General features: G+C 66.6%; 102 protein-coding genes and 1 pseudogene (1 of these 103 only partly in view). 32 read left to right on the top strand and 71 right to left on the bottom strand.

What is annotated here, in order from left to right; translation table 11 throughout:
- Positions 1-958, bottom strand: the 5' portion of a protein-coding gene (locus AB0M74_RS04435; protein ID WP_364901523.1) for a Xaa-Pro peptidase family protein. Its footprint begins 170 nt before the window's first position; only the first 958 of its 1,128 coding nucleotides appear in the window; its start codon is at positions 956-958; its stop codon lies off the left edge, out of view.
- Positions 959-1,239: 281 nt separating this feature from the next.
- Here AB0M74_RS04435 and AB0M74_RS04440 point away from each other — a divergent pair, with 281 nt between their 5' ends.
- The 4 genes and pseudogenes from AB0M74_RS04440 (at position 1,240) to aroB (ending at position 5,073) form a co-directional block, all read left to right on the top strand.
- The gene (locus AB0M74_RS04440; protein WP_364901525.1) at positions 1,240-1,698 is read left to right on the top strand and encodes an A24 family peptidase; all 459 of its coding nucleotides are present in this window, start codon (positions 1,240-1,242) and stop codon (positions 1,696-1,698) included.
- 179 nt (positions 1,699-1,877) lie between these two features.
- A complete protein-coding gene (aroC, locus tag AB0M74_RS04445; RefSeq protein WP_364901949.1) occupies positions 1,878-3,071 on the top strand; it encodes a chorismate synthase in 1,194 nt (397 codons plus the stop codon).
- A pseudogene (locus AB0M74_RS04450) lies at positions 3,068-3,586 on the top strand (shikimate kinase); the annotation flags it as partial. The gene aroC and the pseudogene AB0M74_RS04450, both read left to right, overlap by 4 nt.
- Positions 3,587-3,951: 365 nt before the next feature.
- A complete protein-coding gene (gene aroB, locus AB0M74_RS04455) occupies positions 3,952-5,073 on the top strand; it encodes a 3-dehydroquinate synthase (RefSeq protein WP_364901527.1) in 1,122 nt (373 codons plus the stop codon).
- 73 nt (positions 5,074-5,146) lie between these two features.
- Here the strand turns inward: aroB and AB0M74_RS04460 are convergent, their stop codons facing one another.
- From AB0M74_RS04460 to AB0M74_RS04490, 7 genes are all read right to left on the bottom strand, one after another.
- A complete protein-coding gene (locus AB0M74_RS04460; protein WP_364901529.1) occupies positions 5,147-5,614 on the bottom strand; it encodes a B-4DMT family transporter in 468 nt (155 codons plus the stop codon).
- Positions 5,615-6,116: 502 nt separating this feature from the next.
- The gene (locus AB0M74_RS04465) at positions 6,117-6,569 is read right to left on the bottom strand and encodes a B-4DMT family transporter (RefSeq protein ID WP_364901531.1); all 453 of its coding nucleotides are present in this window, start codon (positions 6,567-6,569) and stop codon (positions 6,117-6,119) included.
- Positions 6,570-6,612: 43 nt separating this feature from the next.
- Positions 6,613-7,437, bottom strand: a complete 825-nt coding sequence (locus AB0M74_RS04470) for a shikimate dehydrogenase (RefSeq protein ID WP_364901533.1) — start codon at positions 7,435-7,437, stop codon at positions 6,613-6,615.
- Positions 7,427-8,926, bottom strand: a complete 1,500-nt coding sequence (locus AB0M74_RS04475; protein WP_364901535.1) for an endolytic transglycosylase MltG — start codon at positions 8,924-8,926, stop codon at positions 7,427-7,429. Before AB0M74_RS04475 ends, AB0M74_RS04470 begins: the two co-directional genes overlap by 11 nt.
- Complete coding sequence (gene ruvX / locus AB0M74_RS04480) at positions 8,923-9,504, bottom strand: Holliday junction resolvase RuvX (RefSeq protein WP_364901537.1); 582 nt, start codon at positions 9,502-9,504, stop codon at positions 8,923-8,925. Before ruvX ends, AB0M74_RS04475 begins: the two co-directional genes overlap by 4 nt.
- Entirely contained in the window at positions 9,504-12,167 is a 2,664-nt protein-coding gene (gene alaS, locus AB0M74_RS04485; RefSeq protein WP_364901539.1) for an alanine--tRNA ligase, read from the bottom strand. Before alaS ends, ruvX begins: the two co-directional genes overlap by 1 nt.
- Before the next feature lie 649 nt (positions 12,168-12,816).
- A complete protein-coding gene (locus AB0M74_RS04490) occupies positions 12,817-14,127 on the bottom strand; it encodes a replication-associated recombination protein A (RefSeq protein ID WP_364901950.1) in 1,311 nt (436 codons plus the stop codon).
- Positions 14,128-14,315: 188 nt separating this feature from the next.
- Between AB0M74_RS04490 and AB0M74_RS04495 the strand changes: the two genes are divergently transcribed.
- The 3 genes from AB0M74_RS04495 to AB0M74_RS04505 all read left to right on the top strand — a co-directional run bounded on the left by AB0M74_RS04495 (position 14,316) and on the right by AB0M74_RS04505 (position 17,775).
- Positions 14,316-15,974, top strand: coding sequence for an alkaline phosphatase D family protein (locus tag AB0M74_RS04495; protein WP_364901541.1), 1,659 nt, complete (start codon positions 14,316-14,318; stop codon positions 15,972-15,974).
- 155 nt (positions 15,975-16,129) lie between these two features.
- Positions 16,130-16,477, top strand: a complete 348-nt coding sequence (locus AB0M74_RS04500) for a YciI family protein (RefSeq protein WP_364901543.1) — start codon at positions 16,130-16,132, stop codon at positions 16,475-16,477.
- Positions 16,478-16,506: 29 nt separating this feature from the next.
- Entirely contained in the window at positions 16,507-17,775 is a 1,269-nt protein-coding gene (locus AB0M74_RS04505) for a DUF6596 domain-containing protein (protein WP_364901545.1), read from the top strand.
- Positions 17,776-17,864: 89 nt separating this feature from the next.
- Here AB0M74_RS04505 and AB0M74_RS04510 read toward each other — a convergent pair whose 3' ends face one another.
- Complete coding sequence (locus AB0M74_RS04510) at positions 17,865-19,034, bottom strand: kinase (RefSeq protein ID WP_364901547.1); 1,170 nt, start codon at positions 19,032-19,034, stop codon at positions 17,865-17,867.
- A 192-nt stretch (positions 19,035-19,226) separates the two neighbouring features.
- On the opposite strand from AB0M74_RS04510, the gene AB0M74_RS04515 reads away from it, so the two are divergent.
- Complete coding sequence (locus tag AB0M74_RS04515) at positions 19,227-20,306, top strand: hypothetical protein (protein WP_364901549.1); 1,080 nt, start codon at positions 19,227-19,229, stop codon at positions 20,304-20,306.
- 19 nt (positions 20,307-20,325) lie between these two features.
- Here AB0M74_RS04515 and AB0M74_RS04520 read toward each other — a convergent pair whose 3' ends face one another.
- Entirely contained in the window at positions 20,326-21,291 is a 966-nt protein-coding gene (locus AB0M74_RS04520; protein WP_364901552.1) for a DUF389 domain-containing protein, read from the bottom strand.
- 248 nt (positions 21,292-21,539) lie between these two features.
- Positions 21,540-23,351, bottom strand: coding sequence for an aspartate--tRNA ligase (gene aspS / locus AB0M74_RS04525; RefSeq protein WP_364901554.1), 1,812 nt, complete (start codon positions 23,349-23,351; stop codon positions 21,540-21,542).
- Positions 23,352-24,441: 1,090 nt separating this feature from the next.
- Between aspS and AB0M74_RS04530 the strand changes: the two genes are divergently transcribed.
- Positions 24,442-25,365 carry a neutral zinc metallopeptidase gene (locus tag AB0M74_RS04530; protein WP_364901556.1) on the top strand — a complete coding sequence of 308 codons (924 nt, stop codon included), beginning with the start codon at positions 24,442-24,444 and terminating at the stop codon, positions 25,363-25,365.
- A 131-nt stretch (positions 25,366-25,496) separates the two neighbouring features.
- On the top strand, positions 25,497-26,021 hold the full coding sequence (locus AB0M74_RS04535; protein WP_364901558.1) for a hypothetical protein: 525 nt from the start codon (positions 25,497-25,499) through the stop codon (positions 26,019-26,021).
- Positions 26,022-26,188: 167 nt separating this feature from the next.
- On the opposite strand, the gene AB0M74_RS04540 is transcribed toward AB0M74_RS04535, so the two are convergent.
- Together AB0M74_RS04540 and AB0M74_RS04545 are read right to left on the bottom strand one after the other, a co-directional pair.
- Complete coding sequence (locus AB0M74_RS04540; RefSeq protein WP_364901560.1) at positions 26,189-27,838, bottom strand: hypothetical protein; 1,650 nt, start codon at positions 27,836-27,838, stop codon at positions 26,189-26,191.
- Positions 27,835-28,164 carry a type VII secretion target gene (locus tag AB0M74_RS04545; protein WP_364901562.1) on the bottom strand — a complete coding sequence of 110 codons (330 nt, stop codon included), beginning with the start codon at positions 28,162-28,164 and terminating at the stop codon, positions 27,835-27,837. The genes AB0M74_RS04540 and AB0M74_RS04545 overlap by 4 nt, the downstream gene beginning before the upstream one ends.
- A 219-nt stretch (positions 28,165-28,383) precedes the next feature.
- Between AB0M74_RS04545 and AB0M74_RS04550 the strand changes: the two genes are divergently transcribed.
- On the top strand, positions 28,384-29,388 hold the full coding sequence (locus AB0M74_RS04550) for an NAD-dependent epimerase/dehydratase family protein (RefSeq protein ID WP_364901564.1): 1,005 nt from the start codon (positions 28,384-28,386) through the stop codon (positions 29,386-29,388).
- Between the two features lie 35 nt (positions 29,389-29,423).
- On the opposite strand, the gene AB0M74_RS04555 is transcribed toward AB0M74_RS04550, so the two are convergent.
- Complete coding sequence (locus tag AB0M74_RS04555) at positions 29,424-29,981, bottom strand: AAA family ATPase (RefSeq protein WP_364901566.1); 558 nt, start codon at positions 29,979-29,981, stop codon at positions 29,424-29,426.
- A 315-nt stretch (positions 29,982-30,296) separates the two neighbouring features.
- On the opposite strand from AB0M74_RS04555, the gene AB0M74_RS04560 reads away from it, so the two are divergent.
- The 3 genes from AB0M74_RS04560 (at position 30,297) to AB0M74_RS04570 (ending at position 34,470) form a co-directional block, all read left to right on the top strand.
- The gene (locus AB0M74_RS04560) at positions 30,297-31,313 is read left to right on the top strand and encodes an Rv2578c family radical SAM protein (protein ID WP_364901568.1); all 1,017 of its coding nucleotides are present in this window, start codon (positions 30,297-30,299) and stop codon (positions 31,311-31,313) included.
- Between the two features lie 140 nt (positions 31,314-31,453).
- Positions 31,454-33,391, top strand: coding sequence for a 2-oxoacid:acceptor oxidoreductase subunit alpha (locus tag AB0M74_RS04565; protein WP_364901570.1), 1,938 nt, complete (start codon positions 31,454-31,456; stop codon positions 33,389-33,391).
- Positions 33,388-34,470 (top strand): 2-oxoacid:ferredoxin oxidoreductase subunit beta, encoded by a 1,083-nt coding sequence (locus AB0M74_RS04570; RefSeq protein WP_364901572.1) that lies wholly within the window; start codon positions 33,388-33,390, stop codon positions 34,468-34,470. The genes AB0M74_RS04565 and AB0M74_RS04570 overlap by 4 nt, the downstream gene beginning before the upstream one ends.
- Before the next feature lie 19 nt (positions 34,471-34,489).
- On the opposite strand, the gene AB0M74_RS04575 is transcribed toward AB0M74_RS04570, so the two are convergent.
- From AB0M74_RS04575 to hisS, 3 genes are all read right to left on the bottom strand, one after another.
- Positions 34,490-35,488, bottom strand: coding sequence for a malate dehydrogenase (locus AB0M74_RS04575; protein WP_364901574.1), 999 nt, complete (start codon positions 35,486-35,488; stop codon positions 34,490-34,492).
- A 188-nt stretch (positions 35,489-35,676) separates the two neighbouring features.
- Complete coding sequence (locus AB0M74_RS04580; protein ID WP_364901576.1) at positions 35,677-36,333, bottom strand: hypothetical protein; 657 nt, start codon at positions 36,331-36,333, stop codon at positions 35,677-35,679.
- A 42-nt stretch (positions 36,334-36,375) separates the two neighbouring features.
- Positions 36,376-37,653, bottom strand: a complete 1,278-nt coding sequence (gene hisS, locus AB0M74_RS04585; protein ID WP_364901578.1) for a histidine--tRNA ligase — start codon at positions 37,651-37,653, stop codon at positions 36,376-36,378.
- A gap of 357 nt (positions 37,654-38,010) precedes the next feature.
- On the opposite strand from hisS, the gene AB0M74_RS04590 reads away from it, so the two are divergent.
- Both AB0M74_RS04590 and AB0M74_RS04595 read left to right on the top strand, forming a co-directional pair.
- The gene (locus tag AB0M74_RS04590; RefSeq protein WP_364901580.1) at positions 38,011-38,898 is read left to right on the top strand and encodes a peptidylprolyl isomerase; all 888 of its coding nucleotides are present in this window, start codon (positions 38,011-38,013) and stop codon (positions 38,896-38,898) included.
- A gap of 397 nt (positions 38,899-39,295) precedes the next feature.
- The gene (locus AB0M74_RS04595; protein ID WP_364901582.1) at positions 39,296-39,850 is read left to right on the top strand and encodes a hypothetical protein; all 555 of its coding nucleotides are present in this window, start codon (positions 39,296-39,298) and stop codon (positions 39,848-39,850) included.
- 70 nt (positions 39,851-39,920) lie between these two features.
- On the opposite strand, the gene AB0M74_RS04600 is transcribed toward AB0M74_RS04595, so the two are convergent.
- The 19 genes from AB0M74_RS04600 to AB0M74_RS04690 all read right to left on the bottom strand — a co-directional run bounded on the left by AB0M74_RS04600 (position 39,921) and on the right by AB0M74_RS04690 (position 61,812).
- The gene (locus tag AB0M74_RS04600; protein WP_364901584.1) at positions 39,921-40,316 is read right to left on the bottom strand and encodes a DUF4913 domain-containing protein; all 396 of its coding nucleotides are present in this window, start codon (positions 40,314-40,316) and stop codon (positions 39,921-39,923) included.
- Complete coding sequence (locus AB0M74_RS04605) at positions 40,313-42,139, bottom strand: TraM recognition domain-containing protein (RefSeq protein ID WP_364901586.1); 1,827 nt, start codon at positions 42,137-42,139, stop codon at positions 40,313-40,315. Before AB0M74_RS04605 ends, AB0M74_RS04600 begins: the two co-directional genes overlap by 4 nt.
- A gap of 43 nt (positions 42,140-42,182) precedes the next feature.
- Positions 42,183-42,749: a hypothetical protein gene (locus AB0M74_RS04610; protein WP_364901588.1), complete on the bottom strand. Its 567-nt coding sequence runs from the start codon at positions 42,747-42,749 to the stop codon at positions 42,183-42,185.
- Between the two features lie 101 nt (positions 42,750-42,850).
- Complete coding sequence (locus AB0M74_RS04615; protein WP_364901590.1) at positions 42,851-44,602, bottom strand: peptidoglycan DD-metalloendopeptidase family protein; 1,752 nt, start codon at positions 44,600-44,602, stop codon at positions 42,851-42,853.
- A 25-nt stretch (positions 44,603-44,627) separates the two neighbouring features.
- Positions 44,628-44,936: a transposase gene (locus AB0M74_RS04620; protein WP_364901592.1), complete on the bottom strand. Its 309-nt coding sequence runs from the start codon at positions 44,934-44,936 to the stop codon at positions 44,628-44,630.
- A 61-nt stretch (positions 44,937-44,997) separates the two neighbouring features.
- Positions 44,998-47,382, bottom strand: coding sequence for a hypothetical protein (locus tag AB0M74_RS04625; RefSeq protein WP_364901594.1), 2,385 nt, complete (start codon positions 47,380-47,382; stop codon positions 44,998-45,000).
- 7 nt (positions 47,383-47,389) lie between these two features.
- The gene (locus tag AB0M74_RS04630) at positions 47,390-48,886 is read right to left on the bottom strand and encodes an SCO6880 family protein (RefSeq protein WP_364901596.1); all 1,497 of its coding nucleotides are present in this window, start codon (positions 48,884-48,886) and stop codon (positions 47,390-47,392) included.
- Complete coding sequence (locus AB0M74_RS04635) at positions 48,883-50,352, bottom strand: hypothetical protein (RefSeq protein ID WP_364901598.1); 1,470 nt, start codon at positions 50,350-50,352, stop codon at positions 48,883-48,885. Before AB0M74_RS04635 ends, AB0M74_RS04630 begins: the two co-directional genes overlap by 4 nt.
- On the bottom strand, positions 50,346-51,218 hold the full coding sequence (locus tag AB0M74_RS04640) for a hypothetical protein (protein WP_364901600.1): 873 nt from the start codon (positions 51,216-51,218) through the stop codon (positions 50,346-50,348). Before AB0M74_RS04640 ends, AB0M74_RS04635 begins: the two co-directional genes overlap by 7 nt.
- Positions 51,203-52,015, bottom strand: coding sequence for a hypothetical protein (locus AB0M74_RS04645; protein WP_364901602.1), 813 nt, complete (start codon positions 52,013-52,015; stop codon positions 51,203-51,205). The genes AB0M74_RS04640 and AB0M74_RS04645 overlap by 16 nt, the downstream gene beginning before the upstream one ends.
- A 73-nt stretch (positions 52,016-52,088) precedes the next feature.
- Positions 52,089-52,760 (bottom strand): hypothetical protein, encoded by a 672-nt coding sequence (locus AB0M74_RS04650; protein ID WP_364901604.1) that lies wholly within the window; start codon positions 52,758-52,760, stop codon positions 52,089-52,091.
- Positions 52,761-52,792: 32 nt separating this feature from the next.
- The gene (locus tag AB0M74_RS04655; protein ID WP_328403197.1) at positions 52,793-53,068 is read right to left on the bottom strand and encodes a hypothetical protein; all 276 of its coding nucleotides are present in this window, start codon (positions 53,066-53,068) and stop codon (positions 52,793-52,795) included.
- An 8-nt stretch (positions 53,069-53,076) separates the two neighbouring features.
- The gene (locus AB0M74_RS04660; protein WP_014351788.1) at positions 53,077-53,373 is read right to left on the bottom strand and encodes a hypothetical protein; all 297 of its coding nucleotides are present in this window, start codon (positions 53,371-53,373) and stop codon (positions 53,077-53,079) included.
- Positions 53,374-53,432: 59 nt separating this feature from the next.
- Positions 53,433-54,074, bottom strand: a complete 642-nt coding sequence (locus AB0M74_RS04665) for a DUF6668 family protein (protein WP_364901606.1) — start codon at positions 54,072-54,074, stop codon at positions 53,433-53,435.
- Complete coding sequence (locus AB0M74_RS04670; protein WP_364901608.1) at positions 54,071-54,955, bottom strand: hypothetical protein; 885 nt, start codon at positions 54,953-54,955, stop codon at positions 54,071-54,073. The genes AB0M74_RS04665 and AB0M74_RS04670 overlap by 4 nt, the downstream gene beginning before the upstream one ends.
- Before the next feature lie 16 nt (positions 54,956-54,971).
- Positions 54,972-55,967: a hypothetical protein gene (locus tag AB0M74_RS04675; RefSeq protein WP_364901610.1), complete on the bottom strand. Its 996-nt coding sequence runs from the start codon at positions 55,965-55,967 to the stop codon at positions 54,972-54,974.
- 53 nt (positions 55,968-56,020) lie between these two features.
- Positions 56,021-57,655, bottom strand: a complete 1,635-nt coding sequence (locus tag AB0M74_RS04680; protein WP_364901612.1) for a cutinase family protein — start codon at positions 57,653-57,655, stop codon at positions 56,021-56,023.
- Between the two features lie 351 nt (positions 57,656-58,006).
- On the bottom strand, positions 58,007-60,430 hold the full coding sequence (locus tag AB0M74_RS04685; protein WP_364901614.1) for a RelA/SpoT family protein: 2,424 nt from the start codon (positions 60,428-60,430) through the stop codon (positions 58,007-58,009).
- Between the two features lie 404 nt (positions 60,431-60,834).
- Positions 60,835-61,812: an alkaline phosphatase family protein gene (locus tag AB0M74_RS04690; RefSeq protein ID WP_364901616.1), complete on the bottom strand. Its 978-nt coding sequence runs from the start codon at positions 61,810-61,812 to the stop codon at positions 60,835-60,837.
- A gap of 429 nt (positions 61,813-62,241) precedes the next feature.
- Here AB0M74_RS04690 and AB0M74_RS04695 point away from each other — a divergent pair, with 429 nt between their 5' ends.
- Both AB0M74_RS04695 and AB0M74_RS04700 read left to right on the top strand, forming a co-directional pair.
- Positions 62,242-62,982: a metallophosphoesterase gene (locus AB0M74_RS04695; RefSeq protein WP_364901618.1), complete on the top strand. Its 741-nt coding sequence runs from the start codon at positions 62,242-62,244 to the stop codon at positions 62,980-62,982.
- Positions 62,983-63,086: 104 nt separating this feature from the next.
- Complete coding sequence (locus tag AB0M74_RS04700; protein WP_364901620.1) at positions 63,087-63,419, top strand: YnfA family protein; 333 nt, start codon at positions 63,087-63,089, stop codon at positions 63,417-63,419.
- A 304-nt stretch (positions 63,420-63,723) separates the two neighbouring features.
- On the opposite strand, the gene AB0M74_RS04705 is transcribed toward AB0M74_RS04700, so the two are convergent.
- Complete coding sequence (locus AB0M74_RS04705; protein ID WP_364901622.1) at positions 63,724-64,350, bottom strand: NUDIX hydrolase; 627 nt, start codon at positions 64,348-64,350, stop codon at positions 63,724-63,726.
- Between the two features lie 478 nt (positions 64,351-64,828).
- Between AB0M74_RS04705 and AB0M74_RS04710 the strand changes: the two genes are divergently transcribed.
- Positions 64,829-65,191 carry a DUF427 domain-containing protein gene (locus tag AB0M74_RS04710; RefSeq protein ID WP_364901624.1) on the top strand — a complete coding sequence of 121 codons (363 nt, stop codon included), beginning with the start codon at positions 64,829-64,831 and terminating at the stop codon, positions 65,189-65,191.
- Positions 65,192-65,528: 337 nt separating this feature from the next.
- Positions 65,529-65,885 (top strand): hypothetical protein, encoded by a 357-nt coding sequence (locus tag AB0M74_RS04715; protein WP_364901626.1) that lies wholly within the window; start codon positions 65,529-65,531, stop codon positions 65,883-65,885.
- A 327-nt stretch (positions 65,886-66,212) separates the two neighbouring features.
- Here the strand turns inward: AB0M74_RS04715 and AB0M74_RS04720 are convergent, their stop codons facing one another.
- Positions 66,213-67,484, bottom strand: a complete 1,272-nt coding sequence (locus AB0M74_RS04720; RefSeq protein ID WP_364901628.1) for a hypothetical protein — start codon at positions 67,482-67,484, stop codon at positions 66,213-66,215.
- Between the two features lie 124 nt (positions 67,485-67,608).
- Positions 67,609-68,121: a helix-turn-helix domain-containing protein gene (locus tag AB0M74_RS04725; protein ID WP_364901630.1), complete on the bottom strand. Its 513-nt coding sequence runs from the start codon at positions 68,119-68,121 to the stop codon at positions 67,609-67,611.
- An 86-nt stretch (positions 68,122-68,207) separates the two neighbouring features.
- On the opposite strand from AB0M74_RS04725, the gene AB0M74_RS04730 reads away from it, so the two are divergent.
- Entirely contained in the window at positions 68,208-68,633 is a 426-nt protein-coding gene (locus tag AB0M74_RS04730; protein ID WP_364901632.1) for a nuclear transport factor 2 family protein, read from the top strand.
- 81 nt (positions 68,634-68,714) lie between these two features.
- Here AB0M74_RS04730 and AB0M74_RS04735 read toward each other — a convergent pair whose 3' ends face one another.
- From AB0M74_RS04735 to AB0M74_RS04765, 7 genes are all read right to left on the bottom strand, one after another.
- Positions 68,715-70,304 (bottom strand): ATP-binding cassette domain-containing protein, encoded by a 1,590-nt coding sequence (locus AB0M74_RS04735; RefSeq protein ID WP_364901634.1) that lies wholly within the window; start codon positions 70,302-70,304, stop codon positions 68,715-68,717.
- A gap of 412 nt (positions 70,305-70,716) precedes the next feature.
- Positions 70,717-71,289, bottom strand: a complete 573-nt coding sequence (locus AB0M74_RS04740; protein WP_364901951.1) for an adenine phosphoribosyltransferase — start codon at positions 71,287-71,289, stop codon at positions 70,717-70,719.
- Between the two features lie 37 nt (positions 71,290-71,326).
- Positions 71,327-73,045, bottom strand: coding sequence for an ABC transporter substrate-binding protein (locus AB0M74_RS04745; RefSeq protein WP_364901636.1), 1,719 nt, complete (start codon positions 73,043-73,045; stop codon positions 71,327-71,329).
- Between the two features lie 22 nt (positions 73,046-73,067).
- Positions 73,068-74,294: a protein translocase subunit SecF gene (gene secF, locus AB0M74_RS04750; RefSeq protein WP_364901638.1), complete on the bottom strand. Its 1,227-nt coding sequence runs from the start codon at positions 74,292-74,294 to the stop codon at positions 73,068-73,070.
- Complete coding sequence (secD, locus tag AB0M74_RS04755; protein ID WP_364901640.1) at positions 74,291-75,958, bottom strand: protein translocase subunit SecD; 1,668 nt, start codon at positions 75,956-75,958, stop codon at positions 74,291-74,293. The genes secF and secD overlap by 4 nt, the downstream gene beginning before the upstream one ends.
- Positions 75,959-76,086: 128 nt before the next feature.
- Positions 76,087-76,446, bottom strand: coding sequence for a preprotein translocase subunit YajC (gene yajC / locus AB0M74_RS04760; RefSeq protein ID WP_364901642.1), 360 nt, complete (start codon positions 76,444-76,446; stop codon positions 76,087-76,089).
- A gap of 768 nt (positions 76,447-77,214) precedes the next feature.
- The gene (locus tag AB0M74_RS04765; RefSeq protein WP_364901643.1) at positions 77,215-78,705 is read right to left on the bottom strand and encodes an NAD(P)/FAD-dependent oxidoreductase; all 1,491 of its coding nucleotides are present in this window, start codon (positions 78,703-78,705) and stop codon (positions 77,215-77,217) included.
- A 58-nt stretch (positions 78,706-78,763) separates the two neighbouring features.
- Between AB0M74_RS04765 and AB0M74_RS04770 the strand changes: the two genes are divergently transcribed.
- Positions 78,764-79,429 (top strand): TetR/AcrR family transcriptional regulator, encoded by a 666-nt coding sequence (locus tag AB0M74_RS04770; RefSeq protein ID WP_364901645.1) that lies wholly within the window; start codon positions 78,764-78,766, stop codon positions 79,427-79,429.
- Positions 79,430-79,650: 221 nt separating this feature from the next.
- A complete protein-coding gene (locus AB0M74_RS04775; protein ID WP_364901647.1) occupies positions 79,651-80,223 on the top strand; it encodes a DivIVA domain-containing protein in 573 nt (190 codons plus the stop codon).
- A 51-nt stretch (positions 80,224-80,274) separates the two neighbouring features.
- Here AB0M74_RS04775 and ruvB read toward each other — a convergent pair whose 3' ends face one another.
- From ruvB to AB0M74_RS04800, 5 genes are all read right to left on the bottom strand, one after another.
- Positions 80,275-81,369: a Holliday junction branch migration DNA helicase RuvB gene (gene ruvB / locus AB0M74_RS04780; RefSeq protein WP_364901649.1), complete on the bottom strand. Its 1,095-nt coding sequence runs from the start codon at positions 81,367-81,369 to the stop codon at positions 80,275-80,277.
- A gap of 6 nt (positions 81,370-81,375) precedes the next feature.
- Positions 81,376-81,981: a Holliday junction branch migration protein RuvA gene (gene ruvA, locus AB0M74_RS04785; protein WP_364901651.1), complete on the bottom strand. Its 606-nt coding sequence runs from the start codon at positions 81,979-81,981 to the stop codon at positions 81,376-81,378.
- The gene (ruvC, locus tag AB0M74_RS04790) at positions 81,978-82,547 is read right to left on the bottom strand and encodes a crossover junction endodeoxyribonuclease RuvC (protein WP_364901653.1); all 570 of its coding nucleotides are present in this window, start codon (positions 82,545-82,547) and stop codon (positions 81,978-81,980) included. The genes ruvA and ruvC overlap by 4 nt, the downstream gene beginning before the upstream one ends.
- 100 nt (positions 82,548-82,647) lie before the next feature.
- Entirely contained in the window at positions 82,648-83,094 is a 447-nt protein-coding gene (locus AB0M74_RS04795) for an acyl-CoA thioesterase (protein WP_364901655.1), read from the bottom strand.
- Between the two features lie 71 nt (positions 83,095-83,165).
- Entirely contained in the window at positions 83,166-83,681 is a 516-nt protein-coding gene (locus AB0M74_RS04800) for an O-acetyl-ADP-ribose deacetylase (protein WP_364901657.1), read from the bottom strand.
- Positions 83,682-83,772: 91 nt separating this feature from the next.
- On the opposite strand from AB0M74_RS04800, the gene AB0M74_RS04805 reads away from it, so the two are divergent.
- Together AB0M74_RS04805 and AB0M74_RS04810 are read left to right on the top strand one after the other, a co-directional pair.
- Positions 83,773-83,979: a DUF5988 family protein gene (locus AB0M74_RS04805; RefSeq protein ID WP_364901659.1), complete on the top strand. Its 207-nt coding sequence runs from the start codon at positions 83,773-83,775 to the stop codon at positions 83,977-83,979.
- A gap of 73 nt (positions 83,980-84,052) precedes the next feature.
- The gene (locus tag AB0M74_RS04810; protein WP_364901660.1) at positions 84,053-85,507 is read left to right on the top strand and encodes an alpha/beta hydrolase-fold protein; all 1,455 of its coding nucleotides are present in this window, start codon (positions 84,053-84,055) and stop codon (positions 85,505-85,507) included.
- Positions 85,508-85,650: 143 nt separating this feature from the next.
- Here AB0M74_RS04810 and AB0M74_RS04815 read toward each other — a convergent pair whose 3' ends face one another.
- Positions 85,651-86,646 (bottom strand): helix-turn-helix domain-containing protein, encoded by a 996-nt coding sequence (locus AB0M74_RS04815; RefSeq protein ID WP_364901662.1) that lies wholly within the window; start codon positions 86,644-86,646, stop codon positions 85,651-85,653.
- Positions 86,647-86,674: 28 nt separating this feature from the next.
- On the opposite strand from AB0M74_RS04815, the gene AB0M74_RS04820 reads away from it, so the two are divergent.
- Positions 86,675-87,670, top strand: coding sequence for an NADP-dependent oxidoreductase (locus AB0M74_RS04820; protein WP_364901664.1), 996 nt, complete (start codon positions 86,675-86,677; stop codon positions 87,668-87,670).
- Positions 87,671-87,919: 249 nt separating this feature from the next.
- Here AB0M74_RS04820 and AB0M74_RS04825 read toward each other — a convergent pair whose 3' ends face one another.
- The 3 genes from AB0M74_RS04825 to AB0M74_RS04835 form a co-directional block, all read right to left on the bottom strand.
- A complete protein-coding gene (locus AB0M74_RS04825) occupies positions 87,920-88,675 on the bottom strand; it encodes a YebC/PmpR family DNA-binding transcriptional regulator (protein ID WP_364901666.1) in 756 nt (251 codons plus the stop codon).
- Between the two features lie 161 nt (positions 88,676-88,836).
- Entirely contained in the window at positions 88,837-89,439 is a 603-nt protein-coding gene (gene pdxT / locus AB0M74_RS04830; protein WP_364901952.1) for a pyridoxal 5'-phosphate synthase glutaminase subunit PdxT, read from the bottom strand.
- Between the two features lie 663 nt (positions 89,440-90,102).
- Positions 90,103-90,924, bottom strand: a complete 822-nt coding sequence (locus tag AB0M74_RS04835) for an acyl-CoA thioesterase II (RefSeq protein ID WP_364901668.1) — start codon at positions 90,922-90,924, stop codon at positions 90,103-90,105.
- 153 nt (positions 90,925-91,077) lie between these two features.
- On the opposite strand from AB0M74_RS04835, the gene AB0M74_RS04840 reads away from it, so the two are divergent.
- On the top strand, positions 91,078-91,698 hold the full coding sequence (locus AB0M74_RS04840) for a hypothetical protein (RefSeq protein ID WP_364901670.1): 621 nt from the start codon (positions 91,078-91,080) through the stop codon (positions 91,696-91,698).
- 435 nt (positions 91,699-92,133) lie between these two features.
- Here the strand turns inward: AB0M74_RS04840 and AB0M74_RS04845 are convergent, their stop codons facing one another.
- From AB0M74_RS04845 to AB0M74_RS04910, 14 genes are all read right to left on the bottom strand, one after another.
- Positions 92,134-92,868 carry an SDR family oxidoreductase gene (locus tag AB0M74_RS04845; protein WP_364901672.1) on the bottom strand — a complete coding sequence of 245 codons (735 nt, stop codon included), beginning with the start codon at positions 92,866-92,868 and terminating at the stop codon, positions 92,134-92,136.
- A 123-nt stretch (positions 92,869-92,991) separates the two neighbouring features.
- Entirely contained in the window at positions 92,992-93,483 is a 492-nt protein-coding gene (locus AB0M74_RS04850; RefSeq protein ID WP_364901674.1) for a hypothetical protein, read from the bottom strand.
- 159 nt (positions 93,484-93,642) lie between these two features.
- Entirely contained in the window at positions 93,643-94,554 is a 912-nt protein-coding gene (locus AB0M74_RS04855; RefSeq protein ID WP_364901676.1) for a LysR substrate-binding domain-containing protein, read from the bottom strand.
- Positions 94,555-94,686: 132 nt separating this feature from the next.
- Complete coding sequence (pdxS, locus tag AB0M74_RS04860; RefSeq protein WP_328403282.1) at positions 94,687-95,607, bottom strand: pyridoxal 5'-phosphate synthase lyase subunit PdxS; 921 nt, start codon at positions 95,605-95,607, stop codon at positions 94,687-94,689.
- Between the two features lie 491 nt (positions 95,608-96,098).
- Positions 96,099-97,142 (bottom strand): NUDIX domain-containing protein, encoded by a 1,044-nt coding sequence (locus AB0M74_RS04865; RefSeq protein ID WP_364901954.1) that lies wholly within the window; start codon positions 97,140-97,142, stop codon positions 96,099-96,101.
- Entirely contained in the window at positions 97,142-98,266 is a 1,125-nt protein-coding gene (locus AB0M74_RS04870) for a glycosyltransferase family 4 protein (RefSeq protein WP_364901678.1), read from the bottom strand. The genes AB0M74_RS04865 and AB0M74_RS04870 overlap by 1 nt, the downstream gene beginning before the upstream one ends.
- The gene (locus AB0M74_RS04875; protein ID WP_364901680.1) at positions 98,263-99,216 is read right to left on the bottom strand and encodes a phosphatidylinositol mannoside acyltransferase; all 954 of its coding nucleotides are present in this window, start codon (positions 99,214-99,216) and stop codon (positions 98,263-98,265) included. Before AB0M74_RS04875 ends, AB0M74_RS04870 begins: the two co-directional genes overlap by 4 nt.
- A 61-nt stretch (positions 99,217-99,277) precedes the next feature.
- The gene (gene pgsA, locus AB0M74_RS04880) at positions 99,278-99,952 is read right to left on the bottom strand and encodes a phosphatidylinositol phosphate synthase (RefSeq protein WP_364901682.1); all 675 of its coding nucleotides are present in this window, start codon (positions 99,950-99,952) and stop codon (positions 99,278-99,280) included.
- Entirely contained in the window at positions 99,953-100,540 is a 588-nt protein-coding gene (locus tag AB0M74_RS04885) for an HIT domain-containing protein (RefSeq protein WP_364901684.1), read from the bottom strand.
- Positions 100,537-102,597, bottom strand: coding sequence for a threonine--tRNA ligase (gene thrS / locus AB0M74_RS04890; protein ID WP_364901686.1), 2,061 nt, complete (start codon positions 102,595-102,597; stop codon positions 100,537-100,539). The genes AB0M74_RS04885 and thrS overlap by 4 nt, the downstream gene beginning before the upstream one ends.
- Before the next feature lie 316 nt (positions 102,598-102,913).
- The gene (locus tag AB0M74_RS04895) at positions 102,914-103,528 is read right to left on the bottom strand and encodes a (2Fe-2S)-binding protein (RefSeq protein WP_364901688.1); all 615 of its coding nucleotides are present in this window, start codon (positions 103,526-103,528) and stop codon (positions 102,914-102,916) included.
- Complete coding sequence (locus tag AB0M74_RS04900; protein ID WP_364901690.1) at positions 103,525-103,956, bottom strand: TIGR02611 family protein; 432 nt, start codon at positions 103,954-103,956, stop codon at positions 103,525-103,527. The genes AB0M74_RS04895 and AB0M74_RS04900 overlap by 4 nt, the downstream gene beginning before the upstream one ends.
- 99 nt (positions 103,957-104,055) lie before the next feature.
- The gene (locus tag AB0M74_RS04905) at positions 104,056-106,302 is read right to left on the bottom strand and encodes a bifunctional SulP family inorganic anion transporter/carbonic anhydrase (protein ID WP_364901692.1); all 2,247 of its coding nucleotides are present in this window, start codon (positions 106,300-106,302) and stop codon (positions 104,056-104,058) included.
- Between the two features lie 272 nt (positions 106,303-106,574).
- Positions 106,575-108,806, bottom strand: a complete 2,232-nt coding sequence (locus AB0M74_RS04910; protein ID WP_364901694.1) for a SulP family inorganic anion transporter — start codon at positions 108,804-108,806, stop codon at positions 106,575-106,577.
- 340 nt (positions 108,807-109,146) lie between these two features.
- Between AB0M74_RS04910 and AB0M74_RS04915 the strand changes: the two genes are divergently transcribed.
- A complete protein-coding gene (locus AB0M74_RS04915) occupies positions 109,147-109,836 on the top strand; it encodes an NAD(P)H-binding protein (RefSeq protein ID WP_364901956.1) in 690 nt (229 codons plus the stop codon).
- 65 nt (positions 109,837-109,901) lie between these two features.
- Positions 109,902-110,987 (top strand): histidinol-phosphate transaminase, encoded by a 1,086-nt coding sequence (locus AB0M74_RS04920; protein ID WP_364901696.1) that lies wholly within the window; start codon positions 109,902-109,904, stop codon positions 110,985-110,987.
- 878 nt (positions 110,988-111,865) lie between these two features.
- Here the strand turns inward: AB0M74_RS04920 and AB0M74_RS04925 are convergent.
- On the bottom strand, positions 111,866-112,156 hold the full coding sequence (locus AB0M74_RS04925; protein WP_364901698.1) for a hypothetical protein: 291 nt from the start codon (positions 112,154-112,156) through the stop codon (positions 111,866-111,868).
- Between the two features lie 467 nt (positions 112,157-112,623).
- Here AB0M74_RS04925 and AB0M74_RS04930 point away from each other — a divergent pair, with 467 nt between their 5' ends.
- On the top strand, positions 112,624-113,460 hold the full coding sequence (locus AB0M74_RS04930) for a class II glutamine amidotransferase (RefSeq protein ID WP_364901700.1): 837 nt from the start codon (positions 112,624-112,626) through the stop codon (positions 113,458-113,460).
- A gap of 318 nt (positions 113,461-113,778) precedes the next feature.
- On the opposite strand, the gene AB0M74_RS04935 is transcribed toward AB0M74_RS04930, so the two are convergent.
- The gene (locus AB0M74_RS04935; RefSeq protein ID WP_364901702.1) at positions 113,779-114,450 is read right to left on the bottom strand and encodes a hypothetical protein; all 672 of its coding nucleotides are present in this window, start codon (positions 114,448-114,450) and stop codon (positions 113,779-113,781) included.
- A gap of 151 nt (positions 114,451-114,601) precedes the next feature.
- On the opposite strand from AB0M74_RS04935, the gene AB0M74_RS04940 reads away from it, so the two are divergent.
- Positions 114,602-114,856: a hypothetical protein gene (locus tag AB0M74_RS04940; RefSeq protein ID WP_364901704.1), complete on the top strand. Its 255-nt coding sequence runs from the start codon at positions 114,602-114,604 to the stop codon at positions 114,854-114,856.
- Between the two features lie 58 nt (positions 114,857-114,914).
- Entirely contained in the window at positions 114,915-115,250 is a 336-nt protein-coding gene (locus AB0M74_RS04945) for a hypothetical protein (RefSeq protein WP_364901706.1), read from the top strand.
- The last annotated feature ends 93 nt before the right edge of the window (positions 115,251-115,343 follow it).

Below are 115,343 nucleotides of genomic sequence, written 5' to 3' on the forward strand. Positions count from 1 at the left end.
TTCCCGGCGCTTCATGGATCTGCAGTCCCACCCCGTGCCCGAGACCGTGCACGAACAGCTTCCCGTGCCCGGCCGATTCGATCACCGCGCGCGCCGCCGCATCCACGTCGGCAACGGGCGCACCCGGTGTCAATGCTTCGCGACCGGCCCGCTGCGATTCTTGGACCAGGGCATACACCTCGCGGTGCCAGTCCGTGGGCGGGCCGAGCACGAAGGTCCGGGTCATATCCGAGTGATAGCCACCGACCACCGCGCCGAAATCGAGCTTGACGAAGTCACCGACGGCAAGCAGAGCGTCGGTCGGCCGATGATGCGGCACAGCCGAATTCGCGCCCGCGGCCACGATCGTCTCGAACGCCACCGCCGCCGCGCCGTGCTCGAACATGGCCCACTCTAGGTCCCTCGCCACCTGCCTTTCGGTGCGGCCGGCCCGCAGCCCACCGCGCTCGAGCAGCGTGGCGAGCCCGGCATCGCCCGCAGCGCAGGCGGCGCGCAGCTGCTCGACCTCGTAAGCGTCCTTCACCATGCGCAGCTGCTCGACAAGGCCGGGAGTGGCGACGAACTCCAGGCCGGTGCGCTGCTCGACGAAACCACGGTGCTGATCGACGGTGGCGATGTGACTCTCGTAGCCGACCCGACCCAGTTGCCACTCCCCCGCGAGCTCCACGATCCGGCGGGCGGTGGCCCGCGCGATCTCGGCGCGCAGGTCCGGCACCTGTTCGGCGACCTGGGTGAGGTATCGACCATCGGTGCCGATCACCGTGCGCTCCTCGGCACTGCGCATGTCCCAGGAGTGCACGAGCAGCGCAGCGTTGGAACCGGTGAATCCCGTCAAGTACCTGATGTTCACCAGATCGGTGACCAGCAGCGCATCGACCTCGTTCTCCACCAGCAGACTCCGCAGCGCACCGCGACGCGCCGCGTAGTCGGGCCCGAGGCCCGGGTGATCAGCAGACATGTGTCAAAGCTACCGCCGACACGCGTCACGGCGACACCCAACACGTACACCGACGGCGGGCGGACCCGCCACCGACGATGTTGCGGTCGGGCGAGTGCCGCAGGGAACGGACAAACGCCGCAATACGGCTGAACCGAAATCTGCTCTGCCCCGGGACAATTACCGCGCAGCGGCAAGCAGGCGGCACCGAGCGGACCAGCGGCTGTTCACATATCGATCGGCTATCAACATTTCGGACCGGATGCTTGATCGGCGACCGCGCTCGACACAGGCTGGTAGCCATGGACTTTGCCGCATTCACCCTGCTCGTGGCCTGGTGCGCGATGCTGACCGTCATCGATATCCGGCACCGCAGACTGCCCGACGCACTCACCGGATCAGGTGCGCTGATCGTGTTCGGATACGCGCTGTTCACAACACAATTCACATCCGCGTTGCTGGGTGCAGCGCTGCTGGCGATTCCCTACTTGCTGGTGCATCTGGTGTCGCCCGCAGCGTTCGGCGCCGGCGACGTGAAACTCGCGATCGGACTGGGGGCGGTGGCCGCGCTCGGCGGCGCGCGGACCTGGGTGTCGGCAGCGCTCGGCGCTCCGGCACTCACCGCCGCGGTCGGCATCGTGGCGCTGACGATCCGTCGGATGCGAGCCGATGCCGACCGCACCGCGGCCGTTACAGTGCCGCACGGGCCTGCGATGTGCTCGGCGACGATGTTGGCGCTGGTAGTGGCGCATGACACCTGACGCACCCCGACACGCCGGACCGTTCCAGCCGTACACAAGCTCGGCGGCGCTCTCACAGCGACAACCTGGCCGGTGACGGCACGCGCTCCGGCAACCATGTCACCGCCGGGGCAACCGTGCCCGTGATCACGCCGGGCCGCGTGCCGGAGCACCCGCGCCGACATGGGAAGATGGACAACGTGTTGCGCTGGATAACTGCCGGAGAATCCCATGGTCCCGCCCTCGTCACCATCCTCGAGGGGATGGTGGCCGGTGTCGAGGTGACATCCGAAGAGATCTCCGCGCAGCTCGCGCGCCGCAGGCTCGGGTACGGGCGCGGCGCGCGAATGAAGTTCGAGGCCGACAAGGTCACCATCGTCGGCGGTGTGCGCCACGGCCGCACCATGGGTGGACCGATCGCGATCGAGATCGCCAACTCCGAGTGGCCGAAGTGGACGATTGTCATGTCCGCCGACCCCGTCGACGAGACCGAGCTGTCGGATCTCGCACGCAATGCGCCGCTCACCCGACCGCGGCCCGGACATGCCGACTACTCGGGCATGCTCAAGTACAACTTCGAGGACGCCCGCAACGTGCTGGAACGTGCCAGCGCCCGCGAGACCGCCGCGCGCGTCGCAGCGGGCACGCTGGCCCGCAACTTCCTGCGGCAAGCCTTCGGTGTCGAGGTCGTCTCGCACGTCGTCTCCATCGGAGCCGCCGCGAACACCACCGGTCTGGTACCCACCGCGAAGGATCTTGCCGCCATCGACGAGAGCCCGGTGCGCGCGTTCGACAAGGACGCCGAGGCTGCGATGATCGCGGAGATCGAGGCCGCCAAGAAGGACGGCGACACTCTTGGTGGCGTCGTGGAGGTGGTCGTGGAGGGTCTACCAGTCGGGTTGGGCTCCTTCATCAGCGGCGAGAATCGGCTCGACTCGCGGCTGGCCGCCGCGCTGATGGGCATTCAGGCGATCAAGGGCGTCGAGGTCGGCGATGGTTTCGAGACCGCACGCCGACGCGGCAGCCAGGCACACGACGAGATGAAGCCGGGTTCCGACGGCGTGCTGCGCTCCACCAACCGGGCGGGCGGCCTGGAAGGCGGCATGACCAACGGCGAGGCCCTACGGGTCCGCGCCGCGATGAAGCCGATCTCGACGGTGCCGCGCGCGCTGGCCACGGTCGACATGACCACCGGCGAGGAAGCCGTCGCCATCCACCAACGCTCCGACGTATGTGCGGTGCCCGCCGCGGGTGTAGTCGCCGAGTCGATGGTGGCGCTGGTCGTCGCGCAGGCCGCACTGGAGAAGTTCGGCGGCGATTCGCTGACCGAGACCCTCGACAACATCACCAGCTACATCAAGCGCATCAGCGCCCGCCCACACGTGCCGCAATGATCGTCCAGACCGATCCGCGCGCACCGCGCGTGGTGCTGGTCGGACCGCCAGGAGCGGGGAAATCCACGATCGGCCGCAAGCTCGCGAGGGAACTCGGTGTCGAGCTGTACGACACCGACCTCGGCATCGAACGCGAGACCGGGCGCACCATCCCCGAGATCTTCGCTACCGACGGCGAACCCGAGTTCCGCAAGATCGAGGAACGGGTGGTGCGCCGCGCCATTCTGGCCGAGCGCGGGGTGGTTTCACTCGGCGGCGGCGCCGTGCTGTCCAAGGACACCAGGGCACTGCTGCGCAACCGCACCGTGGTCTACCTGGAAATCAGTGTGGCCGAAGGACTTCGCCGCACCGGTGCGAGCACGGGACGACCGCTGCTCAACGGCGCGGATCCCGGCGCGAAGTATCGGGAACTGATGCGCAAGCGGCGGCCGCTGTACCGGGAGGTGGCGTCGGTCCGGGTGCGGACCGACGGTCGCAGCCCTGGACGCGTGGTGCGCATGATCATGGCGAAGCTGGGCATGGAGTCGGTCCTGCCGCAAGACGCGGAGCCCGACGCTACGGCGGCCACCGGGACAGACAGCGCGACCGCTCGGGGCACGGCGCAGCAGACGGCACCAGGCGGCGAGAAACCACCGGGCGCCGGAAATCCGCAGGGCAACAGCAGGTCGCGCGCCCGTCGCGCGGCACGGGCGCGCGCTGCGGCGCGCCGCAGGGCCGCCCAGGGCGAACCTCAGCAGCAGGACAACACCGAGCCGACACCCGCGGCGACGGAAACGTCCAGCGACACACCGACACCGGGCAGCCGGTCGCGGCGCGCTCGCGCCCGACGCGCTCGCGCACGAGCGATCAAACAAACGGCACGAACAGAATCGGAGCACACATGACCGAGCCGACTCGTCTCCAGGTCCGCACCGCCGACCCCTATCCCGTGGTCATCGGCCGCGGGTTGCTCGGTGAACTGGTCGAAGCGGTTACCGGCGCGACCACCGGCGTGCGGACGGTCGCGATCTTCCATCAGCCTCCCTTGGCCGAAACCGCCGAAGCAGTGCGAAAGGCACTCGCCGACACCGGCATCGACGCGCATCGCATCGAGATCCCGGACGCCGAGTCGGGCAAGGACCTGGCTGTCGCGGGCTTCTGCTGGGAGGTACTCGGCCGCATCGGTCTGACCCGCAACGACGTCGTGGTGAGCCTCGGCGGCGGCGCGGCGACCGACCTCGCCGGGTTCGTCGCGGCCACCTGGATGCGCGGGGTGGAAATCGTGCATGTGCCGACCACCCTGCTGGCGATGGTCGATGCGGCCGTCGGCGGTAAGACCGGCATCAACACCGAAGCAGGCAAGAATCTGGTGGGCTCTTTCCACGAGCCCGCGGCGGTACTGGTCGACCTGGTGACGCTGGAAACAGTGCCACGCAACGAGATCGTCGCGGGTATGGCCGAAATCATCAAGGCCGGTTTCATCGCCGACCCGGTGATCCTCGAGCTGGTCGAGGCCGACCCGGAGGCCGCGCTCGATCCCAAGGGCGAGGTGCTTCCCGAGCTGATTCGCCGCGCCATCCAGGTGAAGGCGGATGTGGTCGCCGCCGACCTCAAGGAAGCCAGCCTGCGCGAAATCCTCAACTACGGACACACCCTCGGTCACGCGATCGAGCGCCGCGAGCGCTACCGCTGGCGGCACGGCGCCGCCGTCTCGGTGGGCTTGGTCTTCGCCGCCGAACTCGGTCGCCTCGCCGGACGTCTCGACGACGCCACCGCCGATCGCCATCGGGCCATCCTGCAGAGTGTCGGCCTGCCGACCAGCTACGACGCCGACGCGCTTCCGCAGCTCCTCGACGCAATGCAGACAGACAAGAAGACCCGTTCCGGCGTCCTGCGTTTCGTCGTCCTCGACGGCCTTGCCAAGCCGGGCCGTCTCGAAGGCCCGGATCCGACACTGCTCGCCGCCGCGTACTCGGCGATCGCCAAGGAAGGCAGCCCGAGTAGCGGCGCGATCCTGCTGTAATCGGAAGCACCCGGCGACGCGACTACGGCGCACCTCCACGGAGGTGCGCCGTAGTCGCTGCTCGGTACCCGGATCAGGCCGCGGTCGGCTGTGCGCTGGAGGGCGTGGGTTGATCGCCGTTGCGGCGGCCCGCCAGCGCGCGGCCGATCGCGACGCCGAGCAGTGCGGGCACGAAGATCAGCAGGACGATAAATGAGGCCGAGGCAGTCAGCTCGAAAAGCAAGCCGTTGTCACCGAGGTCGATTCGGGGCAGCCAGTCCAGGATCCAGGCGACGAGGCCGCTGCCGATGCCGCCGGCCACTGCGGCCTTCAGCCACAGGATGGTTAGATCGGAGCCGCGCTCGGGGTCGGGGTGGGCGGCGCGGTCCTTGCGACCGTCCAGCAGGCCCCAGAACACGATGACACCGAGCAGGACGACCAGCGCCAGCATCCGCATCCACCCGCCTTGGGTCGGCCAGTACACCATCGCAAATCCCAGCACGGTACGCAGCGCGACCACCAGCGCACCGAGGAGTGTGGCTCGCAACACCCAAGCATTCATGGTCAACACCATAGCCTCGAGCCTGCAAGGGGTCGACCAGTTCACGGACTGCCCGGTTCACCCTGTCGAACTGACAGGCGGTTAGCGGGTTCGCACGAACATCTCAGTTGGCAGGAACCCAGAGATCGTACCGATCACTGCCGTCATTACGCGGAACGCATTGCGCCCGATCATTCCAGAGCGGCGCGTCCTTCATACAGCTTGCCAGCGAGACGCCCGACGCCGAACCCACGCATGTGAACCCCCAGCTCGGCCGCATCGATGCACAGCCATCGCCCTGTGCCGCAGCCTGTCCGGCAAACACGAACGCAGACGCGGCGATCGTCATCGCGGCGGCGACCCCGACTCGAATGAACAACACACTGACCCCTCCCGTTGAAATGTGTTGGACAGCAAGATAATACCGGAGGGATCGGCAGCGACAAGAGCATCACCGGACTACCCACGAACATGCCCCAGCTGGATGGGAGGGACGGGCCGGGGTGTTGGTGTCGAGCTCGGGTCAGGCCGGAGCGGGCGTGAACTGGCTGGTGGTGGCGCGGGCGGCGAGGGCACGGCCGCCGACGACACCGATGCGGGCGGGGATGAAGATCAGCAGAAAGATGAACGATGCGGCTGCGGTGAGTTCGAAGAGCAGGCCGTTGTCGCCGAGATCGAACGTGGGGAGCCAGTCCAGCATCCAGGCGCCGAGGCCGCTACCGAGCCCGGCCGCCGCAGCCGCCTCGAGCCAGACCAGAGCCGGATCGGTGCCGCGCTCCGGATCGGACTGAGCCGACCGACCCCTTCGCCCGTCCAGCACACCCCAGTACAGAACGAACGACACCAGAACGATCAGGCAGAACAGCCGCATCAACACCCCCCAGGTCGGCCAATTCACCATCGCGAACCCGAGCACCGTACGCAGGAAAACGACCAACGCACCGAGCGCGATGGCGCGCAACACCCAAGCATTCATGCCGATCACCATAACCCCGACCAGGGTAAAACTAGAACCCGTATCAGTTTTCGTAGCCGGCACTCGCCAATGCCGCCGCCATGTCCGCACGCGGTGCCGGGCGGCCGGTGAACAGCTCGACCTGTCCATACGCCTGGTTGAGCAGCATCTGCAAACCGCTGACCACCGTGTGGCCTGCACGCGCCACCGCTTCGGCCAACGGGGTCGGCCAGGGGTTATAGATCGCGTCGAGGACCACCGGGGCCAGCGCAACCGCGTCAGCGATCTCCCCGGCCGCCGCGGCCGGGATCGTGCTGACGACGGCACCGGCTCGCTCGCACAGCCCGGCGAGTGCGGCGGGGTCGAAACCGGTCACCGCCGCGTCGATGCCGAGCCGCTCGGCGAGATCGATCATGCCGCTTGCCCGCCCGGCGTCCCTGGCGATAACGGTCACCGTCGTCGCGCCGAGTTCGGCGAGCGCGAGCAACGCGGGCCGCGCGGTGCCACCCGCACCGAGCACTACCGCCTCGGCCACATCGGTGACACCACCGCCGCGGAGCGCACCGAGCACGCCTTCCACGTCGGTGCAGTCGGCCAGCCAGCCTGCGTCGGTGCGGACAAGGGTGTTGGCCGAGCCGACCAGTACCGCCCGCTCGGTGCGCTCGGTGGCGTAAGCGAGCGCGGCCTCCTTACCCGGCATGGTCACCGAGAGCCCGACCCATTCGGGCCCGAGCCCGTCGACCAACCCGGGCAGCTGCTCGGCCGTACATTCGATGCGGTCGTAGCTCCAGTTCAGCCCGAGCGCACGATACGCGGCCAGGTGCAGCTGTGGCGATCGCGAGTGTGCGATCGGCTTGCCGAGCACCGCCGCCTTGCGACTATCGGCCACCGTTGTCCCTGGAACTGTCGAGGATGCCGCTACGCTGCGCCCGTGCGATCAGGCGCAGATGCTCCTGGTAGTCGTCGGTGAACACGGTCGTACCCTGCTTGTCGACGGTGACGAAGTACAGCCACGGCCCCACGTCCGGATTCTCCATGGCACGCAACGCGTTCAACGACGGCGCGGCGATCGGGGTCTTGGGCAGGCCCCGCATCGCGTAGGTGTTCCAGGCGGTCTTCTGGGCACGGTCGGCGTCGGTGGTCGCCACCTCGGTGCGGTCAAGCAGGTAATTCACCGTCGAGTCGAACTGCAGCATCTGATCGATCTGCAGCCGGTTCACGATCACCCGTGCCACCTTGCCCATATCCTGGGGTTTCGCCTCGCGTTCCACCAACGAGGCGGCGACCAGCGCCTGATAGGGCGTCAGTTTTGTATCCGCGCCGGACTGCAGCAGTCCGGTGGATTCATAACTCTTCGCGCTCGCAGTCACCAATTGCCGAATGATCTGCTCCGGTGTGGCGCTGGGATCGAAATCCCATGTGCCCGCAGCGATCAGACCTTCCAGCTGCCTCGTCCGGTCCGGGCAGTCCTTGACCCCCTGCGCCGCCCACGCGGGCACCCCGAGCGCAGACAGGTCAAGGCTCGCGCCCGCGGCATCGAGCTGTTCGTAGGTCACACACTTCTGGTTGGCGCCGATGCCGATGCAGCTGGCCTCTGCGATCTTGCGGTAGATGCCGTCATACCGCCCACTGGTACTCATATCGTTTTGGTCGTGCAGCAGCCGCCCCTCGGAGACGACCAGGTTGCCGACGCGCGACTCCTTGCCGACCAGCGCTGTCACCGCCTGGATGGCGGGAACGTGGCTCGGTATCGCGTAGTAGCCGGGCTGCACCGCGTTCATGTTCGAATTCCGCACGGCCGCTTCGATGAACGCAGCACTGCTCGCGACGACGCCCTTGGCCACCATCGCGTTCGCGATCTGGTTGGAGGTGTCGCCGGGCTGCACCTGCACCACCACCAGCGGCCCTGCCGGTCCCGCGTAATCCTCCGCAGGCCCGAAGGCGGATTTCACCCACTTATAACCTGCAAAGCCCGCGGCGACGACGAACAGCAGCACGAATACGCTTGCGATAGCCCACAAATTCCGCCGACGACGCTTGCGCTCGGCCGCCTTGCGTGACGCGACACGGGTGCCCCGCCGCCGCGATCCACCGCGCGAGTTCGAACGCGGCTCGGCCGCGCGAGGTTCCGAACGGCGACCGCGTGGCCGCCTTGGCTGCGCCAGTTCCTCGTCGTCACGCTCCGGCGCGGCGCGGCGCGCGCGCTGGCCACCACGAGTCGGCGCAGGCGGCTCCGGCGGCTCCTCGTCGGTGTAGCGCGGGATAACCGTCGTGTCGTCCTCGTAAGCAGCCCAAGCGGCGTCGTCTCGCTTATAGCGGCGAGACTCGACCTCACGCTGTCGAAAGCGTTCCTCGGCCTGCGTCCATCGATCCGTCATGCATCGTCTCCGGACGACACGGGACGCACCGCTCCATGCCGCTGGTGCGGCACATCAGACGCAGTTTCGACCGACCTCAACACCGCACTCCGTTCGTCCAACCATCCTTGCAGGATCGATACGGCCGCCGCCTGATCGATCACCTGCCGCTGGCCACGCGCGCGAACTCCACTGTCCCGCAATGCACGTGCAGCTGACACCGTAGTCAAACGTTCGTCGGAAAGTCGGATAGGCACGGGGGCAATCGTGGTCCGCAACTGATCCGCGAACGCCATCGCCAGGGTGGCCGCGGAGCCCTTTTCGCCGCGCAATGTGCGCGGCAGACCCACGATGACCTCGACGGCTTCGTATTCCCGCACAATTTCGGCAATTCTGGCTATGTCAGGTGCCAGACCGCCGCCGCGCGGATTCGACTTGGCTCGAGGGACAGTTTCCACGGGCGTGGCGAGGATGCCGTCCGGGTCGCTGGCGGCGACGCCGATCCGGACACTGCCGACATCGACGGCAATACGCCTACCACGACCGGGGTCGGTCGCCGCGTCGGGCCGCTCGGCGCCGGGACTCTCCGAGTCGGTCATCACCCGGCGAGTTCGACCACCCGGGCACGGACCGAAGCTAGGCCGACTTCGATACCCGAGGGATCCGAGCCCGCGCCCTGAGCCATCTCGGGCTTGCCGCCACCGCGTCCGGCGATGCTCGGCCCGAAGCTACCGACCAGATCGCCTGCCTTGAAGCCGAGATCCTGGGCGGCCTTGTTGACGGTCACCACGAACGGCACCTTGCCATCGGCATTGCCGAGCAGCACCACGACCGCCGGATTGCTGCCGAATCGACCACGGATATCGGTGGCGAGCGTGCGCAGATCGCCCGCGGTGACGCCCTCGGGTGCGGCGGCGGCGACCAGCAGCACGCTGCCGACCCGCTCGGCCTCCTCGACGAACTTGCCCGCGGAGGACAGCACCGCGGCGACCTTGGTGCGCTCGAGTTCCTTCTCGGCCGCCTTCAACCGCTCCACCAGCTGCTCGACCCGACCCGGCACCTCTTCCGACGGCACCTTCAGTGACGACGCGACGCCTGCGAGCAGCGCTCGCTCCTTGGCCAGGTATTTGTAGGAGTCCAGGCCGACGAACGCCTCGACTCGACGCACACCGGAACCGACCGACGACTCACCGAGCAGTGTGATCGGGCCGATCTGCGAGGAATGCTCCACGTGGGTGCCGCCGCACAGCTCCATGGAGAACGGACCGCCGATCTCCACGACCCGCACTTCGTCACCGTAGTTCTCGCCGAACAGCGCCATCGCGCCCATCTGCTTGGCCTTGGTCAGGTCGGTGACGAAGGTATTCACCGGGAAGTCCGCGCCGACCGCGTCGTTGGACACGGCCTCGATGTCGTTCTTCTGCTGCTCGGAAAGCTGCCCCTGCCAATTGAAGTCGAAGCGCAGGTAGCCGGGCTTGTTCAGCGAGCCCGCCTGCACCGCGTTCGGGCCGAGGATCTGGCGCAGCGCGGCGTGCACCATGTGCGTGCCGGAATGGCCCTGGGTGGCGCCACGACGCCACGCCGGATCGGCCTGCGCGAGCACGACATCGCCCTCGGTGAGCTGGCCCTGCTCGACGGTGGACTTGTGCACCCACAGCTTCTTGGCGATCTTCTGCACATCGTTCACGCGCAGCTTCACCCCGGCGGCGGTGATCGAACCGCGGTCGGCGATCTGGCCGCCGGACTCCGCGTACAGCGGGCTGCGATCGAGGATCACCTCGACATCCTGCCCGACCGTGGCGACGGGAACCCGGACGCCGTCGGCGATCAACGCCAGCACATGCGCCTCGGAGGTCAGCTCATCGAAGCCGGTGAACTCGGTGGCCCCACGGTCGACGAGGTCCTTGTAGACCGACAGGTCGGCGTGCGCGTGCTTGCGGGCCTGCGCATCGTCCTTGGCCCGCTTGCGCTGTTCGGCCATCAGCGAGCGGAAACCGTCCTCGTCCACCGCGAGGCCGGCCTCGGCGGCCATCTCCAGGGTGAGGTCGATCGGGAAACCGTAGGTGTCGTGCAGGGTGAAGGCATCCGAGCCCGCAATGGTGTTGCTGCCCTTGGCCTTCACGGCCGCGGCCGTGTTGTCGAACAGGGTCGAGCCGGTGTTCAGGGTCTTGAGGAACGCCGTCTCTTCACCGACCGCGACGGTCTCGATGCGGCGGAAATCGGTGGCGAGCTCCGGGTAGGACGGGGACATCAGGTCGCTGACGACCTTCATGAACTCGCCCATGACCGGCTTCTCCGCGCCGAGCAGCCGAGCCGAGCGCACGATCCGGCGCAGCAGCCTGCGCAGCACGTAGCCGCGGCCGTCGTTGCCGGGGTTGACGCCGTCGGCGATCAACATGGCGCCGGTGCGGGCGTGGTCGGCGATCACGCGGAAACGCACGTCGTCCTCGTGCGTGACGCCATAGGACCGGCCGGTCAGTTCCTCGGCCTTGTCGATGATCGGGCGCAGCAGATCGGTCTCGTACACGTTGTCCACGCCCTGCAGCAGGAACGCGACGCGCTCGACACCCATGCCGGTGTCGATGTTCTTCTTGGGCAGCGGGCCGAGGATCTCGAAGTTGTCCTTCCCGGTACCCGCGCCGCGCTCGTTCTGCATGAACACGAGGTTCCAGATTTCGAGATAGCGGTCCTCGTCGGCCTCGGGCCCGCCCTCGATGCCGTATTCGGGGCCGCGGTCGAAGTAGATCTCCGAGCATGGGCCGCACGGGCCGGGAATCCCCATCGACCAGTAGTTGTCCGCCATGCCGCGGCGTTGGATGCGCTCGGCGGGCACGCCGACCTCGAGCCAGATCTGCTCCGCCTCGTCGTCGTCGAGATAAACGGTGGCCCACAGGCGTTGCGGATCGAAGCCGTAGCCGCCGTCCTCGACACTGTTGGTCAGCAGCGACCAGGCAAAGGTGATCGCCTCACGCTTGAAGTAGTCGCCGAAGCTGAAGTTGCCCGCCATCTGGAAGAAGGTGTTGTGCCTGGTGGTGACGCCGACATTCTCGATGTCACCGGTGCGCACGCACTTCTGGACGCTGGTCGCGGTCGCGTAGGGCGGGGTCTGCTGCCCGAGGAAGAACGGAACGAACTGCACCATGCCTGCGTTGACGAACAGCAGGTTCGGGTCGGCCAGGATCAGCGAGGCACTCGGCACCTCGGTATGGCCGGCACGGACGAAATGGTCCAGGAAGCGCCGTCGAATCTCGTGGGTCTGCACAGGTATCCAGCCTACCGGTCTGCCGCATCCGAATTTTCAGGGACCGGGGTGGTCCGCGCCACCACTGACCGATCCCGGCGAACCGGCCACCCCGTCGGCGTTCGACCAGGTCCAGCCCGGCCTACCGCTTCATCACCTCGCGCGCCTCGTCGGCCGCTGATACCGCCGCATCGAACGCACCGATCCCTGCCTCATAGGCCGTGGACCTGCATGGTCGGCATGGTGCGTCGGCGCGGTGCCGTAGGTTCGGGAGTTCGCGCTCGGAGTGCCTTCGTGGTGCGCGTGATGTCGAAACGGCCCGGCCTGGCAAGGGGGCTCGATGTCCGGCGCAACCCGCTGCGGATCGGCGGGACAGCGACACCGCCCGCCGCGACAGCAGCGCGGCCACCTGTCCGGCGTTCGCACCGGCAGGTCGCGCTATCGGAATGCCCTGCGACCACCAGCCCCCGGATGGGTCGTTGACCGGCTCCCAGCGCGCGGCGTAGCACTCCAGGTATACCTGGCAGACGAGTTCGCCACAGCCGAGCTCCACACAACGGTCGAGTGTTGTCGTCGCCACCGCGAAGTGAGCGGTCGGTCCGAGAGAGGTAGATCGGACAGGAGCGCGCGGGGGCGTGGCACGACGGCGAGGCCGAGGCCCGCCGTGTACCTAGCCTCGTTTGCCTGCGCGCATGCCCCGCACGATCCGCCGGAGCCGGCCCACCCGAGCCTGGATGTCGCGCTCGGCACCGTGATCGGTCGGGTGGTAGTAGTCGACGCCCACCAATTCGTCCGGCGGATACTGTTGCGCAAGAACACCATCCGGATTGCCATGCGGATACTTGTAGCCCTGGGCATTGCCGAGCATCGCGGCGCCCGCGTAGTGCCCGTCACGCAGGTGCGGTGGTACCGCGCCCGCCTTGCCCGCCGCGACATCGGCCATGGCCGCGCCGATCGCGGCGATGACGGCGCCGGATTTCGGGGCGGTGGCGAGGTGGATCGTCGCCTGCGCCAGGGCGAGTCGCCCTTCGGGCAGACCGACCAGCTGGACGACCTGGGCAGCGGCCGCCGCGGTCTGCAGTGCGGTGGGGTCGGCCATGCCGATGTCTTCGCTGGCGTGGATCATCAAGCGACGGGCGATGAAGCGCGGGTCCTCCCCCGCGCTGAGCATCCGCGCCAGGTAGTGCAGAGCGGCGTCCACATCGGAACCGCGGATGGACTTGATAAAAGCGCTGATCACGTCGTAGTGCTGGTCGCCGGCACGGTCGTAGCGCACGGCGGCCTTATCGACGCTGGCTTCGACGAGATCCACGTCCACCGCGCCATCGAGAGAGGACTCGGCCGATGCCTCCAGCGCGGTCAAGGCACGGCGGGCGTCGCCACCCGCGATGCGCACGAGGTGATCGAGCGCGGCGTCGGTCACCTCGTACTCGCCGTCGAGGCCGCGTTCGGCGCTGATCGCGCGTTCCAGAACCAGACGGATATCGGCCTCGGTGAGCGACTGTAGCTGCAGCACCAACGAGCGCGACAGCAGCGGCGACACCACCGAGAAGGATGGATTCTCCGTCGTTGCGCCGACCAGCAACACGATCCGGTTCTCCACCGCGGCCAGTAGTGCGTCCTGCTGAGCCTTGGAGAAGCGGTGCACCTCGTCGATGAACAGCACGGTCTGCTCGCCGGCGGTGAGCCTGCGCCGCGCCACATCGATCACCGCACGCACCTCTTTCACACCCGCCGACAAGGCCGACAGTGCCTCGAAGCGCCGCCCGGTGGACTGCGAAATCAGCGAGGCGAGGGTGGTCTTCCCGGTGCCGGGCGGCCCGTACAACAGCACCGACGCCGCGCCCGACCCCTCGATCAACCGCCGCAGCGGTGACCCCGGGCCGAGCAGGTGCTGCTGGCCGACCACTTCGTCCAGTGCGGCGGGCCGCATCCGCACGGCAAGCGGCGCGCCCGCATCGCGGCGCACCACACTATCGATCGTGTGCTCCGCAGGCGCGGCATCGCCGGGCACGTCGAACAGGCCTTCGCTCACGCTGAGCAGGTTACCGAGACGCACCGACAACGCCGCGGCGCCCACGTTGTCGCCGTGGTTCGCAGTGACGTCGGGCCGGTCCGATTTGCGTGTCGACCGGACATCGGATGTGATCACTACCCGTGGCTGAAAACATGGTCGTTTCAGACCCTGGCTCCCTCGGATCCCTCGCCCGGCGCACCCTGCTGAAGGGTGGCGCCGCGGCAGCGGCCGCCGCCACGCTGGTGGTCGCCGCGCCGGCGCGCGGTGCTGCCGAACCGGTGTTCCGGCACGGCGTCGCCTCCGGCGATCCGCTGCCCGACGGTGTGATCCTGTGGACACGCATCACCGTATCCGATGCCGCGACACCGGGGTCCGGCGTCGGCGAAGCGGCGGCAGTGCGCTGGGAAGTTGCCGCGGACGAGCGGTTCACCTCGCTCGTCGCGGCCGGAACAACTACGGCCACAACAGATTCCGATCACACAGTCAAGGTCGACGTGAGCGGGCTCGCGCCCGGCACCCGCTATTACTACCGCTTCATCGCGTTCGGGGTGACCTCACGGGTCGGGCGCACCTACACCGCGCCCGCCGACTCGGCCACCCCCGACCGCCTGCGGTTCGGCGTGGTCTCCTGCGCGAACTGGGAGGCCGGATACTTCGGCGCCTATCGGCACCTGGCGGCCCGCACCGATCTCGATGCGATCGTGCACCTCGGCGATTACATCTACGAGTACGGGCACGGCGCGTACGGCGGCCGCAACGGGGCGGTCCGCCCGCACGACCCCGCGAACGAAATCGTCACGCTGGCCGACTATCGGATCCGACATGCGCAGTACAAAACCGATCCGGACCTGATGGCCCTGCATGCGCTCGTGCCCTTCATCTGCACGTGGGACGATCACGAGTCCGCCGACAACTCCTGGTCGGGCGGCTCCGGCCATCACAACCCCGCCCTCCATGGCGACTGGCAGGACCGGCGCGCGGCGTCGGCCCGCGCCTACCTGGAGTGGATGCCGGTCCGTACCAGTGGCTCCGGCGCCGACGTGCAGATCTACCGGCGGCTACGTTTCGGCACTCTCGCCGAATTGTCGATGCTCGACCTGCGCAGCTATCGCGATCAAGAGTCGAAGCCCGGCGCGGGCTGGCGTGAGGCCGACAACCCGACGCGCACGATCACCGGCAAGACCCAAATGGAGTGGCTCACCGCAGGTTTGGCGTCCGCACCGGTGCGCTGGAAACTGGTCGGCAACTCAGTGATGATCGCACCGCTGGTGTTCCCGCCCTTGGAGCCGGCCACCACCGCGGCCGTCACATCCATGATGGGTGTGCCGCAGGCGGGCATTCCAGCCAACGGCGACCAGTGGGACGGCTACACCGCCGACCGGCAGCGGCTGTTCCGCGCGATCGCCGACCAGCAGGTCGGCGACGTGGTCTTTCTGACCGGCGACATCCACTCCTCCTGGGCCGCGGATCTACCCGTCGACGCCGCGAACTACCCGGGCGGACCGACCGTCGGCGCGGAATTCGTCGTTCCCTCGGTCACCTCCTCCAGCCTCGGCGAAATCATGAAGGCGCCACCACGCACGGTCGCGGTGCCGCTAGAGGAGTCGATCAAGGGCGTCAACCACCACCTGCGCTACGTCGAACTGGATTCGCACGGCTACGGCGTGCTCGAGGTCAACCCCGACCAGACCCAGATGGACTGGTTCTACCTGACCGATGTCGCGGACCCGAATTCCGGCGTCCGCTACGGCGCCTCCTTCGCTGTCCGCTCCGGCGGCCGGATCGAACCGCGTCCGGCACCGTTGCCCTGAGGACCGTCGCGCCGAGATTCACCCGGCAAGTCGGGATACTCGAACCGCGAATCGGGGCAGAATTCTTCTCCGACGGTTGTCGATTTCCGTCGAACTCGCTCGTCGGGATGAGTACGGACCCGAACGGCGGGTTCCGCTACCGAAGGAGCGTTGTCATGAGCCAGTATCTGGTGCTGATCTATGAAGACGAGAATGCCTACGCGACTGCTTCGCAGGAAGTCATGGGCGCGGTCTACCAGGACCACGTGACGTTCCAGGAGATCGCGGGCGATGCGCTACAAGGCGGAAACGCCCTGCAACCGACCCCCACCGCCACCTCGATACGCAAGAACGGCAATGGCGATTTCACTGTGACCGATGCGCCGTTCGGCGAGGCCAAGGAGGCGCTCGGCGGCTACTACCTGCTCGAGGCTCCGGATCTGGATGCCGCGATCGCGCTGGCCAAGCAGGTGCCCGCGCGATTCGGCGGTGTCGAGGTACGCCCGATCATGGTGTTCGAATAGACCGAAACAGGGCAGAAAACAGACGGACGATGTCGATCCACACCCCCGCGGCCGAGCGGGCAGCCGCGGCCGTCGAGCAGGCGCACCGTCGCGAATGGGCCTTCGTGCTCGCCGCGACAGTGCGGCTGGTCCGCGATTTCGATCTAGCCGAGGAATGCGTGCAGGACGCCTACGCCAAGGCGCTCACGGATTGGGCGGCCGAGGGCGTACCCGCGAAACCCGGCGCCTGGCTCACCACCGTCGCCCGGCGCCGTGGCCTTGATCTGCTGCGCCGCAATTCGACCATGCAGCGCAGCCTGCCGCTGCTGGTGACCGATCACGTCGAAGGCGACACCGCCGATCTCGCGCTCGCCGCCGTCGACGCCGCCACCGACATTCCCGACGACCGACTCCGGCTGATCAGCACCTGCTGCCACCCGGCGCTGGCCCGCGAAGCTCAGGTGGCACTCACCCTGCGCCTGGTCTGCGGCATCACCACCGCCGAGGTGGCACGCGCCTTCCTGCTGAGCGACTCGACAATGGCGGCGCGAATCACGCGCGCCAAGAAGAAGATTGCGCTGGCAGGCATCCCCTATCGGGTGCCGTCGGTGCGGGAACTGCCGCAACGCCTCGACGCCATCTGCGCTGTCATCCATCTGTTGTTCACCACCGGCCATACCGCGCCCTCCGGCGATGCGCTCGTCCGTTCCGATCTCGTCGAGCGCGCACTGCAATTGGCGCGGATGATGCATGCGCTGGTGCCCGACGATCCGTCGATGACCGGTCTGCTGGCACTGATCCTGCTCACCGACGCCCGCAGGGCAGCACGCGTGACCGCGGACGGCGAACTGTGCACCCTCGAACATCAGGACCGTGCCCGGTGGGACCGTACGGCCATCGCCGAGGGTGTCGCATTGGTGAAACACGCTCTCCCCCACACCGACCGGTACACACTGCAGGCAGCGATCGCAGCGGTGCACGATGAAGCGCCGAGCTGGGAACAGACGGACTGGCGGGAAATCACCGGTCTATATGTCTTGCTGCTTCGTACCTGGCCGTCCCCGGTGGTCCACCTGAATTATGCGGTGGCGGTGGGTCTTTCCGGCAATCCGAGCCGCGCGCTCGCCCTGCTGAACGACCTTGCCGCCGAGCCCGCCCTGGCCACCTACGGATATCTGGAGGCCGCCCGCGCGGCGTTCCTCGCCCGGCTCGGCCGCACCGCGGATGCCGCGACGGCCTATGAACGGGCGCTGCTGCTGACCGAGAACACCGTCGAACGCGCCCATCTGGAAAAACGTGCGGCCGAACTCGACCCGTGACCACCCCACCGTCCTCGAAGGCCCGGCAGTCGAATCCGGCATACACCGGACGAATCCTGTTCGGTCCAGACCCTATTGCGCCCGGTCGACTACTCCGACCAGCGCTCTTCGAGCATGGCCGAGACATCCTCTGCGAAGTCGCCGACAGCATCGTCGCCCGTGCAGCGGGCGTCCTCGGCCAACGCCGCCCAGCGGTTGATCAAGGCCTCCGAGCGCGGCACCGAGAGCCCGTGCTCGCGAGCCGCGGCGATGCGGGCGTGGTCCGCGGGCAGGAACCAGTAGGTCGACAGCCACACCCAGATCAGGCGGGCCTCCAGGATGCGCTCGGCGAGCACGTCGTCGTCGGCCAGTGACTGCCAGACGCCGACGACCTCCGAGCGCCACGCCTCGACCATCTGCTGTGCGCGTTCGCGGGACAGTTCGAAGTCGCACAGGCATCCGGGGAACGACACCAGCGCGTAGGCGATGTCGAGGGTGGCATCGCGGAAACCGCCCCATTCGTAGTCGAGGAACCGCGCGCCCTCCTCGTTCAGGATGACATTGTCCGGGCACAGATCCGAGGGACTGAAGGCGCGAAAACGCCCTGCGGAGAACAGGCGGTTACCGCGCACGATCCGCTCGGCGATCTCACCGGGCACCTCGATGCCGAGTTCGCGCTGCAGCATGCCCGGCACCTCGGAGATGGCAGCCTCGGCCTGCTGCGCGATGCCGTCGACGCGGTGCACCACATCGACGCGGCGCAGCAGCGCGACAAAATCCGCTTCGCGCCCAACGGTTGCCGCGTGCATTCTGCCGAGCGCCTGGGCAAAGGCCATCAACCCGTTGCGGGTCGCGGGCTCCGAGCCAGACTGCAGTACCGCGGTGATGCTGGCGTTGTCGCCGAGGTCGCTGAGGATGAGCAGCCGGTCGGGAAGGCTGTGTGCGATCAGGTAGGCGCCGGGTCGTTGCTCGCGACTGAGGGCAGTCGTGAACTGGTAGGACACCGCTTCGCGTAGGAATGCGGAGTCGATACTGGCCACACCGGGCGCTAGCCCTCCGGTGCGGCGATCCTCTGCGGAGCCACGGACCTGCTTGATAATCAGGGTCCGCGGCAAGGAAAAGGCGTTCTCTGAAACACGTACGCGTAGGACTGTTGTCCTGCCACTGCCGCTGAGCTCGATCGGATCACTCAGCTTCACCGGAGCACCCATTCGCTTTGTAAGCAACTGTTGCGCTGCGGACACGACTTCGGCGGCGCGTTCGGCCAATAGTGCGGTCATCGCCATTCAAGCTACTCGCACCGGGTCACTTCTAGCGAGCAGTTACACAACCTTTCCGCGTCGTTCGGCGTGTCTCGGTCGAGGTTGCGGACCGGGCGCTCCTTGCTTGACACCATTGCGCGAGTCCGGTTTTCTCATCGTCAACTGCCGTGCGCCACACCGCAAACCAGCTGCGTCGAAAGGTCTACGACAATGGCCGACACACCGTCTCCCGCACCGAACGATCCAGCTGGCGAATCTCCCGAGCACAGCGGTGGCGAGAAGTTCGCCGCGCAGCCGGGTCAGCACGAAAGCTCCGATCCGCAGTCGCCGGGCACCGGCGCCGAGCACGGCCGCCACGAGATGGCGGGTCCCGCGGGGTACCCACAGTTCGAGGGCCCGGGCGCGGCCCACTACGGCAGCGAACCGGTGGAGCCACCGCCCGCAGTGGCTCCGATGCCGCAGGCACTGCCCCCGCAGCAACGGCCTGCGCCGCAGCAGCCGACCTACGGTCCGCCGGGAACCGGTCCGGCGGGTCCGCAGCCCGGCATGATGCCGCCGCCAGGGATGCAGCCCTACCCCGGCGCAACACCGCCACAGCCCAGCATCATGCCGCCGCCGCCCGAGGGCCCGCTACCGACCTACGGCTATCAAGCCGCCGACAACATCCCGCGCAGTCTCGACGTGGGCAACGCGTTGAGCTATGGCTGGGAGAGGTTCCGGGCGAATCCGCTGCCGTGGCTGGGCACCACCGCGGTCGGCGTACTCATCTATCTCGCCTTCGTCCTCGTCGTCCGGATCACGAACCCGACATCGATGCTGCCCGTGCTGCTGATCTTCCTGGCGGTGATGGTAGGGATCTGGCTGCTCCAGGCCGCGCTGGTCCGCGGCGCGCTGTACGAAACCGACGGTTACAAACCGGTTTTCGGGTCGTACTTCCAGTTCGTGAACGCGGGCAATGTGCTGCTGACCGCACTGCTGGCGTTCGTGCTGACGGGGATCGGTTTCGCGCTGTGTGTCCTGCCGGGACTCATCGCGGGGTTCCTGTGCATGTTCGCGTTGCACTATGTGGTGGATCAGGACCTGGGCCCGTTTGCCGCAATCAAGGCCAGCGCCACCCTCGTCGTCACCAATGCCGGGCCGGTACTGTTGCTGGCGCTTGCTGTCCTGGTGCTGACCATCGTCGGCGCTATTCTGTGCGGTCTCGGCTTGTTCATTGCCGCGCCGGTGGCAACGATCGCGGTGACCTTCGCCTACCGCACCTTGACCGGCGGCCTGGTCGCACCGCTCTAACCACCGGACCGCGCGGTCGCTAGCCGACCAGCGACCGCATTCCGATCCACTGTTTGAAGCGCGCGATGGGTCCGCCCTCGCTGCCTGCACGAGGGCGCATCTCCAGCACGATCACCCCGGCCACCACAATGCCCGCCAGATTCACCGCCAGTTGACCGGCCGACATGAACGCGATATGCCATTCCCCCATGGTGGCTGCGACCACGGCGAACCCGGCCGCCGGCACCGTCGTCACCGAAATGAACACCCCGATCAGGGCGGCCGATTTCGCAGTGACCAACGACAGCATCCCCGCCCCACCGGCGAGCAGCGCGACGACGAGCGAAAACGGACCGACCTCGTAGATGAAGTCGACGTTCTTGATGTCCTCGATACCTGCGAGGTCGATCCAACCGAACTGCTCCCAGGCCAGCGTCGCCGCCAGGGTGAACAGCATTGCCACCGGGAACCCGATCGCCAGCGCGAACGCCGACCGGCGCGCGAGCCGAAAGTCACGGCGCACCAACCCCACTGCGAACGCCGCCAACGGCCCGAACTCCGGGCCGACGACCATCGCACCGACGATAGTCACCGGCGAGTCCGTCGCCACACCAACAGCGGCGAGCAGGCAGGCGATGGTGAGAAAGGCGACGAAGGTGGAGTTGAGCGACGACTCTTCGTGCACCTGATTGAGCAGCTCCTCCCACACCACCGCATCGGTGGGATCGCCCGGCGCCTCCGTGATCGCGCGTTCCCCGGCATCGGAGAGCACGGTCTCCACCGGTCCGAGGGTGATGCCGCCGGAATGGGTGATGCCGAGCGAGGTGAGGTCGGCCAGCACGTCGTTGGCCGCCTCACGCGCGACATCAGCCTGCACCAGATCCCCGGCAGGCTCGACGGCGACACCCCGCGCCAGCGTCACATGCGTGACACCCGGATCCGCGGCCAGCACCGACATCACCTTGTCGGTCACATCGGGTGGGCTGATCATGCGCAAGTGCAGCACTGGGTCCCCCTTGTGGTCAGGGTCGATCGAAGGACTCGAAACCTGACCAGAAGGTACCGCCTGTACCGTCGAGCCCGCCATTCCCCGACATTGTCTGCAACCCCGACATCCGCCAAGTCGTTCCAGTGACGTTTTCGATCGACCGACCACTGCGGGCACTTCCCGGTAGATCCGGCAGTTCTGCCTTCACAACGCGAGAAGTACCCGCTGAGTTCGTCACGGGCGCCAGATGGATGTCTTGCGGCAAACTAGTCTGCGGTGCGCTCGCCGGCGGCGTCGCCTTTCGCCTCAGGGGCCTTCTTCTCCGGTTTGAAGTCGAGCCCGGCTTCCTTGCGCTGTTGCGGGGTGATCGGCGCGGGCGCGTCGGTCAGCGGGTCGACGCCGCCGCCGGTCTTCGGGAAGGCGATCACCTCGCGGATCGAGTCGAGCCCGGCGAGCAGCGCGGTGATGCGGTCCCAGCCGAAGGCGATGCCACCGTGCGGAGGCGCGCCGAAAGCAAAGGCGTCCAACAGGAATCCGAACTTCTCCTGCGCCTCCTCATGGCTGATGCCCATCACCTTGAAGACGCGCTCTTGGACATCCCTGCGATGAATACGGATACTGCCGCCGCCGATTTCGTTGCCGTTGCAGACGATGTCGTAGGCGTAGGCGAGCGCGGAACCGGGATCGGTGTCGAAGGTGTCGATGGACTCCGGCTTCGGCGAGGTGAATGCGTGATGCACCGCGGTCCAGGCCGAATAACCCAGCGCCACATCGCCGCTCGCGGTCGCATCGGCCGTCGGCTCGAACATCGGCGCGTCCACGATCCAGACGAAGGCCCACGCGTTCTCGTCGATCAGGCCGACCTTGCGGGCGATCTCCCCGCGGGCCGCACCGAGCAGCGCGCGCTGCGCCTTGGCCGGACCGGCCGCGAAGAACACACAGTCACCGGGCTCTGCGCCGACATGCTTGGCGAGGCCATCGCGCTCGGACTCGCTGAGGTTCTTGGCCACCGGACCGCCGAGCGTGCCGTCCTCCTGCACCAGCACATACGCCAGCCCCTTCGCGCCGCGCTGCTTGGCCCATTCCTGCCAGGCATCGAGCTGACGCCGCGGCTGGCTCGCACCGCCCGGCATCACGACCGCGCCGACGTACTCGGCCTGGAAAACCCGGAAAGGTGTGTCCTTGAAGTACTCCGCGCACTCGGTGATCTCGACGCCGAATCGCAGATCCGGCTTGTCACTGCCGAAGCGACGCATCGCCTCCGCGTAGGTCATGTGCGGAATCGGGAAGGGGATCTCGTAGCCGACCAGCTTCCACAGCGCCTCCAGGATCTCCTCGGCAACCAGGATCACATCTTCCTGGCGCACGAAGCTCATCTCGAGGTCGAGCTGGGTGAACTCGGGCTGACGATCAGCGCGGAAGTCCTCGTCGCGGTAGCAGCGCGCGATTTGGTAGTAGCGCTCGATCCCACCAACCATCAGCAGCTGCTTGAACAGCTGCGGGCTCTGCGGCAGCGCATAGAAGCTGCCGGGCTGCAGCCGCGCGGGCACCACGAAGTCGCGGGCGCCCTCCGGCGTCGAGCGGGTCAGCGTCGGGGTCTCTACCTCGACGAACTCGTGAGAGGCCAGCACCGCACGAGCGGCGGCGTTGACCTTCGACCGCAGACGAATGGCCTTGCCCGGCGTCTCACGACGCAGGTCGAGGTAGCGGTACTTGAGGCGGGCCTCGTCACCCGGCTGTTCGTCGAGCTGGAAGGGCAGCGGGGCACTCTCGTTGAGCACCTCGAGCTCGGTAACGTTCACCTCGATGGTGCCGGTCGGCAGCTCCGGGTTCTCGTTGCCCTCTGGGCGTGGCTCGACCACGCCGGTGACCCGTACGCAGTACTCGGCGCGTAGCCGGTGTGCCTGCGCGGCGGGCTCGCCCTCCCGGAACACCGCCTGCGCCACACCCGACGCATCGCGCAGATCAATGAAGATCACGCCACCATGGTCACGCCGCCGGGCCACCCAACCGGTGAGGGTGACGGTCTGACCGGCGTGCTCGCTTCGCAGCGAACCAGCCAAGTGGGTGCGCAGCACTGGGTTCCTTTCGACGACTTTCGGCACCGGCAGGCAATGGCCAGGTGCGTAGCCATCGTAGCCAGCCGGGTTGCCGAGCCGGAAACCGATATCGCCGCTGCTACCCGCCGGTGTGTGAGCGGGAGACCCGCCACGGAGTCGAACTGTTCGCCGCCAACCCATCATAGTGAGAATATTCGCCGGGCGGAAACCGATATCCACTCGCCCGCTTCGAGCGAGGAAACAAAGATCCCGGAGTTGCGCAATCCGCGTGCGTCACAACCGACTGTAGCGAGAGGACAAAGCAACGACAGGAGCGGATGACACATCGAAATTGCGACATCAGTCGCGGACATCTGTACCAGATCTGAAAAATCGTAAAGAACTAATATTATGCCGCCACTCGACCACGACGTCTGCGGATCGAACCGGCTTGGTCAGATTGATTACTCTTGGCGCGCCGATAGAATGTCACAATTTCCAGACCGAACGGCGAAAAGGAATATCACCAAGATCCCTACCAGCGCAAACGTTGAGATACTATCGGGTTGGCGTCGATGTCGACGCAGCCGCATACGCAATTGGCTTCGGAATACCGCAGCACGGCCTACCGAAGCATCCACCCATATCGTGTCGACACCACGTCTCCCCCATTTATCGCCGTCGATCGGCGTGGGAGTGCAGGACCAACCAGAAACGCCGATCCGGCACGTTCTGTTTCAACGCCGTCATTGAAAGTCATCTGGACTCAATACCCCACATGCTCGCAGAGCCCATAATTGAACCCCCGGCCGATAACTCATCCTTCAGTGAAAGAACTGTAGCAATTGGACCGACCGCTCACAAGAGTTCGCGGTGGCTCACGGCACAGATAGCGGCACGCCCACCGTTCCTGAAGGCGCTGTCCGACAAGGGCATCCGCGACCGACTCTCCGCCGCACCCGCCGTCGGCGACGACTGGATCCAGCGCGCCGTAACGTGGTCGGATCAACCGCGTGAATCACGAGATCGTGACGAGACACGTCAGTCGAGGGGAACCGATACCGCCCGGCGCGTGTCAAGCTCTAGACAACGCCGCGCCCGCGGGCCCATAACACAGAGAGCGACGACGATGACCTTCAACGAGGGCAGGCAGATCGACCCGGATCGGGTGTCATGGGGCGGCGGCCCGGGCATGGGCGGCAAGATCGCGCTGGGCGGCGGCGCGGGTGGCCTCGTCCTGTTGGTGCTGACGCTGCTGTTGGGCGGCGATCCCGGCTCGGTGCTCGGCAATTTCACCGGCGCCGAGAACGCCCAGGTACAACCCGGCACCGGGCGCATTCCGGAGCACTGTACCGACGCTGCGAGTGCAAACAAGTACGTCGACTGCCGGGTCGCGCTCACCGTGGAAAGCCTGGACGCGGTGTGGCAAACCGAACTGCCGAAGCAGACCGGCCGGCGCTATGTGGACCCGAAGGTGCGGCCGTTCTCCGGCGCGGTCTCGACCGGGTGCGGCAATGCGACCAGCGCGGTCGGCCCGTTCTACTGCCCGGCCGATATGACCGCCTACTTCGATGTCAGCTTCTTCCGGGAACTCGTCGACCGCTTCGGCGCCAGCAGCGGCCCGCTCGCTCAGGAATATGTGGTGGCGCACGAGTTCGGCCACCACATCCAGAACCAGCTCGGCGATATCGGGCGCGCCCAGCGCGATCCGCGCGGACCGGAGTCCGGCGCGGTCCGCACCGAGCTGCAAGCCGACTGCTACGCGGGCATCTGGGCGCACTTCGCCGACAAGCTCCCCCCACCGGGCGGCGGTCAACCGTTCCTGAAGACGCTGTCGGAGAACGATATCCGCGACGCGCTCTCGGCCGCGTCCGCGGTCGGCGACGACCGGATCCAGCGCGCCGCACAGGGCAGGGTGAACCCGGAGGCCTGGACCCACGGTTCCTCCGATCAGCGCCAGAAGTGGTTCCTCACCGGCTACCGCACCGGCGAGGTCAAGACTTGCGACACGTATTCCGCACCGGACCTGAACAATCCACCCGCCCTGCGCTGAACGAACCACTTCGACAACAACTTTGCCCGGCGACGGATGCTCGACGAGACAGCCACGTCGAGCCAAAGCAATTCGGCACGATGTAATGATCGATGTCGAATTGCCAAGGGCACAACGAAGATGGGGATTTCATGCGAAAGATGACATCGGCACTGCTGATTCTCGTAGTGGCACTTGCGGGCAGCCGGGGTGCCGCCTCGGCCGAGCCTGCATCGGACGGACCAACGCCCGCGGTTCCCGCCGTCGCCCTGCTGACGCTGACGACCATGCCCAGCGGCTGGCAGGGCCGCAGCGACCTGCGCCCGACGCTGGAGGTGTACCCCGGCGGCCGCGCAATCAAGACGCCGGACGCCACGGCCGCCGACCGGGTCCCCACTACGCCGCCGCAACGACTGAACGGGACTGTCTCGCCGGATGTGCTGAACGCGGCGCTTACCGAGATCAGGGCCTTGGCGACGCTGGATCTCGGCATGCCGAGCGCCACCGATCAGGGCACCCAGATCATCGATGTCATGCCGCCGCAGCCGGACCAGGACATACATGTGATCATGTACGCGCCGGAGCTGACCCAGGGCCTGACCACCGAGCAGCAGGCCGCCCGGCGGCAATTCGCCGACCTCTACCGCACACTGCTGGATTCCTTCGTGCAGGGTTGATCGCGGCACACGACGCTACCGGCCTCCCCAATTCTCGTGGCGGAAGCCGGTAGCGTTCCGATGGCAAACGGCGTCGCTCAGCCCACCACCCAGCGCGTCGAAAACCGCCGCCTATCTCCCGCAGCCGGGAGGTAGGCACTATCGCGTGACGCCGTGCCTGCGCCAGCTCAGAACTGATCCTGTTCATAGTCGGAGCTGACCATCTCGTCCGAATGCGTCGCACCGATGACGTCCGGGGTGGACTCACCGAGCGGCCCCGTGAGGTCATCGTTGCCGGTGCGGCTCTGGTACGGGTCCACGTTGCGCGCGTGTTCGTCATTGTCGTTGCCGCGCTGCCCGGCCGCGCCGGGAGCGCCACCGCCCATGAAGCTGGAGTTGCCCGCTCCGGCTGGGGTGGTGCTCGCGCCGGAACCGAGCGACGAACCCGGCATACCCGCGACCGGCCGCAGGGCCGGTGGCACCGTGGCACCGGGCAAACCACCTGCCCGCGGCGTCGCGGGTGAGCTCGGCGAGCCGGAACGGCTCGGAATGCCGGACCGGCTCGGCGAACCGATCGCGCCGCTCGGCGAGCCCGTTCCGCCCGGCGAACTCGGATTCGCCGACGCCGGATTCGTCGAGGCGCCGAGGCCCGAACCGCCCGTGTCGAGCGCGCTGGCCGCCTTGGTTCCGGTGTCCTGCGCGACTTCCTGGGCCTGAGCCACGATCGGCTCACCGATGTTCTGCATCACGGCCTGTGCCACTTCCTGCGGCTGCGGCAACCCGCCCGGTGCGATCAGCTGATTCACCAGGCCGCTCAGCTCCGCCGTCTTGCCCGCCAGGTCGCCGCGGGTCGCGTTGGCAACGCCCACCGCTTGCCCGAGATGCTCGGTCGCGGTGGCGATCAGCGAAGCCTGGGCGGGCGGGGTCAGGATCAGTGGTGCTAGCGCGGCGGCCTGGGCGGCGAACGAGGTCGCGATCCCGGTCAGCTGCACGTTGCCCTGCTGTACCACCGCGGCGGCCTTGGTGGTCAGGTCGGAGATGTCGAAGCCGCGCTGGCTGGTGTCCTGGCCTTCGGTGTTCGCCTTCTGGCCTGCGACCTGCGCATTGCGCGCGGCCTGTCCTTGCCACAGCTGGTCGACGGTTGCCATGCTGCCCTTGCCTACCTGCATCGCCGATTCGATGACTTTGGAGGACTCGGCCAGAATCTTGGTCGGGTCGATGGCGCCGAGGATGCCGGTGCCGAAACTGCCGAGCAGATCGAGGATCGGTTTGAACAGCACGTCGACGCCGGGCAATGCGGGCAAGGTCAATCCGCTCATCAACGCCGCGACCGGATCGGCGGGCAAAGCAGGCAGTGCGGACATATCCGGCACTGCGGCAGCCGGAGTCGCGGACGCCGCCGCACCAGCGCCACCCCCGAGTGCTCCGTGGGCCTGACCGAGTACACCCTGCGCCGCGCCGAGGACGGGAGCCGCTGCGTGACCGATCGCCGCGTTCGCGCTGTCGAGCATGTTCGACACGTCCGACGGAAGGCCGGCGAGGATATCGCTCGGGTCGGAGGCCGGATTGCCGGACAGGCCCGGCATCCCGGCCGGAGTGGCGCCAAGAGTCTGCGAGTCTTCGCTGATCTTGCGCGCGAGATAGAACTCGGGCGGCTCGATCGGCGGCATGTCGGCGGGCAGCTGGCCCAGCGGGACGTCGATCAGCCCCTGTGACGGCGCGCTCTGCACCGCGTTGATCGCCGACTGCTGTGCTGCGGCCGCGGTGTGGTCGACCGCGCTCGCGGTCTGGTCGGTGGGTGCGATGACACCCGAATTCGCCGTGTCCAGCGGCTTCATACCGCACCCCCGATCTGGTTGCCGAGCGACGTCATCGAGCCCGCGTTGCCGAGGTCGGTGCCGTTGATGCTGGCGACCGTGCTGAAGGTGGCCTCCGACAACTTGGCGTACTTCGCCGAGAGATCATTGATATCCCTGGCCTGCAATACCTGCGCGGCGGCGAAGGCCACCAGATAGTCGGCGCCGATCAATCCGAAGACCGGCGTCATCGCGAAGACATTGCCGACCGCGTCGAAATTTCCCGCCCCCGCGATCTCACCGGCGATCCCGGCGTTCGTCGCGGCGAATGCCGCAACCCCTTCGGTATCCATCGAGAAATCACTCATCGAGCTGCCCCCCAATCATCGTGAACATCAGTTTCGTGCACTTGGCTCGGTCCTACGTCAACTCCCTGCCCGAGCGGCAATGCCGCTGCGGCTGGGCCCAATATAGCGGACCCTACCGGCAAGTTTCGAGCCCAACAGGCCCCAGGAAACGAACCGATCGCGACGAGAAAGAAACTGGAACGTGTTGCAAACTAGAACAAGTTCTATATTCTCTGAGCCATGAAGGTCGCAGTGACCGGCGCAGCCGGCTACCTTGGCACGAACCTGCTCAGCCTGCTCGTCGGGCGCGGGCACGAAGTCGTCGCCATCGACCGCGTGGTTCCCGAGGGCCCCGCGGATCCCAACGTCACCTGGATGTCGGGCAATGTGCTGGATCCGGAGTCCATGCACACCGCGCTCGCGGGCGCGGAGATCGTGTACCACCTGGTCGCAGTGATCACCCTTGCCGAGAAGAACGATCTGGCATGGAAGGTGAACACCGAGGGTGTCCGCGTGGTCGCCGAGGCCGCGCTCGACCTCGGCGTACGCCGGATGGTGCATGCCAGCTCCATCCACGCCTTCAACCAGTACAGCTGCGGCGGCCGCATCGACGAGGGCTCACCGCGCTCCACCGCGGACAGCCTGCCGGTCTACGACCGCTCCAAATGGGCGGGCGAGGTCGAATTGCGCACGGTGATCGCCAAGGGCCTCGACGCGGTGATCTGCAATCCCACCGGAGTGTTCGGCCCGGTCGACCACAGCGCCCCACTTTCGCGCATCAACCGCACCCTGAAGGACGCCGCGCGCGGCCGGGTGCCCGCGATGATCGGCGGCAGCTTCGACCTCGTCGATGTGCGCGACGTGGCACAAGGCCTGATCCTGGCCTCGGAGCGCGGGCGGACCGGCGAGAACTACCTGCTCGGCGGTTCGATGATCTCAATGCTCGACCTGTGTCGCCTCGCCGCGAGCCACAGCGGCAAAAAGGGCCCGAAGTTCACCATCTCGCCCCGCCTCGTCGGCGGGCTCATTCCAGTGCTGGAGCCGATCGGCAAGATGCTGGGCACCGACATCATGTCGCGTGCGGCACTAGGCGCACTGCTCTCGGCGCCCGTCGTCGACCACGACAAGGCGACGCGGGAAATCGACTATCAACCGCGCCCCATCGAGGACACAGTACGAGATCTGGTGACTTTCTTCGCCGATCCGACCCAGCTGACGCCACCCGACACCCGACAGATCGCCTGACCCCGTCGCATGACAGGCATCAGAACACATCTTCCCTAGGGTCTCACCGGTGTCGACGATGCAGCGATCGGAGCCATCACCACACGTTCGATTCGCGTCGCGAGGGCGATGCAGTCGACCGGACGGGTCGTGTCGGCCACGACGACGGGTGCCAGCCCGAGCGGTGCGGCCCACTCGGCCCACGCGTCCCAGTCGTTGGCCAGGCGTTGCTCGTCCTGGTGCAGCACTGCACGGCGTCGGCTCGCGTAGCGGGACCTCGCCACCCCGGAAGGGACATCGCACCACACTTCGACAACGCGGTCGGGCCCGACCCTTTCGATCCCAGCACGGGCGAATTGCAGATCCCGTGGCCTGAACCACCAAGAGTCGACAACAACCGTTGTCGGAGTGGCCTGCGCCAACGCCCACACTGTGTCCATCGCGATGCCGCCCAAGGCGGAAGCGCCCACGACGTTGCCGATGGCCGTCGCCAGGGCCTCCTTGATGGCGTCTTTGGACAAGAACTGAGCATCCAATGCCACGGCTAATGACCGGCCTAGAGTCGACTTGCCGGAGCCCGGCAATCCGTTGATCAGCACCAGGAGTTTGTCCACCTGGCCATCTTCGCGAATCAGCGAATATGCCCGGATAGCAGCCGCCGCAGCCCACACGCGGTCGGCGTTCTCTCGGGTCCGCCCGCACGGCGTTTGCCCCCAACAATGTCGCCGCCCGCACCGTCGGCTTGTTCGGGGCACGAGGAGGCGATGTTGCGGGTCCAGCAGGTACTGACGCCGGGCGGTGGCCCGGAGTCATGGACTGTCCTGGATGCCGAGTTCGCAGCACCGCGTCGAGCGTCCACAAGGAAAACGACCTGATCATGCCGCGAAGAACAGTTGCGCACCCGGGGGAACATATGTTCGACTGAAGGGGTGCGGTGGCAAAGCCAAACCCTGGACGCCGACGACGGTGCCTTGCCCGGTCTGCACCGGGCCGGCTTCGTGCGCACCGTGCAAACGCCGGAATTCGAAGGCATCACCTTTCACGAGGTGCTGTGCAAAAGCGCATTGAACAAGATGCCCGAGGGCGCGAACCTGCCGTTTCATTGGACGATCAATCCGATGCGCGGCTGCTCGCACGCCTGCCGTTATTGCTTCGCGCGCGGCACGCACGAGTACCTGGAACTGGACGCGGGCCGCGATTTCGATTCGCAGATCGTGGTGAAGACCAATATCGCCGCGGTGCTGCGCAAGGAACTCGGTAGACGGTCCTGGCAGCAGGAACCGGTCGCGCTCGGCACCAATACCGACCCTTATCAACGCGCCGAGGGCCGATATCGATTGATGCCGGGAATCATTCGCGCACTCACCGATTCCGGCACGCCGTTCTCCATCCTGACCAAGGGCACCCTGCTGCGCCGCGATCTGCCGCTGCTGACACTGGCGGCGCGCCAGGTTCGGGTGAGTATGGCGGTGTCCATCGCGATCCTCGACATCGATCTGCACCACAGTCTCGAGTCCGGCACGCCGTCACCGAAGGCACGCCTGGACCTGGTGCGCGCACTGGCCGACGCCGGATTCGACGTGAATGTGATGGTGGCGCCGGTGATTCCGTATCTCACCGACAGCAAGGCCCACCTCGACGAACTGTTCGGCGAGATTGCCGCGGCGGGAGCCGCTTCGGCCATCGCGTTCCCGATGCACCTGCGCGGCAGCACCCGCGGCTGGTTCCTCGGCTGGCTGGCAGAAGCCCACCCGGCGCTACTGCGCCGCTACCGGCAGCTGTACGGCCGCGGTGCCTACGTCACGCCCGAGTACTCGACCTGGCTGCGCGAACGCACCCGGCCGCTGCTGCACCAGCACGGTCTGAGCCGCGAACAACCTCCGCAACAGAGGGCGCGGCCGCAGCGACTGCCCCCGACCGACGAACAACTATCGCTGTTCGCCTGAGTGCCATTCCTCGAGTGCCCGGTCACCATGGGCGCACCGAACAATTCTCATCGGACCGCGCGCTTCACGTTCAATCGCCTGCGCAGCGGAGTAGGTTGGCCAATGGCACCCTCTCACCGACGAGGAAGTGAAGCAGGCATATGGTTTCGCACCAAAATGATGTCGGCACAGCGAAATTGGAAAAGGTCGTAATTCGGTTCGCCGGAGACTCCGGGGACGGAATGCAGCTCACCGGTGACCGTTTCACGCACGAAGCGGCCGCCTTCGGCAACGACCTCGCCACCCAGCCCAACTTTCCCGCGGAAATCCGCGCGCCGCAGGGCACGCTACCGGGTGTTTCGTCCTTCCAGATCCAGATCGCCGACTACGACATCCTCACCGCGGGCGACCAGCCCGATGTGCTGGTGGCGATGAACCCGGCGGCACTGAAGGCCAATGTAGAGGACCTCCCGCGCGGCGCCACCGTCATCGTGAACACCGACGAGTTCACCAAGCGCACCCTCGCCAAGGTCGGCTACGCCACCGACCCCCTCGATGACGACTCTCTGTCGGATTTCGTCCTACACCGGGTTCCGATGACCTCGCTGACCCTGGGCGCCACCGAGCCGACCGGTGTCGGCAAAAAGGACGGCCAGCGTGCGAAGAACATGTTCGCGCTCGGGCTGATCTCATGGATGTACGGCCGCCCGATCGACGGCACCGAGCGGTTCGTCCTGGAGAAATTCGCCGCCACACCCGATATCGCCGAGGCGAACCTGCTCGCACTGCGTGCGGGCTGGAACTACGGCGAAACCACGGAGGCCTTCGCCACCACCTACGAGGTCGCCCCCGCGGCGCTGCCGCCGGGTACCTACCGGCAGATCACCGGCAACACCGCACTCGCCTACGGACTGGTGACCGCAGGACAGCTGGCCGGTCTGCCGGTCTTCCTCGGCACCTACCCGATCACGCCCGCCTCGGACATCCTGCACGAGCTGAGCAAGCACAAGAACTTCGACGTCACCACCTTCCAGGCCGAGGACGAGATCGCCGGTATCGGTGCCGCGCTCGGTGCAGCGCTCGGTGGCGCGCTCGGGGTCACCAGCACCTCGGGCCCCGGATTGGCGCTCAAGAGCGAAACCATCGGACTAGCGGTAATGACGGAACTGCCGCTGGTGGTCATCGATGTGCAACGCGGTGGCCCGTCCACCGGGCTGCCGACCAAGACCGAACAGGCCGACCTGTTGCAGGCGCTCTACGGCCGCAATGGCGAGTCCCCCGTCGCGGTGCTCGCGCCGCGCTCCCCCGCCGACTGTTTCGCCGCCGCGGTGGAAGCCGCGCGGATCGCGCTCACCTACCGGACGCCGGTGCTGCTGCTCTCCGACGGCGCCATCGCCAACGGCTCCGAGCCCTGGTCGATTCCGAACGTGTCCGAGCTCGCGCCGATCGATCCGGCATTCGAGCCCGACGCCGACGAGGAGGGCAGCTTCCAGCCCTACGCCCGCGACCCCGACACCCTCGCCCGCCCGCTTGCCGTGCCGGGCACCAAGGGGCGCGCCCACCGGATCGGCGGACTCGAAAAGGCCGACGGCAGCGGCAACATCTCCTACGAACCGGCCAACCACGAGCTGATGGTGCGCCTGCGCCAGGCCAAGATCGATGCGATCGCCGTTCCCGATGTCGAGGTCGACGATCCCGATGGGCGCGCCGAACTGCTGCTGCTCGGCTGGGGCAGTTCGTTCGGGCCGATCGGTGAGGCGTGTCGCCGGGCCCGCCGTCGCGGCGTCCCGGTCGCACAGGCACACCTGCGGCATCTGAATCCGTTGCCCATCAACCTCGGTGACGTGCTGCGGCGCTATCGCACCGTCGTCACGCCGGAGATGAACGGCGGCCAACTGGCGATGCTGCTGCGCGCGAAATATCTGGTGGACGTACAGCCCTGGACCAAGATCGCGGGCACGGCGTTCTCCGCCCAGGAGCTGGTCGGAGTGATCGATGCCGCGTTGGACGGCTCGATCGAAGAGATGGAGACCCATAAGGCCTTCGCCGCGCGAGCGGGGGCCACCTACCGCGCCACTAGCACCGGGGGCAACGAATGACCATCATGGAAACCTCGCTTGTCGGAACAGACCTGGGCCTGACCGGGCTGTCGGGCGTACCAGCGGCCAGCGGTCCGCAGAAGGTCAAGGAATTCACCTCCGATCAAGAGGTCCGCTGGTGCCCCGGCTGCGGAGACTACGTGATCCTGGCGACTGTGCGCAGTTTCCTGGCCGAACTCGGGCTACGCAGAGAGAACCTGATGTTCGTTTCCGGGATCGGCTGCTCCAGCCGCTTCCCGTACTACCTGGAGGCCTACGGCATCCACTCCATCCACGGCCGCGCACCTGCCATCGCCACCGGTCTCGCGGTGACGCGCCCTGATCTGTCGGTGTGGGTGGTCACCGGCGACGGTGACGCGCTGTCCATCGGCGGCAACCACCTCATCCACGCGCTGCGGCGCAACGTGAACATGACTATCCTGCTGTTCAACAATCGGATATACGGCCTCACCAAGGGCCAGTACTCCCCGACCTCGGAACCGGGCAAGATCACCAAGTCCACCCCCATGGGGTCGGTGGACCATCCGTTCAACACACTGTCGGTCGCGCTCGGTGCCGAGGCCGGATTCGCCGCGCGCGCATTGGATTCCGACCGCCCCGGCCTCACCGAGGTATTACGCGCCGCGGCCCAGCATCGCGGTACCTCGTTCGTGGAAATCCTGCAGGACTGCCCCATCTTCAACGACGGTTCCTTCGATGTGCTGCGCCGCGGCGACGCCGAATCCCGGCTGATCCCGCTACGGCACGGCGAGCCGATCCGCTTCGGCACCGACGGCGAATTCGCCGTGGTACGCAACGGTTTCGCGCTCGAAGTAGCTCGCACCGACGCCGTCGCGGAGTCGGACATCGTCGTGCACGATGCCTACACCGACAACCCCGAATACGCCTACGCCCTCTCCCGCCTCTCCGACCAGGACCTCGGCCACGTGGTCACCGGGATCTTCCGCGCCGTCACCCGTCCCACCTACGACGACGGCGTCCGAGCCCAGGCCGCGATAGCCCGCGAACGCAAACCGGTAGATCAGGATTCGCTGCAATCGCTGCTCAACGGCTCCGAGACCTGGACAATCGGCGAGTAGCGGACCAGCTGGGCAGGCGTCAGGCGCGCTTGGCGAATCCGAGGTCGACGACCGCGTCGCGTTCCTGCTCGAGCTCGGCGACGCTGGCGTCGATACGGGCACGGGAGAATTCGTCGAGATCCAGGCGCGGCACGATGGTGTACTCGCCGTCGGCACAGGTGACCGGGAACGAACTGATGATGCCCTCGGGCACGCCGTAGGAGCCGTCCGACGGGACGGCCATGGACGTCCATTCACCGTCCGGGGTGCCCAGCATCCAGTCGTGGATGTGGTCGATGGCGGCACTGGCCGCACTAGCTGCCGACGAGGCACCGCGGGCCTGGATGATCGCTGTGCCGCGCTGCTGCACGGTCGGGATGAATTCCTCGCGCAACCAGGCCGCATCGTCGATGAGGTCGAGGGCGCGCCGACCGCCGACGGTGGCGTGGGTGATGTCCGGGTACTGGGTGGCCGAATGATTGCCCCAGATCGCGACGCGGGCGATGTCGGATCCTGGCGCGCCGGTCTTCTTGGCCAACTGCGCGATCGCCCGATTGTGGTCGAGCCGAGTCATCGCCGTGAAACGCTCGGCGGGCACGTCGGGGGCATTGCTCATCGCGATGAATGCGTTGGTGTTGGCGGGATTGCCGACCACGAGCACCTTCACATCGTCGGCGGCGCTGGCATTGATCGCCGCACCTTGATCGGTGAAGATCGGCCCGTTGGCGTTCAGCAGATCCGAGCGCTCCATCCCCGCCGTCCGCGGCCGCGCGCCGACCAGCAACGCCACATTCGCGCCCTCGAAACCCACCCACGGATCATCGCTGATATCGATCGATTCCAGCAGCGGAAATGCGCCGTCCTCCAATTCCATCGCCACGCCTTCCAGCGAAGCAACCGCGGCGGGAATCTCCAGCAACCGCAACCGTACCGGCGTATCCGCCCCGACCATCGCCCCGGACGCGATCCGGAACAGCAGACCATAGGCGATCTGCCCCGCAGCTCCGGTAACAGCGACAGTGACGGGCGCGGTGCTCACGACGAACTCCTTGCGGTAGACGGACACTCGAGTCCCCACCCTATCGAGTCTCACCGCCCCCGAGCCCAGGTGGTGAGCTACCAGACAGTTGCCCTACCGAAGCTCTGGGCGCCACGTCCGGTTCACCCTCGGCAATTCTCACCGCGGTCGGGCAGGCGACACCCGGACTTCGCGGAGGCCGACACCGGTCAGCACAACGTCGCGACCTCGCCGTCGGTCAGCACGATCGGCGACACGTAGTCCTTCTCCCGCGCCAGCTGCACGGCCCGATACAACGGCCGCTCCTCGAGCCCCGCGTCGCGCGCCTCGGCGCGGAGCTGGTGGACCAGCATCGACGAAACCGCGACGGCCGCAGCCAATGGGCACGAGGCAAGGGCGTCGGCCAGTTTGCGGAGGCCGATCAGGTGTAGTTCGCGGCCACTGCCCGAATCGGTGTACATCGCCAGCGGAATGATCTGTGTATCGGCGCCCGCGGTCACCCGCAGCACGATCCGGCTGAGCCGGGCCGGAAAGACGAGAATCTCCACACCGGTCGCGACCGCGAGGTCGACGTGCCGCGCACCGAACAATCGCCGCGCGTGAATCGTGGTCCCGGCCAGCCACATTCGCCGCCGCCGCAACGCCATCGCATATCCGACGGTGGGCGCACCGACGACAAAGCCGATCAGCACCGCGATCGGCCAGCTCACCAGCAAAGCCGCCAACAGCGTGGCGCCGACCCCGACCCCGACCGCGGCGAGTGCGAGTCGCCGCAGCATGGGTGCATACGTCTCCGGCGCGACCAGGTCGAGTCCGACCGGTGAAACAGGCTGAGAATCCCCAGGATTCGACGGTTCTACAGTCACGGCAGCACAATCGTAGGGGTGGCGGTGTACCCGGGCACCGTACTACTCGGAGCGGGTGAGCGCGGCCGCGACGGCAGTAACCGTCTCGTCCAATGGGATCTGACGTTGATCTCCGGTCGCCATGTCCTTCATGCCGATCGTGCCTTCGGCCAGGTCGCGGTCGCCGAGAACCAGGGTGAACTTCGCCCCGGACTTGTCGGCCGCCTTCATCGCGCCCTTCACACCGCGCCCACCGTAGGCCAGATCCACTCGGATGCCCACGGACCGCAACTGCGCCGCCAGTACCACGAGGCGCTGTTTGGCGGCCTCGCCCAGCGGCACCCCGAAGACCTCACAGCGCGCCGGATCGCCCACCGACTTGCCCTCCGCGGCCAGCGCGAGCACAGTGCGGTCGACTCCGAGACCGAATCCGATGCCGGACAGCGGTTGACCACCGAGTTCGGCCATCAGACCGTCGTAGCGACCGCCGCCACCGATACCGGACTGCGCGCCGAGACCGTCGTGCACGAACTCGAAGGTCGTCTTCGTGTAGTAGTCCAGGCCGCGGACCATGCGCGGATTCACCACGTACGGCACACCGAGCGCGTCGAGGTAACCCAGCACCTGCTCGAAGTGCGTCTTCGCCGATTCCGACAGGTGATCAATCATCAGCGGTGCGTTCGCGGTCAGCTCCCGTACCTCGGGGCGCTTGTCGTCGAGCACCCGCAGCGGGTTGATCTGCGCCCGCCGTTTGGTCTCCTCGTCGAGGGGGAGCCTCAACAAGAACTCTTGAAGCAGCTCCCGGTACTGCGGGCGGCAGGTCTCGTCGCCGAGCGAGGTGATATCGAGCCGGAAGCCCGCCAAACCGAGCGCGCGGAATCCAGCATCGGCAATCGCGATGACCTCGGCGTCCAGCGCCGGATCATCGACGCCGATCGCTTCGACACCGACCTGCTGCAGCTGCCGGTAGCGGCCCGCCTGTGGTCGCTCGTACCGGAAGAACGGTCCCGCGTAAACGAGCTTCACCGGCAATTGGCCGCGATCGAGGCTGTGCTCGATCACCGCGCGCATCACACCGGCGGTGCCTTCGGGTCGCAACGTCACGCTGCGGTCGCTGCGATCGGAGAAGGTGAACATTTCCTTGCTCACCACATCGGTCGACTCGCCGACACCACGAGCGAACAGTTCGGTGTCTTCGAAAACCGGCAGCTCTACATGCCCGTACCCGGCGAGGCGGGCGGCGCGAATGAGGCCATCGCGCACCGCGACGAACTCGGCCGAGCCGGGTGGCACGTAATCCGGTACCCCCTTCGGGGCGGAGAAGCTGCTGGTCTTGGTCACGATTGTCCAGTTTCCACCACTACCGCCCGTCAAGTCCAACCGGTTACCCTCACGCGCCCGCGGCATGATCAACTCCGGTCGCCCGCACCCGGTTCGATGTGCTCGGCGGACTCCCGTCCCGGCGCGGCCGGACGACACCCAATGGGATGGCTCCGCCTTTCGCGCGGACGACGGAATGCTGGACGACCACGGCGCACGCTCGCGCACGACACTCCCGTCGCATGCGGTCGCGCCAAAGCACTTCGTGGCCGCCGGAATGCTGACGGTATGGTGGCCGCATGAACACACGCATGCTGCGGAATCGCCGCGATTCGGGTGTTCTATTCCGGAAGTAACGGATACGGGAGGAACGTGGTAGTGCCGAGCAACGAACAGCGGCGAGCAGCGGCCAAACGCAAGCTGGAACGCCAGCTCGCCAACCGGGCCGATCGGGCGCGCAAGCGCAAGCAACTCGCGATCGCCGGCTCCGTGCTCGGCGTCGTCGTCGCCGTCGCGGCGGTCACCGGCGTCTATTTCCTGACCCGTGGCGACGACAGCGAGAATAACGCCGCCTCCGAGACCAAGGACGCCTCGCTCTCGGCCGCGGCGCCACCTGCCGCGCAGGCGAAGCCCGCCTCGGTGAACTGCACCTACCGGGACGGCCAGCGGCCCGCGGACAAGCCGGTCAACAAGCCGCGCACCGAGGGCATCCTGACCGACGGCCCCAATGCCAAGCTGAGCGTCAGTATGGAAACCAGCCAGGGCCCCATCGGCCTCACGCTGAACAACGCCGAGTCGCCCTGCACCGTGAACAGTTTCGCGAGCCTGGCCGGTCAAGGCTATTTCGACGGCACCAGCTGCCACCGCATGACCGCGGGCGAGGGCCTGAAGGTGTTGCAGTGCGGTGACCCGACCGGCACCGGAATGGGAGGTCCGGGTTACGAATTCGCCAACGAGTACCCGACCGATCAGTACGCGCCCGGCGATCCGGCCGCGGAATCGCAGCCGGTCGCCTACAAGCGCGGCGTCCTCGCGATGGCCAATGCGGGCCCCGGTCCCGATGGCGGCGGCACCAACGGCAGCCAGTTCTTCATCGTCTACGGCGATTCCGAACTGCCGCCGCAGTACACCATTTTCGGCACGGTCGACCAGGACGGCCTCGCGACACTGGACAAGATCGCCAAGGGCGGTCAGGACAACGCGAACGGCCCCGGCGACGGCAAGCCGAAGCTTCCCGTAACGATCTCCTCGATGCGCCTCGACTGAGCCATCCGGACCGACGTCCGCTCGAGTCCACCGCCTTCGGCGGCAGACTCGAGCAGGTCAGGGTAGGCGACCCTAATCGTCCGGTAAGGGTGGGCTAAAACAGGAGATCCTCCGGCGCTTTGCGCTACGTGCCGGAATTGTGCGATATATGCTGTTGAGCGGCACGGCCGTACGGCTGTGTCGAGCTTTCTCGGGTAATCTCGAAACAAGGAGTTCCCGCAGCGTAGTCGAACCCCTGAAAGAGGGTGGCCCCCTTCAGGGAATGCCACGCCACGAGCACTCTTGGTGTCCGCGTTTGCAGGCGGGGCAGCGTCCGACGGACTACAGTTCGCGTGGCGGTGTCCGTGACGAAGCACCACAACATCCATAGTGATCACTGCAGCATCGGGGAGCAGCCATGTCCGAGGAACTGGACGACATCGGCCGGGAAACCGCGGCCATGGTAAGGACTATGTTGCAGCTTGCGACGCTGGTCGCGCTGCGGGCCCGCGAACGTGGCCAAAAAGAAGCCGAAGCCCGCGTCAAAGTCACCGAAGCTCGCAACAAGGAAGCTAGAGAACTTCAGATTCGCGAGGCCCGCGACGCCAAGGCCAAGGATCCGCGCAACCTGGAACTGGCCAGAATGGTCGAGAAGCCGGTGCCCGCCAAGGGAATCTCCTTGGAGAAGGACCGATTCGCGGCACAGGCCGAGGCCAGCCGCATGGCCGCCACCGCCTCCGCCTCCGCAAAGCCCCTCATCAGGTACGACTCCGCCGAACGGCGCACGGCCATCGCGGCCCATCTCGCAAGGATCGGCGTCGCACCGGAGTTGGCGGCAGTACGAATGCTCATCGAGGTCGGGCAGGCGCTCCCACCGGAGGAAGCGGTCCGCGTCCGCAATGAAGAAGCCCGAGCGACCGCGGCCAGAGGCCGGGAACAGGAATCCCGCGGCCTGGAGCGCGTCCGGCAGTAAGCCATGCGAAAACGCCCGCTGATCCAGCGGGCGTTTCGTCATTCCACAGATCGGTTTGTCCGCTGCGCCTTCAGGATTCGCTCACACGGAAATCGCCGACGGTCGGATTGCCGAACATCCCTTGGTCCGGGGACTTCAGCGGCAGCGGGCTCAGCATGTCCTTGTGTCCGTTGCGGACGCTGCAGTACTTGAACGGCCCACGGGGATCGAATAATTTCGTCATATGTGGGTCGGCGTGGTCGAGGAACCACACGCTCAGCCCGGTGCTCGGCTGCAGCCGGTAGTGCTCCCACGCCCGCCACAGCGCATCCAGCCGCGCCACCGCCTCGGCATGCTTCCACCATTCGGGGCACCACACCGTTTCACTGATGTCGGTCACCTGGCGGCGGTAGACGAGGCTCAGATAGTTCTCGACGAATTCCACCACGCTGGTGTGGATCATCGGCTGTTGCTGCTGTTCGGTCACAGCGGCCTGACCTCCTCGGATTGGCCGTATTCAGGTGGTGGAGCGGACTTGGTCAGCGAAGGCGAGCCGATCAGGTCGATGATTTCGGTCTTGCGCCCCGGGAGATGGTGCTCGATCGACTTCTTCACGTCGGCAGAGTACTCGCCCTCCCACCAGGGCACGGTGCGGACCAGCACCGCAGGTTGGCCGGAGGTGAAGACGATCGCACGACCCTGCGGCAGGGTCGCCAACCCGTGCGCGGTGAATGTCTTCGACGAGCCGAGCGAGCGCGAATAGCTCTTGCCGCCTTTGGATTCGGAGACCGACGACGACACGGCATCGTATTCGCCGATGGCCTCGGAGCGGTCCCGCAGGAAATTCATATCGTCCACACCGGGGCCGAGCACCTTGACGTTGGCCGCCGACCACAGCGCGAGCATGCCTGCGTCTCCCCAGCAGCGCGCGCCCTGGGCCCAGGACTGCAGCACGGTCATCACCACGATGCCGCGCGACCCGAAGTGGCTGTACTGCTTGGGCAGATCCTTCCAGCGCACCACGTTGGCCGCCTCGTCGAGCACCGCGAGCATCGGAATGGGCAGGCGGCCGCCCGGCGAGCGCGACGCCTTGCGCATCGCCACGTCGATGACGGCCTCGGTCAGCGCACTCACCAGTGGCGCCGCGGAGCCGCGACCCTCCAGCGACAGGCTGTAGAGGGTGCCGTTGCCCTCGATGAAGGCGAGTTCGTCGAACTGTTCTCTATTGTCGCCGGGCAGGATCCACGAGTGCACGTTCGACAGCTGCAGACACCGGATCATCTTCTTGGCGGTACCGAAAATGCCGCTCTTGGTTCGCGGATCGGCGTTGTATTGCATGGCGAGACCCGAGGCCGTGTAGTGCTTGCTGGCGTTGCGCAGCAGCTCGATGGGCTCCGAGTCACCGGGATTGGTCACCCAGTCCCACACCTGCACGATCGGCAGGCCGCCGAGCGCGGCGGCCAGGAACAGACCGGCCAGCAGATCTTCGGCCTCCGGGTCGAAGAACACATCCGACTTGTTGGAGTCCGAGCCATTGTCGGCATCGGCGAAGTGCCCGGCCAGTCGCGCGGCCCGCATTTCGGCGCCGTCGTGGTGGGCATCCACCCAGGCCAACGGATCCCAATACCAGGTGGGCTCCTCGCCAGCCACGCCCTGCGGGTCGAAGACGAATGTCGGACTTCCCTTGGCCTTGCGCACATCCCGGGTCGCGTCCACCACGTCCCGTTTGTTGGAGGTCGCGAGAACCGGACCGATCGCGGTCAGGATCGCCGGGATCACCCGTGATGTCGACTTGCCCTGCCGCGGACCCCAGATATCCAGGTGCAGGTCCTCGTAGGAACCGTAGAGCATCACCCCGTCGGCGACACCGATGCCGATCGGGACACCGGGTGCGTCGTTGTAACCGAGACGCACACCGAGCGTTTCGGCCTTGGCACGCACTCCTGCCTCGGTGAGCGAGGCGATGGCGCCGCCATTGCCCATCACGTCGGCCTTGTCGTCGATGGCCAGGCGTCCTTTGCCCTGGTGCTTTTTCAGCTGCTTGCGCACGTAGAGGTAAACCAGTAAGAGCGCGATCACCAGCAGCACGAGCACCGTGGATGCCCGCGGCCAGTGCAGTTTGCCACGCGCGAGGTCGGCGACGATGGCGATCGGATTGATCGGGATGTCCTGGCGGGTGACCGCCATGGCATTGCCGAGATGCAGTGCGATCCACAGGGTCCCGAGGATCGCGAAACCGGCGTAGATCATGTACAGGGTGACATCGGGTCCGGCAATAGCCGGATCCTGCACCTTCTTCTTCTTCGCCATGTCTGCCTCCTGTCGGGACCGTACGGTGTGGTCTGCGCTGGGATCAGCGGTACGCGTCGAGCCGCCAGCCGTCCGATGTGCGGACGACAGTGGCGATGACCGTGGCGGGCGGCAGCTTTTCCTTGCGCCCGTTCGGGTAGACGACCGTCTGCTCGATGCCGATCTTGAATTGTTGGATATTCGGGTCCGCGCCTACCGGCGGCTTGTCCCCGGACGCGAAGGTGAAGGCCTCCACGCGCGCCTTCGCCGTGGCCCACTGCGCCCACTGCAGGGTCGCCTTCGGCGTTTCCAGCCCGGTCGGTGCGCTGTCCAGCATGCGAATCATGCTGGGGCCCAGCCACTTCCTGGCTCGAGTCAACGAGGCGCCCTGATCCTCGGTGTCAGGCTGCCAGGTATAGATCTCCTTCAGCGCGGCCACCGCGACACCATCCGGCGTCACCGGGTCGGGTGCAGGCGCGTCCTCCAGCAATCTCGTTGTGGACGTGGGCGCGTGTGACGCACCGGAATCCATCTCGCCACCGTCCTCACGACCGCAGGCCGCGCCGAGCATCGCGACGCTCATCACCAGCATCACCACCAGTATTGCGCGGGCTTTCGCTTTGTCGTTCAAGACTAATCGGTCATTCAAGGCTAACCGCCGTGAACGACACGTGGGCGCTACGACAGCCACCGGCACCTCAGCGTGTTCACTCCCCCTGCTGGTCCTGCCGCTCACAGTACCCTCCTGGCCCGCGCGTCGCCGGGCACCGCGACCTCGGTCACGCCGCCGCGCGAACGCGCCTGCGCACCTGGCACCGACTGGATCATTCGTCCATTGCCGGAATAGATTCCGACCTGCGCGGGACCCCGTGGGCCGAAGGCGCTGAACACCAGATCACCTGGCGCCAGTTTGCCCATCGGCACCTCGACACCCGCCTCCCACTGCTGTTCGGCGGTCCGCGGCAATGTCACGGTCCCGGAGGAGGCCGCGAACACCGCCGCCGCGGTCAAGCCCGGACCGTCCAGACCACCACCGCTCGGTCCCTGCGGACCCCCACCGCCCCAGACATACGGCTGACCGAGCCATTCGTTCGCGGCCTCGACGATATTCTCACCACTGGAGCCGTCCTTCGGTGTGAAGCGACCGAGCGAACCCGGCGCCCGGTACTGCGGCTCCATCGCGAGGATGTTCGCGACATAGGGCCGAGTCTCCGAGTAATGCGCTGCCACTTGATTCGGCATGCCGCCGGAGGCGAGCACCGCACCCTCGCCGGCGTTGTAGGCAGCGAGGGTCAACGCGGTGACGTCGCCGTGCACACGCCCCTCGGCCTGCCAGGCCATGATCTTGTGCGCGATAGCGCACATATAGCGGCCCTGGCCGATGATCGCATCGCCGTCGTCCCACACGCTGGCAACGCCGTTACCATCAGCGTCGACGACATACGGGCGGCCGTCGTCGGGGTTCGTACTGGCCGCGGTGCCCGGCAAGAACTGCGCCAGGCCCTGCGCACCGGCCGGCGAGTTCGCGCCGCGCTGGAATCCGGACTCCTGCCTGCCCTGGGCGGCCAATAGCGACGGGGTGATCTGCGGGCACAGCGAACCTGCACGGCGATACCAGATTTCGAGCTCCGGGGGCACCTTGCCTGCGGCCAGCGCGCCACCGGCCGTGCCGAAGCCACGACTGCACCGTGGATCGTTCGAAAATGCCCGCGCACCACCGACATCGGGTGTCGGTGCGCCGTCGAGCCATGGCAGCGGGTCGATCTGACGCCCCCCAGTGAAGCGGCCGCCGGGCACGATCTCGAAATGCAGATGCGGACCACTGGACTCACCCGCCGAGCCCACCTGAGCGATCGGCTGGCCCGCGGTCACCGTGTCACCGACCCGCACGTGCACACCGCTGTCCCACATGTGGCCGTATACCGCCGAATACGAGCGGCCGTTGGTATCGACCGAGTCGACGACGATCCAGTTGCCGAAACCCGACGCGGGACCAGCCGCCACCACGCGGCCTTCGGACACCGAGTAGATTGTGGTGCCGTCGGTGGCGGCCAGGTCGACTCCGAGATGGGCACCGCCGCGCGCACCGAACACATCGGACACGGTGAAGGTGCCCACCGCCAGTGGCAACGTGCGACGGATCGGCCCGCTACCAGCCGCGAGCGACGGCGTCCCGGTGGCGGTCGGGTTCGTCTGCATCACGGAAGGATTCGTCGCCGTGGAGGTGCCGATCGACGCTGCGGCGCGGGGATCACCCGGCGCGAAGCCATCCAGTGCCGGCAGCGCGGTCTGCGACGGCCCGAGCACCGAGTACCCCGCACAGTCCTCGTCCACGGCAGGCATCACGATCACTACGACGAGGGTCATCAGCGCCAGTACCGCGCCGAGAGCAATCCAGAGCATGGAGCGGCCGGTCACCGCGACACTCGCACAGCCGGCTTCGCCACCCGTCGAGGCGGATTCGGCACTACCTGCGTAGGCCACCGGATGACCCGCTCACAGGGGCAGCTCACCGTTGGCGCCGGGATTCGTTGAGGGTGTCGGCGAGAGTGCGATTCATTTCGGCCGCCGCGGCCAATTGCTGTTGCAGCAGTGCCACTTTACGACGCAGCGCGGTCGCGTCCAGCCGTTCCAAGCTCGGTCCTTCGGCGGCGCGCACCCAATTGCGCACCGAATTCGTGTGCACACCGATCTGTTCGGCGACCACCCTGCATGCCTCCGATTCGCTGCGCAGCTTGCCGGTCAACGCCATGACCTGCTCCACCGCGGCATTGCGCACCTCCGGCGACACTCTCCGATAGGAACGATGCGGCATCATGCGGCCCACCTCCCGCTCGCACCCACACGCCTGCACGCTCTCGCGGCCGTCGCACCAACTCTCATGCGACACTCCCGCTCGGCGAATTCGAGCCACGCGTGGTGGATTCGGTGAACTCACTGAACCGCTGGTTGGTGTCGTGGATTCCACTTTCCTTCTCCGAGAGGGTGAACTCCATATGGAATGGGATGCCGGGCCGACGATCCTCACCGATTTTCAGGAGGAACTTGCCGGTGCCCGGTGGTGACGGCCGCTGCTGGCCGGGCTTGAGCGCCTCGCCCGTCAGCGCTTGCGGCGCGGACCATCCCGTCACCATCTCCTCCTCGGCGGATGTGAACGGAATGGTGCTGTCGAGGCGTTTGATCTCTTCGCCGGGCAGCGCGCCGAAAATCTTGGCGCGCGCCCGCTCCAGGAAACCGAGGGCCTTGGCAATCGCCGCTTCCGATCCGAGTGCTTGCAGGTCCTTGATGGTGTGGCTGATCATGATCAGCGCGGTGCCGATGCCGCGCTGCAGGCGGGTGAGCTCATCGACCCGATCGATCATGAAGTCGCCGAGGCCGAGCACCTGCCACAGCTCGTCCATCACCACCTGGAAGTAGCGCTGCGAGCCGAGTTCGGCGTCGGCGAGCACGTGCGCGGCCTCCACCGAGGCGAATCCGTCGGCCCAGCAGGCCAGCATCACGGCGGCCTTGAGCTTCTTGTCGCCGGTGGGGATATGCGAGACGTCGATGCAGACCGCGACCGCGCCGGTGTCGATCGGCACCGTGGTCTGGCCGTTGAAGATCGCGCCGAAGGGACCCTGGGTGAGCGCACGCAGGGAGCGGCGCAGGCCTTTGATCGAGACCTGGTACTCGTCGGGATTGTCGGCGCCCGCGTCGAGCATCAATTCCTCACCGCCGGCGACGATCACCTCGAGCAGGTTCTCCATGATGGGCGGCTGGTCGGGGGTGTAGCCGCTGCCGGGCCGGTAGAGCACGCGCAGCGCGGTGGAGATCAGTGTCTCCTCGTAGTCGCGCACCCGCGCGCCGCGCACCAACTCGACCAGCCCTGCGACCAGCGTCACCTGTCTGGCCCGCAGATCCTGCAGGACCTGGGTCTGCAACGCTGGCAGCGCGTCCAGCCGCGGCACCACCGAACCGAGCACGCCCGCGGCGAGCGGATTGAGTTTGCCGTGCCCGTAGCCGAGGTCGATCACCTGGCCGCCGACCAGTTCCACCATCTTGCGGTAGTCCGGTTTCACATCGGCGAGGATGAGCGGGGTGATGCCCTGCGCGATGCCGCCGAGCACGATCCGGCGCACCAGCGAGGACTTGCCGAAACCATTGAGCCCCAGGACGAAAAGGCTCGGTGCGGTGATGAAGCTGCCGCGCATGAACCAGTTCATCGGGTCGAAGCACACCGGCGCGCCGGTGTGCAGGTGCGATCCGAGCGGGGTGCCGATCAGCGGCGCGCCCGCGCCGACCGACCACGGCCACAGGCCCGCGACCTGGGCGGTGGTAGCCCGGTATTCGACCGGGCGGCCGACCACGTTCATACGGCCGCCGCCCGGGCCGGCGTAGCCTCGATCGGTGAGTTGCGCAGTGCTGCGGTCGAATCCGTCCTCGAAGGTCTGTTCGGCGCGGGCAGCATAGTTGCGGCGGCGGATTTCGTCGGTGCGTAACCGGAAGGTCGCCCACGCCGCGCGCAGGCCCGTCTGTTCGCGGCTGATCCCCTCCAGCCTGGTCCTCGTGACATCGTCGAGCAGCTGCGGACCGGACTGTTTGCGCCGGTCCGCCTTCTGCCTCGCCCGTTGCATCTGCGGCGTGCCCATTGCACGGTCGGCGACCCGGTCGGCCTTGACCGGTCTCGGCACCCCTCGACCGATCCGCTCACCCCTGGCGCCCGCGCGATCGGCCAATGCGCCGGTCCGCTGGGGCGGCACCGACCGATTGCCACGCACCGGACGTTCGCCCTCACGCGGACGCGGCGGCCTGCTCTCCGCACGATCCGCGAAAGTGCGCTCGCCACGGCCGTTCTCGGCCTGCGGCCGATCGGCACGCGCGCGGTCGGTGTGTGCTCGCTCGGGACGGGTCCCGTCGGCGCGACCGGCTCGGGCGCGCCGCTCCGCCGCCTCCCGCGCCGAACGCCGTTCCCGATCAGTGCTTTCCTCGAGGCCCGACCGATCGTCGCCGGTCACCCGCGCCGCGTCCCGTGCGGGGCGACGCGCAGGGTCGGGTATTTCCTCCAGGCCGTCGCGTTCGCCGCCACGTGGTGCGGCACTATCGACGCCACGCGACCGCGCGCTGTCCGCACCGCGCCCCCGCGCAGTGTCCCCGGCAGGACGCTGCTGGGGCGCATCGACCGCGGGCCGGGGCGCCCAGTCGTGCTCTGCGTCCGGCGGTCGCGTGCCACGACGAGCCGGCGTCCCGTCCCGTTCCCGTACGGGTGGCTCGTAATCACGTGCCATGAATCGCTCACCCCGCAAGTGCTTTCGGAATCGTCGCGTGTTCCGGCAGGATCACGCCACAGCCGAGCGAGGCCGCGAAAGCCGCCGACTGATAGCGGTAACACCGTCGGATCTTCAGCCGCGCCTGCGTGGACAGGTCGCGCGTGATGGCTTCGATGCGCGGCAGATCGCCGCGCAGTGGCTCGGTGATGGTCACCAACGCCCCGAAGCGGGTCACACCGTGACCCCTGGCTTGCTCCTCGCGGGCCTGCTGGGTGGCTCCGACCCGTAGGGTGGCGGCCGCCGAGACGACCCCGCGTTCGCTCTGCTGAGCGACGAGTGCATTCTTGAAATCGTCGTCCACGATCTCGGCGGCGTCGGCGGCCGAGTGCGGGCGATAGACGATGGCGATGCGCTTGCGCGGCACTTCGGGATTCGGCGCGAGCAGCCGCTGCAACACGCGCTCGTCCACCGCGCCCTCGGGTGCGGCGTCCATCTCCCAGGTGACCGAGCGGCCACCGTCGTGCACCAGGTGATCCCACTTCTCGTCATGCGACACCGGCCCGGCGTCGGCCCAATCCAGGCCGTGTCCTTCGGGCTCGCCCGCAGCGACCTCGAGGTCGGCCTGCGAGGCCGGGTCGTAGCTGCGCCGGATGAACGAGATGACTTCGTCGGCCGACATCGGCTGTGCCCGCACACCGGCCTCGGCCAACGCGGCGCAGATGCCGGGCAGCCTGCGGCCGATCTCGACCGCCTCTTCGGCGGGGTTCTTGCGGCGCTCGGCGGTGGTGGCCTTGAAAGTGATCGCCACCCGAGGCAGCAGCTGCACCCGCTCCTGCGGCAGCTCGGTAGCCAGCTCGTACATCACCTGCTGGGCGAGTTCCGGCGCATCGGGCCTGGTGATGGTGGAAACCTCGGTGAGCAAACGGTTTCCGGTCTCCGGCACGGTGTCGATCACCGGCACGACGGCGACGATGTCACTGGTCTGACCCACCGAGGCAAGGAAGGTGCCCCATGCCGACACCCAGCGATCGATGACCGGCTGGTCGACCGCCTCGTGGCCTTGCGGCCACGCGCGCAGCACCACCGTGTACTGCGCAAACTGCGGTAGGTGGATCATGCCGAAGCTATAGCCACCCGCGTCGATCCCCTCATACAACTTCGAGGGCGCGAGCAGCCCGGGCAGTCGGGTGACGCCACCGGGAATCCGGGAGAAACGGCCGCCGCGGTACACGTGTTCGCCACGCTTACGCGAGCGCATCCAGTTGAACATCATTATTCCGTTCTCGTAGCCGGAGCGGCCCCCCGTCCGCCACACCAGTGGAACCATCACGACAACGCCGGTGCCGCCCACGATCAGACCCCACTTGAACCCGCCGACCATGGCGCAGATCAGGGCCGTGATCACGACGACGAAGCCGAGCACGGTCTCCTCCCAGCGCAGACCGAAAAGGCCTGCGCTGCGAGGTTTCTGCCACAGTCCGTACGCGCGGCGCTCGTAGGTATCGCTCGTCGTCATCGTCATCGCGGAATGGTGCTCCTCCCGAGGTCGGGTGAACGATTGGCCCAGCGGTCGCCTGCCACGTCACCCATTGCTTGATCGGCTGCGGTCAGCGGAGCGGTCATGGCGCGCGCCGCGCCGACCCTGCCAGCCGCTCTGGCCGCACCGGACGGTACTCCCGCCGCGCCCGCGGGCCCGGAGGCGCGCGGTGCGCCGCCCGGGGCGCCACCACCGCCGCCACCACCACCACCGCGTGGCGGGGTCGGACGCGGACCGGCGCCACCGCCACGGGTGGGCGGCGGACTTCCCGCACCACCGACGTAACCCGCCGAGCCAGGAGCAGCCGCACTCTTGACCGCAACGGCCTTGGTGCCCATGGCCCCGAGACCCGCGACGGCGAGCAACGTACCGCCGGTCGCGGTGAGACCGGAACCACCGCTGCCGACGACCGCGATCGCCGGCGTGACAAGGCGCATCAGTGCGGGCAGCACGAACGCGACACTGCAGAGCAACACGATGGCGACCAGCATGCGCTGTGCCTGTTCACCTTCCGGCAGTCCGGAGGTGTCGGTCAGCGAGTCCACATGGCCGGCAGTGGTGAATGCGATCATGTAGACAATGGCGGCGACCGGTTTCCACAGCATGAAAGCGATGATCCAGCCGACCAGCTTCTGATAGGACGTCTTACCGACGTTCATGCCGGACGCGGCCGCGGCCAAAGGCAATACGCCCGCAGCGATGATCAGCAGACCCTGCCTGACGATGGCGAGGATGATCTGTGCCAGCGCGCCGAGCAGTCCGACGATCGCGATGATCAACACCAGACCCGGCGAAAACGCCTGCAGCTTACTGGTTTTCACCATCAGCTCGGCCAGGTCCTTGGCGTTGCCATTGGTCGAGTCGTTGATGATCCACTCGGAGAACTTGTCCGAAGCCTGGGTGCCCGCGACGATCACGGCGCCGAGCATCCACGAGCTGAACACCACTCGGGTGAACATCCGGAACGATTCGGCGGCTTCGTTCATCGCGGCGCCCCGTCTGGCCTCGGCCAGTTTGGCGCCGGAGAGGATCACCGAGGCTATCAAGAACAATATCTGGACCTGATAGGTGTAATCATTGATCTTGGTGAACAACGACCCCCCATCGCTGGCCACCTCGTTCGGCACCTTCATCCAGAACGTCAACGCCAGAATGATGGCCTCACCGAGGCCCTTCATCAGCGAATCCACGACCTTGCCGAAGGTCGAATCCCAGGCCTTGTCCTTGACCGCGGTGGCCGCGCTGCCGGGATGCGAGGCGGCATTGCCCGCCTTGCACGCGGCCGACGCGGCGTCACCGAGCGAGAACCCCGGCAGACCGACGTTGTCGAGCGTGTCGTGCAGTTCATTGCACGTCTCGTCGAATCCGTAGGTCTGGCCGTAGGCCACCGTCGGTGTCGCGATCATGACAGTGAAGATGACCGCGAGAATCGTGACAACCCGCCTCACCATTGCGTCCACCCATCGATCGAGTCGATCGTCTCGAGCGGTTGTGCATCGCTCGCGGACGACTTCAGTTTCCAACCACCATCACGCCAGAGCACATTCAGTCTCATGGCCACCCAACTGTGCCCGCCGTGCAGAAAATCACGGGTCTTGCGGGCGATACGGACCACAGCGAAATCTTCGCCATAGCTTTCGATTCGGAATGCGTCCGAAGCGAACAACAGAGGTTTTGCCTTCTCGGGCAATTCATCCGGCACCTTGCCCTCGGCGATCTTGCGATCGCGATCCGCTTGCTCCTGAGCTGAGAGGAGCACCATTTGCTGCCACAGTGCCCGGTCGGTCGGGCGTGCCACAGTGCGCCAGTAAATCTGCTCGGCCGCCAGCGCAGCTCCCTGCGGGGTCTGGGTGAATCCAACGGGCACGTTGTTGTCGATGCGGGTCGGCCCGTCCGTTGCCGAGAACGGGATCACCGGCCCGCCGTACACGCGCTGCCAACCGCCCGGCTGATCGGTGCCGCCGGGAGCTCCGGTCTGCCAGTCGGAATCTGTCGGCTTGCGCGGCGATCCGGATTGCGGAAGTGGTTGTCCGGCTGGATTGTTCGGGATATCGAACCGATGGCCGAACGCATCCACATCGGAACCACCGAATCCCGCCGCGCTCTGCGGCCCTGCCGAGCCGCTGACGGGAACACGCTCCGACGTGGTGCCCGTCTTCGAGACCTGGTCACCCTCCGCGGCATTGTTGCGCACCGCACCCACGGTCACCACGACCGCGATCAGCACCGCCAGTACCGCGCCGAGACCGACCAGCACCAAGGGCGAACGCTTGGCATCCGGCCCAGATCCGGGCCCTGACGTCACCATTTCGTCCACCCCGCCAACGATTCGATGTATTCGGTCTGTGCGCTGTTGGAGGTGGCGGGCTTGAGCCGCCAGTCCCCCGCGTCCCACACCATCACCAGTCGCAGCGCCGCCCACAGCTGCTTGCCGTCGACCACAGGCCCGCGCGAGGCGAGCCGAATGATGGCGAGGTCATCGGCGTAGTTCTCCACCTTGAACGCATCGGAGGCCACGAAGTACTTGGTCACCTTCTCCGGCTGCTGTTGCGGCAACCGGTCCTGCGACAAGGCCTTGTCGTAGGCGGCGATCTGCTGGGCCGAGACCCGCACCTGACGGACGTACAGATCACGGTCGGCAGGCCGGGCGTTGAGCCGATAGGTGATCTGCGCCGCGGCGAGCACCGACCCCTGCGGGGTGTGCGAATAGCCAACGGCGAGACCGTCTTCGATGCGTGTCGGTCCATCGGAGGTGGAGAACGGCACCGAGGCGCCGTATACACGCTGCCAACCATGGGGTGCGGCCGTGCCGATCGGCGCCGCGGTCAGCCAGTCCGGGTCCGTGGACTTGCGCTGATCGCTCGGTTCCTGCGGAAGTGGTTGTCCGGCAGAGTTGTTCGGGACATCGACGCGCCTGCCGAAGATGTCGACCTCGGGTTCGGCGAATCCTTCGGCACCGGAACCCCCGGATGCGGCTGCCCCACCACCCGAACTCGAATCATCGCTGCCCAGATACACAACGAGACCGACGATCACGATGAGTGCGAGTACCGCCGCCGACGCGACGGCACCGAAGGAGACGCGATCACGCGCGTACGACTCCTTCTCGGTCACGACTCCACCTCGCCAGCACTCGGCTCCGTCATGCCCGAGGGCCGCCGCGACATGATTCGCTCGCTGCGCTCCCTCATGTAGGTGCCTCCAATTTCACAATGTCGGTCGGCAATTCGTCGACCGCCTCGATGGGACGTGCGGTCGATTCCGGGTCGGGCAGTCGTAACCTCCAGTCGTTGCCGAACCACTCCACGATGGTGTGGTTCACCGCTGTCGAGTTGTCCGAATATGCGGTGTAGACGTCGACGCCGGACTTGAGATCGGTGTAGTCGGTGATCTTGTAGCCGAGCAGCCGCGGCGCGTATTCGGCCGAAGCGGGACCGGTGATCGACAACTGCACCCGGTTGACCGACCACTCGTCTCTGGCCCGGCCCGGCGCGACTTCCATGGCAACCACTTTCGACCACTGGTTGTCCGCGGCTACCGACAGTCGCACGGTATGGACGATCGCGGCGAGCGCGGCGCCGGGCGGTGAATGCTCGAAACCTGTTGCGGCGCCGTCGGCTTCCTTCTTCGGACCTTGGTCCGCGTGTGGCAATACCACGCCCTGGAACGGCTGCCAGCGCACGTGCGTCGGCGCCGCGGCCAGGTCGGGGCCTGACTCGCCGTCGCCACCGCAACCAACCGCCGCCATCAGCAACGCGACACCGACGGCACCCGCGGCGGGCCCACGGGTGCCACGCCGCGACGAGCGGGCGAAGTATCGAGGCGCGATGTGTTGCGGACGCGTCGCTATGGATGTCATCGCAGGGCCGTTCCCATCCCCATACCGGTTGTTCACGTCGGCAGGAAGGCCAGCGCGATTCCGGACGCGGTGCTGGCCACCGATGCGCCGAGCAGGCTCATCAGCACGCCGTGCGAGGCGTCGTTCATCGCGAGATCGCTGCGGAACGCGATCCACAACCGGCCCGCGGACACGATCATCCAGGCGAGGCATACCAGCAGCACGAACCAGAGCAGCCAATTCAGCAGGTGCATCAGGGGTTGCAGCACCTCGGCAGGCATCTGTTTGTAGGCGAGCACCTCACCTGCCGACATTCGCACGGTAGACATCGCCGACATCAGGTGCCGATGACGGCGTTCATGATGGTGCCGGCACTAGTGGCGACCACGCCGCCGATCATCGCTCCCGCCACCATCTTCGGCGACTCGAGCCCACCACCGGTCCACTTCTCCCACGCGAACTTGCCGCCCGCGTAGGTGATGCCGCAGATCCCCGACAGCAGGACGAACCAGGTGAGGTACCTGACCAGCTGCAGGATCTTCTCCGAGCCGGGAGGAGCCTCGGGTGTCGGGTTACCGACTTGAGCGAGGACAGTGCCGTACGTGTCCTGCACGGCGAGGAGGATCGTGCTCATCGGGTGCCTTTCTCGAAAAGTGTGCTGTCAACGGTCCGGTACGGCGCTGAATATCAACATTATTCTGGTCCTTCATCGAAAGATGAAGTGGCATCCAGGTTTTCGCGCACCGCGGCAACGATGTCGGTGCCGAGCTCCCGGACTTCGAGTGGGACCTCCTCGAGCGGGTCGATTTTTCGCTTCTTCTGCGGGAGTGCGTCACCCGGTGCCCATACCGGCAGTTGCTCCGGCTCGACGAGCGTCCACTCCTCGTACCACGGCACATCCCACACCTGGCCTGCCAGCGATCCGACCACCTCGCGGTAGCGCCGGATCTCGGCGGGCAACCGGCCGGGCCGGGCCGCCACCGTGATGAGTCCCAGCACCTCGGCGGCACCCGCGAACCCCGAATGATGTTGGCGCAGTAAGTCGTGGGCGCGAGTCAGTCCGGCGATGGTCTCTCTGGCGACCAGGACGACAAAGGGCGATTCGCGGTCGAAGACGCCGGGCCAGCGGCGGCCCGAATCCGCCGCGGGCGCAAGCACATGCGCGAGGGTACTGGCTCCGGCACCACCGTGCACACCCAGCAACCACACCAGCGGCGCCCTGCCGATACCCGGCACCGGACGCTCCCAGATCAGGGCGCGACGCGACTCCGGTGGGGCGACCACGCCGGCTTGCACGGGCTCGGGTTGACGACGAAGTTTCATAGCGGCGGTCATGATGCCACCCCGGCAAGCAGGCGCGCATACGCCCGGCGCGTCTCCGCGGCCAGCGATGTGTGCCGGACGAGTTCACCGCGGGCCAGGTGCGGGTCGTACGGAATCTCCCTGATGTCACGAACCCAACCGGACAGATGCGATCGCAAATGGTCGGCAACCCGCGACTCGCCGCCCGGCTGCTGATGTGAGACAACGATCGTCGTGTCACCGACGATGCCACTGCCCTGCCCCCGCGCAGAGTCGCCGAACTGGTCGTCGAGCCATTCCAAGGTCACCCGCAGCCGATTGGCGGCATCGGCGCGCGCCGGAATGGCAAGCACCAGAGCGACATCCGAGTCATCGAGCAGCGGCCGCAGCTGACGTCCGGCAATCGGGCTGCCGCCGTCATAGACGCCCGTGAAGCCCGCGTCGTAGATCGCTCGCGCGACGGTCAGATAGGTGGCTCTGCGACGCAGCGGCGCGGCGTCGCGCCACAGCAGCCCGACCCCCGAGCTCGCCTGGGACATACACTCCTTCAACGGCGCGGGCTCGTCGTTTCCGCGACCGTACAACCACGATTGCAGGCTGATCGGGTACAGATGCTCGTCGGCGCCGCGCAATGCGAGATCACTGCCCGCCGCTGTCGAGTCCACCGCGACCGTAGGGTTACCCCCCATCGCGAGCTCGCCCGCGATTCCGAGCACCGTCGTTGTCGTCCCCGCGCCGCCACAACCGCCGACCACCAGAATCGGCCGCTGCGCGGGTTCCACGGCCTCTGCACCGCTCTCCGTGCGCTTGCCACGTCGTAACCGCACTACCGGAGCCCTCGTGCGCGCAGGCCGGCTCGCCGATTCACCCTCTGCGGGCGCCTCGTCGAGCCAGCGGCTCCAGTCCTCTCCCATCGCCTCAGCTCTCCTTTTATCCGGCCGCGATACCCGTGATGAGGGTGCGGCCGTCGACCACCGCTGTGGTGACCGTCTGCTTGTTGTACGTGGCGGGCACACCGCCGGGCCGATACTCGGTGATCTCCACCGAGTACCGGGTGTCGGTGAGCGTCATGATGCGCACGCAGTGCGTCGTGCCCACCGGGATGGAGTCGATACCACGCTGGATCACCGACGCGGGCGAGACGGCGGCTTCGGGCGCGACTGCTTGCCTGGCTCGCTCACCGGAGCGTTCCACGTAGTAGCCGTACTGGAACGACAGCACCGCATCCGGCCCCGAACCAGTGCCACCGGATTCGGCGCTACGCACAACGCGATCGGCGCGTTCAGTGGGGCAGGCGCCCGTCCCACTTGCACCGGTGCCGGGTTGCGGTCGAGTCGCGTAGACCGGCTTTGCGCCGAGGTCGTCGGCCTGGATGGTGCCCGCGGCGAAATGCCGGGGCGAGGACGCAGGTCCGGCCGCGCCACGATCGTCGGAGGAGTTCAGTAGGAACAGCACACCGGCCACCGCCGCACCGAGCAGCACCACCGCGACGACCAGCACCGCGATCACCCTGGCGCGGCGTGCGGCCGGATGATCGCGAGCCTCCTGGCGCAGTGCGCGAGAGGCCGCCGCGTCGGCCCAATGCGCGCGGTCGTCGTCGAATTCGTCCGCCGGCCACGGGAAGCGCACGACGCCACCATCCAGCGGCGGTGTGTAGTCGTCGTCGGGGCCGGGTGCGCGGCCGGACACCCAGTCCGACCAGCCGCCGATGAATTCGCTCCGGCCCGACGGGAGATCGGTCGGCACGTCCGCACGGGCTCGGATCTCATCGGGATCGTCGTCGAGGATGTAGTGCGGATATCGCGCGGGCCCGTCGTCGTCGAGGACGGATGCACCCACCTCGTCTGCGTAGGCCGGGGCGTCCGAGCCTGTCTCCGGCTCCAGCGGGCCGTACCAACGTGACAGCTGTTTGTACGACTTCAACATTCCCCCCGTCCCGCGGAGCGAGGCACATGGCGCATCTCAGACCCTCTCGGCGATCAGTTCGTAGAGAACGGGTAGGTGTTGGCGGTGCCGGGCCGAACGGCGGGGGGCACCGAGGGCTCACCTCCGGAGGAGGCGCCATCGGCTCCCGTCCCAAACGGAAATTGTCCCGTACCGGACGAATTCGGCACAGTCGACGCGCCGGAGCTTTCGCCGAAGAATCCGGTCGGCGGCCTGTCGCTGCCGCCTTGCGGCGTGGCGCCACTGCCGAACGTGCCTGCCACATCACGTGCGACCGCGGCGAACCAGTCGGCGACGAACCGAGTCGGCGCTTCCCCGTTGGCGGACATCGCCGCGGTGCCGTACCCGGTGTGGCGCGCAACGGTGTCCCAGTACCGCGTCCAGGTGGTGATGTTGAGCAATTCGCTGTTGTCGGTGATGCTCTGTACAACCGCGTCGAAGGCCTGCGTGACAAGACGAACGCCGGTGGTCGGCGGAATCAATTGCGGAACGGCGCCGATCAGCTTCGTTCCCAGCAACAGCAGACCGGACACCGGATCCGACAGCCCCGCGCCGGCGAGCTCACTGATGCTCGCTGGTTGAAGGACCGCCCTGACTACCGCGACAACCGAGTTCAATCCGATCATGCCGACCTTCAGTAGGCCCTGCATCGCATCGGGAATGTCCAGCGGGGTGCGCGGGTCGGCGGCGTCGGCCAGCCGCTGGGAGATCGACTTCCGCGGTGAGAGTGACAGATTCGCGATCGAATTGCCCTGGATGTCCTCACCCGCGACCTTGGTCGCGGTCTTGATCGAGGTGAACGCCAGCGCCTGCGCGATCGACACCAACGAGGCGATCGGGTCGCCGCCACTGAGCTTGGCCTGGCCGACAACGTTGGCGACGGCCTTCAGAATCGGCGCACCCTGCGGTGCGTCGCATGCGAGGTCGCCCGCCGCACAGATACTCGCGACGCGACCGGTCAGCGCGCCGAAATTCGCCGCCCTGTCCCGATCCGGACCGATACCGCCACCCGCCGCGGGCATTTGGGGCAGTGCGGCGATCGCGGCCAGCCGATCACCGGTGGTGCCCGGCGCGACATCGGGCGTCGCTCGGCCTGGCGAGCCGGGGAACAGCGGGGCGCCGGGGTTGCGCGTCGGATCGCCGAACAGCGCTACCGCAGCGACCTTCTCGGCAGGCAGCACACCGCGACCCTGGCCTATCTCCTGCGCGAACATCGATGCGACATGGGCGCCTTGGGAATACCCCACCACCGCGAACCGGGTGTTGCCACACCTCTGGGCAACCGTCGCGGCCATGCTCCGCAACCTGGTCAGCCCGCCTGCAACGGACTCCGAATACGGCACCGCGCCACCGGCGGTCGCACCGCCGAATCCGGATTCGTAGGGCACATAGGCGCGATCGACCAGTCCGGGATCGGAAGCTTTCGCCAGCATCGGCCGGAAGACCGTCGACAACATCCCGGTATCGGTGGTCGGTGCCGCGTCGGGCGAGGATTCGCCCGTGCCCTGAATTCCCAACGCGTACAGCGCAGGGCAGCTATCTATCGGCACATTTGTCGAGGGTCCCGCGGGATTCGAAGGCGCTGCGGCGGCCGAGCCCGTCGTAGCGGTCGCCACAGCAACGGTGAACGCGACCAGCATTCCCGAGGTTCGTACCGAGTACTTTGCCATAGCGATTCGCAATCATCCGTGTTGCCGCAACCATCCTCAACGCCATGAAACGCACTAAACCGTAACAGAATCCGGCAAACAACGCGGAGTCCACGAAAAGTTTCCGGGAACCGCCGGACGATCCCGGACGTGGCGTGGCGTGGCGTGGCGAACCTGCCGACAACTTTCCGATCATGATCAATTGAAGACGATCCCACCGCGATCCCCCGAGACTCGAATCGTCAACCCGGACTTCACTTTCCGGCGACCGCCCGACCGGCGCGAACACTTGTGCCCGAAAAATAGCCAGGTCACCGGGTCGAACCCGGTGACCTGCAGCGATGTTCAGCTATCTTGACGAATACCGGTCACTCAGGTGGCCGAGGTGACGCGGTAGACGTCGTACACGCCTTCCACATTGCGCACCACGTTGAGCAGGTGACCCAGATGCTTCGGATCGCCCATCTCGAAGGTGAACTTGCTGATCGCGACCCGATCGCCGTGCGTGGCCACCGAGGCGGACAGAATGTTCACCTTTTCATCAGCGAGCACCTTCGTGACGTCCGACAGCAGACGGGTGCGATCGAGCGCCTCGATCTGGATCGCCACCAAGAACACCGACGACGGCGACGGCGCCCATTCCACGTCGATGATGCGCTCGGCCTGCTCACGCAGCGAACCGGCGTTGGTGCAGTCGGTGCGGTGCACGCTGACCGCGCCGCCGCGGGTCACGAAGCCCATGATCTCGTCGCCCGGCACCGGGGTGCAGCACTTGGCAAGCTTGGCCACCGTGCCGGGTGCACCGGGAATCAGCACACCAGCATCGCCGGTGACACGCTGCCTGCTGGGCGTGGTCGACGGGGTGGAGCGCTCCGCGAGCTCGTTCTCCACGTCGCCGATGCCGCCGAGCTGCGCCATCAGCCGTTGCACCACGTGATGCGCGGACACCTGGTGCTCGCCGACAGCGGTGTAGAGCATCGAGATGTCGGTGTAGTGCAGCTCGTGCGCGACCGCCGTCATCGCGTCCACGCTCATCAACCGCTGCAACGGCAGCCCGACCCTGCGTACTTCCTTGCCGATCTGCTCCTTGCCGCTCTCGAGCGCCTCCTCGCGGCGTTCCTTCGCGAACCACTGCCGAATCTTGGCCTTGGCCCGTGGGGACACCACGAAGTTCTGCCAGTCGCGGCTCGGTCCCGCGTTCTGCGCCTTCGAGGTGAACACCTCGACGACCTCGCCGTTCTCCAGCTGGCGCTCCAGCGCGACGAGCCTGCCGTTCACCCGCGCGCCGATGCACTTGTGCCCGACCTCGGTGTGCACCGCGTACGCGAAGTCGACCGGCGTCGATTTCTGCGGCAGCGTGATCACATCGCCCTTCGGGGTGAACACGAAGATCTCTGGGGATTTCAGGTCGAAACGCAGCGACTCCAGGAACTCGGCCGGGTCCGCGGCCTCCCGCTGCCAGTCGAGCAGCTGGCGCATCCACGCCATGTCGTCGACCTCGGTGGAGTCGTTGGAGTGCTTGCCGCGCGTCTCCTTGTAGCGCCAGTGCGCGGCGATGCCGAACTCGGCGGTGCGGTGCATGTCCTGAGTGCGGATCTGCACTTCCAGCGGCTTGCCGTCCGGTCCGACCACCGTAGTGTGCAGTGATTGGTAGACGCCATAGCGCGGCTGGGCGATGTAGTCCTTGAACCGGCCCGCCATCGGCTGCCACAGCGAGTGCACGACGCCGACCGCGGCATAGCAGTCGCGGACCTCGTCGCACAGGATGCGAATGCCGACCAGGTCGTGGATGTCGTCGAAGTCCTTACCCTTGACGATCATCTTCTGGTAGATCGACCAATAGTGCTTGGGCCTGCCCTCGACGATCGCATTGATGCGGGAGGCGGCCAGGGTGTTGACGATTTCCGCGCGCACTCGCGCCAGATACGTGTCACGCGAGGGCGCCCGGTCGGCGACCAGTCGCACGATTTCGTCGTACTTCTTCGGATGCAGGATCGCGAACGCGAGGTCCTCGAGCTCCCACTTGACCGTGGCCATGCCGAGGCGATGCGCCAGCGGCGCGATCACCTCCAGCGTTTCTTTCGCTTTCTTCGCCTGCTTCTCCGGTGGCAGGAAACGCATAGTGCGCATGTTGTGCAGCCGGTCGGCCACCTTGATCACCAGCACGCGCGGATCCCGCGCCATCGCGATGATCATCTTGCGGATCGTCTCGGCTTCCGCCGCGGCGCCGAGATTGACCTTGTCCAGCTTGGTGACACCGTCCACCAGATGTGCGACCTCGGCACCGAAATCCGTGGTCAGCTGCTCTAGGGAATACCCGGTGTCCTCGACGGTGTCGTGCAGCAGCGCCGCGACCAGCGTGGTCGTGTCCATGCCGAGCTCGGCCAGAATATTGGCGACCGCGAGCGGATGGGTGATGTACGGATCACCGGACTTGCGGAACTGATGCGCGTGCCGCTCGTCGGCGACATCGAATGCGCGCTGCAGCAGCGTGAGGTTCGCCTTCGGGTACAGCTCCCGATGCACGCTGGCCAACGGCTCGAGCACCGGCTTGACCGCCGCGATACCACGCTGGCCGGTCATTCGCCGCGCCAACCGCGCGCGAACCCGCCGCGACGCTGACGTCGGCACCGCCGCCGACGTTCCCGGCTGCCGCGCGGGAGCCGAATTACCGGCCGCAGGCTGTGCGGCTGGAGTGGCCGGTGTTGCCTTTCCCCCTAGGGCGGCCGAGGCACCATTTGTCGGCGAGGCCACCGCCGATTGCTCGACATTCGCCTCGCCTAGATGCTGAGTCATGCCACCACCTCTCCACGCCGCGGTCGGACCACCCTATCCGACCGCTGCAACCGCCCTCATCAACTCTAGTCCCGCCTCGACTCGTCCGTCCGATTCGCGATTGGCGGGGACAGTTTTCGCGTCACCTGCGGGGGTCCCTGGCTCGATTCCACCGGATAGCCGTGCTCGCAGAAACGGTGGAATGCCGACCGGAACCTCGCAGCCTCCGCAGTGCCGATCCGACCTGTCGAACGGTGGGAACCACCCGCGGATAATCCCAGCGTAGGTGGCGCAACCACATCGGCAACAGTCCGTTGCGCACCGGGACCGCACGCCGAGGTCTGTCCTGCTGGCGACATCGAGGGACCCCGACCTCAGGGTGCGCGGCAGCCCTTGTGCGATCGGATCGTGAGCCACCTCGAGGGCTAGCGCACTCCTTGCGGCGCGACGACCTCGACTATCCCGACATCGCCGCGTGGGTGGGCCAGCATGGAGTGCCCGTCGGAGGCGGGGTCGGGTGGCGCGCCGAGCAGGTCGAGCACGGTGGGGGCGATGTCGGCCAGCGAGTAGCGGGCAGTGGTGGCACCGGCGGCGAAATCGGGACCGCGGGCAATGACGAAATTCGTTGTCTCGTCGGCTGATTGGCCACCATGACCACCCTCCGGTAGGTGCCCGTGATCGGCGGTGACCAAGATCGTCCACTCCTCGGTCGGCTTCGCTCGTGCCCGCGCGTCGACGGCGGCGGCGATTCGGCCGACCAGCACATCGATCCGTGTGACGGCGTTGCGGTATTCCTGTGACGCGCCGCCGTGGCTATGTCCCGCCCGATCGACCTGATCGAGATGGGTGAAAAGGAAATCGGGTCCGAAGCGGGTGACGGCGGTGACGACGGCATCGGCGGTGCCGACATCGATCGTGGATTCGTCGGCGTCGTTCGGGACGGGTTGGGTGGAAACGACGACGTCGGCGCGCGGATTGCCGCTCCCTGCCATAGTGGCAATCTGATCCCAGGTGGCGATCGAATGGGTTGTCAACGCGGGGTTGGCGCGCCCGAGCTGTGTGAACACGGTCGGATACTTCGCGAACGGCGTGGCATCGAACTGGTTGTCTCTGATGCCGTGCTTGCGGTCCCACACACCGGTCAAGACGGTGGCCCACGACGGTCCGGAGATGGTGATGTGCGGTGCTATGGACGTTCGACTCAGCACCCCCTCGGCACTCAGCTGCAACAAATTCGGCGCCTGCACCTGCTGAACCTTCTTGTACATCAACCCGTCGAGCCCGATCAGCACGACTTTGCGCACACGGCCATCCGCCCGCGCGGTCCCGGCCGGCGTGGCGGCGGGCAGGGCCGCGACTGCCGCGGCGGCCACCGCACCCGACAGCAACCGCCTACGGCTCACGGCGCCGCCCCACCGATGCCGATCTGCCCCATGCTCGGGAAACAGCGGCTCCCCGATGTCGGGTCGAACAACCGCGCGGTGCGGACACTCTGCTCCACAGGGCCCCGACAGCGCCCCGCCAACGACCGGCTCGACGACCGCGCCCCACCGATCCCTGTGACCGTCGACTGCCGACGACACCGGATCGGTGGCCCGCTCGCTGCGTTCCCTCACAGTTCGAACCATGCGGGCGCGCGGCAGCCTTCCGAAAGCCCGCCGCGCCACTGTTCATCGACGTTTCATCGGTCACGCCACCGCACGTTGCCTCGCTGAACGACCGCTGAACATTCCAGAGCAGACAGCTATTCCAGCTGTTCACAGTGGTTAACCCGGATGAGGTGTGCGGGATACCGATTGACACCCGGCCGGTCATGTGGCTGGCTGACGGACATGCAGTACAGCGGGAATCGCAGCATCCGAGTCGCGGCGGTCGCCGACCTGCACATGCGCGACTCGATGGCTGGGGCGTTCCGTCCCGACTTCACCCGCCTGGCCGAACGCGCGGATGTGCTGTTGCTCGCCGGGGACCTCACCGAGAGCGGCACACTACGCGAAGCCGATCTGCTCTGCGCCGAAATCGACGCTCTCCCGGTGCCTGTCGTCGCGGTACTCGGCAACCACGACCACGACCACAGGCTGGGATACCGAATCGCCGCGATGCTCACCGCCGCCGGTATTCACCTGCTCGACGGCGACGCCGTCACCCTCGACCTGGCGGGCTCCCGACTCGGCATCGCCGGCGTGATGGGCGGCAGCGGCGGATTCCCCCGCCACCGCGGCACACCCGACGAAGGCACCCTCGAACACCAGGCCCGCATGCGCCGCGGCCCACTCGACGCACTCCGCCTACACCAGGCACTCGACGCCATCGCCTGCGAAACCCGAATCGCTCTCATGCATTTCGCCCCCGTCATCGACACGCTGGTCGGCGAGCCACGGAAGATCTACCCAGGCCTCGGCTGCCACGATCTGGCCGAAGCCGTCGACGCGGGAGGCGCCACCCTGGCGATCCACGGCCATGCGCACGGCGGCACCGAGTTCGGCCGCACCGCAGGCGGTGTCCCGGTCCGCAACGTCTCCTACCCCGTCATCGGCCGCAGTTACGTCGTCTACGACGTCGCGCCGATGTAGCGGCCGATTCCGGCAACCGACCTGACGGACAACAGCGCGCCGGGGGTACCCCAGCGGGGCGAGTCCAGCGGCTACCAGCGTGACCCGGCCGGTAGGTTCTCGCCATGACCGTCGCCAAGTCGCTGCTGTTGTTCGCTCTCGCCGCGCTTGCCGAAATCGGCGGTGCCTGGCTTGTCTGGCAGGGCTGGCGGGAACACCGCGGAGTCCTCTGGATCGCGGCAGGCGTCCTCGCGCTCGGCGCATACGGTTTCGTCGCAACCTTCCAGCCGGATCCCAACTTCGGTCGTATCCTCGCCGCATATGGCGGCGTCTTCGTCGCAGGCTCCCTCGCTTGGGGCATGGTCGTCGACAAATTCCACCCCGACCGCTGGGATTACGTGGGCGCAACCAGTTGCCTGATCGGCGTGGCGATCATCATGTACGCACCGCGCGGTTAGCCCAATCGAAACCCTAAGAGCCGCAATTCTTTCCGCGTCCTCGCGGTTTTCAAAGGTATCGCATCCGGCGGAGCTCCGATACCGTTTCAGCGGTTCACATGAATAGATGCGCATATCCAAGTAGGACAATGTGATGCCGCCGAGTCAACATGGCGGCATCACTATCCCAGCAAACCCACAGCCATCGGATACTCCCTCGATGACGGCCCCCGAACAGTTCGCGCAACGTGCGGTACCCGGATGCGGCCCGCGGGTGACCACGCCACCGTGTGCAGGCCAGACGGCCACCGATCGGCGAGCTGGGCTAATCGGCCTGGGTGAACGCCCAGACGGCGGCGGGTCGGCCGGTGGCTTTGACGCGGCGACGTTCGGTGGTGCGGTAGAGGCCGGGCAGGGCGGCGAGGGTGCGGTTGAGGTTGGCCGGGTCCGGCTTGGCGCCCTGCAGGGTGGCGCTGAGCTCAACGGCGCGAGTGGCGGGGAATTCGTCGCCGGTGAGGGCACGGGTGAACGGAATGTCCTTCCAGAGCAGGCGAGCGAGCAAGCCCTGCGCGGCGTCGACGATCCGATTGTGGTCGAAGGCGAGCTCGGGCACGGCATCGAACGACACCCACTGCGCCGGACCCTGGTGCGGGCCGACCACCGCCCACATCGCAATCGACAAGGTCGGGCCGCGCGGGTCGCGGGTCGGCTCGTCGAAAGTGACCAACTGCCCCACCGCCCCGATCGCGGCCTCGGGCACCCCCAACTTGGCACGCACCGCCCGCCGCGCTGCCGCAACCAACCGCTCCCCCCGCCCCAGCAACACTCCAGGCAACGCCAACTCCCCGGTGAACGGCTCGAGATCGCGCGGCGCGACACCGATCGTGACCCCTGCGTCCGCACCCCAGAATCGCAATGCCACCACATCCACCGAAACCACTGATTGCTCCACGCCGACCTATCCTGCCCCAGCCTGCGCATGCGGCCACGCAGGAGGCCGCCCTACGAAGGAGACACCGGAGCGCAGGCTCACGACATGTGCCATCGCCGCGGAATGCGCGCCACACGGTCGCGATGGGTTCGCATTCGTCCGACCGCCGACGGTCGAGTCGGATGGAGTGCGCCGCAACGGGTCCGGCGTGCCGTAGGCGACGGAGCCGCGCATTGCCCCGGCCACGATCACCGTGTCGAACGCGCGGTAATCCCCCGCGCCCGCGTCGCACGCAGCGGCGTCCGATCGGTGCGATCGGCGCCGTCGGCAGTGAGCACGACGGGGTGCCGAGTTGATGTTCGAGCCAGGGCACCAACTCGGCCGGAATGGCGGTCAGTTGCGGGATCGCGGTGGTCAGGAGGTCGGTGGGGCGTCCTGCCCGGGAGCCCGCCGACCCCGGATCGGAATAGAACGGTCGGCGGAGTCGGTTGCAGTAACCATGACGAGACCTGTCCTGCAGCCGGGCCCGGATCATCCGATCACCGTCACGCCACACCCGGAGCGCATCGTCGTTCGAGTGCACGGGCAGGTGGTCATCGACACGCAGAACGCACTGGTTCTACATGAAGCCTCCTACCCGCCGGTGTATTACCTACCGCTGGCCGACGCCGAAGAATCGGTGCTGGAGCGCACAGACACCGCCACGTACTGCCCCTATAAGGGCGACGCTAGCTACTTCACCGTTTCGGTCGACGGCGCACAGAGCATCGATGCGGGCTGGGCGTACGAGTCGCCGTACCCGGCTGTCGCCGAGATCAAGGACCACATCGCGTTCTACCCCGATCGCGTCGACGCTCGTTAACTTGCCCAGGAAGGCCGTGGAGATCATTACGACCAAGGCCCGGTGCGGCAATAACCCACTTGTCAGGTGATCGCAACAAGACCCCCGCAATGTCTGCGAGATGCGGTCAGGATCAGCTGGGCACCCCGGAACAGCGCCATGGTCCTGCCTGCACCGTCGCTGACCACAGCATCTCAGACCTGGGTGCGACGGCCGCCGTGCACGAGCGTGGCCTCGGTGCGGATCAGACCCGCGCGCGGTGGCGAGAAAGCGGTCACCGGCTATGGTCGCGGAGTGTGCAGGGCTTCCGCGTTCCGCCGGTGTCGGTCGAAGAACTCCCCGAGCTCGGAGGCTGCTGATGTACCCCGGTGCAAAACTGCTCGAAGACATGGCCGGGCAGTTCCCTGAGGTGCAGGAGTCCTATGTGTGCCATGTCGAGAACTACGATGAGGTGCTGCCTCATCTGTTCCTTTGGGATCTCATCAGGGCAATCGTCGAGTCCGCTCTGGTCGACGACGACTGGCTCGTCGTATGGGGGCCGGTGCTCGACTTTTTGGAGGCCCGGGCCGCGCAGGGCGATACCGAGGACATCAACGTTATCGACCACTCGTTCCTGCTGAGCCTGCCGTGTCCCGACAGCCCCGGATACAGCATCATCAACCACCTCGGGCCGTCCATGGCGCAGCGATTCTCACAGATCCGGCCGAGCGGCTGAGTCAGCGCTGTTCCGCCTGCTCGAGTATCTACGGGTCCCGGCAGCAACGGCGCGAACAACAACGGATTTCGACGTAAGTCCTGGGTCGAGCACGAAAGTTCATGTGGCCCTGGATATTCAGCGAGATCGCCGAGGCCCACGACCGACGCTACGGCTTGGCCGACAACCACCTGTGGCCCATCGCCGAACTCGATGTCCGCAACGCCCGCGCCAACCCGAACGCCACCGCGGCTGGGACTATGACCATCCCGCGCCCCGCCGTGCGGCCGCTCTCAACTTCGGCGGCAGCACGGCGACAACGGTCGGCTTCGTCGTGGTGGCCGATCCTCAGCGGGGCGAATAACGAAGGGAACGCCACGTTTCGATCGCCCAGTTCATCTCCGCATCGGGCACGCTGATGGTGACGAGGAGCAGTTCGCCGTTGCGGTGGCTGGCGAAGCCTTGAACCCCGGCCACGTCGGTGTCGCTGGAGGGCCACCACCAGCCGTCGCCGGGCCCGCCGAGCACCGGCTCGCCGCGGTGCCCTTCGGTCGCATTCGCGCCGTATTGCAGCATGGCCGCGGGCGGTGGACCGGTCTTTTCATCGTCCACCCGGAGCACGGTGATGTCGATCTGACGCTCGCCGTCCCACGCCCACCAGCGGTCACCATCCCACCCGTAGGTGAAATCTCCGGGGATGCGCAGGCTCCAACCGGGCAGTAGTGAGGTGAACACCGGCCTGCGCCGATACCCGGGACGTGCGCCGAAATCGTGGCCGGCGCGTTCAGCCAGGTCCGCCGGCGCGTCGTCGGCGACCGGTTCCAGCGTGCCGAGCAGTCCGCGCAGCTCGTGCCAGGCCGCCCACGGCAAGTCGAGTGCGTGGTCGAGCCGACTCGCCTCGGCGAGCAGAGCGTCGGCCTGACGCAATGCCGGCGCGTCGTCTTCGTCGACGGGAACCCGCCAGCGCACGTCGTTCCACATGATGCCGAGTGCGGTGTCACGGAAGGTTCGCGCCGTCCAGCCGTCCTCCCACCACGGGAAGAATCCAACGGCGGCGGCTTCGTCACCATCGGCGACGGCTCGCAACCAGTCGACGTCGCGCGGTCCGAGCCAGGTCGCGGCCAGGCCCTCATAGTCGAACTGGTCGCTGCCGAGGGACAATCCGAGCGACACCACATTGCCTTCGGCCGGCACCTGGCTGAGCACGGTGCGCGCGAGCATTCGAATCCACGTCAGATAGTCGCGCTCGACCTCCGCGCGATTATCCGCGAGCCCGAGCGGATCATCGGTGCCCTCGTCCCAGACGATGTCGAACTCCCTGCCCATTTCGTGCAGGACCGCGGCGACGTGCCGGTGATAGCCGGGGCCGGCCGGCGCACACCCAGCGGTCACCACCACCTGACCGTGGGCCGCCCGCAGATCGACCGGCTCGACGGCGGGATGCAACACGGCCAGCAACTGGTCGCCGGATACCTCGACCGGATTGCGGAACGGCGCCGACGTCGAGGTCCAATCGGTCCGCGCACCCGCGGGCCCGGTCCGCAGCCATCGCTCGACCCGCTGCAGAAAGTCTTCAGTAGGCGCGCGGCACACCCCCGCGACATTCAGCTCGATTCCCATGGATCCATCCTGGTGTCCGCGGTCCAACGCCGAAAGCCGGGACAGCACAACCGGGTTCCGCCACCACCGATCGGTCGGGGCGTGAGCGGGACATGGCCGTGACAGAGGTCGAGTCGGAATACCGTCATATCCGGCTCGACGAGCCGGGGGGCTGGAGGTAGTCGCCGATGAGCATGGTGCCAGGGCCACGGTGGGCGCCGGGGCCTCGGACCCAGTGGACGTTGTCGGCGGTCAGCGGCGTGTGACAGTTGGTGCAGGTGACGACGCCCGAGGTTGTTCGACCACAGTCGTCGTGCACGACCAGGGCGGGGGGACCTTCCGGGGCGAGCCATTTGTCGCCCCAGGTGATGAGCAGGGTCAGGATCGGATAGAGGTCGCGGCCCTGATCGGTGAGCACGTACTCGTAGCGGACCGGATTCGATTGGTAGGCGCGGGTTTCGACGATGCCGTGCTGCTGGAGGGTTTCCAGGCGGGCAGCGAGGACGTTGGTGGCAATGCCGAGGTCGCGGCGCATGTCTTCGAATCGGTTCAGGCCGACGAACAGGTCGCGCAGGATCAGCGGCGTCCACCGCTCGCCGACCACGTCGAGGGTACGCGCGATCGAGCAGACGATGTCGGACATAGCAGCCTTGGGCACCCGACCATCCTAGTCCATTGCTTTTTGCAAGCGACTAAGGGAGGATTCGCCTCGACCAACACCACGCACGAGAGGCGATCGCGGCCATGACAGATGCAGTGCCCCAGTTCCGCAAAGCGACCGAGTCCGCCGACATCGACGCGCTGATGGAAACCCTCGCACCCGACGCCGAGCTGACCTCCCCCCTCTCGGGACGACTGGTGTTCCGCGGGCAGGACGATCTTCGGATCCTCTTGACCGCGGTGTACCAGGGCATCTCCGCGATGCGGTGGACCGATCAGATCGGCGAAGGTACGCACCGAGTCCTGTTGGGAGAGGCATACATCGGGCCGTTCCGAATGACCGAGGCGATGGTCATCGAGCTCGACCAACACGGCCGCATCCGCAAGCTGAGCCCACATATCCGCCCGTGGCTCGCACTCACCTTCCTCGCGGTCACGCTGGGAGCCCGGCTCATCCGGTACCCCGGCGTCATGCGGCGAGCCTCCGGCGCGCGACCGCACACCCCTTGATGCGCGACACCCGCAGGGCACTGCGGGTCGACGACACCGAGGACTGTGCGGCACTGCACGATCGCGCCGCACGCCACCGCATCAGCACACCCGTGTCTCGACCAGGCCGTCGGCGGTGAGTTCCACACGGCGAGTCACGCCGATGTCATCGAGGAATCGCGGGTCGTGGCTCACCACGATCAGCGCGCCCTCGAAACTCGCGAGCGCCTGAGTCAGATGCTCCAGGCTCGGCAGGTCGAGATTGTTGGTCGGCTCGTCGAGCAGCAACAGCTTGGGCGCCGGGTCGGCCAGCAACAGCATGGCCAGCGCGGCACGCAAGCGTTCACCACCGGACAGTGCCGAGGCGGCGACATCGGCGTCGCCGCCCCGGAACAGGAACCGCGCCAACTGAGCCCGGATCTGCTCCGCCGACGCGTGCGGTGCCACCGCCGCCACGTTCTCGAATACCGAACACTGCTCGTCGAAGACGTCGAGACGCTGCGGCAGCATCCGCCACGCGACCTTCGGCGCTTCCTCGACGATCCGGTGTAGCAGCGTGGTTTTGCCGACGCCGTTACGCCCGGTGAGCGCGATACGCTCCGGGCCGGTCACCCGCATCGTCACCATCGGTCCACACGCAAGCCGGACCTCGTCGAGGTCGATCACGTCCTGGCCCGGATACAACCGGGTGTCGGGCAGATCGACACGGATCTCCCTGTCATCGCGGAGCAACTCCTGCGCCTGCTGGAGCTGTTCCTTTGCGGTATCGACCTTTTCGATGTGGTTGTTGCGCAGCTTGCCCGCCGACACCTGCGCTTGCCGCTTCCGCTCGTTCATGACGATTTTCGGTTCGCGCTTGTTGTCCCACATCTTCTGCCCATAGCGCAGTCGACGATCCAGTTTGATCCGCGCCTCCACGAGTTCGCGCGCCTGCTTGCGCACATCGCTGCGCGCATCGCGGATCGCCGCCCGCGCAGCCTGCTGCTCGGCCTCGATGATCCGCTCGTATTCGCTGAAATTTCCGCCGAACAACCGTAATTCGCCCTGCCGCAGCTCAACGATGGAGGTCATCCGGTCCAGCAGCTCACGATCGTGACTCACGGTGAGCACTGTGCCGGAAAACTGGGCAACCACGGTATAAAGCCGCTGCCTGGCAACATGATCCAGGTTGTTCGTCGGTTCGTCCAACAACAACACGTCGGGCTCGCGCAGCAGCTGCGCCACCAATCCCAGCAGGACCGTCTCGCCGCCGGACAGGGTTTCGAGTCGACGATCGAGCTGCTCTGTCGAATCGGCCAGATAGTGCAGACCGAGGCGGCCGAGCAGCGCGACGGCGCTCTCCTCGACGTCCCACTGGCCACCGACGATGTCGAAGTCGACATCGTCGGCCATACCGGATTCGATGCGGTGCAAAGCTTTTCGCGTATCCGCGATGCCGAGCACTTCGTCCACCCGCTGCCCGTCGCCGAGCCCGAGATCCTGCCGCAGATAACCCAGGCGACCGGAAACCGTCATCGAGCCACGCACCGGCGGCAGTTCACCGGCGATCAGCCGCAACAGCGTCGATTTGCCGACGCCGTTGCTGCCGACCAGACCGAGGTGACCGGGACCGAGCACAGCGTCGAGCCCATCGAAGACGGGAGTCCCATCGGGCCACGAGAAAGTGAGATCGGAAATAGAAAGATTGGCCATGTGCCTACCCCAGAGGTTGCAACGGAATGCGACGCGCGAGACGCGGGCCGCCCGAGTGGTTACCTCATGAGAGCAACGGCATGACTCCGATCAACGGGAACAAGACTCGATAAGATTAAACAAACCCACACCGATCGCGCCAGTGATATTTGGATCACATCCGCTCCGCAGTTGTGCGGCCTGCGCGATCTTGGATGCGCGCCGACAACGCGGCCGACCGGATGCCGGATCGCGCCGGGCGCACCCCGCTCCGCTTCGACTGCCACGGTCGGCGCCTCGAAGCAGATGTTGCGCGCCAACATGGCGGTGGCCGGGCACGACGAAACCGCGCACCATCAGCCCGGAAGGCTGATGATGCGCGGTATTCTCCCGGCCTGCACCGGAGCAATGTCCTGACGGATGCTTTCGATTGCTAGACGCGCACCACCGAAGTCAGCGGATAGTCGCCCTGGCGCTCGCGCCCACCGAGGAATTCGAGTTCGAGGACCACCGCGGCGGCGACAACGTCGGCGCCCGCATCGGCGAAGAGGGCCGCTGCTGCGGCGAGAGTGCCGCCGGTAGCCAGAACATCGTCGAGGAGCAGCACACGGCGACCCTTCAAATCGATGCCATCGGCGGGGATCTCCAGGGCCGCGGTGCCATATTCGAGACTGTATTCGCGGGTGATCACAGGCGGGGGCAGCTTGCCCGCCTTGCGAACCGCGAGGACGCCGGTGCCGAGGGTGGCCGCGACGCCCGCGCCGATAATGAAGCCGCGGGCATCGACGCCGGCGACCAGATCGGCCTGCGGTGCGCAGTCCGCGAGGCAGTCGATGACGGCGCGGAATCCCTCCGGATCGGCAAATACCGGGCTCAGATCAGCAAAACGAACGCCAGGAGTGGGGAAATCGTCGTGCCACCGGGTAAGACGCTCGACCAGCTCGGCGGCCTTTGTGGTCCGCTCGGTTGCCAGTTCGTCTGATTCGACCGCCGCGTGCTTGCTCATCGACACCTCTCCATGGTCCATCACCCACAACACCTTGTCACCGCTTCAACACCCAGCGGTCCATGTTCCAGCCGGTCCCGCCCTGCGTGGGGCCGGCGATGCCGTTCTGCAGACCGTTGCCGAAGGCGATGATGCGGGGATTGACGAACAGGGGGACGCTCGGCATCTCCGACCACAGCAGGTTTTCGGCCTCGGTGAGCAGATTCAGCGTTGTGGTCGAGTTGTCGTCGGCCGCAAGCTGATCGGTGATCGCATCGTATCGCCCGTTACCGAAGCGACCGAAATTGAGCCCGCTACCTGTGCGCAACGCGCTGGTCGCGGCCATCCCGGCCAGCGATCCGGCCGGACCCGACGCCGCCGCGGTACTCGCGAGGACGGCGTCGACTTTGCCCTCGGTGAGCTGAGCGGGGGTGAAATCGGCGGAGCCTGCGTCGACGACGGTGAGGCCGGCCGGTTTGCACGCCTCGGCGATCATCGCGACGGTCTGTGCGCGACGCTCATCGGGCTGCAGGTAGCCGATGCGGACGGTGGGCTTGCCCGCGCCGGAAGAGGCCAGCGCCGCGGTGGCGGCGGGGACGTCGGCGCCGCGATATTTCTCGGCGGCGCCGGTGACCGCCGGGTAGTACAGCGAGTCCTGCTGCACGATGCGGGAATTCAGCGGTGCGGCGCCGAGACCGGTCTTGGGCGCGTCCTTCGCCTTGCCGAGTTTGTCGAACAGCGCCTGCCTCGGCACACACAGGGCGAACGCACGGCGCGCATCCGCCGAACCGAACACTCCCCCGGTCCCGAGCACCAGCTGCTCGACGCCGCGGCCCGGCACCGTGCGCACCGAAAAACCTTCCAGGTTCAGATCTTTGACCGATCCAGCGCCGACATCGACCACACCGACAGCATTGTCGGCGACCTTGGCTCGCACATCGACGGTCTTGGGCCACACCACGATCCGTCCGGTCTCGGGCTTGTTGCCCCACCAGCGCTCATTCGCGACGAGCACCAAACCGTCCGTGGCGGAATAGGATTCGATCCGATAGGGCCCGGACGACGGGAAGCGGGACAGGTCGAGACCACTGCCCGAGCTCATGGTCCAGCCGTTGTTCCAGAAGTCGGCCAGCCGCTCGATCGCGCCGGGATCACCGGTTTGCAAGGCCGACACCACATTCGGCACGTTGGCCACCCGTGCGGCGACGTGTGCCGGCATCAGCTCGCCTGCGGTGAACAAGGTGTGCCACGGCACGAAATGCCGGTCGGGCCGGAACACCACGGTGGCGTCCTTGGAGCCGGGCTGGCAGTCCACCCGCTCGATGTCGTCGTACCCGGCGCTGTTGGCCGCGTCGAACAGCGGTGCGTGGCTACGGTCACCGGGTTTGGTGAACCGGCCGCTGCGCGCGGCCCAGGCCAGCACCAGGTCATCACACGAGGTGGGCACGCCATCGGAGTACACACCGTCCGGGTTGAGCCGGTACTGCACGGTCTGCGCCTCACCGGGAACCTCTTTCGCGGTGCCCGCGTCGGTGTCGGCGACCTGTTGACCGTCCGGTCCGGTGTAGAAGAACCCCGTCAGCACCCGCCCGAACACGGCCGCCGAGCCGCTGCTCGCACCAAGGGTGCTGCCACCGTTGTAGCTGGCGATCACGGCATCGACCGCATAGCCGATGGACGGCACCTGGTTCTGACCGGAGCACCCGGCGACCATCCCGGCCGCCAGGGTGCCCGCAGCCACCGATCCGATCAGACGCGCCAGCGACTGCTTACGCATGGAGGAAACTCCTGCCTGTAGGTCAGTGCTTCTTCTTGTACCGTTTCCCGCTCGGGCGTGTGCCGGGCCGGGGAGCATCGCCCGGCTCCCGCGCCCGTCGCGGCGCTTCGGAGTAATCCCGGCGTGTCGCGGCGACCGCGCGCCGCTCGGCCTCGGCGCCCGCACGGGCCGCGGCCACGCCCGACCGCTTGGTCTGCACCTTCTTGGTGTGCGCCGCGACCGGACCCCAGCGTTCCTTGATCGACACCAGCAACGGGGTGGCGAAGAAGATCGAGGAGTAGGTGCCGACCAGCAGGCCGACCAGCTGCACGAGCGCCAGGTCCTTGAGCGTGCCGACGCCGAGCATCCACACCGCGATCACCATCAGGCCGACGATCGGCAGGATACCGATCAGCGCGGTGTTGATCGAACGCATCAGGGTCTGGTTGACCGCGAGGTTGGCCTGCTCACCGTAGGTCCGACGGTTCAAATGCAGGATGCCTCTGGTGTTCTCCTCGACCTTGTCGAAGACAACGACCGAGTCGTACAGCGAGAAGCCGAGAATGGTGAGGATGCCGATCACGGTAGCCGGCGTGACCTCCAGGCCGACAATCGAGTAGACGCCCGCCGTCACCGAGACATCGAAGCCCAAGGCGGCAAGGGCGGCGATCGCCATGTCCCGCTCGAACCGGACGGTGATGTAGATGGCGACCAGCACGAGGAACACCGCGAGTGCGATGAGGGCCTTGCGGGTGATCTGGCTGCCCCAGGTTTCGCTGACGTCGGAGGTGCTGATCGCGGCGCGGCTCGGATTCCCGTCCCGGTCCTTGGGCTGAAACTTGCTGAACAGCGCGTTGTTCAGCGCTTCCACTTGATTCTTGTCGAGCGCCTCGGAGCGGATCAACATGGTGGACGACGCGCCCGTGCCCACCGTTTGCACCGACACCGGGTCGGTGCCGATAGCACCGCGGTAGACGTCCTCCACCTGGCTGGTGGTCGCACTACCCGCCGGGAACTGGATCCGTGAACCGCCCTCGAAGTCGATACCCAGGGTGAAACCGCGAAATACGATGCTGCCCAGCGAGATCAGCACGATCGTTGCGGTGATGAGGTACCACATCCGGCGCTTTCCGATGACGTCGATGGCGCCGGTGCCGGTGTAGAGCCGGTTGAGGAAGCTGTGCTTGGGCTGCGCGGCGTACCGCACCTCATCGGTTTCGGGATCGTCCTCGTGCTGGTGCAGCGAGGGCGTGGTCTGGCTGTTGGTCATCGCGTCCTCACGCTTTCCCCGAGTGCGGCATCGGCCGCCTTGCGCTCACGGGCGACCTGCTGGATCGCACCGAGACCATTCACCGACGGGCTCGACCAGAAGGCCGTCCTGGAGGCCAGCAACACCAGCGGCGCGGTCACCAGGAACACCACCACCACGTCGAGCACGGTGGTGAGACCGAGGGTGAACGCGAAGCCGCGCACCTGGCCGACGGCCAGCGCGTAGAGCACCGCCGCCGCGATGAAGCTCACCGCGTTGCCGGACAGGATTGTCCGGCGGGCGCGCTGCCAGCCGCGTGGCACGGCCGATCGGAAGCTGCGACCTTCACGCATCTCGTCCTTGATGCGTTCGAAGAACACCACGAACGAGTCGGCGGTCATGCCGATACCAATGATCAGGCCCGCGATGCCGGCAAGGTCGAGGGTGAAGCCGATCCACCGCCCGAGCAGGACCATGATGCCGAATACGGCGAGCCCGGAGGCGACCAATGACAAGCCGGTCAGGAAACCGAGCATCCGGTAGTAGGCCAGGCAGTAGAGCAACACCACAACGAGACCGACCGCGCCCGCGAGCAGGCCGGCCTTCAACGAGGAAAGCCCCAACGTCGCCGAGACGGTTTCGGCTTCCGAGATCTGGAACGACAGTGGCAGCGAACCGTACTTCAGCGTGTTCGCGAGTTCCTTCGCGCTGGTGGCGGTGAAATTGCCGCTGATGGTGGTGCGACCGCCCTGCTGGGGTCCCGCCTGCACGACGGGCGCGCTGACGACCTTCGAGTCGAGGACGAACGCGACTCGCTTCTGGAGGTATTCACCGGTCAGCGTGGCCCAGGCGTCACTGCCGCCGGACTTGAACTCGAGGTTGACCTCGTGCCGCGCCTGCTGCTGGTTGAGCCCGGAGCTCGCGTTCTTGATCTCCTGGCCGTCGATGCGGCTCTTGTCGAGCAGGAACACCTCGGTGCCGTCGGTGGAGCAGGCGACCAACGGCAGCTTCGGATCGTCATTGCCTGCCAGCGGGTCGGGCTTGCTGCAATCCAGCGCAGCCATCGCGGCCTTCTGGATGGTCGGGTCGGTGCTCTGCCGGACCGCCTTGGCCGTAGCGATTTCCTGCTGCGCCTGTTCCTGTGGGGAACCGGACGGCGCGGGCGGCTCGGTCGGCGCCTGCGCGGGGAACACCCGCTGCTGCGGCGCGGGCTCGGGCGACACCTCTTCCGGTGTTTCCGGTGCGGGGCTCGACGGCGTCGCGGCGGGCGACTGCGCCGGCTGCTGCGGCACACCCCGGTTCGCCACCGATTCGTTGTCCAGCACCGGCCGGATGTACAGCTTCGCGGTGGTCGCCAGCGCACGGGCCTGCTGACCGTCGTCGCCCGGCACCGTGATGACGATGTTGTCACCGTCGATCACGACCTCGGAGCCACCTACGCCGAGTCCGTTGACCCGGTTCTCGATGATCTCCTGTGCCTTCCGCAGGCTGTCCTGGCTCGGCTTGCTGCCGTCGGGGGTGCGCGCGGTCAGCGTGACCCGGGTGCCACCCTGCAGGTCGATGCCGAGCTTGGGGGTCGGGTCTTTGTCACCGGTAAAGAACACCAACGCATAGATCACGGCCAGCAGCGCGGCATAGACGCCGAGCAGCCGGAGCGGATGCGCCGATCCTTGGGAAGGTGGCACAGTACGTCATCTCCTAGGCGGGAAGTCGAGGTGGAACGGACGGGCACGCACCAGCGGCGCCGGGTACCCGGGAGTGGGACCCACGGCATCATCGGGCGCGCGGGCTCACCGATAACCGGTCGGGCCGGTCAGTCCTTGGTCAGCCGGGTCTCGGGCTGTTCCGCGGACTCTTCGACGACATCGTCGACGGCCTCCTCGGTCACGGTCTCGTCCGTGACCTGATCCGTGGTCTCGTCCTCGGTGCGCACCTCACGGATGGCCAGGCGCAGCCACGTGGTGACGACCTCTTCGGCAATCTCGAGATCGACGGTGGTGTCGTCGAGATCGACCACGGTGCCGTACAGCCCCGACGTGGTGGTGACCTGATCGCCGACTTTCAGGCTGCCCTGCATGTCGGCGACTTTCTGCGCCTCGCGCTTCTGGCGGCGAGACATCAGGTACATCGACACGAACAGGCCTACCAGCACTAGCGGAAACAGAAGTTCCATCGTCGAAGTCAGTCCCTAGTCTTTGGGTGGGTGTGGACAGGTATCTCAACAGTCTGCCAGCTCGTGTCGCCACTGCCACACCGGCACACCCTTGACGTCCCGATTCGCGCTCCGACCGGCGATGGGCGCATGGCCGGTCGGCGACGAACCGGTCGGCATCGAACTTCTCAGCGAAGCTGAGATGTAGGCGAATCTTGTTGCGTTACAGTTGATCTCGCAGGAAATTCACCATACAGGACGTCCCGCCTGCGCTGCCGGGAGGCTGTCTTCGCACGAACTCATCGCCAATCGAGCCCGCGGATCGGGACGTTCTGTGCATTCAGAAAGAAGGACGATGATGGCCGAAGCTGCACGAATCGACGTCAAGACCCTTTCCTAGAAGGCACCCGGTGCCCTGTCCACGCCCGAGCTCTACGAATTGGCCGAGATGACCGAAGCCCGTCCCTGGTTCGGCATGCCCGGGGCCCGGAGTCAATGGTGTCTGCGCCGCCCGAACATCGAACGGCCACGGGTCTCCGAACCACCCCTACCTGGGCAAATACGGAAGGACACGGCCGCGGTGCACCTCGCCGACGGCCACGACCGTGATCAGTGGCGCGTTGCCCCCGCGTTCCACGATGAGTGGGGCTTGTTGAACCAGTTCCAGGGGTAGTCGAGGTTGCCGGTCCGATAACGGAAGCCGTCGTCGAAGATCAGCGGGCGGACCAGTCAGCGGAATCAGGCGAGCCCGCGGCCGGCATGCGCGACCGCGGACGCAACGGGGCAGCGCTAGGCGGACTTGCCGTAGGTGTAGTCGTCGAGTGGGAAGCCGACTGCCTCGCGGTGGGCGTTGATGGTGCTGGTCGGGCGCAGTAGCGCGGCCTCGCCGTGCTGGTTGAAGTAGTAGCTGCGCGCGGTCGAGCAGTCGCCGCCATAGAACACCGAGGAGCCGAGCTTGTCGGTCACTCGGTTCAGGAAGTGTGCGTTGGCCTGCTCGGTCACCTCGAAGGTTGTCTCACCACGACGGAAGGTCTCCTGCAGCAGCCTGCCCATATGCTTCATCTGAGCCTCGATGGTGGTGAAGTACGACAGGCCGCTGTAGGAGTACGGGCTGTTGAGGCTGATGAAGTTCGGGAATTTGGGCACGGTGATGCCCTCGTAGGCCTGGAAACGGTTGTCGCGCCAGAACTTTCCGAGGTCGACGCCCTCACGGCCGATGATCTCGATGGCCGGGAAGTTCACATCCCACAGATTGAAGCCGGTGGCAAGGATCAGGGTGTCGATCTCGGTCTTGTGTCCGTCGGCGGTCACGATGCCGTCGGCCTCGACGTGATCGATCGAGTTGGTCTCGAGGCGCACGTTCGGCCGGTTGAACGTTTTGAAGTACAGGTTGGAGAAGGTCGGGCGCTTGCAGCCGAAGTCGTAGTGCGGTGTCAACTTCTTGCGCGTTTCCTTGTCGCGCACCTGCGCACGCAAGTGCGCCTTCGCGAGCAGGCTCGCGGCCTTGTTCAGCGGCTTGGCCTGCTTGAAGTGCAGCACACCGACGACCATCAGCGCCTCGAGCATGCCGGTGTTGACCAGCCGGGCCGCCTTCTGAGTGGCGGGCACTCGCGCGAACAGCTTCTGCACCGGGCCGGGGATCGCGGTGTCGACCTTCGGCACTACCCAGATCGGGGTGCGCTGGAAGACGGTGAGCTCCGCGACCTTCTCGGCAGCCTCGGGCACCAGCTGGACGGCGGTCGCGCCGGTGCCGATGATCGCGGCCTTGCGACCGGTGAGGTCGAAGTCGTCCTCCCACGCGGTGGTGTGGATGATCTTGCCCGCGAAGGAGTCGATGCCGGGAAACGGCGGGGTGTAAGGCTGGGAGAGAAACCCGGTGGCCGTGAGAAGGTAACGGCCGGTAATGGTTTCACCGCCCGCGACGGACACCACCCAGTACTGGCGCTCCTCGTCCCAACGGGCGCCGTCTACCACGGTGCCGAAACGCATCCTGCGGCGCAGGCCGTACTTGTCGGCGACGAACTCGGCGTACTTCTTGAGCTCCGCGCCGGGCGCGAACAGACGCGTCCAGTAGGGATTGGGCTCGAACGAGTACGAGTAGGTCACCGAGGCGATGTCCACCGCGAGACCCGGGTAGTGATTGACGTGCCAGGTGCCGCCGAGATCGTCTTCGCGTTCCAGGATGACGAAATTGCTCAGACCGAGCCGGTCGAGCTCGATGCCCGCACCCATTCCACCGAAACCTGCACCGACAACGACCGCATCGAACTGAGGCGCCACGTCGAACCTCCTGCTGAGTGAACCATTCCGTCATGGAATGTGAAGCAATCTTCACGGAATGACACATCATTCCGTTTGTGAACACAGTATCATCGTGAGGGTGACGAAGCCATCCACGCGTGCTGAGCGACGCAAAGCCGAACTGCGCCAGGACATCATCGACACCGCCTTCGTCTGTTTCGCGGAGAAGGGCTATCACGCCACCGGAATCGCGGACATCGCCGGCGTACTCGGCATCGGCCACGGCACCTTCTACCGATACTTCAGCAATAAGCGCGACATCATCGATCACGTCATCGACGACCTCGCCGGGCGCATAGTCGCTGCCCTCGGCACCGAGAACGCCCCGGACGCCGCGGCCTCGCTCGACGACTACCGCGCCCAACTCGACCGCATCGGCGTGGCGCTCAACCACATCCTCGTCGAGGACCGCAGGGTGGCCCAGCTGCTGCTGTTCCACGCGACCGGTATCGACGACGAACTCACCGCCCGGCTCTACGGCCTGCTCGACATGGCCGACGCATTGACCGCCGGCTACCTGTCGCACGGCGTCGAACTCGGGTACCTGCGGGCCGATCTGGACACCACCAACACCGCAAAGGCCGTTACCGGCATGCTCATCGCCGGCATCGTGCACGGACTGCGCAGCCCCGACCCCGCCGCCGTCGACGGACTCAACGAGGCGATCCGTAGGCTGCTCATCGATGGCGTCCGCAAAGGCTGATCGCCGTCGCTACACCACAGATACATTGTGGCGCAAAGACACTCGGCCGCCATCGATCATCCGCAAGCAGCCGGCCGAATTTCACTGGATACGAGCACGATTTCGGAGGCTAGGGTGAACACTGATCGACGGTGTCCACATGGGGGTCGCACGTGTTCGCAAGAGACCGCGGAGTACGAAGAAGTGGTATTCGACCAGAGCAGGGCAATGACGCTGAAAGAATGTCGCGCGTGACCCCCGAGGACGTCAGCCGGACCCATTTTCCCATGCCGCCGCTCGGACACCGCGGCTATCACGCCGATGAGGTCGACGCCTTCCTGGAGCTCATCGCCGCCACGCTCGACGGACGTGGCACGCTCACCGCGGACGACGTCCGGCACGTGACCTTCGACGCACCCCGGTTCGGTGGGCGCGGCTACCAGGCCGACGAGGTCGACGAATTCCTCGATCAGATCCGGATAGAGCTGGAATTCCGGCAGCTGGGCACGTTGCCGGTGCCCGCGTCCGGCAACGGCTCCGGGCCACTGCTGACACCCGACGACATCCACCGGATGCGATTCACCCAGGCGCCCATCGGTCGCCGCGGCTACGACACCGACGAAGTCGACGCGTTTCTCGACCTCGTCGCTGCGACCCTCGCCCACGGCGGTCCCAGCAGCCTCACCGTCACCGATGTGCGTGCGGTGCGGTTCACCGAGGCCAGGCTCAGCACCCGCGGGTATGAGCACGGCGAGGTGGACGCATTCCTCGACCTCGTCGTCACCGCACTGGAGCGCGCGGCACATCACCGCTGACCACGCACCCGTCGCGCCGGGCGGCAGGGCGCAGCAGGCTGCCCCACACGGTCAGTCGAAGGCATCCGAGGTCGGTTGTGGTTCGCGACCGCGGACTTCGATCGACCCGAAGACCAGGTCCGGTGGCGGGACCAGGCCCAAGTGCTCCCATGCCGCGGCAGTGGCGACACGACCTCGCGGCGTCCGCGCGACCATGCCCGCGCGGACGAGGAACGGCTCACAGACCTCCTCGACGGTGGCCGCTTCCTCCCCCACCGCGACGGCCAGCGTCGACACACCGACCGGACCACCGCCGAAGCTGCGGACCAGCGCGGCGAGCACCGCGCGGTCCAGGCGATCGAGACCGAGCGCGTCGACGTCGTAGACCTCGAGTGCCGCCCGCGCGATCGGCAGGGTGATCAGACCGTCGGCACGCACCTCGGCGTAGTCGCGGACGCGGCGCAGCAGCCGATTCGCGATGCGGGGCGTACCGCGCGAACGGCCCGCGATTTCGGCGGCCGCTTCGGATTCGAGGGTGACACCGAGGATGTGCGCCGAGCGCTGCAGAATGCGCAGCAGCTCCTCGGGCTCGTAGAAGTCCATGTGGCCGGTGAAGCCGAAGCGGTCACGCAGCGGGCCGGTGAGTGCCCCCGAGCGGGTGGTGGCGCCGACCAAGGTGAAAGGCGCGATATCGAGCGGTATCGAGGTCGCGCCGGGGCCCTTACCGACGACTACGTCGACACGGAAGTCCTCCATGGCCAGGTACAGCATTTCCTCGGCGGGCCGCGCGATGCGGTGGATCTCGTCGATGAACAGCACATCGCCGTCGACCAGGTTGCTGAGCATGGCGGCGAGGTCGCCTGCCCGTTCCAGCGCGGGGCCGGAGGTGATCCGCAGCGCGGTGCCCAGTTCACCCGCGATGATCATCGCCATGCTGGTCTTACCGAGACCTGGCGGACCGGACAGCAGCACGTGATCGGGGGTGCCGCCGCGTTGTTTGGCGCCGCGCAGCACCAGCGCGAGCTGTTCACGCACGCGCGGCTGGCCGATGAAATCGTCGAGCGACTTCGGACGCAGGCTGGCCTCGATCTCACCGTCGGACCTGAGATAGCTTGCGGTGACCTGGGATTGGTCACCCCTGTCGGATTCGACGTCGTCGTAGTCCATGCCGCGCTACCGGTTCTTGCCGAGGGAAGCGAGGGCCGCGCGCAGCGCGATCGCGGTGTCGGCGGCGGGCTGTTCGGCGAGCACCGCGTCGACCGCCTGCTCGGCCTGCTTGAGCGAGAAGCCGAGCCCGGTCAACGCCTCGACAACCTGCTCACGCACGGGCGTGAGCACCGGCGTCGGGGTGGCGCCGGGGGGACCCGCCTGCACAGGAACGAGATTCACCTTGTCGCGCAATTCGACGACCATGCGTTCGGCGCCGCGTTTGCCGATGCCGGGGACGCGGGTCAGTGCGGTGACGTTGCTCTCCGCGAGCGCCTTGCGCAGCGTCTCCGGTTCGAGCACGGCCAGCACGGCCATGGCAAGCCGGGGGCCGACGCCGGACACCGTTTGCAAGAGCCCGAACAGGTCACGGGATTCGGTATCGGCGAAGCCGAACAGCGTCATCGAGTCCTCGCGCACGATCATCGCGGTGTACAGCCGGGATTCCGCGCCGCGCGCCAGCGTGGACAGCGTTGCCGGGGTGACGTTGAGCCGGTATCCGACGCCCGCCGCCTCGATCACCACATGATCGAGGGCGATCTCCAGCACCTCACCGCGTACCGACGCGATCACCTGCGTACCGCCTTTCGTTGTTCAGCAAGCTTTTCCGCGTACCGCCGCTGCGCCTGCGCCGCCAGTGCCTCGGCCCTGGCCATCCGATCCAGCAGCGGCGCACGCCAGCAGTGGCAGATCGCCAAGGCCAGTGCATCGGCCGCGTCCGCGGGTTTCGGCGCGACCTGGAGGCCGAGGATACGCGTCACCATCGCCGTCACCTGAGCCTTGTCCGCCGTGCCGTTGCCGGTAACGGCGGCCTTCACCTCACTGGGCGTATGGAAGGCCACGGGTATCCCCCGGCGGGCCGCCGCGAGCGCGATCACACCGCCCGCCTGCGCGGTGCCCATAGCGGTGCGCACATTGTGCTGCGCGAACACCCGCTCGATCGCCACTGCCTCGGGTTGGTGGGTGTCCATCCAGAGTTCGGCCGCATCCGCGACGCCGAGCAGGCGGTGTGCCAAATCCATATCCGCCGGCGTACGCACCACATCGACGGCCAATGCGGTCACCTTCCGGCCGAGCCCGCCCTCCACGATGCTGAGGCCGCACCGGGTGAGCCCGGGATCGACACCCATCACCCGCACGAAAACCCCTTCGGAGACGCGAACAGTTGTTCGAAGTCTAGAGGACATCGCGCGGTGCCTGCGACAGCGACACGGGTGCGGGGTCATCGGGAGAAGCGAGTCAGGGCGCCACCGGCGCGAGTCCCAGCAGCGCCGGTTCGGTGGCGCGCGAGGCCCATTCGTGCGCGGGGTTTGCCACCAGGCGGCGCGCCTGAAGGTCGAGCAGTCCGCTGACAAAGGTGACAGTCGCCGACAACGCACCATCGGATCGGGTGAAAGTGTGCTCGACGCGGTAGGTCTTGCCGTCTCCCCAAATCCACGAGCACGACACGTCCACCGAATCGCCCGCACGCAGTTCGCGGTGGTACTTGATCACCGTCTCGAGATTGACCGGGCCGAGGCCCGAGCTCAGCAGGTCCTCGACGGATATCCCGGCCGCCTGCACGCAGGCGAACCGCGCGTGGTCGGCGAACTGCTGATAGGCCGAGCCGGTGACATGCCGCTGGAGGTCCAGGTCGGACACGCGGACATCGATCCGAACCCGAAACGGTTCTTGGATATTCGTCACAGCACCACCATGGCAGAAGCCACCGACACATTTCGGCATCCAGAGCGCACTCGGCCGGCCCGGTTGCCGAGCTACTGCGCCGTGAGCCGTGCGGCGAACGCCGCGTACGCGCGCTCGTCGAACAGAACGAACCGCACCTCGCGCACATCGGTGACCGCCACGGACACGGTCTCGACAGCGATCCGGGCGCCGTCCGCCAGCGGCCAGCCGAAGATGCCGGTGGAGATCGCCGGGAAAGCGACCGTGCCCGCACCCAATTCATCGGCCACCCGCAACGATTCGCGATAGCAAGAGGCCAGCAGATCCGAGCGATCCTCGGTCGCCGACCACACCGGACCAACCGTGTGGATCACCCAGCGGGCCGGCAGTCGACCTGCCGTCGTCGCCACCGCCTGCCCGGTGCGCAGACCAGTGTCGTAGTGCGACGCGCGCAGCTTGCGACATGCATCGAGAATTTCGGGCCCGCCTTTGCGATGGATGGCACCGTCGACTCCGCCACCACCGAGCAACGACGAATTCGCGGCGTTGACCACGGCGTCCACCGTTTGTTCGGTGATGTCTCCCCGCACGAGTTGCAGTGCGACCATGACCGAATTCTGCCATTGCGGCGGCACGCCGACGGCCGGTGGTTTCCTGGAATTGTCTGATTCGGTCTGGCTATGCCCCTACGATCCGAAGATGAGCAACTCTGTTAAGGCAGTCCTCGAGGGCGGGCCGGAGGACTTGCCGGCCCGCATCGTTCCCATCACACCACCGGGGATCGAGCTCAAGGTCGCGTTCAAGGGCGGCTACGAGCATTTCAAGGTCACCGCCAGGCATAAAGACACACCCGAGGGCAGTCTGCCCGTCTACGAGTGGACGGTGCGCACCGAGACCGCGCAGTGAACCCCGAGCGGTCACAGTGTCACCGGAGCGGATTCACAGCTTGTCTCGAGCAATGACCTCGACAATGCCGTAGGTGCCCGTCCTTCGAGCTCCTCTCGCCGCACCCGCCGATCCGGTGCCGCCACCGCCGCAACTTCCACCGGCGGATCTGAACCCCAACTACCAGAACACCTTTCATCACGGAATATCGGTGTTGCACGGTTGGCTGCCATCGACCATCGAGCTGGTGGCAGTCGCCGTGCTCATCGCGGCCGTCGGATGGCGTACGCGCCGTTGGCGTCGTGTCGGCGTACCGGTGTGCGTGACGTCGGGTATCGCAGGCGCGGTCGCCGCATGGGCCTATATGAACGACCAGGGGCTGGCGTCGGATCCCGCCCCGCCGCTGCTGTGGGGATGTGTCGGCGCGACCGGCGCGGCGATCGGAGTGGCGGTGCTCGGCTGGCGCAGCGCACGATGGTGGCGACGTGGGATGTCGATTCTCGCGATTCCGCTGGCACTGCTGTGCACGGGCATCGTGCTCGATCAATGGGTCGGCTACTACCCGACCGTGCAATCCGTGTGGAGCGCGCTCACCGCAGGCCCGCTGCCACAGCAAACCGATCTCGACGCGCTGCCCGCGCTGCGCGGCACCAACGTCAGCAGCGGCAAAATCGTGCCGGTCCGGATCCCCGACGCCGGCAGTGGTTTTCCGCATCGCACCGAATATGTGTACCTGCCACCTGCCTGGTTCGCGGAGCGAACTCCGCCCGCGCTGCCAGTGGTGATGATGATCGGCGGCGAGTTCAACACCCCCGCCGACTGGGTTCGCAGCGGCCAGATCATGCCCGGCGTCGACAAGTTCACCGCGGCCAACAGCGGCCGCGCGCCGATCCTCGTCTTCGTCGACTCCAGCGGCAGTTTCAACAACGACACCGAGTGCGTGAACGGCCCGCGTGGCGACGCGGCCGATCACCTCACCCGTGACGTACCCGGCTATGTCGAAGCCGAGTTCGGTGCGTCGGCGGATCCGGCGCAGTGGGCGGTGGTCGGCTGGTCGATGGGCGGCACCTGCGCGGTCGATCTGGCGGTGATGCATCCGGAGCTGGTGCGCACCTTCGTCGATATCGCGGGCGACATCGGTCCGGTCTCGGGCACCAGGGAGCAGACCATCGCCCGCCTCTTCGGTGGCGACGCCGACCAATGGGCGGCCTTCGACCCGCTGACCGTCATGGCGAAACACGGCCCGTACACCGGCACCGCCGGACTCTTCGACGACCTGACCCCGCCACCGCCCGCCAGGACGGGTGGACACCCCCGGCCACCCGCCGACGACTCTTCGACCGGCATGGGCGGCCACGACGGTGTGCCCGATACCGGCGAGGTCGGCGCGGCCGAGAAGCTGTGCAGGCAGGGCCACGAGGTCGGCATCGACTGCACGATCCACACCACTCAGGGCGGGCACACGTGGCAATTCGCCTCGGCGGCCTTCACCGCATCGTTCCCGTGGATCGTCGCCCGCGTCGGTCTACCGGTACCCGCTGCCCCGTGACCCATCGGATCACCCATCAGCACGCGACCGCGCCCCTGGAGTGCGCGAGGTCGGTCGCCGCGCATGATCGAGGCAACTGTTCCCCCGATATGCCGCTCACAGTGCGCGCTTCGGCAGTGCGGGCATATGTTGCAGGGCGGGTGTTACCCGGCGACTTCTCGGGTGGGGTCGGGGCGGAAGGTGCGGCGGTAGATGCGGGGGGAGACGCCGATTGCTTCGTGGAGGTGTTGGCGGAGGGAACCGCCGGTGGCAAAGCCGACTTCACCTGCGATCCGGTCGATCGAGAGGTCGGTGGATTCCAAGAGGTCCCTGGCGCGGAAAATACGCTGCTGGATGAGCCAGCGTCCGGGGCTCATGCCGACTTCGTCGCGGAAGCGGCGCGCGAAGGTGCGCTTGCTCATCCGGGCGTGGGCGGCGAGATCGTCCATGGTCAAGGGCAATCCGAGGTTTTCCAGCGCCCAATGGCGGGCGGCCGCGGTGCCGGTGGAGGTCGATGGCGGCACCGGCTGTTCGATGTATTGGGCCTGGCCGCCGTCACGCCAGGGCGGGATGACACAGCGGCGGGCCACCCGGTTGGCGACGTCGCTGCCGTGATCACGGCGCACCAGGTGCAGGCAGATGTCGATGCCGGCCGCCGCGCCCGCCGAGGTGAGGATGTCGCCGTCGTCGACGTACAACACGTCCGGGTCGAGATGCACCTTCGGAAAGGTGCGGCGGAACAGGTCGGCTTGATTCCAATGCGTCGTGGCGGGCCTGCCGTCCAATAACCCGGCAGCCGCGGCGACGAACGCACCGGTGCAGATGGACACGATTCTGACCCCCGGTCGAATCCGCGCGAGCGCGTCCGACACGGTGGGCGGCAGCTCGCCACCGAGGGTCATCGCGATGTCGCACGCCGGAATGACCACGGTGTCCGCGGTGGCCAGCGCACTGCTGTCGAGTTCGACGGCAATCGCGAAATCGGCGCGGGTCGCCACCGGCCTCCCATCGATCGAGCAGGTCATGACCTCGTACCGGTCCGGCGCGCTACCGAACACCCTGCTCGGAATTCCCAGCTCGAAGGGATACACACCGTCGAGCGCCAACACGACCACACGGTGCCGGACCGAACAATCACCCACCGCAGCATCCGCCACCATGGCACGATCATATCGAATTATGGCAAACGTGCCATTTTCTCGATTGCTCGCGGCGGGCATTGTCGAGTACATGAGCGAAGACAAGACAATGCGTGCGATCAATCAGCATGTTCTCGGCGGGCCCGAGGTTCTCATCGAGGCGCAACTGCCACGTCCGGTGCCCGGGCCCGGCGAGATTCTGGTTCGCGTGCGTGCGGCGGGACTCAATCCCACCGACTGGCGGCACCGCGCAGTGCCCGGCCTGTTCCTCGCGGAGCCGCCGTTCGTACTCGGCTGGGACGTGTCCGGCGACGTGGTCGCCACCGGCATCGGCGTAACGCTCTTCGCGCCGGGCGATGAGGTCTTCGGCATGCTCCCCTACCCGTACGGTCACGGCGCACTCGCCGAGTACACGACCGGACCGGCACGCGCCTTCGCACGGAAGCCGGCCGCGCTGGACCACATTCGAGCCGCCGCGATCCCGCTCGCAGCACTCACCGCCTGGCAGGCGCTTGTCGATACCGCGGGCCTCACCGCAGGACAGCGCGTCCTGATCCATGCCGCGGCGGGCGGCGTCGGACACTTCGCCGTCCAAATCGCCAAGGCCCGTGGCGCATACGTGATCGGTACCGCGAGCGCGGCCAATCACGAATTCCTGCGCACCCTCGGTGTCGACGAGGCCATCGATTACCGGACAACAGATTTCGCCGCGGCGGCCCGCGCCGTGGACGTAGTGCTCGACTCGATCGACGACGAAAACAGCCTCCGCTCCCTACACACCCTGCGCCCCGGTGGCCTGCTGATCTCCTTGCGGGCCTTCGGCCCTACCGATTTGGCGGCCGAGGCCGACAAGTTGGGCGTACGCGCGGTCCGCATGCTGGTCGAAGACGACCACGCCGGCATGTCCGCACTCGCACAACTCGCCGAAACCGGCGCGCTGCGCCCGACAATCGCCGGAACTTTCCCGCTGGCAGACGCCGCCGAGGCACACGCACTCGGCGACACCGGCCGCACCGTCGGCAAATTGGTGCTGACGGTGTCCTAGCCCACCAGACCGCAGGCATAGTCATCTCCGAATGCGTAACCGAGAGGGCGCGTGTTCTTGCCCTACCGGCCGTGCGAGCACCCGGTCGGAGGATCGGCGGGCAGAAATCGCGTACACGACGTGCATGTCGGCGACTACATCCCCGGCCCGGCGAGCGAAGACCAGCCCACGCCTCGGGGCGGCCCGCTCATGTGCGGACCGCCCCGAGTACGGCGACTACTGCCTGCCGTGCAGCACTGCGAAAACGGACTACTCGTCGTCGAGTTCCGCGAGAACCTCGTCGGACAGGTCGACGTTGGTATAGACGTTCTGCACGTCGTCACTGTCTTCGAGCGCGTCGACAAGCTTGAACACCTTGCGGGCACCATCCGCGTCGACCGCGACCGACACCGACGGCTGGAAGCCCGATTCGGCGGAGTCGTAATCGATTCCCGCGGATTGCAGCGCGGAGCGCACAGCGATCAGGTCGGACGGGTCGCTGATGATCTCGAAGGTGTCACCGAGGTCGTTGACCTCCTCGGCGCCCGCGTCGAGCACAGCCATGAGGACGTCGTCCTCGGACAGGCCGTTCTTCTCCAGCGTCACGACACCCTTGCGGTGGAACAGGTACGAGACCGAACCCGGGTCGGCCATATTGCCGCCGTTGCGGGTCATCGCGACGCGCACCTCGCCCGCGGCGCGGTTGCGGTTGTCGGTGAGGCACTCGATCAGCACCGCGACACCGTTGGGTCCGTAACCCTCGTACATGATCGTCTGCCAGTCGGCGCCGCCGGCTTCTTCGCCGCCGCCGCGCTTACGGGCGCGCTCGATGTTGTCGTTGGGCACAGACGACTTCTTCGCCTTCTGAATGGCGTCGAAAAGCGTCGGATTACCGGCCGGGTCACTGCCACCTGTGCGGGCCGCCACCTCGATGTTCTTGATCAGCTTGGCGAAGAGCTTGCCACGCTTCGCATCGATCCCAGCCTTCTTGTGCTTGGTGGTGGCCCATTTGGAGTGGCCGCTCATTCCCTACTTCCTCCAGGTCGACTGCACGTCTGATTGTGCGCACGGTACCCGTTCCGGCCGGGTAGACAACTCCCCCAGCCTACTCGGCCTGTCACCGCGCCTTATCCAGGCTCACTTCGCGGCGGGATTCGCGCCGCGCGCGAGCCCTGTTCGAGCTGTGGCTACGCCTCGCGCACCAGGTCCACGAACATCCGATGCACCCGCAGGTCGCCGGTGACCTCGGGGTGAAACGACGTCGCGAGAACCTTTCCCTGCCGCGCCGCGACGATACGTCCGGCAAACGGACCGCTCGGCACCGTGGCAAGCACCTCGACACCCTCGCCCGCGCGCTCCACCCACGGCGCCCGGATGAACACCGCGCGGATCGGGCCGTCGTCGAGACCAGCGAAGTCCAGATCGGTCTCGAACGAGTCGACCTGACGACCGAAAGCGTTGCGGCGCACCGTCATATCAATGCCCGACAGATGCTGGGCGTCGGGGCGGGTGTCGAGTACCTCGGAGGCGAGCAGAATCATCCCCGCGCAGGAACCGAAGGCGGGCATGCCCGCACGCAGCCGAGCCCGCAGCGGCTCCAGCAGTTCGAACACTTCGAGCAGCTTGCTGATAGCGGTCGACTCGCCGCCGGGCAGCACCAACGCGTCGACGGCGGCGAGCTCGGATTCGCGGCGCACCAGAACGGGTTCCGCACCGCACAGCGCAAGCGCCGCGATATGTTCGCGCACGTCACCCTGCAGCGCGAGCACGCCGATGGTCGGCCGGGACAGGGCCTGCTGCGCGCCTGCGGCCTGCGAGGCTACCGAGGATGCGTTCACGACCGAGAGCTTACGAGCCGCCGCAGTGTGGCCCTGCTCACGGTGGCCGTCAACGCGGGTTTGCACGACCCGGATCAGGTCGACACCCGCAGTGTGATTGCTGTTTTGCCGCGCCGGGCGCCAGAGCGGCGCGGAGATTCGAGCGCCGCCCCCGCCGTCGTCTCGTCGGCGGCATCGTGGCGGGTTGTCGTCGGTGGCCCGCTGCGTACGGAGCCCGCCGAGGTCACCACCGGCACCGTCGCGTTTCGGATCTGCACGCGGTCGGAGTTCTTTGCTGCTCGAGGCATTCTCCAGCGGCTGTGCGGCGCCGACCGGCGTGGCATCGTTCGCGAAAGCGGTCCCCAATTTCGCGGCACCGAAAGTCGTTCGCGCGCAACGCGCCGAGGTGATCCTCGGAGTACGTCCGGCAGCACTTCACCGGACGGCGCAAGGTGGTGGTGATCGCCGAGATCGATCCGCGGATGGGCTGGGAACGAGCGCTACCCCAGCCATCGCAGCGTCCAGCTCGAACGGGAACTGTGCCGAATGACCGACACCGGGGTCTGCCACCTGCGCGTCGAAGTGGTGTGCGCCTGATCGAGTTCAGGCCGGGTGGTGGTGCCCGAGCAAGGTCGGTCAGTGCTCGCGCAAGGTGCGGATCAAACCTTCCTGTACGACCGCGGCGACCAGTTGGCCCTCGCGGTTGAAGATCTTGCCGCCGGTCAGCGCGCGGCCGAAACCCGCCGACGGTGAAGACTGGTCGTAGAGCAGCCAATCGTCGGCGCGGAACGGGCGCAGGAACCACATCGCGTGATCGAGCGACGCGTTCTGGGTCTCTTCGTCGGGGTGGATGACCTTGGAGGAGCCGAGCAACGTCATATCGCTCATATAGGCCAGCGTGCAGACGTGGAACAGCGGATCGTCGGGCAACGGATGCCGGTAGCGGAACCACACCTGCTGCTGAGACACCACACCGTCACGGCGGGCCACGCCGTCCTGCGGCACCGTGCGGATATCCCAGTGCTCCCACTCCCGCATCGCCCACAGCCGCTCCGGGCTCATGGTGATGCTGGCATCCGGCAGGTCGTCGGGCGGCTGCACGGCGAGCATCTCGTCCTGGTGCTCCGGGCCTTCGTCGCCGACGTGGAACGACGCCGACATCGTGAATATCGCCGCGCCATCCTGGACGCCGGTAACCCGGCGGGTGCAGAACGACCGGCCGTCACGAATCCGCTCGACCAGGTACACCGTCGGCTGATCCGGATTGCCCGGCCGCAGGAAGTACCCGTGCAACGAATGGACCTGATACCGCGGCTCCACCGTGCGTACCGCCGCCACCAATGCCTGGCCGGCAACCTGGCCGCCGAACGTGCGCGGGAGCTGGGTCTTCGTGGAAGCACCACGGAAGATGTCCCGCTCGAGCCGCTCGATTTCCAGCGCCTCTTCGATTGTCGCCATGAGCTGACATTAACCCGGCGCCGGCTACCGTTCCCGCCCGGCCGGTCGGTCACTCCTGCCGAGGCGATCGGTCGCTCCTGCGTGACCCCAGGGGCGGCGACCCATCGGTCGGTCGACCGCGACCGCCGGCTCGGGGTTTGTTGTGATTGACGGGTGCCCCAGTTCGCATCGATCACCCGACATGGCCTTGTCGAGCTGGTGACCCACCGCATCCTCGAACTGCCCGGCCGCCTGGTCATCGCGGTCGACGGAGCCGACGCCGCCGAACCGGTCCCGCTCGCGGACCTCGTTGCCGCCGCCCTGCGCACCACCGGCCGCGCCGCCGCCGTAGTCGCCCTACACGATTACGTCCGCCCGGCATCGCTGCGCATGGAGTACGGCCGTGACGACGAATTATCTTATCGCACAGCATGGTTCGACTACACAGCCCTCCGCCGCGAGGTCGTCGACGCCCTGCACGACACCGCACGCTGGCTGCCCGCACTCTGGAACGAAAACACCGACCGCTCGGCCCGCGCAGCCATCCGCCCCGCAGCCCCCGACACCGTCGTCCTCATCGCGGGCCCGATGCTCCTGGGCCGCACCCTCCCTTTCGACCTGACCCTCCGCCTCGATATGTCCGAACCGGCCCTGCGCCGCAACACCCCGCCCGAGCACCAATGGACCATCCCCGCCTTACTCCACCACCATCACGAAAACCCCGACCCCCCAACCCTCTTCATCCGCTGGGACCACCCCCACCGCCCGGCCGTCCGCACCGAACCACCCCGATGAGCCACCGCACCACAGCGATCACGGCAGGAATGGGACATCGTGGCGAACTTCCGCGCGCTATGCCGTAGCCCGCTCCTGCTCGCCGGCGGACTGCGCCGCGGCCGAGGCTGCGCCGACCGGAACCCAGCCGATAACTGCGCGAGTGGCACATGGCGAAGGCATCTGCGGCGCAGCCGGCCGGAACCGGGTAGCAGCTTGTAGCCTGTCCCCCAGCCGAATTCCTCGCTGGACGGCGGCCAGTGGCGCGACCGCCCGCCGGCGTCGATAGCTCCGCGTTGCGCGGCAGTGGGATGTGGCGAAATGGCTGCCCCGCAGTGAACGAGCCGGGCTCGATGCGAAACACGAGGCCGGGTAGCTCGCACCGCGCTCGCGAGTGACACATGGTGCAGAGCGTTCGCGGTCTTTCACCATAACGATGTGCCACTCGACCGCGAGTTAGGTGAGGCGGTGGCCGCCGTCTATGTGCAGGACGGTGCCGGTGATGAAGGGGTTGTGCATAAGGGTGAGCATTGCTTGGGCAATGTCGTCGGGGTGGCCGATTCGGCCGACGGGGAGGCGGGCGGCCATTTGCTGGTGGCGTTCGGTTTTGGCGGGGCCCGCGATGGTGTCCCAGAGGGGGGTGTCCACCCAGCCCGGTGAGACGACGTTGACGCGGATGGGGCCCATTTCGACAGCGAGTGCGTAGGCGAGGGAGGCCAGAGCGCCGTTGACGGCCGCGACGATGGAGGCGCCGGGGGCCGGGCGGTAGGCGGCGACGCCGGAGGTGAAGGTCAGGGAGCCGCCGGGCGCGATGCGGGCGTGCTTGGCGACGAGAGTAGGGCCGATCACCTTGGCTGCCACGAAGTTTCGGCCGATCTCGGCGTCGAAAGAACCAATGGGCTGGTACGCGCCGTTGGCGTCCGCTGCGGTGGTCACCACGTGGTCGACCGGACCGGCCTCGGTGAACAATCGCTCGAGATCGCGCTCGCGGGTGATGTCGGTGACCACCGAACGCACAGTGCCGGGCCCTTCGGACAGCGTGCGTTCGGCGTCGGCGAGCCGGGCCGCCGATCGGCCCGCGATGGTGACGTCCGCACCCCGGCCGATCAGCACGGCCGCCAGCGCGAGTCCCATGCCGGAGCTGCCGCCGACGATGACGACGCGTTCGGGGATTGTCGTGGTTTGTGTCATGACTCCACCCGACCATCGTCAGCACCGAGTGTCCATGTCACGCTCTCGAATTCGCGTTAGATCGGAACTAACACCGCAGGCCGCGGCGGGCGATCACGGCCGCGGCCGGTCATTCGAGCGCGACTAGCCGCAGGCCGACGACTGCTGGCCGAAGTTCGTCAGCATGGTGCATGCCCACGTCTTCTGCACCTTCCATTTGCCGTCCTCCGCAACAAAAGGAACGTCGACAATGTTCTCCTGGCCGTTGATGATGAACTTCGCCTTGGCGTTCACACTGTCACCGAAAGCGGTCACGTCGGTGACCACGATCTGCGCGTTCGCGGTCCTGGCGGCCTCGGCCAAGCGGCCGGGCAGTTCAGGGTCGGCCTGCGCACCCTGCACCAGTTCGAGCTTGTCGGCATTCGGTAACGAGGGATCAAGCGCCTGCGTCAACGCCGTGTTCAGGTCGGCGGCGCTGGGGATCGGCGGAAGATTCGAGCTCGCTGCCACGGAGGTCGACGTGCGGGTCGTCTTCGGCGGATCCTTCGGATCATCGCTGCCACATGCGGTCAGGCTCAGCAGTGCCGCGATCGCCACGGCGCCGATAGTGATCTGTCCGGTCCTACGTAGCTTCAACTGCTCGTCCTTTGCGTTCGATGGGTCGCGTGTCACCCTGACACTGATGCGGCACGAACGCCCGCGGAGGGCAGACGGGCATCGAATCCCTAAGCTAGCCAACAACTCTGTGGCGGCGATAAGACAATGATGTGGTCCATCGAAGGGTCCGTACGCGCCTCAGTCCCAGCCGGTGAACGGCCGCCGGGACAGCGCGTCGACCAGCATCCGCACCGCCGGGTTCCTGCTGGCCGAACGCCATGCGGCCGCGTACGTGACCGTCAGCGGTGCGCCACATATCCGACGCCACGCGAGGCCGGGAAGGTCGGCGTGCCGTGCCGAACTCAAGCCGACGACATCCGGACGCAGCGGGAGCACGGCCAGCATCTGCGCATGGCCCATAGCGCTGTCACTGAGGCGGACCTCGGCGCCGTGCTCACGGAGCGCACGCAACAGCGCGTCGTGGAGGCCGGTGGCGCAATCGCGTGCGAAAAGAATCAGCTCCTGGCCGGTGAGGTCCAACGGCTCGATCTCCTCGGCGCCGGCAAGCGGGTGTGCCGCCGACATCAGGACACCGAGTTCCTCGCGCGCCACCGGTTCCTGGTCGAAACGGTCCGGCAAGATCACCGGTGCGCGGACGAGCGCGAGGTCGACCTCGTCCGCGTCGAGCAGCCGGACCTGCTCGGCGGTGGTGCCACCGGTAAGCACCAGCCGGGCGCCCGGCAGTCGGGCGCCGAGCAGCTCCTCGATGCGCGCCGGAATCCACGGCGGCACCCCGTTCAACAGCCCGAACCGCAGAATCGACGCGCCGGCGCTCGACGCGCGCCTGGTTTCCCGGATCGCCTCGTCCACCGAGCCCAACACGTCCTTGCCGGTCCGGAACAACACCGCACCGGCGGGCGTCAACTCGACCCGCGGCTCCCTGGTGAGCAACGGCCCACCCATCTCCCGCTCCAACACTCGGATCTGCTGACTCAAAGTCGGCGTCGAAATGAACAATCGCTCCGCGGCCCGCCGAAAATGCAACTCCTCCGCCAACACCACGAAGTACCGCAGTTGCCGCAACTCCACCACCCAGACGTTACTGGGCAATCGCCCGACCCGACGAGCCGGAAAGCAGGTCACCGTCACAGGCGCACAGGGCTGCCGGCGACGCACACGAGCGGGAACTCCGGTGGAGTCCCCGCTCGTGGTGGAAAATCGTGAGCCCGCGCTGAGCGGAAGTCACCAACCGCGCTCGGCGAGCCGGTGGTCGACCGGCAGCTCCTCGACATTGATGCCGACCATGGCCTCGCCGAGGCCGCGCGAGACCTTCGCCAGCACGTCGGGGTCGTCGTAGAAGGTGGTGGCCTTCACGATGGCGGCCGCGCGCTCGGCCGGGTTGCCGGATTTGAAGATGCCGGAGCCGACGAAGACGCCCTCGGCGCCGAGCTGCATCATCATGGCGGCGTCGGCAGGAGTGGCGATGCCGCCCGCGGTGAACAGCACGACGGGCAACTTGCCGGTCTGGGCGACCTCACGGACCAGCTCGTAGGGGGCCTGCAACTCCTTGGCCGCGACGAACAGCTCGTCCTCGGGAAGCGAGGACAGCCTGCGGAGTTCACCGCGAATCTTGCGCATGTGGGTGGTGGCGTTCGAGACGTCACCGGTGCCCGCCTCACCCTTCGAACGAATCATGGCGGCGCCCTCGGTAATCCGGCGCAGCGCCTCACCCAGGTTGGTGGCGCCACAGACGAACGGCACGGTGAAGTTCCACTTGTCGATGTGGTTGGCGTAGTCGGCGGGGGTCAGCACCTCGGACTCGTCGATGTAGTCGACTCCGAGGCTCTGCAGGATCTGCGCCTCCACGAAGTGGCCGATGCGGGCCTTGGCCATCACCGGGATCGAGACGGCGGAGATGATGCCGTCGATCATGTCCGGATCGCTCATGCGGGACACACCGCCCTGGGCGCGGATGTCGGCCGGAACGCGCTCGAGCGCCATGACCGCGACCGCACCGGCGTCCTCGGCGATCTTGGCCTGCTCGGGGGTAACGACGTCCATGATCACCCCGCCCTTGAGCATCTCGGCCATCCCGCGCTTCACGCGGGCGGTGCCGATGGTGTTGGTGGTCTCGGGCGTGGTCACGGCAAACTCCTGGGTCATGTGCGCCAATCGGGTCGCATGGATGGAACGCCACTGATTCTAGGCGGGCCCATCAGGCCACTAGATAGCCAGTTGAGCACCACTGGCCTTGCCCGCGACCAGGATGTCTCACCTCGAAGCGGCTGGACTGGACCGATACTTCAGGAGTGCGGAAACGGATTCGCCGGGCCGACGAGAAGTTTCGTCGACCCGGCGAATTCCGAGCTTGCGATCAGATCGGGTTGACCACCAGCAACTGCGCCCAATACTCCGCGGCGGTGGGGCCGATCAACGGCAAGAGGAAATCGAACAACAGGTAGGACATCTACTACTTACCTCCACGCGCCAATGGTTTATCCCACCTCGGTGGGATCGCGGCACCTGATTTCCGAGTGCCTCCCGATAAGCACTACCCCGGCCGCGCTGATCCAGTCACGACGCTATCACGATCGTGAAATACATCACAGGACAATGGGTTCGGCGGCGCACCGCGGCCGCGGCGTAACCGGCCGTTAGCGAATCGAACGGACCTCGGGATCGGTGCCTGTCGAAACGACTTTCGCGGCCTCCGACATCAGTTGGTCCAGGTGGTACGGGTACACCGTTTCGCCGGACTGGTCCAGCGCGACGATATCCGCGGCGGTGCACCACTTGTTGGCGGTGATGCTGCGACGCTCCACCGCTGTCAGGTTGCCCGGCCGCGGTTCGAAGCGGTGCACCCGGAGTGCGAAGAACAGCTCTTCGGCGCGAATCAGGTCGCCGTCGAACGGAAACACCGCCACGCGTCGCCAAATCGGCCCGCGCAGGCTGTCCGGATCGGCACGATGACCGGTCTCCTCCCACAGTTCGCGGATCGCCGCGGCACGCAAGGTCTCCCCCGGGTCGACACCGCCGCCGACGGTGAACCAGAACGAAATGTCCGGCGTCTCGGGGTCGTGACCGCGCATCAACAGCACGCGATCGTCGTCATCGAGCAACACCACCCGCGCCGATGTGCGAATGGTGTCCACATCGAGTCCGGTCGACGCGGCAGGGGTGGCTCGCTCGGTGATCTCGAAATAGGTCGGCAGCGGCGCGGTGCCGCCCAGGTGCAGGATGCGGACCGGTCGCCGGGTGCGCAGGGCGAGAGTGTCACGGACCGCGTCGTTGTGGAACCGGCGGGCGATCAGCACCCGGGCTTCGGCATCGGCGAGTTCGGCCACCTGCTGCGGACGCAGCTGGGCGATGTCGATCGCGGATAGGGCCGCCGAGAGCTGGTTTTCGACGGTTTCACGGTCGGATCGGCTTGCTCGTTCCGCCCGATCGGCCAGCATCGACAGGAGCTTGGCTCGATCGGCCGACGCCGGGTCCGACATCGGACCCGCGATCGCGATCGCGACCGACCTGGCGACCACCGCCCGCCGGGCCAGCGCCGAATCCAGCGCATGCCACGACTGGTCGGAACGCACGTGCAACCGGTCGAGCCGGTTGGCCGTCGAGTAGGCCCAGATGCCGATCGCGAAAATCACCGCCGCTATCAGCGCGAGTACGAGGACCGTTGTCGCGGAGAAAGTGATCATCCGGCAGCCCGCACTCGGACGTCGCCGACGGTCACGGTCTCGTAGACCCGCAAGATCTGTTCGGCGACCACCGGCCAGTCGTACTCGCCGACAATCTGGGTCGCGCTCTGCACCAGCGCATTCCGGCGGGCATCGTCGGTGAGCAATCCATCGATCGTGGCGGCGAGCCGAGCCGAATCACCCACCGGCACGAGCACGCCCGCGGATCCGTCGCGCAGCACCCGGCGGAAGGCATCCAATTCGCTTGCCACCACAGCAGTTCCAGCGGCCATCGCCTCGATCAGGATGATCCCGAAGCTCTCGCCGCCGAGATTGGGCGCGCAGTACACATCCGCGCTGCGCATCGCCGAGGCCTTCTCGTCATCGGAGACCTGACCGAGAAAACGCAAATGCTCGGCCAGCGGGCCTGCCTCGCGGCGCAGCCGCTCCTCGTCGCCGCGTCCGACAATGAGAATCTGCAGGTCAGGATGCTTGCCGACTAGCGAGGGCAACGCGCCGAGCAGTACCTCCATCCCCTTACGTGGCTCGTCGTAGCGGCCGAGGAACAGCACCGTTCCGCCCGTCCGCGGATAGCCGGGCAGCATCGGCGCCCGCGCGAAAGCAGGCACGTCGACGCCGTTCGGGATTTCCACCGCGTCGGACCCGAGCGCCTCGACCTGCCAGCGGCGCGCCAATTCGGAGACCGCGATCCGACCACTGATCTTCTCGTGATACGGCCGGAGCACGCCCTGAAAAGTGCTGAGTACCAGCGATTTCGTCGTCGAGGTGTGGAAGGTGGCGACGATCGGGCCCTCGGCGATCTTCAGCGCGAGCATCGACAGGCTCGGCGCATTGGGCTCGTGGATGTGGAGTACGTCGAAGTCGTTGCCGTCGATCCAGCGGCGAATCCTGGTGTAGGCCATGGGGCCGAAGGACAGTCGCGCCACCGACCCGTTGTACGGAATCGCGACCGCGCGACCGGCCGAGACCACGAAGTCGGGCAGCGGTGTGTCTTCCGAGGCGGGCGCGAGCACGCTCACTTTGTGGCCACGTTCGATGAACACCCGCGCCAGTTCCACGACATGCGCCTGCACCCCGCCGGGAACGTCGAACGAATAGGGGCAGACCATGCCGATTTTCATGGTGTGTCGTCTCCCCTGCCGTTGTCTTCGAGCGCGGCCTGCGCAGCGGCAATCCTGGCGCGCCGCACCGGCGAAAGGTCGTTCTCCCATTGTGGCTGCAACATGTGCCAGTCGGCGGGATGCTCGGCGATATTCGCCGCGAACCGATCGGCCAATGCCTGCGTCGCCGCCGCAACACCGCCCGAAACATCCAATGGAGCTTCAGTTTTCATGCCCCATCCTTCGCGGCCGTCGGCATCGACGGTGAACCATAGGTGCACCGGGATCAACGCCGCACCGGTCTGGATGGCCAGTTTCGCCGCGCCGGCAGGCATCCAGGTGGTCTCCCCGAAGAAGGTCACCGGGACACCACGGCCGGTAAGGTCGCGCTCACCCATCAGGCAGACCGCTTTGTTCTCGCGCAGCCGCGCCGCCAATTCGACGAACGGCGGCTGCTGGCCACCGGTCAGCGCGAACACCTCGAAGCCGAGGCTTTCCCGATAGGCGACAAAGCGCTCGAACAACGATTCCGGCTTCAGCCGTTCCGCGACAGTCGCCAGACCACCGTGGTTCTGCACCAGCCAGACCCCCGCCATGTCCCAGTTCCCCGAATGCGGCAGCACCAGTACCGCGCCGCGCCCCAGCGCCAGTGCCGCTTCCAGGTGCTGCACCCCGTCCACGGTCAGCTGCGCACCGAGCGCCGCATGGTCCATCGACGGCAGCCGGAAGGCCTCGCGCCAGTATCTGGCGTAGGAGCGCATGCTCGACCTGAGCAGCTCGTCGGGCACCTGCTCGGGTGCGACGGCCGTGACCCGGGCGAGGTTACGCCGCAACTGGTCCGGACCGCCGTTGCGCGTCGCCCGGTCGGCGCCCCAATCGAACAACCTGCGCGCGGTCGAATCCGGCAGTGCGCGCACCAGCCGCCACCCCGCCGCATACCCCGCGGCGCCGATCCGTTCCCCGATAGTCACGACCACCCCTGTACTGCTCCGAGACCTGCGATGGTGCGACCGAACGTCGTGCTGCGGTCGATCATGCAGGTTCCTGGGATTCCGCGGCGGGACTGACGGGCGGGATCACGTCCCGTGCGCCCGGCGAGTTGCGCACCGCCAAGATTCGCTGGAACACGGTCACGATGCTGAGCACCGCGAGAATCCACATCGCCACGTGCACGGCCCAGGTCAGCCATTCGATGCCCCAGTAACCGCCGATACCGGTGAGTCCGGCACCGACCAGCACGATGATCAGCCGATCCGGCCGCTCGATGAGCCCGCCGTCCGCGGAAAGCCCGCTCGCCTCGGCGCGCGCCTTCGCATACGAGATCACCTGCGAGGTCACCAGCACCACCAGCGTCACCACGAACAGCGGCTTACTGTTCTCGTGGTACACCGCCCACCAGGCCAGGCCGGCGAAGATCGCACCGTCGGCCACCCGATCGCACGTGGCGTCCAGTACCGCACCGTATCTCGTGCCGCCGCCGCGCGCACGAGCCATGGCGCCGTCGAGCATGTCGAACATGACGAACAGCCAGATCACCATGGTTCCCCAGAACAGATGTCCGCTCGGGAACAGGGTGACCGCGGCCGCGATCGAGGCGACCGTGCCGATCACGGTCACCGCGTCGGGCGTGAGCCCGGTCTTCACAAGCGCCTTACCCAGCGGCGCGGTCGCTTTGGAGAACGTCTCGCGGCCGAAGAAGCTCAGCACTTACTCGACCTCTTTCCACGCTTCGGCGAGCAGGGCCCAGGTATCGCGCAGCAACTGGGGCATCACCTTCACCCCGCCGACAATGGTGATGAAATTGGCGTCACCACCCCAGCGCGGCACGATGTGCAAGTGCAGATGGTCGGCAAGCGAACCGCCCGCCACGCCACCGAGATTCAGGCCGACATTGAAACCGTGGGGCCGCGATACCTGCTTCATCACGCGGATCGCCTGCTGGGTGAACGCCATGAGTTCGGCGCTCTCCGCGGACGTGAGGTCCTCGAGGTCGGCCACCTTGCGGTAGGGCACCACCATCATGTGCCCGGGGTTGTACGGATACAGATTGAGCACCGCGTAGACCACTTCACCGCGTGCGATGACAAGGCCGTCCTCGTCCGACATCTTCGGGATATCGGTAAACGGATGTCCGGTAGCGTCTTTGGGGGTCGTCGCGGCCGCCTCCGCGATGTAGGACATCCGATACGGCGTCCAAATCCGCTGCAACCGGTCCGGCTCGCCGGCCCCGGTGTCCACGATGCTCCCCTGCTCGGTCGGTTCGGCGAGTCCATCCGGCACCGTACGCTCGCTCATGCCGGTTCCTTCTCCGTCAGTACCTCGAAGCCCTCGGCAGTCGGTGAAGCGTTCTCCCGGTTGGCGATCCACGCCACGATGGTGGCCACCGCGTCGGCGACCGGCACCCCGTTGACCTGGGTGCCGTCGCGGAATCGGAAGCTCACCGCGCCCGCGGTCACATCGCGCTCGCCCGCCAGCAGCATGAATGGAATCTTCTGCGCGGTGTTGTTGAAGATCTTCTTCTGCATGCGGTCATCGCTGCGGTCGACTTGTGCACGGATACCGGCGTCCTGTAGTTGCTCGATCACTCGATCCAGGTGCGGCGCAAAGGCTTCCGCCACCGGGATACCGACAACCTGCACCGGCGACAGCCAGGCTGGGAAAGCGCCTGCGTAATGCTCGGTGAGGACACCGAAGAAGCGCTCGATCGAGCCGAACAACGCGCGGTGGATCATCACCGGCCGCTGCTTGGTCCCATCCGAGGCGGTGTATTCGAGGTTGAACCGCTCCGGCAGGTTGAAGTCGAGCTGGATGGTCGACATCTGCCAGGTGCGCCCGAGCGCGTCCTTGGCCTGCACCGAGATCTTGGGCCCGTAGAAGGCGGCGCCGCCGGGATCGGGCACCAGATCCAGCCCGGAGGCCGAGGCCACCTTGGACAGGGTTTCGGTCGCCTCTTCCCAGATCTCTTCGGAGCCGACGAACTTCTTCGGATCCTTGGTCGAGAGCTCCAGGTAGAAGTCGTCGAGGCCGTAGTCCTTCAACAGGTCCAGCACGAATCGCAGGGTGTCGGTCAGCTCGGCGTGCATCTGCTCTTTGGTGCAGTAGATGTGCGCATCGTCCTGGGTCATGCCGCGGACCCTGGTGAGGCCGTGCACGACACCGGACTTCTCGTAGCGGTACACCGAACCGAATTCGAACAGCCGCAGCGGCAGTTCGCGGTACGAGCGGCCGCGGGCTCGGAAGATCAGGTTGTGCATCGGGCAGTTCATCGGCTTGACGTAGTAGTCCTGGCCGGGCTTGCGGACGGTGCCGTCTTCGTTGTACTCGGCGTCCAGATGCATGGCCGGGAACATGCCGTCGCGGTACCAGTCGAGGTGTCCGGAGACCTCGAACAGATGGCCCTTGGTGATGTGCGGGGTGTTGACGAATTCGTAGCCCGCGGCCACGTGACGACGGCGCGAGTATTCCTCGAGCTCCTTGCGGATGATGCCGCCCTTGGGGTGGAACACCGGCAGGCCGGAGCCGAGTTCGTCGGGGAAGCTGAACAGGTCCAGCTCCAGACCGAGCTTGCGGTGGTCACGGCGCTCCGCCTCGGCGAGCAGGTGCATGTGCTCGTCGAGGGCTTCCTGCGACTCCCATGCGGTGCCGTAGATGCGCTGCAGGTCCTCGCGGCTCTGATCGCCGCGCCAATAAGCAGCGGAACTGCGGGTCAGCTTGAACGCGGGGATGAACTTGGTGGTCGGGATGTGCGGGCCGCGGCACAGATCGCCCCACACTTTCTCGCCGGTGCGCGGATCGAGGTTGTCGTAGATGGTCAGCTCTTTGCCGCCGACTTCCATGACCTCCGGATCGTCGATGCCCGATTTGTCGCTGATCAGCTCGAGTTTGAACGGCTCCTCGGCCAGCTCGACGCGCGCCTCATCGATCTCGACCACGCGACGTGAAAAGCGTTGCGCGCCTTTTACGATCTTCTTCATCCTGGATTCCAGCTTGGCCAGATCCTCGGGGGTGAACGGCTTGTCGACCTGGAAGTCGTAGTAGAAGCCGTCCTTGATGAAGGGGCCGATACCGAGCTTGGCGCCGGGGAATTCCTGCTGCACCGCCTGCGCGAGCACGTGCGCGGCGGAATGCCGGATGACGTTGCGGCCGTCCTCGGTATCGGCAGCGACCGGCTCCACCTCGACGTCGGTGTCCGGAATCCAGGACAGATCCTTGAGGCCCTCGGCGTCACGGACGACGACGATCGTGTCGGGACCCTTGGTCGGCAGGCCCGCTTCGCGCACCGCGGCGCCCGCCGTCGTCCCGGCCGGCACCCGGACGAGGGCGACAGGACTGATAGGGGCTGAGGTGGTCACGGCAGCGGACTCCTTGGCGTTTTGGTGGGCGGGCTTGTTCCCGCGCTTCATCGGCCGGACACAAATTTGCTCCGGCGCGACCATGCTAGCTAGCCCGACTCTCGACGTCTTCCGCCGGTCGTTGGGCGCGTCAATACTCGCATTGCGGGCCGACGATCGCGTAGTTGGCCGAATCGTCGGCTCCCCGTCTCCCCGTAGCTCTTGTCGAACATCAGCACACCGACCACGAGCCTGCGGTCGCGTACCCATCGGCGTCTGGACGGGGCCGGGCGAAGACCAAGGAACCCCCGTGTCATCTTCGCGAAGGGGACACGTGTCAGCTCTCCGCGGCCAGCTTCTCCAGGAGGGCTTTGCGCTCGACAGCGGGGCGTTTGGGGCAGCTGGTGCACATTTCGCAGCCGGGCACCTCGAAGACCAGGCAGCAGGAGATGCGACGCACGAAGGTCCGCCCGCCGATCTGGACGAAGCGGGGTGTCGGCAGCTTGTCACCGATCTCGGCGGCCAGACGCGTGCCTGCGGCGGGCACACCGGCGTCCAGTGCCCGGTTGCCGATCGCGTCGGCCGCGATCGCCCAAAGCGACGGCACGCCCGCGCCCGACGCCTCGGCGACCGGAGCGATCACGGCGGCCAGGGTGTCCCGCAGCGCCGTGCCACATTCGACAGTGCCGTCGCCGGGAACGGCGACCGTGATGTGCTCGACCCCACCATCGGGTCGGACCTCGCACGCGATCCGGTCCAGTACCGGCGCAGGCGGTGTTTCCTCGCGCGCGTATGCGCGCGCGACCTGCTCGACCAGCGCGGAGGACACCATGCACCACCACAGGGTGCCCGCGATGCGCAGCGAGGTGGTGCCCCAGGACCGGCCCATCTCCGCGATTCGCGCGGTAAGCCAGTCCGGTTGGGTGAGTGTCCGCCCGGGAACGGTGTTCACCGAGTGAGGGGACTGTGCAACCACTGCCATTCGACTCCGATCCAGCCGCCGACCAACCCGAATGTTCCCAATATCCATAGTGTCGCGACGACCAGCGCAAAGGTAGCCGCCGCCGCGAACACCCGCACTGCCATGCCGCGGCTGGAGTACCAGGCCATACCCTGCCGGTACTTGCCGCGCAGCCAACCCAGCGCCCGGCGCGCCCACGCGAATTCGGTGGCCAGGATGCCGAGGCCGGCGAAAACGATCGCCCAGCCGGGACCGGGATAAGGAATTGCCAAGATCCCGAGCACCAGCACCGCGACGCCGATCACCGCGACCGCGATCCGGTAGGCCAGATTCAGAGTAGGTCGCCTGGCCAGTCCGTCGCGGAAGGCGCGCCATCGGGTTGGTTCGGCCGTCGAATGCGGTGCGAGCTCGGTGGTCACCCCTGCCAGCCTACGGGCGATCCGGCGATGGCCGATTCGGCTCCAGCACCGGTCACCCGCCCTGGCCAGGCCCAGGGCGGGTTCGAGATGTTCGATAACTCAGACCAGCGCGGGTGTGCTGCGCTGCCCGACGTCATCGATCTCGACGAGTCCGTCGATGGTGATCCCGATGACGCGCGCGCTGGCGATGTCGAAGAACAGCCCCGAGACCGTCACACCGCGCTGGGCGATGGCCGCCTGTACCGCCGGATGCCGGTGCAGAGTCTCCAACTGCACCGCCACATTCACCATGCTGAGCTGGTCGACGGCACCGAACCCGGCCGCCTCGGCGGCCGCCGCGACCGGATGCCCGAGGTGAAAGCGTTCGAGGCTCGGGTCCGCGTGCGCCAGCCAGGGTCCGATCCCGGGGCCGGTATCGATTCCGGAATACAACGCTTTCATCGCACCGCACGAGGAGTGGCCGCAGACCACGACAGAGCGCACATCGAGCTCTTGCAGCGCGAAGATCAACGCCGCCTCTACCGACGCGTCTCCGGATACCGGCACCAGGTTGCCCACATTGCGGACGGTGAACATGTCGCCGGGACCGCTGCTGGTGATGATGTTGGGCACGATCCGCGAGTCCGAGCAGGTGAGGAAGAACGAGTGCGGATCCTGTGAATCGTGCAGGTCGTCCAGGTGCGGGCGCACCACATGTGCGTGGCCACGGTGGTATGCGGCGACGCCCGAGGTGACCGAATCGATGTTCTTGTCGTCGCTACGCCATGGACCGAGGATCTCGTCCATGACCGCCCGACCGAACCCGCGCGCGGGCGGCCCCGCCGTGACCGTGGCCATGCGCGCGCTACCGATCTCCACGAATTCGACAGTGCCGCCGCTGCTTTCCTGCTGGCGCACCCATTCCTCGATGGCTTCGAAAGCAGCGTGATCGAGGAAGTCAACGGTCATCTCGACGGTGACGTCGGCACCGCCGGGCACCTTCGCCAACTCCGTGGACAGCTTCGGCAAAGCCAGGAAGGTGCAGGAACCGTCGATGGTGACCAGCCACCGCTGCGAACCCGGGACCTGCATAGCGCCGACGGCCACTCGCACCACGCGCCACAGCAGCAGGCCGAAGGCCAGCGCCAGACCGATGATCACGCCTTCCAGCAGGTTCAGGAACACGACCGCGACCACGGTGACCGCGTAGACCAGCAGATCACCAGTGCGACGGGCGAGCTTGATGTGAGCCAACTTCACGAGTTGGACGCCGATCACGATCAGCAGACCCGCCAGCGCAGCCTTCGGAATCTGCTGCACGAGTCCGGCCAGCGCGACCGAGAACAGCAGAATCCAGAAGCCGTGCAGCACCGCGGAGGCCCGGCTGCGCGCGCCCGCCTGTGCATTGGTGGCACTGCGGACGATCACGCCGGTGACCGGCAGGCCGCCGAGCAGACCGGAGACCATGTTCGCAGAGCCCTGGCCGATGAGTTCACGGTCGAAATTGGTTCGCTGACCGGTGTGCATCTTGTCGACGGCCACGGCCGAAAGCAGGCTCTCGACGCTGGCGATGAGTGCGACGGTCAGCACCATGATCGCCACCGCGGACCAATCACCGCGCGGCAGGCTCGGCAGCTCGATCGCATCGAACAGTGAGCCGCTCAACACAATTCGCTCGGCACCCGTGGGCAACACCAAGGAAAGGACGGTACCTACGAACACCGCCACCAGCGGCCCGGGAACGGCACGCATCCGAGCGGGAACATAACGCCATCCGAGCATGATCGCGATGACCACCGCGCCGATGAAGGCACCGCCGCCGTGCAGGTTCATCAGCTGACCGGGCAGCTCCACGATGTTCTTCCACGCCGAGCTGTGGGAGGAACCGCCGAGCAGCACATGGACCTGCTGCAGCGCGATCGTGATACCGATGCCGGCAAGCATCGCGTGCACCACGACGGGCGCCACGGCGAGCGCCGCACGCGCGATACGACTGAGTCCGAACAGGATCTGCAACAGACCTGCCGCGACCACAATGAAACAGGTGACACGCCAACCGAATTCACTGATGGACTCGGCGACGACCACGGTGAGACCGGCGGCGGGGCCACTCACCTGGAGCACGGACCCGCCGACTGTGCCTGCGACGATGCCGCCGACAACGGCGGCGATGAGCCCGGCCGCCACCGGAGCGCCGGAGGCGAGGGCAATGCCGAGCGACAGCGGCAGGGCGACCAGAAATACAACGATCGACGCGGGCACATCGTGGCGTAGGACAGACGCCAAGCGGCCGGATCGCGATCCAGAATCATCCCCCGATTCACCGGGCGGTGACAGTGACGTGGCTACATCGTTCTCGACAGCCATTTGAACTCTCCTTCGCCGAACTCGGCAGATGCCGAGGTCGGTTGACGATCAACATGTCCAGCAGGGCACAAGACCGCGAACCGGCATCTCGCGGTGAAGCAGTTCCCGACCCGACAACGGATCGAGATGTAAATCCCAACAAGGGTATTGGTAAAGACTTAGCAAAGCCTGAGAATGCGGCCCTACGGTGCCCAACTCGATACGCTGACCACGCCGTGACGTTCAGCACACTCGCCCTGCCGGCCCGAAATGGTCGGCCGATACCGCCACCGCTACACAGGCTCCGCGGCGACCCGGCTGCCCGCATCGTCGAACTCGGCGATCCCGCCGACAGTGACCTCGATGACGCGCGCCGTGGCTATATCGAAGAACAACCCCGACACCGCGACACCGCGTTCCTCGATCCCAGAACGCACCGCAGGGTGCGCGTACAGCCGCTCCAATTGCAGCGCGACATTCACCATGCCGAGCTGATCCACCTCACCGAAACCGGCGAAGGCCGCGGCGTCGGCCACCGGATGCCCGAGACGGAACCGGTCCAGGCTCGGCCGCGCATGTGCGAGCCAATCGCCCAGCCCTGGCCCGGTCTGCACCTCGCGGTGCAGCGCCTCCATCGCACCGCAGCCGGAATGCCCACACACCACCACGGCACGTACGTCCAGCTTCTCCAGCGCGTAGATCAGTGCCGCCTCCACCGAGACATCACTGCCGCCTGCCGGGACCAGATTACCGACATTCCGGACAGTGAACAGGTCACCGGGACCACTGTTGGTGATGACATTCGGCACGATACGAGCATCGGCGCAGGTCAGAAAGAAGGAATCGGCTTCGGGACGGTTACGCAGTCCATCCAGGTGCGGGCGCATGAGATGGGCGTGGCCACGATGGTAGGCCGCGATGCCCGCGGCGATGGGATCCTCCCGGTTGCCGGTGCGCCGCCACGGCCCGATCGCCTCGTCGATGACCTGCCTGGAGCGGCCGCGTTCCGGCGGGCCTGCTTGTGCCCTTGCCATCCGCGCGCTCCCGATCTCGACGAATTCGACTATCCCGCATTCGGATTCACGCTTGGCCGCCCAGTCGGCGATCAGCTGACAGGAGGCGTGATCGAGGAAGTCGACGGTCATCTCGATGGTGACCTCGGCGCCTGCGGGCACCTTGGCCAGTTCGGCGGTGAGTTTCGGGAGCGCGAGGAAGGTGCAGGTGCCGTCGATGGTCACCACCCAGCGCCGGCTCCCGGCCACGGGTTCGGCGATGATCGTCACCCGGACCACCCGCCACAACAACAGCGCGAACGACAGCAGCAGGCCGATCACCATGCCCTGCAACAGATTCAGGAACACCACGCCGAGCACAGTCGCCACATAGACATACAGCTCGCCGGTGCGACGGGCCAGCCGGATGTGCGCCAGTTTCACCAGTTGCACGCCGATCAGGATGAGCAGCCCGGCAAGTGCCGCCTTGGGGATCTGCTGGACAAGCCCCGCCAGCGCTACCGCGAAGAGCAGGATCCAGACACCGTGCAGCACAGTCGCGGCCCTGGTCTGCGCCCCCGCATGGGCATTGGTGATGCTGCGGACGATCACCGCGGCAATGGGCAACCCCCCGAGCAGACCGGACACCATGTTCGCCGAACCCTGTCCGATGAGTTCACGATCGAAGTTCGTCGGCTTGTCCGGACGCGACTTGTCCACCGCGACGGCCGACAATAGGCTCTCCACGCTGGCGATCAGCGCGATCGTCACCATTGTCATCGCGATGGCCGACCAGCTGCCGGACGGAATCGCCGGCAAGCCGATCGAATCGAGCAGCGACCCGTTCAACACGACGCGCTCGACATGCGTCGGCAGCACCAGCGACAGGACCGTTGCGACGACAACCGCGACCAGCGGGCCCGGCACCACACCCATCGGTCGCGGCACGAACTTCCACGCGATGAGAATCGCGATCACGACCACACCGATGGCCAGGTCTCCACGATGTACCGACATCAACTGTTGCGGCAGGGCCGCAAGGCTGGCAAACGACGAACTCAGCGAGTTGCCGCCGAGTAGTACATGTACCTGCTGCAACGCGATGATCACGCCGATGCCCGCCAGCATCGCGTGCACCACTACCGGCGCGATCGCCAGCGCACCGCGCGCGACCCGGCTCACCCCGAACACGATCTGCAGCATCCCCGCGCCCACGGTGATGAAACAGGTAGCCGCCCAGCCGAATTGGTGCACGCTCTCGGCGACGACAACGGTGAGACTCGCGGTCGGCCCGCTCACCTGCACCGCCGAGCCGCCGAGCAGCCCGGCAACAACACCGCCGACGACGGCAGCGATGAGGCCCGCGGCGACGGGTGCGCCGGAAGCCACCGCGATACCCAGCGAAAGCGGTAGTGCGACAAGGAAAACCACGACCGAAGCAGGCAAATCGTGGCGGCCGATGACGGCGAGACGATCGGGCAGACCTGCGCAGAACGGCGACGTCCGTGGTGCGGGATCGGTGTCGGTGGACATAATTCTCCTTCGCCGAATCGGCGGGGAGCCGATCCGGTTCATCGGTCGAACATGTACTGGCATCGAAAGCGAGCGGCGGGCGAAGCTGTTGCTTCGTGGACCAGCGACCCGATGACGCGAAGATCAGGCAAATAGTAAAGACTTCGCAAAGCGTATGGAAAGCTTTTGGGGACAAACGTTGCCAACTGCTATCAAACTGTGACATTAGTCACAGTGCATTAATCCGGGCTCACCGCGGACGCGACATGGAGACGGCCCGCAGGCCAGGTCGAACGCGCCGGAGCCGATCAACCCGGTTCAGCCCGCTTCGATAGCGGCTTGTCCGGGTTTGCCACGCGAGTTGAGGGCGAACGCCGACATCCGGAACCGACGATGTCGACTGGCGCGGCAGGATGCGGTCGTCGTGGCGCTCGGCGGGCGCGACGCGACCTCCGCGCCCCCCAACGGCCTGGGCATCATCGCCGCGACTGCCCGGACGGCTGGAACGAGACGGCTGATCGCCAGCTCCTCGGCGGGCCCGTCCACCGACCACATGCCGTTCTACCAGCGCCAGGTCACCCGGCTTGCGACAACGCGCATCAAACGGCGGATTCCACGCCGACCCGACCCGAATGGAAGCAGCATGGCCGACCGAGGGCTCGATTGGACGCTCGTGCGCGTGCCGATACCGACGGACCGCGAGTCGACGTCCACCTACCGGCCATCGATCGGCGGCCATCTCGGGCAGGCGGCCACCGTGGCGCGGGCGACTTCGCGGACTGGGCGGTACGGAACCCGGCAGGACCCACAGTCGCCGACAGCGGGTCGAGATTGCCGGATAAAACCGGAACACCGTCCGATGCGGAAGACGCCCGATGCACACGACGCATCGGGTGGTCATAACATCAAATCTCTATCGTTAGCCGAAAATTGGGCACCTATTAGCCATATTTCCCAGTGTCGAGAAGTAACGACATATGCGCTCGACCGGCTTGCCTATACGATTCGACGGCTTGTGCTGCCGGAATCCGATCCGGCCGATGTTAGCTAGTGAGGTCTGCAATGAAGCGGAGCGATGAATTCGCCGGTGTCGCGCCCACGGGGTCTCGGACCCGAATGGCAGATCTGCCATTGCGAAGAGAATTGTTGAATAGAACATCGTATCATGCGCCGCAGCCTTCCGTTTCCGTACGCATGAATACCAATGAAAGCCCTTTCCCGCCGACATCGCGGGTTTCCGAGGACATTTCGGCTTCGCTACATGAGGCGGTTGCGTCGCTACATCGCTATCCCGACAGGGACGCGATCGAATTGCGAACGGACCTGGCCGAGTATATTTCTCGACAGACCGGAGTCGCTGTTGATTTCGCCAACATATGGGCGGCCAACGGATCGCTCGAGATATTACAACAGGTGATGCAGGTATTCGGCGGCTCCGAGCGCAGCGCATTGAGTTTCGTGCCGAGTTACTCCATGTACGCGAGCATCGCAGCCACCACGGAAGTCGAATGGCTGGAAATTTCTCGCGATGCCGATTTCTCCCTCGACACAGACAAGGCACTCGCGGCAATTCTCGAACAGACGCCTGACATCGTGTTCTTGACAAATCCACACAACCCCACCGGGCAAAGCATGGCGATCGCCGACTTGCAGCGGATTCTCGAGGCCGCGCCGGGCATCGTGATCGTGGACGAGGCATACGGCGAGTTCTCCTCAGTACCCAGCGCGATCGGCCTGATCGACAGGTTCCCCACACGCCTGATGGTGACCCGAACCCTGAGCAAAGCGTTCGGCTTCGCAGGCGGACGCCTCGGATACCTCGTCGCCGCCCCGGCGGCCATCGACGCACTGAAAGTGGTGAGCCTGCCCTATCACCTCTCGGCACTGACCCAAGCCGCAGCGCGGGCGGTCTTGCGCCACTCCGACGAGATACTCGGACACGTTGCGGAATTGACGAAGGAGCGAGACCGCATTACCCGCCTGCTGCGCCACCACCGATTCGATGTGATGGAAAGTGCGGCCAACTTTCTCCTGTTCGGCCGCTTCCCGGACGCGGCCGTGGCCTGGCAGTACTATCTCGACCAAGGTGTCCTGATCCGCGATATCGGCATACCTCACTACCTGCGTATGAGCATCGGTGATGTCGCCGAGAACGACAGATTCATCGAGATCACCCAGCGTCTGACACCCATGGGCCCGTAGCCGCTTGGTTCAGCAGCCCGAAGCGGCAGGCCCTCGGCAGCCGGGCGGGACGGCCGGGCGGGACAGCCGGACAACCCCGACGATCCGCTCGACCACGCGCAGATCGCGGCGCACGCCGTCCTCGCACCCAGCACAATTCGCTGACGTCTCTTGTGTCCGACTCGGCGAGCCGGACAACACCGAGGATGGCGTTCAGCGCTGGAAACGCGCCGGCGCATCGACGCGGTGAAAGACCGACGGCGGTACCCACACAAGAGGGGCCGACAATCTGTCAGGATTGTTCGGTGCCGCTGTGGCGCATACCTGATACGCGAAGGAGGAGGATCATGGCAAGCCAAGAGTCTTACCCTCAGTATCATCGCGGAACCGCATACAGGCCTGGGGACAGGGTTAGTAACCAGGGCACAAACTTCGAAGTAAAGCCGTTCCCGGAGGGCAGTCGGGCTTGCCAATCTCCACCACATTACGAGCCAGGCGTCGGCACTCATTGGCAAGACGCATGGACCCAGGTGTAGGACGAACCAGAATCAACATTCCGGTCGACTACTACGGCCACGGATCGTGAATCAGACGAAATCGTGTCGTGCTCCCGGGGCGCGGTCGCAGGAATTCGCGGCCCGGGACTTCACCGCGGTTATCGCAGTCACGGGCGATCTGGTCTGTACGCAGCACCAGCAGACCCTTGGCGTATGCCATGGCGTCGAGTGCGCTGCGTCGCCGACCATGGCGGTCACAAGGAGCGCCGTCGGACAGCACCTCGTACCTACTCGCGGGCGCCCCCAGCCGAGCAGCTCATACATGGCCAGCCCTTTCGGTCGCTCACGGTGTCGATCTTGTCCGTTCGATTCGGTCGCTGCGCTCGGGACGCCCGCCGTCGGTCATTCGTCACCCTCTCGGATGAGCTCGTGCAGTTCGACAGCAGCACGACCGGCCGCAGCGGGGTCTGGGTTGTTCATGGCTTCCTCGACGAGGTGATGCCTGCGCGCTCTGCTGCGATGCTCCAGCAGCTCCCGTAACAGCGCCGCCAAGGTGGGCTGGTAGGCATCGTCGTAGTAGACCGGGAAGGTATTCGATGGCAACGGTCGGTCGTCGTCCTCGGCATCCCAGTCGTATTCGGCGTCGTACAGCCATTGCCGTAGTTGCTCGTCGGTCGGACGTTCCGTCGTCACGAGATCACCTCTTCCCAGTATCCGATCACCGTTCGATCCTCACGTCTCGTCATGCATCGTGCGTAGCGCGTCCGGATCCCACATCACCGTGAACGGTCTATCGAACTCGCAGCTTCGACGAATCGGCCACGCCAGAGCTCGTTGCGGCCCGCCGTGACCCGTTCGATATCCTGCGATATGCGGCCGCACTCGGTGAAACGATTGCCGTCGCCGCCGAACGACGATTCGCCTGGATCGAGCTCGAGCCGTCCGCGTCGTCAAGCCAAAGCCCAACGCTCACAGGGTGATTCGCGACATCGCGGGCAGATCGGGGCCCGCCGCGATGATCAGCAACAAGAGTGCCTGCTGCCGTACACCGCGCCTGACAGCGCAGCAAACCTACGGGCACGTCGATGGCCGTTCGGCCTTGCGGACAGCGCGCTCCCGGTGTGCTGTCGCCGCAGTGATGGTTCTGCTTCAATAGACTCATGTGTAGGTGGATGGCCTACTCCGGTGAGCCGATCCTTGCCGAGGATCTGCTGTTCCGTCCGGCGCATTCGCTGATCGTCCAGAGTCTGCACTCCCATCTCGGGGACACGACTACGAATGGCGATGGTTTCGGTGTCGGCTGGTACGGCGAGGGCCGCGAACCGGCGGTATATAAGAGCACCGAACCAGCCTGGAACGATCGGAATCTCCGCGAGATCACCAGTCAGGTGCGAGCGCCGCTGCTGTTCGCACATGTGCGGGCCTCGACCGGCACACCGGTGCAGCGCAGCAACTGCCACCCGTTCCGGCACGGGCATTGGTTGTGGATGCACAACGGTCTCCTCCACGGCTTTCAAGAGATCAAGCGCGACCTGCTGATGGCTGTCGCCCCTCCCCTGTTCCCCGACATCGAAGGTTCGACGGACTCGGAAGCCTTGTTCTTCCTCGCACTGACGTTCGGTCTCGAAGAAGATCCGTTCATCGGTGTTGCCCGTGCGGTCGGCTTCGTCGAAGAGGTCGGCCACACCTACGGGATCGACAATCCCGTACAGATGACTGTCGCGACCAGCGACGGCGAATCCTTCTGGATCTTCCGCTACTCCAGCGAGCGGCGGACGAGGTCGCTGTTCTACTCCAGCGAGATCTCGCAGCTGCGTGCTCTGCATCCCGAAGTACGCGTTCTGCGCCACCTGGGCGAGCAGACCCGCTTCGTCGTCTCCGAGCCGCTGCTTCGCGACCTGGCAGGCGCGTGGAACGAAGTGCCGGAATCATCGGCAAGGCTGGTCCGAGCCGGCGCTGACGAGATCCGGCCCTTCCAGCCGATCTCACCGACCTGAGTTCGAACAGCGCCGATTGTGGAGCGCGCTCGTCGGGTGCGGAGCTGGTGCGCCGTAGGTTGGCTGTGCAACTCCGCGGCATCCGGCCATAGGCTACAGATTTGGCGACAGTACCCAGCCAAAGGGCTTGGATCGAGCAGCCCCGAGCGACCGATCACAGCCATCCGGAACTAGTGCCTAGCCCCCGATCCGAGCTTCGAACGTCCGCTCATGCCGATTTCCGGACAACTGGCCGAATCCCGCACTATCCGCGGAAGACGGGCATTCCTTCGCCGATTTCCCAGTGGCAGTGAAGGGGTACGACCAGTTCTCAGCGATTCAGGCTCGTGGGGCCCAGCCCGTTCCCGGAGTTGGGCTGGGCCCTGCCGAGAACCTTTGGGCAGCACTCACCTGATGATTGGCGACGCTCGGCATTGGCGCGGGGACTCTCGTCGGCCGCCTTGCCGCGTGCTGTTCGATGGACACCGCCCACGCCCGAGCCCCCAATGCCGGGAGCCCGAGGAGGAGAAGCCCCATGAGTGTCACAGACCAATATTCACCCGTGAAGCCATCCAGTGTCGACATCGAGACGTCGATCGCCAAGTTATAAACCATCAGGAAAAGCATGAAATAGTAAACAATTCGAAGGACGCGTGCCGACATACTCTTGAACTGGTAGGCCAGCAGCACGCGGCGCATCAGGGAGTATCGATCCTCTGGCCTGCGGGACGGCTTCACAGACCGATCGATCAGAGCCGTCGCTTCCCCGAGCCACGATTGGGCGGTTTCACGTGCCGATTGCATCTCATCAGGGCCCATACCGAGTTCCCGCTGCGCCTTCCACCACTCGGTAGCAAAAGCGACCTTCCGTGCCGCGTCATCGTAAGCGCGCGTGTACTGCCCCCGCTCGGATCGGCGCTCGTATAGATCTCTCAAGACAATGCCGAATGCGCCTAGTAGTGCGGTGACTACAGGGACCAGCAGCGCGACTGCGATCTCGCCAGCTTTCATGTCGACCTCCGAGCACGATCCTGCCCACCAGAACCAACCCATCCCACTCCACTCTGAACCCCGGTCGGCCCGGTGTTACAGGTGGGACCATCCGAGCCTGGCGCAGGCGACTACGGGTGTCTCGGGTAGCCGACTACTCGACCTTCACAACATGTGCATTCCAGCTACGACCCAACAAGCGCGCAACAGCCGATACGGCGCCGCACTCTCGCCGGGCGCCACCCACCACGCCGTTTGTGCCGAGATCACCTCACCACCCACGCTCGAGGAGGTCGAGCAGGTGCTCGATTTGTTGCAGATGCCGGGGCTCCGCTACCGGGTGAGGTCGGCTGGATCGTGGTCCGTCGACTACGCGACCTGGAATACCTGGCAGACCACCCGGCGCGGGCCGCTGACCTACCGCTGAGCATGACAGCTCAGCGGATTTAGTCGGTGTGGGTTGCATTGCCCGCGGCGCGGACTCGGTGTTCGCTGAGGCCGTTCTCGATGCCGGCGGGCAGCTGGAGGTCGTGTTGCCATCGCGGAACTACCGGGAGCGGAAGGTCAAGCCAGACCACGTCGAGTTGTTCGACGATCTGCTTGCCCGCGCAACGTCCGTCCGCGTAATGGACTTCGAGGACACAGGCAGGGAAGCGTACGAAGCGGCGAACGAGGCCATGCTCACTTCCTGTGACCGCCTGGTGGCAGTGCGGGATGGCGGAGTCGGGGAGAAAGGCGGCACAGGAACCGTCGTCGAGCTGGCACGCGTCCAGAACATGCCGGTCGATATCGTGTGGCCTGAAGGCGCCGGACGTGCCTAACGTTCCCTCCGTATCGGTCGTCAACGTCGGGTAGTGGGTGCCGGTCTGCCGACGGCCTCAGTAGCGGTCATCGATCTCAGGCGGCAGTCATAC

The sequence above is a fragment of the Nocardia sp. NPDC051463 genome, from assembly GCF_040681975.1.
GTDB lineage: Bacteria > Actinomycetota > Actinomycetes > Mycobacteriales > Mycobacteriaceae > Nocardia.

Coding starts and splice junctions, on each gene's coding strand:
- AB0M74_RS04440 (WP_364901525.1), top strand. CDS start 1,240: ATGGACTTTGCCGCATTCACCCTGCTCGTGGCCTGGTGCGCGATGCTG.
- aroB (WP_364901527.1), top strand. CDS start 3,952: ATGACCGAGCCGACTCGTCTCCAGGTCCGCACCGCCGACCCCTATCCC.
- AB0M74_RS04460 (WP_364901529.1), bottom strand. CDS start 5,614: ATGAATGCTTGGGTGTTGCGAGCCACACTCCTCGGTGCGCTGGTGGTC.
- AB0M74_RS04465 (WP_364901531.1), bottom strand. CDS start 6,569: ATGAATGCTTGGGTGTTGCGCGCCATCGCGCTCGGTGCGTTGGTCGTT.
- AB0M74_RS04475 (WP_364901535.1), bottom strand. CDS start 8,926: ATGACGGATCGATGGACGCAGGCCGAGGAACGCTTTCGACAGCGTGAG.
- ruvX (WP_364901537.1), bottom strand. CDS start 9,504: ATGACCGACTCGGAGAGTCCCGGCGCCGAGCGGCCCGACGCGGCGACC.
- AB0M74_RS04495 (WP_364901541.1), top strand. CDS start 14,316: ATGGTCGTTTCAGACCCTGGCTCCCTCGGATCCCTCGCCCGGCGCACC.
- AB0M74_RS04500 (WP_364901543.1), top strand. CDS start 16,130: ATGAGCCAGTATCTGGTGCTGATCTATGAAGACGAGAATGCCTACGCG.
- AB0M74_RS04505 (WP_364901545.1), top strand. CDS start 16,507: ATGTCGATCCACACCCCCGCGGCCGAGCGGGCAGCCGCGGCCGTCGAG.
- AB0M74_RS04510 (WP_364901547.1), bottom strand. CDS start 19,034: ATGACCGCACTATTGGCCGAACGCGCCGCCGAAGTCGTGTCCGCAGCG.
- AB0M74_RS04515 (WP_364901549.1), top strand. CDS start 19,227: ATGGCCGACACACCGTCTCCCGCACCGAACGATCCAGCTGGCGAATCT.
- AB0M74_RS04530 (WP_364901556.1), top strand. CDS start 24,442: ATGACCTTCAACGAGGGCAGGCAGATCGACCCGGATCGGGTGTCATGG.
- AB0M74_RS04535 (WP_364901558.1), top strand. CDS start 25,497: ATGCGAAAGATGACATCGGCACTGCTGATTCTCGTAGTGGCACTTGCG.
- AB0M74_RS04540 (WP_364901560.1), bottom strand. CDS start 27,838: ATGAAGCCGCTGGACACGGCGAATTCGGGTGTCATCGCACCCACCGAC.
- AB0M74_RS04545 (WP_364901562.1), bottom strand. CDS start 28,164: ATGAGTGATTTCTCGATGGATACCGAAGGGGTTGCGGCATTCGCCGCG.
- AB0M74_RS04550 (WP_364901564.1), top strand. CDS start 28,384: ATGAAGGTCGCAGTGACCGGCGCAGCCGGCTACCTTGGCACGAACCTG.
- AB0M74_RS04565 (WP_364901570.1), top strand. CDS start 31,454: ATGGTTTCGCACCAAAATGATGTCGGCACAGCGAAATTGGAAAAGGTC.
- AB0M74_RS04570 (WP_364901572.1), top strand. CDS start 33,388: ATGACCATCATGGAAACCTCGCTTGTCGGAACAGACCTGGGCCTGACC.
- AB0M74_RS04595 (WP_364901582.1), top strand. CDS start 39,296: ATGTCCGAGGAACTGGACGACATCGGCCGGGAAACCGCGGCCATGGTA.
- AB0M74_RS04605 (WP_364901586.1), bottom strand. CDS start 42,139: ATGGCGAAGAAGAAGAAGGTGCAGGATCCGGCTATTGCCGGACCCGAT.
- AB0M74_RS04620 (WP_364901592.1), bottom strand. CDS start 44,936: ATGATGCCGCATCGTTCCTATCGGAGAGTGTCGCCGGAGGTGCGCAAT.
- AB0M74_RS04625 (WP_364901594.1), bottom strand. CDS start 47,382: ATGGCACGTGATTACGAGCCACCCGTACGGGAACGGGACGGGACGCCG.
- AB0M74_RS04630 (WP_364901596.1), bottom strand. CDS start 48,886: ATGACGATGACGACGAGCGATACCTACGAGCGCCGCGCGTACGGACTG.
- AB0M74_RS04635 (WP_364901598.1), bottom strand. CDS start 50,352: ATGGTGAGGCGGGTTGTCACGATTCTCGCGGTCATCTTCACTGTCATG.
- AB0M74_RS04650 (WP_364901604.1), bottom strand. CDS start 52,760: ATGACATCCATAGCGACGCGTCCGCAACACATCGCGCCTCGATACTTC.
- AB0M74_RS04655 (WP_328403197.1), bottom strand. CDS start 53,068: ATGTCTACCGTGCGAATGTCGGCAGGTGAGGTGCTCGCCTACAAACAG.
- AB0M74_RS04660 (WP_014351788.1), bottom strand. CDS start 53,373: ATGAGCACGATCCTCCTCGCCGTGCAGGACACGTACGGCACTGTCCTC.
- AB0M74_RS04665 (WP_364901606.1), bottom strand. CDS start 54,074: ATGACCGCCGCTATGAAACTTCGTCGTCAACCCGAGCCCGTGCAAGCC.
- AB0M74_RS04670 (WP_364901608.1), bottom strand. CDS start 54,955: ATGGGAGAGGACTGGAGCCGCTGGCTCGACGAGGCGCCCGCAGAGGGT.
- AB0M74_RS04675 (WP_364901610.1), bottom strand. CDS start 55,967: ATGTTGAAGTCGTACAAACAGCTGTCACGTTGGTACGGCCCGCTGGAG.
- AB0M74_RS04680 (WP_364901612.1), bottom strand. CDS start 57,655: ATGGCAAAGTACTCGGTACGAACCTCGGGAATGCTGGTCGCGTTCACC.
- AB0M74_RS04685 (WP_364901614.1), bottom strand. CDS start 60,430: ATGACTCAGCATCTAGGCGAGGCGAATGTCGAGCAATCGGCGGTGGCC.
- AB0M74_RS04695 (WP_364901618.1), top strand. CDS start 62,242: ATGCAGTACAGCGGGAATCGCAGCATCCGAGTCGCGGCGGTCGCCGAC.
- AB0M74_RS04700 (WP_364901620.1), top strand. CDS start 63,087: ATGACCGTCGCCAAGTCGCTGCTGTTGTTCGCTCTCGCCGCGCTTGCC.
- AB0M74_RS04710 (WP_364901624.1), top strand. CDS start 64,829: ATGACGAGACCTGTCCTGCAGCCGGGCCCGGATCATCCGATCACCGTC.
- AB0M74_RS04715 (WP_364901626.1), top strand. CDS start 65,529: ATGTACCCCGGTGCAAAACTGCTCGAAGACATGGCCGGGCAGTTCCCT.
- AB0M74_RS04720 (WP_364901628.1), bottom strand. CDS start 67,484: ATGGGAATCGAGCTGAATGTCGCGGGGGTGTGCCGCGCGCCTACTGAA.
- AB0M74_RS04730 (WP_364901632.1), top strand. CDS start 68,208: ATGACAGATGCAGTGCCCCAGTTCCGCAAAGCGACCGAGTCCGCCGAC.
- AB0M74_RS04735 (WP_364901634.1), bottom strand. CDS start 70,304: ATGGCCAATCTTTCTATTTCCGATCTCACTTTCTCGTGGCCCGATGGG.
- AB0M74_RS04740 (WP_364901951.1), bottom strand. CDS start 71,289: ATGAGCAAGCACGCGGCGGTCGAATCAGACGAACTGGCAACCGAGCGG.
- AB0M74_RS04745 (WP_364901636.1), bottom strand. CDS start 73,045: ATGCGTAAGCAGTCGCTGGCGCGTCTGATCGGATCGGTGGCTGCGGGC.
- secF (WP_364901638.1), bottom strand. CDS start 74,294: ATGACCAACAGCCAGACCACGCCCTCGCTGCACCAGCACGAGGACGAT.
- yajC (WP_364901642.1), bottom strand. CDS start 76,446: ATGGAACTTCTGTTTCCGCTAGTGCTGGTAGGCCTGTTCGTGTCGATG.
- AB0M74_RS04770 (WP_364901645.1), top strand. CDS start 78,764: ATGACACATCATTCCGTTTGTGAACACAGTATCATCGTGAGGGTGACG.
- AB0M74_RS04775 (WP_364901647.1), top strand. CDS start 79,651: ATGTCGCGCGTGACCCCCGAGGACGTCAGCCGGACCCATTTTCCCATG.
- ruvB (WP_364901649.1), bottom strand. CDS start 81,369: ATGGACTACGACGACGTCGAATCCGACAGGGGTGACCAATCCCAGGTC.
- AB0M74_RS04800 (WP_364901657.1), bottom strand. CDS start 83,681: ATGGTCGCACTGCAACTCGTGCGGGGAGACATCACCGAACAAACGGTG.
- AB0M74_RS04805 (WP_364901659.1), top strand. CDS start 83,773: ATGAGCAACTCTGTTAAGGCAGTCCTCGAGGGCGGGCCGGAGGACTTG.
- AB0M74_RS04815 (WP_364901662.1), bottom strand. CDS start 86,646: ATGGTGGCGGATGCTGCGGTGGGTGATTGTTCGGTCCGGCACCGTGTG.
- AB0M74_RS04825 (WP_364901666.1), bottom strand. CDS start 88,675: ATGAGCGGCCACTCCAAATGGGCCACCACCAAGCACAAGAAGGCTGGG.
- AB0M74_RS04835 (WP_364901668.1), bottom strand. CDS start 90,924: ATGGCGACAATCGAAGAGGCGCTGGAAATCGAGCGGCTCGAGCGGGAC.
- AB0M74_RS04845 (WP_364901672.1), bottom strand. CDS start 92,868: ATGACACAAACCACGACAATCCCCGAACGCGTCGTCATCGTCGGCGGC.
- pdxS (WP_328403282.1), bottom strand. CDS start 95,607: ATGACCCAGGAGTTTGCCGTGACCACGCCCGAGACCACCAACACCATC.
- AB0M74_RS04870 (WP_364901678.1), bottom strand. CDS start 98,266: ATGAAAATCGGCATGGTCTGCCCCTATTCGTTCGACGTTCCCGGCGGG.
- AB0M74_RS04885 (WP_364901684.1), bottom strand. CDS start 100,540: ATGAGCGAGCGTACGGTGCCGGATGGACTCGCCGAACCGACCGAGCAG.
- AB0M74_RS04905 (WP_364901692.1), bottom strand. CDS start 106,302: ATGGCTGTCGAGAACGATGTAGCCACGTCACTGTCACCGCCCGGTGAA.
- AB0M74_RS04910 (WP_364901694.1), bottom strand. CDS start 108,806: ATGTCCACCGACACCGATCCCGCACCACGGACGTCGCCGTTCTGCGCA.
- AB0M74_RS04920 (WP_364901696.1), top strand. CDS start 109,902: ATGGCAGATCTGCCATTGCGAAGAGAATTGTTGAATAGAACATCGTAT.
- AB0M74_RS04930 (WP_364901700.1), top strand. CDS start 112,624: ATGTGTAGGTGGATGGCCTACTCCGGTGAGCCGATCCTTGCCGAGGAT.
- AB0M74_RS04935 (WP_364901702.1), bottom strand. CDS start 114,450: ATGAAAGCTGGCGAGATCGCAGTCGCGCTGCTGGTCCCTGTAGTCACC.
- AB0M74_RS04940 (WP_364901704.1), top strand. CDS start 114,602: ATGTGCATTCCAGCTACGACCCAACAAGCGCGCAACAGCCGATACGGC.